Raw genomic sequence first — 106,620 nt, forward strand, 5'->3', positions numbered from 1 at the left:
CGCCTCGGCGCGCGTGGGATCTTCCTCACCGGCGCCGGCCAGGAACCGCTGCGCGGCTTGCCGAACCACGTGCTGCAGCGCGCCTACGCGCCACTGGGAGCCTTGCTGCCATCGTGCGCCGGGCTGGTCCATCCGGGCGGTATCGGCGCCATGAGCCTGGCCTTGGCGGCGGGGGTGCCGCAGGTGCTGCTGCCCTGCGCCCACGACCAGTTCGACAATGCCGAACGGCTGGTCCGGCTCGGCTGCGGGATGCGCCTGGGCGTGCCGTTGCGCGAGCAGGAGTTGCGCGGGGCGCTGTGGCGCTTGCTCGAGGACCCGGCCATGGCGGCGGCCTGTCGGCGTTTCATGGAATTGTCACAACCGCACAGTATCGCTTGCGGTAAAGCGGCCCAGGTGGTCGAACGTTGTCATAGGGAGGGGGATGCTCGATGGCTGAAGGCTGCGTCCTGAACGGTGCTGGCATAACAGATAGGGTTGCCATGATTTTGCCGTATCGGCAAGGCTGCGCGCTTGACAGCGTCATACCCCGGGCCAATTCTGCTGTGATGCATTTTATCGATCAGGGCTTACTGCAATGAGGAATGACGGAGGCTTTTTGCTGTGGTGGGACGGTTTGCGTAGCGAGATGCAGCCGATCCACGACAGCCAGGGCGTGTTCGCCGTCCTGGAAAAGGAAGTGCGGCGCCTGGGCTTCGATTACTACGCCTATGGCGTGCGCCACACGATTCCCTTCACCCGGCCGAAGACCGAGGTCCATGGCACCTATCCCAAGGCCTGGCTGGAGCGATACCAGATGCAGAACTACGGGGCCGTGGATCCGGCGATCCTCAACGGCCTGCGCTCCTCGGAAATGGTGGTCTGGAGCGACAGCCTGTTCGACCAGAGCCGGATGCTCTGGAACGAGGCTCGCGATTGGGGCCTCTGTGTCGGCGCGACCCTGCCGATCCGCGCGCCGAACAATTTGCTCAGCGTGCTTTCCGTGGCGCGCGACCAGCAGAACATCTCCAGCTTCGAGCGCGAGGAAATCCGCCTGCGGCTGCGTTGCATGATCGAGTTGCTGACCCAGAAGCTGACCGACCTGGAGCATCCGATGCTGATGTCCAACCCGGTCTGCCTGAGCCATCGCGAACGCGAGATCCTGCAATGGACCGCCGACGGCAAGAGCTCCGGGGAAATCGCCATCATCCTGAGCATTTCCGAGAGCACGGTGAACTTCCACCACAAGAACATCCAGAAGAAGTTCGACGCGCCGAACAAGACGCTGGCTGCCGCCTACGCCGCGGCGCTGGGCCTCATCTGAAGCGTAGGGCGCGCCGGCCGGCGCGCCCTACCAGATCTGGCAGGTTGCCTGCCGTTCATCCTCCTTTAGTCTTCCCCCTCATGTGTGTGCTGGTATGTCCTCCGACTGAGAGGGCCCAGGAGTATCAGGGTAGGGATGCCGCCTTTTTTTTCTCGGCCGGCACGACACGGGGACTTGGTCATGATCGAATTGCTCTCTGAATCGCTGGAAGGGCTTTCCGCCGCCATGATCGCCGAGCTGGGACGCTACCGGCATCAGGTCTTCATCGAGAAGCTGGGCTGGGACGTGGTCTCCACCTCCAGGGTCCGCGACCAGGAGTTCGACCAGTTCGACCATCCGCAAACCCGCTACATCGTCGCCATGGGCCGCCAGGGTATCTGCGGTTGCGCCCGCCTGTTGCCGACGACCGACGCCTACCTGCTCAAGGAAGTCTTCGCCTACCTGTGCAGCGAAACCCCGCCCAGCGATCCGTCGGTATGGGAGCTTTCGCGCTACGCCGCCAGCGCGGCGGACGATCCGCAACTGGCGATGAAGATATTCTGGTCCAGCCTGCAATGCGCCTGGTACCTGGGCGCCAGTTCGGTGGTGGCGGTGACCACCACGGCCATGGAGCGCTATTTCGTTCGCAACGGCGTGATCCTCCAGCGCCTCGGCCCGCCGCAGAAGGTCAAGGGCGAGACGCTGGTCGCGATCAGCTTCCCGGCCTACCAGGAGCGCGGCCTGGAGATGCTGCTGCGCTACCACCCGGAATGGCTGCAGGGCGTACCGCTGTCGATGGCGGTGTGAGGTCGTCAGCCGTTTCGCGCACTTTTTTCCGCTTCTCCTGCCGCATGCTCGGCCCGCGCCCCGGCGTCATCGGGCGTTCCCCTGCATTCCGGGATTTGGCCGCGGCTGCCGACTTGCGTAGTCTCTCTGCGGTCCGCCATCCCGAGGAGTCGCCATGCCGAAGTCATTCCGCCATCTCGTCCAGGCCCTGGCCTGCCTTGCGCTGCTGGCCAGCGCCAGCCTCCAGGCGCAGGAGAGCCGCCTCGACCGCATCCTCGAGAGCGGCGTGTTGCGCGTCGCCACCACTGGCGACTACAAGCCCTTCAGCTACCGCACGGAGGAGGGCGGCTATGCTGGCTTCGATGTGGACATGGCGCAGCGCCTGGCCGAGAGCCTGGGGGCCAAGCTGGTAGTGGTGCCGACCAGTTGGCCGAACCTGATGCGCGATTTCGCCGACGACCGCTTCGACATCGCCATGAGCGGCATCTCGATCAACCTGGAGCGCCAGCGCCAGGCGTATTTCTCGATTCCCTACCTGCGCGACGGCAAGACGCCGATCACCCTCTGTAGCGAAGAAGCGCGTTTCCAGACCCTGGAGCAGATCGACCAGCCGGGCGTGACGGCCATCGTCAACCCCGGCGGCACCAACGAGAAGTTCGCCCGGGCGAACCTGAAGAAGGCCCGGATCCTGGTGCATCCGGACAACGTGACGATCTTCCAGCAGATCGTCGACGGCAAGGCCGACCTGATGATGACCGACGCCATCGAGGCCCGCCTGCAGTCGCGTCTGCACCCGGAACTCTGCGCCGTGCATCCGCAGCAACCCTTCGACTTCGCCGAGAAGGCCTACCTGCTGCCGCGCGACGAGGCCTTCAAGCGCTACGTCGACCAGTGGCTGCACATCGCCGAGCAGAGCGGCTTGTTGCGCCAGCGCATGGAGCACTGGCTCGAATACCGCTGGCCCACCGCGCACGGCAAGTAATACAGGGGCGGCGAGGTTGGCCGCGGGCCCGCGCGGCCTTCCTTGGCGGCGGCAAAAACGTTATGGTCGGCGCCCCATCCTGGTGCCTGGTCCATGCGTTATCTACTGTTCGTCACCGTCCTCTGGGCGTTCTCCTTCAACCTGATCGGCGAGTACCTCGCCGGCCAGGTCGACAGCTACTTCGCCGTGCTTACCCGGGTCCTTCTCGCTGGCCTGGTGTTTCTCCCGCTGACCCGCTGGCGCGGCGTCGAACCGCGTTTCGTCGGCGGGGTGATGCTGGTCGGCGCGCTGCAGTTCGGCATCACCTACGTCTGCCTGTACCTGAGCTTCAACGTGCTGACGGTGCCCGAGGTGCTGCTGTTCACCGTGCTGACGCCGGTCCACGTGGCCCTGTTCGACGACCTGCTCAACCGCCGCTTCAACTTCTGGGCCCTGGCCGCCGCGCTGGTGGCGGTGCTGGGCGCGGCGATCATCCGCTACGACGGGATCACCGGCGAGTTCCTCCAGGGCTTCCTGCTGCTGCAACTGGCCAACGCCACCTTCGCCGCCGGCCAGGTGCTGTACAAGCGCCTGGTGCGCAAGTACCCGTCCGAGCTGCCGCAGCGCCAGCGCTTCGGTTATTTCTTCGTTGGCGCGCTGCTGGTGGCGTTGCCTGCCTGGCTGCTGTTCGGCGATCCGCAGCGCCTGCCGGCCGGCGAGCTGCAATGGGGCGTACTGGTATGGATGGGGCTGCTGGCCACCGCCCTCGGCCAGTTCTGGTGGAACAAGGGCGCCACCGAGGTGGACGCCGGTACCCTGGCGGTGATGAACAACCTGCACGTGCCGGTCGGGTTGCTGCTCAACCTGCTGATCTGGAACCAGCACGCCGACCTGCCGCGCCTGGCCCTGGGCGGCGCGGTGATCGTCGCTTCGCTGTGGGTCAACCGGCTCGGCCGGCGCGAGGTGCGTGCATGAGGATTTCCGGACAGGGCGTGCTGCTGTCGCTGGCCGCCTCGGTGCTGTTCGTTACCCTGCCGGGCTACGTCCACCTGCTGGAGCCGCTGGACAGCCTGCAGGTGGTGGCGCATCGGGTGGTCTGGTCGATCCCGATGGTATTCCTGCTGGTCGTCGCCACCCGCCAGTGGCCGACCCTGCGCGCCGCCTGGTGCCGGCTGTTCGCCGAGCCCTGGCTGCTGGCCTGCTTCCCGCTGACCGCGGCGATGATGCTGCTGCAATGGGGCATCTTCATCTGGGCGCCGTTGGCCGGGAAAACCCTTGAACTGTCGCTGGGCTACTTCCTCCTGCCGCTGGCGATGGTGCTGGTGGGGCGGGTGTTCTACGGCGAGCGCCTGACGCCGCTGCAGGCTATCGCCGTGGCCTGCGCGCTGGCCGGGGTGCTCCACGAGTTCTGGCTGACCCGCGCGTTCTCCTGGGTCTCCCTGGTCACCGCGCTGGGCTATCCCCCGTACTTCATGCTGCGGCGCAGGATGGGCGTGGACGCGCTGTCCGGGTTCGTCTTCGAGATGCTCTTCCTGCTGCCGCTGGCGTTGGCCGCGCTGTACTGGCTGGGCGACGAGAGCCAGGCCTTCCGCGAGGCGCCGCGCCTGTGGCTGCTGCTGCCGATGCTGGGGCTGATCAGCGCGCTGGCCTTCGGCGCGATGATGGCTTCCAGCCGGCTGCTGCCGATGGGGCTGTTCGGGATTCTCAGCTACGTCGAACCGGTGCTGCTGTTCCTGGTGGCGGTACTGTTCCTCGGCGAGGCGTTCCGTCCCGAGCAGCTATGGACCTACGCGCCGATCTGGCTGGCGGTGCTGTTGACCGGCTGGGACAGCGCGCGCCTGCTGAGGAAACAGGCGCGGCGGGGCATCTGAGCGAGCCGCAGGCGCCGGAATCAGCGCTTGCGGGTGCTTTCGACCTGGGCGAGGGTGGTCGGCAGGATGCGCTTGCCGGCCAGGTAGTGGCGTTTCCAGTAGCTGCTGTTGAGGTCGGAGACGCGGACCTTCTTGCCGCGCCGCGGCGCGTGCACGAAGCGGTCGTTGCCGACGTAGATGCCGACGTGGTCGACGCTGCGGCTGCGGATCCGGAAGAACACCAGGTCGCCCGGTTGCAGCTTGCCGCGGGAGACCTTGTTGTTGTCCATGTTGTAGATGGCGCGGGCGGTCCGCGGCAGGTCGACGTCGTCGACGTCCTGGAACACATAGTTGACCAGGCCGCTGCAATCGAAGCCTTTCTTCGGCGTGGTGCCGCCCCAGCGGTAGGGGGTGCCGATCATGCTGAAGGCGCGGTCGGTGACTTCGGAAGCGGCGGCCGCGACCACCGAGCGGTTGGCGGACTGGCGGGTGCTGACGACCCGGCTGGGCGACAGGGTGGAATTCTTCGACGGCTTGAAGGTGTGGGTGACCTGGTTGGAAGCCAGGCTGGGCGTCGAGAGGGCGGCCAGAAGGGCCGCGAAGCCTACAGACAGGCATGTCAAAAAGGGTGAACGCATTTCGGCATGTCTTCGCGTGCGTGAATAACGGTCCAGGCTTCCGCTGGTTCGTGGTTACTCTCTGTTCATCGGAGTGTCTTCTGGGTGACCGGAACGAGCCCTCCTGACTCTTCCGACCAGGCCGTCAAACGAAACGGCCAACTGCTTCCGGGCCTGGATGCATTCAGGTTGTCCCGGCGATAACGGGCTTAACGAAGGAAAATCGGGGACTCATCGGCGTTCCCAGCGTATTCCCCTACGAAAGCGGCGGCTATTGTGACCTATTTTGACGCCGGCCTTCTGACCATTCGTCGAATGATCGGTTCCGGATGTGACGCGCCGGTTTCGCCGTGCAAGTGGCGATACTTGCGGGTCCGGCAATGACCTGTTGTTCGCCGTGGCCTTGGAAAGCCTCTGCGCCGGGGGTATGTTCGTGTTCCCCGTACCCGAGTGAAGCCCGTAGAAGCGAGTCCAGATATGACCGAAACAGCCAAGCGTCCCTTGTACGTTCCCCATGCCGGCCCATCGCTGCTGGAGATGCCGCTGCTGAACAAAGGCAGCGCGTTCAGTACCCAGGAACGCATCGATTTCAACCTGCAGGGCCTGCTGCCGCACAACATCGAGACCATCGAGGAGCAGACCGAGCGCGCCTACAGCCAGTACAACCTGTGCAACACCGATCTGGACCGCCACATCTTCCTGCGCTCGATCCAGGACAACAACGAGACCCTGTTCTTCCGCCTGCTCGAGGAGCACCTGGAAGAAATGATGCCGATCATCTACACCCCCACGGTCGGCCAGGCCTGCCAGGAGTTCTCGAAGATCTACCGGACCCACCGCGGCCTGTTCATCTCCTACCCGGACCGCGAGCGGATCGACGACATCCTGCGCAGCGCCACCAAGAACAACGTGAAGATCGTGGTGGTCACCGACAGCGAGCGGATCCTCGGCCTCGGCGACCAGGGCATCGGCGGGATGGGCATCCCGATCGGCAAGCTGTCGCTGTACACCGCCTGCGGCGGTATCAGCCCGGCCTACACCCTGCCGGTGGTGCTGGACGTCGGCACCAACAACCCGGACCTGCTCAACGACCCGATGTACATGGGCTGGCGCCACGAGCGGGTGAGCGGGGCGCAGTACGAGGAGTTCGTCGACCTGTTCATCCAGGCGATCAAGCGCCGCTGGCCCAACGTCCTGCTGCAATTCGAGGACTTCGCCCAGACCAATGCCATGCCGTTGCTGGAGCGCTACAAGGACGAGCTGTGCTGCTTCAACGACGACATCCAGGGCACCGCCGCGGTGGCCGTGGGCACCCTGCTGGCGGCTTGCAAGGCCAAGGGCGAGAAGCTCAGCGAGCAGACCGTGACCTTCGTCGGCGCCGGCTCCGCCGGTTGCGGCATCGCCGAACAGATCATCGCCGCCATGCAACTGGAGGGCCTGGACGAGGCCCAGGCGCGTCGGCGCATCTTCATGGTCGACCGCTGGGGCCTGCTCACCGACGACATGAGCAACCTGCTCGACTTCCAGCACCGCCTGGCGCAGAAGCGCGCCGATCTCGGTGCCTGGGGCGGCCAGCAGGGCGACGACCTGGCGTTGCTGGAAGTGATCCGCAATGCCCGGCCGACGGTGCTGATCGGCGTCTCCGGGCAGCGCGGGCTGTTTTCCGAAGAGGTCATCCGTGAGCTGCACAGCCATTGCAAGCAGCCGCTGGTGATGCCGCTGTCCAACCCGACCTCGCGGGTCGAGGCGACTCCGCAGGAAATCCTCAACTGGACCGACGGCCAGGCGCTGGTCGCCACCGGTAGCCCGTTCCAACCGGTGCAGGTGGGCGACAAGCGGATTCCCATCGCCCAGTGCAACAACGCCTATATCTTCCCCGGCATCGGCCTGGGGGTGATCGCCGCGCGGGCCAACCGGGTCACCGAAGGCATGCTGATGGCCGCGGCCAACGCCCTGGCCAACTGCTCGCCGATCGTTACCCAGGGCGAGGGCGCCGTGTTGCCGGCGCTGGGCGACATCCGCGAGGTCAGCAAGCGCATCGCCGTCGCCGTGGCCAAGCAGGCCCAGGCCGAGGGCAAGGCCCTGCATACCAGCGACGAGGTACTGAACGACGCCATCGAGGCGAACTTCTGGTTCCCGCGCTACCGTGCCTACCGCCGGACTTCGTTCTGAGGCTCTGCCGCAGGCTGCGCACGGGGGAGAGGCGTTAACCGCCGATATTCCGCGCGATCGGTGCGAGAACGCGAAAAGGCCACCCCGAGGTGGCCTTTTTCGTTGACGGTAGCGCTAGCGCTAGCGCACATGATCGGGGCGCGTCCGGTGTTCGGCCTGGGTTTCCGGGTTTTCCGCCGCGCGCCGCGCCAGGGCCGGCAGGACATGATCGCGCAGCAGCGGCGCGAGATTGTCCGGCTGCGCTTGGCCGGGGACCAGCCAGGCCAGTTCCTCCAGCTCCGCCTGCGCACAGACGGCGTGGGGCAAGCGGGCGACGTAGATATCGGCATCGACGCGGGTGTTCGCCTCGTTGGCCGCCGGCGCCTGGAAGCTGCCGAGGTGCTCGAAGGTCGAGGCGCCCATCGGCAGGCACAGTTCCTCCAGCAGTTCGCGCTGTAGCGCGGCGAGGGGCGTTTCGCCCGGCTCGCGCTTGCCGCCCGGGAGCATGAAGGCCTGGGTGCCGCGCTTGCGCACCAGCAACAGGTTGCCCTGGTCGTCGAACAGGCAGGCGGCGGAAATGCTCAGCAGGTTGTCGGTCATTGCGGGTCGTCCTCGGCGATCACCTGGTAGCGCATCTGTACGATGCCGCTGTTGTAGCCATGTTGTTCCAGCAGTTGCAGGCGCCGCTCGCGGCCGCCGGCGAACAGCGGGATGCCGGCGCCGAGCAGCTGCGGAATGACGCTGACGATCACCTCGTCGAGCAGCCCGGCCGCCAGGCAACTACCGGCGAGGCTGCCGCCGCCGGCCAGCCAGACCCGCCGGCAGCCCTGTTCGCCGAGGCGTGCGAGGCCTTCCTGGGGCGTGTCATGGCGCAACTCGACGCCTTCCACCGCGCTCTCCCGGGGATTGCGGGTGAGCACCTGGCAGGGCTTGCCCGGATACGGCCAGTCGCCGAAGCCGCGCACGATATCGTAGGTGCCGCGGCCCATCAGCAGCCCGTCGATGCCCTGGTAGAAGCCGTTGTAGCCATGGTCGTTGCCGCCCTCGGCGAAACGGTCGAGCCAGTCGACGCTACCGTCGGGACGGGCGATGAAGCCGTCCAGGCTGGTGGCGACGTAGTAGATCAGGTGCGGTTTCATGGACGGCGCTCCCCTCGCTTCAGACAGTGGCTTCGTCGCTGCGGCTCGGTGCGGCCAACGCCTCGAACGAACGGGCCTCGGCGTCACGCCCTTCGAGCATGCCCTGCAGCCCCTGGCGCAGGTCCTGGCCGCTGGGTTGCTGGTAGGCGCCGAGGCCGAACTCCGGCATCACCGCCAGCAGGTAGTCGAACACGTCGCCCTGGATGCGCTCGTAGTCGACCCAGGCGGTGGTGCGGGTGAAGCAGTATATCTCCAGCGGGATGCCCTGGGCTGTCGGCTGCAACTGGCGGACCATGCAGGTCATGTGCGGATGGATGTCCGGGTGGTTCTGCAGGTAGGCGAGGGCGTAGGCGCGGAACGTACCGATGTTGGTCAGCCGGCGGCGGTTGGCGGCCAGCGGGGCGACCCCGCCGTTGGCGGCATTCCACTCCTGCAACTCGGTCTGCTTGCGGGCCATGTATTCGGTGAGCAGGCGCACCTGGCTCAGGCGCCGCTCTTCCTTCTCGTCGAGGAAACGCACCTGGCTGGAGTCGACGTAGATCGCCCGCTTGATCCGCCGTCCGCCGGACTGCTGCATGCCGCGCCAGTTCTTGAACGACTCCGACATCAGGCGCCAGGTCGGCACCGAGACGATGGTCTTGTCGAAGTTCTGCACCTTCACGGTGTACAGGGTGATGTCCACCACGTCGCCGTCGGCGCCGACCTGCGGCATCTCGATCCAGTCGCCGACCCGCAGCATGTCGTTGCTGGTGAGCTGCACGCTGGCGACGAAGGACATCAGGGTGTCCTTGTAGACCAGCAGGAGGACCGCCGACATCGCGCCGAGGCCGGACAGCAGCAGGAGCGGCGAGCGGTCGATGATGATCGAGACGATGATGATCGCGCCGAACACGAACACGGCGATCTTCGCCAGTTGCACGTAGCCCTTGATCGAACGGGTGCGGGCGTGCTCGGTACGCGCGTAGATGTCCAGCAGGGCATTCAGCAGCGCGGTGAGGGCGAGGATCAGGAACAGCACGGTGAAGGCCAGTGCCAGGTTGCCGAGGAAGTGCGCGGCCTTGTCCGGCATCTCCGGGATCCATGGCAGGCCGAATTGCACCAGCAGCGAGGGCGTGGTCTGCGCCAGGCGCTGGAACACCTTGTTGCGGATCAGGTCGCCGAGCCAGTGCAGCGCGGGCTGGCGGGCGAGCAGGTTGGCGGCGTAGAGGACGATGTAGCGGGCCACCCGGCCGAGGATCAGGGCGCCCACCAGCAGCAGGCCGAAGGCCAGGCCGGCGTGCAGGATAGGGTGTTGGTCGAGCGCCGACCAGTACCCGGAGAGCTGGTCGAGAAGGGATGTGGAGTCCATGGACAGGCGACTTCCTTTGTTGCGGGCGGGGGGGACGGGCCGGCCCCGCGGTTGAACGGACATCCCGACGCGGGGGCCGGGAACGCACAAAGGAACCAAGAGTGCCCCATCGGGCGCCGGATCGCATCCCCGACGTGTCTACAAAGGTTTTCCGCCGACGCGCGGGCTCAGCCGGCAAGCTCCTCCAGGGTGCGCCCGCGGGTCTCGATGCCGAAGGCCCAGACCACCAGGGCGGCGACGCCGAAACAGAGGGCGCCGAGGGTGAACACCCCGCCCTGGCCGGTGAGCGGCAGGACCAGCCCGGTGACCAGCGGGCCGAGCAGCGAGCCGATCCGCCCGACCGCCGAGGCGAAGCCCGAGCCGGTGGCGCGCGCGGAGGTCGGATAGAGTTCCGGGGTATAGGTGTAGAGCACCGCCCACATGCCGAACAGGAAGAACTGCATGGCCAGGCCGAAGCCGATCAGCAGTGCCAGGCTGCCGCCGAACACCGCGGTCTGGCCGTAGGCGTAGGCCATCGCGCCGCCGCCGAGGAGCATCAGCACGCAGCTCGGCTTGCGGCCCCAGCTTTCCACCAGCCAGGCCGCGCAGAGGAAGCCGGGTATCCCGGCCAGCGAAATCAGCACCGTGTAGTACACCGACTGGGTGACGGCGAAGCCGGATTGCTGGAGCAGCGCGCTGAGCCAGGAGGTCAGGCCGTAGAAACCGAGCAGGGCGAAGAACCACAGGCCCCAGACGGTCAGGGTGCGGCGCCGGTAGGCGGGCGACCAGAGTTCGGCGAAGGCGCTGAAGAAGCCCGGACGGCTGCGTTCCCGCTGCGGCTGGCGCAGCGGCGGCGGCAGTTCGGACAGGCCCAGCGAACGCATCACCCGTGCTTCTATGTCGCGCAATACCCGGTCCGCCTGTTCGCGCCGGCCGGCCTGCTCCAGCCAGCGCGGCGACTCGGGAATCAGGAAGCGGATGGCGAGGACGAACACCGCCGGCAGCGCCAGCACCAGGAAAATGCTGCGCCAGCCGGTCAGCGGCAGCAGGAAGTAGGACAGGCAGCCGGCAGCGACGAAGCCCAGCGGCCAGAAGCCGTCCATCAGCGCAATGTACTTGCCGCGGCGGCTGGCCGGGATCATCTCCGACAGCAGCGACTGGGCGATGGGAAACTCCATCCCCATGCCGATCCCCAGCAATACCCGGTAGTAGGTCAGGCTGTCGAGGTCGCCGGCGGTGGAGCACAGGTAGCTGGCCAGGCCCCAGAGCACGATGCTGGCCTGGAATACCGGCTTGCGCCCGAAGCGGTCGGCGAGCATGCCCGACAGGGCCGCGCCGATCACCATGCCGAAGAAGCTCGAGCTGGCCAGCAGCCCGGCCTGCGCCGAGTCGAGCCCGAACTCGGCTTTGATCGAGCCGAGCAGGAAGGTCATCATCGCCAGGTCCATCGAGTCGAAGAAGAACGCCAGCGCGATGATCACGAAGACCAGTCGGTGATATGGACTCAGCGGCAGCCGTTCGAGGCGTTCGGCGGCGGATGCGGGCGCGTCGGGCATGACCTGGTTCCTCTGGGCGGCGGGCGTCGAACGAGTCTGCGATCGCCGCCCGCGCCGTGCTTGCCTGGCGGCGACCCGGCGTCGAGCCGATTGCGACGCCGGCGCTGGCCGTCGCGCCGCGCGAATAAAGCCTGCGCGCCGGCGCGGCAACCGTTAGGCTATGCACCTGTCCATTTTCACGTGCAATGCCGAGGTTTCCCTTGTTCAGCCAATTTCCCCTCCACGAACGCCTGCTGAAGGCACTGGAAAGCCTGTCCTTCAGCGAGCCGACGCCGGTCCAGGCCGCGGCCATTCCCAAGGCGCTGGAGGGGCACGACCTGCGGGTCACGGCGCAGACCGGCAGCGGCAAGACCGCGGCCTTCCTGCTGCCGCTGCTGCACCGCCTGCTGGCCGAGGACAAGCCGCGCTCCCTGGCGCGCGCGCTGATCCTCCTGCCGACCCGCGAGCTGGCCCAGCAGACCCTCAAGGAAGTCGAGCGCTTCGCCCAGTTCACCTTCATCAAGGCCTGCCTGATCACTGGCGGCGAGGACTTCAAGGTGCAGGGCGCGCGCCTGCGCAAGAACCCGGAGATCATCATCGGCACCCCCGGCCGCCTGCTCGAGCAGCGCAACGCCGGCAACCTGCCGTTGCAGGACATCGAGGTGCTGGTGCTGGACGAGGCCGACCGCATGCTCGACATGGGCTTCGCCGACGACGTGCTGGCCCTGGCCAATGCCTGCCCGGCCGAGCGCCAGACCCTGCTGTTCTCCGCCACCCACAGCGGCGCCGGATTGAACAAGGTGATCGCCGAGGTGCTGCGCGAGCCGCAAGTGCTGCGCCTGAACCAGGTCGGCGAGCTGAACGAGAACGTCCGCCAGCAGGTCATCACCGCCGACGACGTGGCGCACAAGGAACAGTTGCTGCAATGGCTGCTGAGCAACGAGACCTACACCAAGGCCATCGTCTTCACCAATACCCGGGTCTCCGCCGATCGCCTGACCGGGCGGCTGATCGCCAACCAGCACAAGGTCTTCGTCCTGCATGGCGAGAAGGACCAGAAGGACCGCAAGCTGGCCATCGAGCGCCTGAAGCAGGGCGCGGTGAAGATCCTCGTCGCCACCGACGTCGCCGCACGCGGCCTGGACGTCGAAGGCCTGGACCTGGTGATCAACTTCGACATGCCGCGCAGCGGCGACGAGTACGTGCACCGCATCGGCCGGACCGGTCGCGCCGGCGCCGAGGGCCTGGCGATCTCGCTGATCTGCCATGGCGACTGGAACCTGATGTCGAGCGTCGAACGCTACCTCAAGCAGAACTTCGAACGACGCAACATCAAGGAACTGAAGGCCGCCTACCAGGGGCCGAAGAAACTCAAGGCGTCGGGCAAGGCCGCCGGCAGCAAGAAGAAAAAGCAGGACAGGAAGGGCGCCGCCGCCAAGCCCGCGGCCAAGCGCAAGCCCGCCGCGCGGCCGAAGGCCGGGCCGTCGGCGGTGGTCAGCGCCGACGGCATGGCGCCGCTCAAGCGCAAGAAGCCGACGGCGGAGTGATCGCGCGCCGCCGACCGCTTCGGAGGGCGGATAACCGTTTGCGGTTATCCGCCGCGCCGGCGTTGGATGGCGGATAACGCCGCTGGCGCTGTCCGCCCCGGGGGACTGCCTGGCCCCGTTCTCAGCTCCCCGCCGTCGCGCCCGCCTCGTCGTTGGCCGGCGGCGTGGCACTCTTCACCAGCGGCGTATCGTAGCTGCTCGCCTCGTAGCTCACGCAATGGCGGATCTGCGGCGGACCGTCGCCGGCATGCAGGGCGGTGACGTTGTCGATGACGATCTTGTCGGCCAGGGTCATGCGGTCGAGCATGCGCAGGTGCTGGATCCAGTTGTCCACCAGGAACAGTTCCTGCCAGACCTCCGGGTTGCTCACGTCGCGGAACAGCGACCAGCGCTCCGCGCCGTTGCGCAGGCGCAGGCGGCGCAGCGGCTGGGCGGCGCGAACGAAGTCGCGGGTGCGCTCGGCGGGAATCCGGTATTCGATGGAGACCAGCACCATGCCCCGCCGCGTGTTGAAGACGAAGCTCGGCTGCCCGGGCATGCTCGCCGGCGCGCGGGAAATACTGGCGGCGTCCATTTCCGGCAGGCGCGAGTTGTACAGGAGGATCACCGAGGCCAGCAGCAGGCAGCCGGCGGCCAGCAGCGCGCCGTGCACGGTCATGGTCTCGGCGAGATGGCCCCAGAGGAACGAACCCAGCGCCAGGCCACCGTACAGCGCGGTCTGGTACAGCGCCAGGGCGCGCGCCTTGATCCAGTCGGGGACGAGGATCTGCACCGCCGAGTTGTAGGTGGCGAGGGCGCCGATCCAGCAGCCGCCACCGAGGATCAGCACCGGGAACAGGACCCAGAGGTTGTCCACCAGGCCGAGGGTCAGCAGGATCAGCGCCAGGGTGAAGCCGGCCAGGCTGATCAGCCGGCTGCTGCCGATCCGCTGGCGCAGACGCGAGACCTGGGTGCTGCCGAGGATCGCGCCGAGGCCGAGGGCGCCGAGCATGTAGCCGTAGATCGCCGCGTCGCCGTCCGGGTTGCGGTGCGCCAGCAGCGGCAGCAGGGCCCAGACCGCGCTGGCGGAGAGGCCGAAGGCGAAGGAGCGCATCATCACCAGGCGGGTGACGGTTGAGTACTGGGTGAAGCGCAGCGCCGCGGTGACGCCTTCGAGGATGCCTTCCGGCGGCAGGCTGCGCTTGGGCACGTCGCGCCGCCACTGCCAGATCGCCCAGATCAGGGCCATGTAGCAGAAGCTGTTGAACAGGAACACCCAGGCCGGTCCCACCGCGCTCAGCAGCAGGCCGCCGAGGGCCGGGCCGGCGGCGCGGGCGACGTTGTAGTTGACGCTGTTGAGCAGCACCGCGTCGCTGACCATGCGCGCCGGCACCTGCTCGTTGACCGCCGCCTGCCAGGCCGGGATGGTCACCGAGCCGCCGAGGGAGATCCAGAGGATGGAGATGATCAGCAGCACCGGGTCGAGGTAGCCGAGGAAGGCCAGCAGGGTGGCGAACATCGCTCCGGTCATCTCGAAGCTGAGCCCCCAGAGCATGATCTTGCGCCGGTCGTGGTTGTCGGCGATGACCCCGGAGAGGATCGACAGCAGCACCAGCGGCAGTGCCGCGGCGACCTGGATCATCGCCACCATCAGCGGGCTGGCGTGGGCGTCGGTGACCACCCAGGCGGCGGCCACCGACTGGGCCCAGGTGCCGAGGTTGGCGAACAGGTTGCAGATCCAGATGATGCGGAAGGCCTGGATCGAGAACGGCGCCCAGGTGCCGGTGCGTTCTGGCTTGGCCGCTTGGCCTTCGGGTTTGAGGGGCAGGTCGTGCTTGGGCGAAACGGACTGGAGCATCAGATGGGTGCCTTGTATCAGCGTGCCTGATGTCGGGAAAGTCTAGCCGCCTGGCGCCTGGGCGCCATTGATGGCGGTCATGGGGCCGGCCCGGCGTGGATAGACATTGGTCCGATGGCGCTATCGGAGAGTTCCGATGTCCAGGCAGGACAGTGCCCTGGGTGTCCCGCATTGGTAGGCTTGCCGGCACCGAGTCGAGACAAGAGCGAAAAGCCGATGAAGTTGCTGTTGCGTTGCCTGCTGCTGGGGGCGTGGGTCGTCTCGCCGAGCCTGTGGGCCTGGTCCAACCATACGGTGGGCAGCTACCTGGCATTGCGCGAGCTGGCGGCCATCCGCGAGGCGCCGGAAGTCGAGGTGGAGCCGCTGGAGGCGTTCCTCGCCGCCGAGCGCGGCGGACTGGCCGCCCTGCTGGACGAGCAGGAAGCCTACGCCCGAGCGCATATCGGCAACTACCCGGCGCGTCCGGACGCCCTGCGCTTCGCTGCCGAGGGCGAGGCCGGCGACTTGCGTCAGGCGTTCCTCGCGGCGCTGCGGGTCAACCCGGAGATCCGCCTGGCGCTGGCGCTCCAGCCGCTTCCCGGGCAGGACCAGCCGCAGCGCCCGCACCTCAAGCCACAGGAGGTGCTGGTGTTCCAGAACCTCTCGCCGTGGACCGCCTGGCGTTTCATCCGCCTGGAGCCCGGCGAGCGAGTCGCGCCCCTGGCAGTGCTGGCCACCGCCGCCGACGAACCGGACTACGGCCACGACATCAACCTGTTCAGCGACAACCCCGGCGAAGCCGGCCAGCGCTACGGCTTCGGCACCCAGCCATTCGGCGACCCGCGCTTCGAGTTCAGCTCCCAGGCGCCGTTCCACATGGGCTTCTATCACGAGGCGGCGGTGATCTACAGCGGCGCGCCGTTCCTCGCCCGGGCCTGGCCGGAATGGCGTGCCTACCAGTACTTCGGCCTGTCCCGCTTCGCCTTCGCCAACGGTCATCCTTACTGGGGCTACCGGTTCCTTGGCTGGGGCATGCACTACATCCAGGACATCACCCAGCCCTACCACTCCACGCCGCTGCCCGGTGCCAGCCTGGCGGCGATGCTACAGATGGAGGGCAAGGCATTGCTCGGCTACCCGGAGGAAAAGCAGGCGGCCATCGAGCGTGTCGCGAACCGCCATACCGCGGTGGAGAAATACCAGTTCGACTGGCTGCGCCAACTGCTCCGCGACGGCCGCCCGCAGCCGATGCTCGACGCCTACGCCGACACCCGCCGCGACGGTGCCTATCCGGCCTATTCGCCGACCTACTTGCGCGAGGTGGTGGCCGCCGAGTCGAACGCCCACGCCGCGGCCTTCGACGCCGCCATCGGCGAATGGCTGGCCGCCCGCCCGGCCTCCGCCGCGCAGGACTTCAGCGAGAGCAACCAGCCACGCCCTGAGGCCCACGACAATGCGGCGCTGAACGCGCAACTGATCGAGCTGATCGGGCATTTCGGCGCGCATAGCCGGAACATCGTCAGGGCGGCGTTGGAGACGGAGGAGGGTGGGGCGAAGGAGTGAGGGGGCGGCGGATAAGCGGCGGATAACCGCGAGCGGTTATTCGCCCTACGGAGCGGGGACGCTGTCCGGCGTTTCCGGGGTGTGTAGGGCGAATAACGCCATGGGCGTTATCCGCCGATGTCGCGGATGAGCGGCGGATGACCGCGAGCGGTTATTCGCCCTACGGAGCGGGGGCGCAGTCCGGCTTTTTCGGGGTGTGTAGGGCGAATAACGCCATGGGCGTTATCCGCCGATGTCGCGGATGAGCGGCGGATGACCGCTAGCGGTTATTCGCCCTACGGAGCGGGGGCGCAGTCCGGCGGTTCCGGGGTGTGCAGGGCGAATAACGCCATGGGCGTTATCCGCCGATGTCGCGGATGAGTGGCGGATAACCGCGAGCGGTTATTCGCCCTACGGAGCTGGGGCGCAGTCCGGCGTTTCCGGGGTGTGTAGGGCGAATAACGCCATGGGCGTTATCCGCCGATGTCGCGGATGAGCGGCGGATGACCGCGAGCGGTTATTCGCCCTACGGAGCGGGGGCGCAGTCCGGCGGTTCCGGGGTGTGCAGGGCGAATAACGCCATGGGCGTTATCCGCCGATGTCGCGGATGAGCGGCGGATGACCGCGAGCGGCTATTCGCCCTGCGGAGCTGGGGCGCAGTCCGGCGTTTCCGGGGTGTGCAGGGCGGCGAACCCGCCCCGCCAGGCGGGGCGATGCCGAGACTCAGTCGCGCAACAGCTCCGCAGGCACCTCGCTGCGCAACATCAACTGGCACTGCTGGCTCTCCGGGTCGAACAGGATCACCGCCTCGCCCCGCCGCAAGGCATGCCGGGCGCGTTCTACACGCACGTCCAGCGGGGTCTCGTCGCCATTGTCGGTGCCTTCGCGGGTGACGAAGTCTTCCAGCAGGTTGTTCAGGGTGTCGGCTTCGAGCAGGTCGTGGGGGATCAGCATGGCGGTACTCCGGTATGGCGGCGAATGCTAGCGCGACGCATCGCGCACTGTCATGCCTGTCGCGAAGGCTGGCCGAGCAGGCGTTCGAGGGTGGCATAGAGTTCCGCCCGGTCTACCGGCTTGCCGAGGTAGGCGTCCATGCCGGCCTCGATTCCGGCCCGGCGGTGTTCGTCGAGGATGTGCGCGGTCAGGGCGACGATCGGTACGCGTGGCCAGCCCTGGGCACGCTCCTCCCGGCGGATCAGGCGGGTCGCCTCGAAGCCGTCCATTTCCGGCATCTCGCCATCCATCAGGATCAACTGGATGCCGTTCGGATCGCGCAGGTACTCGTCCAGCGCGAGCCGTCCGTTGCCGGCCAGGCGCACCGCGTAGCCGCGCTTGGCGAGGAAGCCGCGCACCACCAGCTGGTTCACCGGGTTGTCCTCGGCGACCAGGATGCATGGGGCGTCCAGGCGTTCGTCCGGGGCCGCCTCGCTGCTCCGCCCTGGCTGTCGGCGCCGCTCCCGGTACAGTTCCAGCAGGGCTTCGCGCAGGGCCTTCACCGCCACCGGCTGGGCCAGGGCCAGCAGGCGCAGGCCTTCGTGCGGCGGCAGGTCCTGGCAGTGCTGCGGCGGGCATAGCAGGAGGATGCGCTGGCCTTGCTCCAGTTGCGCATAGAGGGTGTCCAGCCAGATCGACGGCGGCCCCGGCCAGGGCGCCGCCAGGACCAGCAGGGGCGGTGCGCTGAAGTCCTCCAGGTAGGCGTTCAGCCGTCTCGGCTGCAGGCAGCGTTCGACCCGCAGTCCCCAACGCTCCAGCAATGCCTGCAGGCAGTCCAGGGTCAGGTTGTCCTCGCTGGCCAGCAGGGCCGGGCGGTGTTGCAGCAGTTGCGCCAGTTCGTCCGCTTCGCCGGCGTCGAGGGCGGGGCTGAGCGGCAGGTCGACGCTGAACCGGGTGCCCTTGCCCGGCTCGCTGCTCACCTCGATGCGCCCGCCCATCATCTGCACCAGCTCGCGGCTGATCGCCAGGCCCAGGCCGCTGCCGCCGTAGCGGCGGGTGGTGCTGGAGTCGGCCTGGGAGAAGGATTCGAACAGGGTCTTCTGCGCCTGGGCGGATATCCCGATGCCGCTGTCGCTGACGCTGTACAGCAGGCGCTCGTGTCCGCCCTCGTCGAAGCGCCGCTGCACGCGCACGGCGACATGGCCTTCGGCGGTGAACTTGAGGGCATTGCTGAGCAGGTTCATCAGTACCTGGCGCAACCGCGTCGGGTCGCCGTTGAGGCGGCGCGGCACGCCCCTGTCCAGGCCGAGATGCAGGCGCAGGCGTTTTTCCACGGCCTGGGCGCTGAACAGCGCCAGGGTGTCGGAGAGCAGTTCCTCCAGGTCGAAGTCGATGCGCTCCAGGTGCAGCTTGCCGGACTCGATGCGAGCGTAGTCGAGGATATCGTTGATCACCGACATCAGCGCGCTGCCGGAGCTGGCGATGGTCTCCACGTAGGCCGCCTGGCCGCGGTCCAGCGGGGTGTCGCGGAGCAGTTGCAGCATGCCCAGCACGCCGTTCAGCGGGGTGCGAATCTCATGGCTCATCTTCGCCAGGAAGCGGCTCTTCGCCTCGTTCTCCACCCGCGCCTGCTCGGCCGCCTGGCGCGAGCGGAAGCCTTCCTCCTTGAGCGCATTGATGCGGTCGGCGAGGCCGATGGACAGGGTCACCAGTTCCACGGTCATGCCGATCTTGACCACGCTGCTGCCGAACAGGCCGAACAGTTCGAAGCCCAGCGAGGCGGCGGTGGTGACCAGGAACGACAGCAGCAGCGCGCCCCAGGCCAGGATGTAGTAGAGGCCGTAGCGCAGGCCCTGGCGCCAGACGTGGACGCCGGCCAGCAGCAGGCTGAGGGAGACCAGCATCACCGTCAGGCTGGCGAGGACGTTCCAGGCGCGCAGCCCCACCAGCGGCTCGCTGGCCAACAGGACCACGCAGGCCAGCAGCAGGCCGCGGAGGAAGCGGTCGAGGCGCGGGAAGTCGCGGCGGGTGTAGAGGTAGCCGCGGCTGAACTGGATCGACACCAGGCAGCTCAGGTACATCAGCAGGTAGATGCCGGCCGACTCCAGCGCCACGTGTCCGGGCAGCAGCTTGAACAGCAGGCCGTCGAAGCTGGCGGAAAACAGGCCGAGGCTGAGGTTGTACAGCAGGTACCAGGCATAGGTGGCCTCGCGTAGCGAGACGAAGAGGAACAGGTTGTAGCAGAACAACCCGAACAGCACCCCGTAGAAGGCCCCGTTGAAGCCCATCAGGGTTTCCTGGCTGGCCGCGCTGGCCGCGTAGGTGCTGAAGTACAGCGGCACGTAGACGGTGCTGGTGCTCTGCACGCGCAGCAGCAGGGTGCTCTCGCCGGGCGGCAGTCGCAGCGGGAACCAGAAGTTGCGCACTTGCACCGGGCGCTGGGAGAAGGCGAACAGGTCGCCGCTCTCCTGCTGTTCGATGCGCCCATCGGCGGTCAGCAGATAGACCTTGAGGTCGTCCAGCAGCGGGTAGTTGATCTCCAGGAAACCGGCCAGGTCGGTGCCGTTGCGGTTGTCCAGGCGCACCCTGAACCACCAGGCTGCGGCGTTCTTGCCGAAGTTCGCGTGGTCGCCGCGCAGGGCGGCGAAGGCCTGCGCCGGCAAGGCGAGGATGTCGCCCAGGCGCGCCTTGCCGCCGGCGTCGCGGTAGTACTCGGCGTATGCGCCCAGGGACAGGCGCAGGTCCTCTCCGTCCAGCGGCGCGGGCGGCTGCGCCCGGGCCGGCAGCGCGCAGCAGAGCAACAGCAGGACCAGGCAGAGTCGGGACATGCAACTACTCCATGGACACGAGTCGGCACGCATGATGCTACGGAGGAAACGAGACAGGCGAGGGAACCTGCCATCAGCCTAGCAGTTGGCTGGAGAGGAGGGCGGCCTCCCCGGGGGCGGGGAGGCCGGCGCGGGTTCAGTCCTTGTCGCTGTTGTTGCTGCTGTCGAGCACTTCGTCCACCGGCGGGACGTGGGTGCAGCTTTCCATGTGCACCGGATGCTCGAGCTGCTTGTTGAAGCGTTCCAGCGAGGTTTCCCGGGGCTTGGCGTCGCTGGCGAAGACCGGCGGGCTGAGGATGTAGGCGGTGAGCAGGCGGCTCAGCGCGGCGAGACTGTCGATGTGCGTGCGCTCGTAGCCGTGGGTGGCGTCGCAGCCGAACGCCAGCAGCGCGGCGCGGGTGTCGTGGCCGGCGGCGATCGCCGACTGCGCGTCGCTGTGGTAGTAGCGGAACAGGTCGCGGCGCAGGGCGATGTCGTGGCGCTCGCCGAGCCGCAGCAGGTGCCGCGACAGATGGAAGTCGTAGGGCCCGCCGGAGTCCTGCATGGCCACGCTGACGCTGTGCTCGTTGGAATTCTGGCCTTCGGCCACCGGGGCGATGTCGATGCCGACGAACTCGCTGACGTCCCAGGGCAGGGCGCCGGCGGCGCCGGAGCCGACTTCCTCGGTGATGGTGAACAGCGGGTGGCAGTCGATCGGCGGCTCCTGGCCGCTTTCCTTGACCGCCTTCAGCGCCGCCAGCAGCGCCGCGACCCCGGCCTTGTCGTCCAGGTGGCGGGCGCTGATATGGCCGCTCTCGGTGAACTCCGGCAGCGGATCGAAGGCCACGTAGTCACCCACCGAGATGCCCAGTCTCTCGCTGTCGGCGCGACTGGCGGTATAGGCGTCGAGACGCAGCTCGATGTTGTCCCAACTGATCTTCAGGTTGTCCACCTCGGTATTGAAGGCGTGGCCCGAAGCCAGCAGCGGCAGCACGCTGCCACGGAACACGCCCTGTTCGGTGAACACCGTGACCCGGCTACCCTCGGCGAAGCGGCTCGACCAGCAGCCTACCGGGGCCAGGCCGAGGCGGCCGTTGGGCTTGATCTCGCGGACCAGCGCGCCGATCGTGTCGAGGTGCGCGGAAACCGCCCGGTCGGGGGTATTCAGGCGGCCCTGGAGGGTCGCCCGGATGGTTCCCCGGCGAGTCATCTCGAAGGGCACGCCAAGTTCGTCGAGCTGCTCGGCGACATAGCGCACGATGGTATCGGTGAAGCCGGTGGGGCTGGGGATGGCGAGCATCTCCAGCAGCACCCGTTGCAGGTAGTTGAGGTCCGGTTGTGGCAGAGGGGTCATGAAGGCACCTCGCGGCTGAGGGGGAAGAGAAGATCGACGAAGCGTTCGGCGGTCGGCTGCGGCTCGTGGTTGGCCAGGCCGGCGCGCTCGTTGGCTTCGATGATCACGTAGTGGGGCTGGTCGGCGGCCTCGACCAGGAAGTCCAGGCCCACCACCGGTATTTCCAGGGCCCGCGCGGCCTGGATCGCGGCCTCGCGGAGGGCCGGATGGAGGGCGTCGGTGACGTCCTCGAGGATGCCGCCGGTGTGCAGGTTGGCGGTGCGTCGCACGGCCAGGTGTTCGCCGCTGGGCAGCACGTCGTCGTAGCCATAGCCGGCGGCCCGCAGGGTGCGCTCGGTCTCGTGGTCGAGCGGGATGCGGCTTTCCCCGCCGGTGGCGGCCTGGCGCCGGCGGCTCTGCGCCTCGATCAGCTCGCGGATGCTGTGCCGGCCGTCGCCGATCACCGCGGCGGGACGACGGATGGCGGCGGCCACCACCTCGTAGCCAATCACCAGCACGCGCAGGTCGTGGCCGGCGTGGTAGCTCTCCAGCAGCACGCGCGAATCGAAATGGCGGGCGGCCTCGATGGCCTCCTCGACCTCTTCCGCGGTGCGCAGGTCCACCGCCACGCCCTGGCCCTGCTCGCCGTCCACCGGCTTGACCACCAGCGAACCGTGCTCGGCGAGGAACGCGGCGTTTTCCTCCGCGCTGCCGGCCAGGCGCTGCTGTGGCTGGCGCAGGCCGGCGTGCTGCAGGGCGCGGTGGGTGAGGACCTTGTCCTGGCAGAGGGTCATGCTTACCGCCGTGGTCAGGTCGGAGAGCGATTCACGGCAGCGGATCTGCCGGCCGCCCTGGGTCAGGGTGAACAGGCCGCCCTCGGCGTCGTCGACGCGCACCTCGATGCCGCGCCGGTGGGCTTCGTCGACGATGATCCGGGCGTAGGGGTTGAGGTCTTCCTCCGGGCCGGGGCCGAGGAACAGCGACTGGTTGATGCCGTTCTTGCGCTTGATGGTGAAGGTCGCCAGTTCGCGGAAGCCGAGCTTGCGGTAGAGCGCCTTGGCCTGCTGGTTGTTGTGCAGCACCGAGAGGTCGAGGTAAGCCAGTTCGCGGCTCATGAAGTGCTCGACCAGGTGCCGTACCAGCGCCTCGCCGACGCCCGGCCGGCTGCATTGCGGGTCCACCGCCAGGCACCAGAGGCTGGAGCCGCCCTCCGGATCCTGGAACGCCTTGGCGTGGTTGAGGCCCATCACCGTGCCTACCGCGACGCCAGTGTCGGCGTCCTCGGCCAGCCAGTAGATCGGCCCGCCCTGGTGGCGCGGGCTGAGGCGCTCGGTCTGCACCGGAAGCATGCCGCGCGCCAGGTACAGGCGGTTGATCGCCGCCCAGTCCTCCTCGGTATGCACCCGGCGGATGCGGAAACCGCGTGGCGGACGGCGCGCCGGGCGGTAGTCGGTGAACCACAGGCGCAGGGTATCCGAGGGATCGAGGAAGAGCTGCTGCGGGGCGTGGGCCAGGACCTGCTGCGGCGCCGCCACGTAGAGCGCGATGTCGCGTTCGCCGGGGGCTTCCTGCAACAGGTCGCGGGCCAGTTCCTCGGCGTCCGGGTAGGTCTGCCCGATCAGCAGGCGGCCCCAGCCGCAGTGGATGCTCAGCGGTTTCTCGGTGGGCTCGCTGTGATCTTCGGCGAGACGCGCCTGGAGGCGTTCGTAGGTGGGCGCCTGGATACGTTGCAGGCGCTGGTTGTGCGGGTGAGGCAGATGCAAGTGGCCTTTCATGATCGCTCCTGGTTCGGGCCCCTGCGTTGGGGGCCCATTTTCAAAGTCCCTGTTCGCTGAGCCAGAGGTTGAGGGCGGCCAGCTGCCACAGCTTGGAGCCGCGCAGCGGTGTGAGGTCGCCGTTCGGATCGCTCAGCAGGCGATCGAATATCGCCGGCTGGAACAGGCCGCGGTCCTGGCTCGGGTCGAGCAGCAGTTCGCGTACCCATTCGCGGGTGCGGCCCTGCAAGTGCTTGAGGCCGGGCACCGGGAAGTAGCCCTTGGGCCGGTCGATGACTTCACTGGGAATCACCTTGCGCGCGGCACCCTTGAGCACCTGCTTGCCGCCGTCGCCGAGCTTGAAGCGGGCGGGAATGCGCGCCGACAGCTCGGCCAGGCGGTAGTCGAGGAACGGCACGCGGGCTTCCAGGCCCCAGGCCATGGTCATGTTGTCGACCCGCTTGACCGGGTCGTCGACCAGCATGATCGTGCTATCCAGGCGCAGCGCCTTATCCACCGCGGCCTCGGCGCCGGGGCTGGCGAAGTGGTCGCGGACGAAGCGCCCGGCGACGTCCTCGACGCGGAAGCGCTCGCCGACGGTGGCCAGGTATTCCTCGTGGTCGCGGTCGAAGAACGCCGCGCGGTACGCGGCGAAGGCGTCGTCGGCGCCATCCACCTTCGGATACCAGTGGTAGCCGGCGAACAGCTCGTCGGCGCCCTGGCCGCTCTGCACCACCTTGCAGTGCTTCGAGACTTCCCGCGCGAGCAGGTAGAAGGCGATGCAGTCGTGGCTGACCATCGGCTCGCTCATGGCGCGGAAGGCCGCCGGCAACTGCTCGATCACTTCGTGCTCGCCGATGCGCAGGCGATGGTGGCGGGTGTGATAGCGCTCGGCGATCAGGTCGGAATACTGGAACTCGTCGCCGCGCTCGCCGCCGGCATCCTCGAAGCCGATGGAGAAGGTCAGCAGGTTGTCCACCCCGGCTTCGTGCAGCAGGCCCACCAGCAGGCTCGAATCGACCCCGCCGGAGAGCAGCACGCCGACCTCGCGGGCGGCGCGCTGGCGGATCGCCACTGCTTCGCGGAGGCCGTCGAGGACGCGCTCCTGCCAGTCGTCGAGCGTCAGCTCGCGCTCGTCCGGGCGTGGGCCGTAGTCCAGCGTCCACCAGGTGCGCTGCTCGCAGCTGCCGTCGAGGTCGACGCTCATCCAGGTCGCCGGCGGCAGCTTCTTCACGCCCTCCAGCAAGGTGTGCGGGGCGGGAACCACGGCGTGGAAGTTGAGGTAGAAATTCAGCGCCTGCGGATCGAGGTCGCTGGCGATGTCGCCGCCCTTGAGCAGGGCCGGCAGGCTCGAGGCGAAGCGTAGGCGCGAGCGGTCGAGGCTGTAGTAGAGCGGCTTGATGCCGAGTCGGTCACGGGCCAGGAACAGCCGCTGGCGATCGCGCTCCCAGACGGCGAAGGCGAACATCCCATTGAGCCGGGGCAATAAATCGGCGCCCCAGGCATGGTACCCCTTCAAGAGAACTTCGGTGTCGCCGCCGGAGAAGAACCGATAGCCAAGGCTTTCCAGTTCGCCACGCAGTTCGGGGTAGTTGTAGATGGCGCCATTGAACACCATGGCCAGGCCGAGATCGGGATCGATCATCGGTTGGCCGGAAGCTTCCGCCAGGTCCATGATCTTCAGCCGTCGATGTCCGAGGGCGATCGGACCCTGGGCGTGGAAGCCCCAGGCGTCGGGGCCGCGAGGGGCCAGGTGGTGGGTGATGCGTTCGACCGCTGCGAGGTCGGCTGCCTGGTTGTCGAAACGAAACTCTCCTGATATGCCGCACATATTCCTTACCGGTTCTCCGTTGGGGAAGTGGGTTGCGTACCCCTTCCGGGTACATGACTTACCTAACAGAGGACCGTTACAGTTGGAAGGAGTTCTATACGAATTTTCCGGGCCTATCAGGACCCTTAACGAAGAATTTATTATGGTTGAAAGTAATAAGACCGCTGCCGATACCTATTCGCTCGCTATTTTCCGCGCCATCCGCCGTCTCCAGCAGGCCGCCGAAATCCACTCCAAGCGTCTCAGCCGATACGGTGGCCTGACCCCGCTGCAATTGCTGATCCTGCATGTCCTGGCGGTGGAGGGAGAACTGACCGCGACGCAACTGGCCAAGCTGGTCAGCCTGTCCCAGGCATCGCTCTCCGGCGTGCTCGACCGCCTCGAAGGACGCGGCCTGCTCTATCGTCGGCGCGACGAACAGGACCGGCGCAAGTCCTGGCTGCACCTCGACCCGGCCGGCCACGAAGCCCTGGCGGAGGCGCCGCCGCTATTGCCGGAGTACGTGATCGAGCGCTTCGCCGCGTTGCCCGAGTGGGAGCGCCACGGCCTGCTGGCCGCGCTGCTGCGCGCGGCCGACCTGTTCGGCTTGCCGGAAGAGGACGTCGAAGAAGAGTGAGGGCGCCAGGTTCGCTACGAAAGACAGTCGCGTCGGCGGTCTTTACCTGGCGAACCTGCCGATGCCTGGTGGACAAGCGCGTTGTACGCCATGGCGTGACCTTCGCGTAGGGCGCATAACGCCGCTTCCCCGGTGCCCCGGCCGCCGAGGAAAGCTACCCGCCGTAGAGCTTCTGCGCCGCCAGGGAGAAGCTCACCGCCACCAGCATCAGCGCGAACAGGCGTTGCAGGGTCGGGCCGCCGAGGCGCTGCGCCAGCAGGTTGCCGCCGAGCACGCCGACCGCGCCGCCGGCGGCGAGGCCGCCGAGCAGCGGCAGCGGCGGGTGGGCGCCGGTCAGGTAGATCAGGAAGCCGCCGCCGGAGACCAGCGCGATCACCGCCATCGAGGTGGCGGTGGCGGCCATCATCGACAGCGGGGTGAACCAGAGTAGCCCCGGCACCACCAGGAAGCCGCCGCCCACGCCCATCAATCCCGACAGCAAGCCGACCGCCAGGCCGATGCCGAGCAGCGGCAGGCTCCGTGCCTGGTCGCTGGCCTCGCGTTTCATCCCGGCGCCGCGCCACATGCGCCAGGCCGACCAGAGCACCAGCAGGCAGAAGGCGACGATCAGCACGCCTTCCGGGACGAAGCGGCCGAGCCATTGGCCGACGGCGTTGCTCGGCAGGCCGGCCAGCGCCAGGACCAGCACCGGCCGCCAGGCCACCTGGCCCTGGCGCGCGCGCGGAATGGCGCCAATCAGCGCCGACAGGGCGACCGCGCCGAGGCTCACGCCGATGGCGTCGCGCAGCGGCAGGTGCAGGCTGAGCAGCAGGGGCAGGGCGACCAGCGAGCCGCCGGCGCCGGTGAGGCCGAGCAGCAGGCCGAGAACGGCGCCGATGCCCAGGGATTCGAAGAGCAGTACATCCATCGTCGATCAACTGTTTCCGCGGGTGAGCCAGCCGGTGGTCCGGTATGGCCTGCGCGTGCGGCAGGCCCGAAGGGTAGCGCAAATCGGTGCGCCCGGGGCTTCAGCCGCGCTGCCCGCGCACCAGGTCGCGCAGCAGGAAGCGGTTCGGGTGGCAGGCCTCGGCCACCGCGCGCGGCAGCGGCAGCGGCTCGCCGCAGATCCACGCCGCCAGCAGTTCGCCGGACAGCGGCGCGCTGATCAGCCCGCGCGAGCCGTGGCCGCTGTTCAGGTACAGGCCTGGCAGCCAGGGGCAGGCACGCTCCGGCACCTGGCGGGCGTCGCGGGCGAGCACCGCGTAGGCCTCGTCGAAGGCCGCGCGCTCGGCCAGCGGGCCTACCAGGGGCAGGTAGTCGGGGCTGGTGCAGCGGAATGCCGCGCGGCCTTCCAGGCGCTCCAGCGGCAGGTCGTCGGCGCCCAGGCGCTGCAACAGGTCGGGGGATATTTCCCGCAGCAGTTCGAGGTTGCCCTGGTGTTCGGCGAGGGTCGGCGCCAGGTCTTCGCTCTTGAAGTCGAAGCTGGCGCCGAGGGTGTGTTCGTCGCCACGCGGCGGTGCGACGTAGCCCTCGGCGCAGACCACGGTGCGCAGCGCCCGGCTTTGCGGGGTGGCCGGCAGGCGGGTGACCTGCCCGCGAATGCGCTTCAGCGGCAGCTCGGCGGCGGGCGGGAAGTCGCGGATGTCGGCGGCGGTGGCGAGGATCGCGAGTGGCGCGCGGGCCAGGCATTCGTCGCCGGCGTAGGCGCACCAGTCGTCGCCCTCGCGGCGCAAGCGTACTGCCCGGCCGCTCAGCAGGGTGATCCCGGGGGTGGCGGCCAGGGCCTGGCACAGCGCGGGCGGATGGACCCAGCCGGCTTCGGGATAGAACAGGCCGCCGGCGGGCAGGGCGACGCCGGCGAGGCGCTCGGCCTGCTCGCGCTCCAGGCCGTGCAGCAGGTCGGCGGGGAAGGCTGCGGCCAGTTGCGCCTGGCGTTGCGCTTCCTTGGCGTCGAAGGCCAGTTGCAGTACGCCGCAGGCATCCCAGTCGTGGCCGCGCCGCAGGCGTTCGAGCAGCCGGCGGGTATGGCCGAAGCCGCTGAGCACCAGGCGCGACAGCGGCGTGCCGTGGGCCGAGAGTTTCAGGTAGAGCACGCCCTGGGGGTTGCCCGAGGCTTCCCGGGCGAGGCCGGGATGGCGTTCGATCAGGGTCACCTGCCAGCCGCGCGCGGCGAGGCTGGCGGCGCTGGCGCAGCCGGCCAGGCCGCCGCCGACCACCAGTGCCGCGCGGCGCCCGGCGTGGGGCGCGGGGCGTGCGTACCAGGGCTTGCCGGCGTTCGCCGGCGGCCCCTGGTAGGTGCCGCTGAGCATCTCGCGCTTCTGTCCGTAGCCCGGTACCCGTTGCATGGCGAAACCGGCCTCGATCAGCCCTCGGCGAACGAAACCGGCGCTGGTGAAAGTGCCCAGGGTCGCCTGCGGCGCCGACAGTCGCGCCAGTTCGGCGAACAGTACGGGCGACCACATGTCCGGGTTCTTCGCCGGGGCGAAGCCATCGAGGAACCAGGCGTCGACCCGCGCGTCGAGCTGCGGCAGGCACTCCAGGGCATCGCCCAGCAGCAGGGTCAGGCCGACCCTTCCGCCCGCGAACGCCAGGCGCTGGAAGCCCGGGTGCACGGCAAGGTACTGGCCCAGCAGGGCCTCGCTCCAGGGCGCCAGTTCCGGCCATAGCGCCAGGGCGCGGCGCAGGTCGGCGGCGGCGAGGGGGAATTTCTCCACGCTGACGAACTCCAGGCGCGCGCCGGCCGGCGCGACCCGCTCGAACAGCTGCCAGGCGCAGAGGAAGTTCAGTCCGGTGCCGAAGCCGGTCTCGCCGATGCACAGCACCTCGCCGTCGCCCAGCGCGGCGAAGCGCTCGGCCAGGCGGTTGGTGGCGAGGAACACATGGCGCGTCTCGTTGAGCCCGGAATGCCGGGAAAAATATACGTCGCCGAAGGCGCGGGATAGCGGCTGGCCGTTTTCGTCCCAGTCGAGCTGGGCATGCTGGAAGTCGGACATGGCAGAACCTGAAAAAGCGGATGGCGCATTTTACGGGGCTTTGCCGGCCAGCGGCGAGGCGCTGCGCGAACATGCCGCGGCGCCGCGCAGACAGCCGCACGCCGATCCGCTACCTTGAAGGACTCAGGTTAAGGGAGACCTCCATGTTCGAATCCGCGGAAGTTGGCCACAGCATCGACAAGGACACCTACGAGAAGGCCGTCATCGAGTTGCGCGAAGCGCTGCTCGAGGCGCAGTTCGAGCTCAAGCAGCAGGCGCGCTTCCCGGTGATCATCCTGATCAACGGCATCGAGGGCGCCGGCAAGGGGGAGACGGTCAAGCTCCTCAACGAATGGATGGACCCGCGCCTGATCGAAGTGCAGAGCTTCCTCCGTCCCTCCGACGAGGAACTGGAGCGGCCGCCGCAGTGGCGCTTCTGGCGGCGCCTGCCGCCCAAGGGGCGGACCGGTATCTTCTTCGGCAACTGGTACAGCCAGATGCTCTACGCGCGGGTCGAGGGGCATATCAAGGAGGCCAAGCTGGATCAGGCCATCGATGCCGCCGAACGCTTCGAGCGCATGCTCTGCGACGAAGGCGCGCTGCTCTTCAAGTTCTGGTTCCACCTCTCCAAGAAACAGCTCAAGGAACGCCTCAAGGCGCTGGAAAAGGACCCGCAGCACAGCTGGAAGCTCAGTCCGCTGGACTGGAAGCAGAGCGAGGTCTACGACCGCTTCGTGCATTACGGCGAGCGCGTGCTGCGCCGCACCAGCCGGGACTACGCGCCCTGGTACGTGGTGGAAGGCGTGGACGAGCGCTACCGCGCCCTGACCGTCGGTCGCATCCTCCTCGAAGGGTTGCAGGCCGCGCTGGCCACCAAGGAGCGCGCCAAGCGCCAGCCGCACGCCGCGCCGCTGGTGTCGAGCCTGGACAACCGCGGCCTGCTGGACTCCCTGGACCTGGGCCAGTACCTGGACAAGGACGCCTACAAGGAGCAGCTCGCCGCCGAGCAGGCCCGCCTGGCCGGGCTGATCCGCGACAAGCGCTTCCGCCAGCATTCGCTGGTCGCGGTGTTCGAGGGCAACGACGCGGCCGGCAAGGGCGGCGCCATCCGCCGTGTCACCGACGCGCTGGACCCGCGCCAGTACCATATCGTGCCGATCGCCGCGCCGACCGAAGAGGAGCGTGCGCAGCCCTATCTCTGGCGCTTCTGGCGGCACATTCCGGCGCGTCGCCAGTTCACCATCTTCGACCGTTCCTGGTACGGCCGCGTGCTGGTGGAGCGCATCGAGGGCTTCTGCGCACCGGCCGACTGGCTACGCGCCTATGGCGAGATCAATGACTTCGAGGAGCAGCTCAGCGAGTACGGGATCATCGTGGTGAAGTTCTGGCTGGCGATCGACAAGCAGACCCAGATGGAGCGCTTCAAGGAACGCGAGAAAACCCCCTACAAGCGCTACAAGATCACCGAGGAAGACTGGCGCAACCGCGACAAGTGGGACCAGTACGTGGACGCGGTGGGCGATATGGTCGACCGTACCAGCACCGAGATCGCGCCCTGGACCCTGGTCGAAGCCAACGACAAGCGCTTCGCCCGGGTCAAGGTGCTGCGCACCATCAACGACGCCATCGAAGCGGCGTACAAGAAGGACAAGTGAGGCCCGCCGGAATGCGGCGCCGTCCTCTCCAGGGGATGGCGACGCATACGCCGGATGAATGATCGGTGCCTCGCGCGATTGCCTCGCCTTATCCTCGCTCGATCCGGCCGCTGCCCCGGCGGCCGACCGACAATAACAGCGAGGGTACCCCCATGCGTGAAGTGGTGATCGTCGACAGCGTCCGGACCGGCCTGGCCAAGTCCTTCCGCGGCAAGTTCAACCTGACCCGGCCGGACGACATGGCCGCCCACTGCGTCGACGCGCTGCTGGCGCGCAACGACCTCGACCCGCTGCTGGTGGATGACTGCATCGTTGGCGCCGGCTCCAACGAAGGCGCCCAGGGTCACAACATCGGGCGCAACGTGGCGGTGCTCTCCGGCCTCGGCATCCAGGTGCCGGGGATGACCCTCAACCGCTACTGTTCCTCCGGCCTGCAGGCGATCGCCATCGCCGCCAACCAGATCGCTTCCGGTTGCAGCGAGGTGATCGTCGCCGGCGGCGTCGAGTCGATCACCCTGACCCTGAAGAGCGTCAACACCGACCACCTGGTGAACCCGCTGCTGCAAAGGGAGGTGCCGGGCATCTACTACCCCATGGGGCAGACCGCCGAGATCGTCGCCCGTCGCTACGGCATCACCCGCGAGGCCCAGGACGCCTACGCCCTGCAGAGCCAGCAGCGGATGGCGCGAGCCCAGGCGGACGGGCTGTTCGCCGACGAGATCGTGCCGATGACCACCCGCTACGCGGTGGAGGACAAGGCCAGCGGCGAGAAGCAGGTGCTCGACGGAGTGGTCGACCGCGACGACTGCAACCGCCCGGACACCACCCTCGAAGGCCTGGCCTCGCTGAAGCCGGCGTTCGCCGAGGACGGTTCGGTCACCGCCGGCAACGCCTCGCAACTCTCCGACGGCGCCTCGATGACCCTGCTGATGAGCCTGGAGAAAGCGCTGGCGCTGGGCCTGGAGCCGAAGGCCTTCTTCCGTGGCTTCACCGTGGCCGGCTGCGAGCCGGACGAAATGGGCATCGGTCCGGTGTTCTCGGTGCCGAAGCTGCTCAAGGCGAAGGGGCTGAAGATCGCCGACGTCGATCTCTGGGAACTCAACGAAGCCTTCGCCTCGCAGTGCCTGTACTGCCGCGACCGGCTGGAGATCGACAACGAGAAGTACAACGTCAATGGCGGCTCCATCGCCATCGGCCACCCGTTCGGCATGACCGGCTCGCGCCAGGTCGGTCATCTGGTCCGCGAACTGCACCGGCGCAACCTGCGCTACGGCGTGGTGACCATGTGCGTCGGCGGCGGCATGGGCGCCAGCGGGCTGTTCGAAGCCGTACGCTGAGCCCGTGCGCGACGGCGGGCCCCGCAGGTCGGGGCTCGCCTCATGGGTTTTATTTACATGACGCTCCGTGCCATCCCCGGCGACTCGCGCTAGGCTAGGCGCCTTTTTCCTTGCATAGGGATGTAGCGATGTCCACCGAGCCCAACTCGCCGTTCGTCGACGACCCGCTGAGCGCCGTCGATGCACGGGTTCTCGGCAGCCTCGTCGAGAAGCAGGCGACCACCCCGGAAACCTATCCGCTGACCCTCAATGCCCTGGTCCTCGCCTGCAACCAGAAGACCAGCCGCGATCCGGTGATGAACCTCACGCCCGGCCAGGTCGGCCAGAGCCTGCGCCAGCTCGAGGGGCGCGGCCTGGTCAGGCTGGTGATGGGCAGCCGCGCCGACCGCTGGGAGCACACCCTGGGCAAGGGCCTGGAATTGGTGGCGCCACAGGTGGCGCTGCTCGGCCTGCTGTTCCTGCGTGGTCCGCAGACCCTCAACGAACTGCTCACCCGCAGCAACCGCCTGCACGATTTCGACGACGTCGAGCAGATCCGCCACCACCTGGAACGCCTCGCCGGCCGTGGCCTGGCCGTGCACCTGGAGCGTCGCGCCGGGCAGCGCGAGGAGCGCTACATGCACCTGCTCGGCAGCCAGGCCGACCTCGAGGCCGCCGTGGAGGCGATGGGCAGCGACCCGGAACGCGCCGCGCCGGCCGCTCTGTCGGCCGATGCGGAAGCGCGGATCGCCGAGCTGGAGACGCGCCTGGCGGCGCTGGAGGAGCGCCTGGCCAGGCTCGAAGGAGGGGCGTGATATCGGGGGAGGGCGCAATCGGTGACATGCAGGTTCCGGCGGATAACCGCGAGCGGTTGTTCGCCCTACGGCCCGCAGTGACTTTGTGGGCGGCGCTGCCTGTCGGGTAGGGCGGATAACGCCAGCGGCGTTATCCGCCGATGCGCCGCCCCGCAAGGCGAACGCCAACCCAAAAAAGCCCGGCTATTGCCGGGCTTTTTCATGCGCGCGCGTCGGTGGCCGATCAGGCCTCCGGCTGTACCGGCACGTGGATCAGTTGCAGGCGCTCGCTGCTCCAGGCACGGGTGCTGTTGGTCAGCTCGATGTCGTTGTTCAGCTTGCGCCCGTAAGACGGCACGATTTCCTTCAGGCGTGCCTGCCACTCGGGAGTAGCGACCTTGTCCTTGAAGGCCTTCTCCAGCACCGACAGCATGATCGGCGCGGCGGTCGAGGCGCCCGGCGAGGCGCCGAGCAGGGCGGCGACGGAGCCGTCGGCGGCGGTCACCACTTCGGTGCCGAATTGCAGTACGCCGCCTTTCTCGGCGTCCTTCTTGATGATCTGCACGCGCTGGCCGGCCTGCACCAGCTTCCAGTCCTCGTCGCGGGCTTCCGGGAAGTACTCGCGCAGCGAGGCCATGCGGTCGTCCTGGCTGAGCATCAGCTGGCCGATCAGGTACTGGCTGAGATCGAAGTTGTCGATGCCGGCGTTGAACATCGGGCCGATGTTGCCGCTGGTCACCGAGCCCGGCAGGTCCCACAGCGAGCCGTTCTTCAGGAACTTGGTGGAGAAGGTGGCGAACGGACCGAACAGCAGAACCGGCTTGCCGTCGATCATGCGGGTGTCGAGGTGCGGCACCGACATCGGCGGCGAACCCACCGAAGCCTTTCCGTAGACCTTGGCCAGGTGGCGCTTGACCACGTCCGGGTTGGTGGTGGCGAGGAACGAACCGCCCACCGGGAAGCCGGCGTAGCCTTCGGCCTCGGGGATGCCGGACATCTGCAGCAGCTTCAGCGCGCCGCCGCCGGCGCCGATGAAGACGAACCTGGCCTTGACGCTGGTTTCCTTGTCGCCATTGGCCAGGTCGGCCATGGTCACGGTCCAGGTGTTGTCGTCGTTGCGCTTGAGGTCGCGGACCTCATGTTGCAGGCGCAGCTTGAAGGTGTCCTTGGCCGACAGCGAGCCCACCAGTTGGCGGGTGATCTCGCCGAAGTTGACGTCGGTGCCGATCGACATGCGCGTGGCGGCGATCTTCTGCCCCGGCTCGCGGCCTTCCATCACCAGCGGCACCCACTGCTTGATCTGCTCGGGGTCTTCCGAGTACTCCATGCCGCGGAACAGCGAGCTGTGCTGCAGGGCGGCGTGGCGCTTCTTGAGGAAGGCGACGTTGTCGTCGCCCCAGACGAAGCTCATGTGCGGGACGTTGTTGATGAACGACTTCGGATCGTTCAGCACCTTGCGGTCGACCTGGTAGGCCCAGAACTGCTTGGAGATCTCGAAGTTCTCGTTGATCGCCACCGCCTTGCTGATATCCATCGAGCCGTCCGCGGCCTCGCTGGTGTAGTTCAGTTCGCAGAACGCCGAGTGACCGGTGCCCGCGTTGTTCCAGCCGTTGGAGCTTTCTTCGGCGACCTTGTCCAGGCGCTCGACCATCTCGATGGTCCAGCCTGGTTCCAGTTCGTTCAGATAGGTACCCAGGGTGGCGCTCATGATGCCGCCACCGATCAGGAGCACGTCGACCGGTTTTTCCGATTCGACGCTGTTTTTGGAGCAACCCAGCACGCTGACGCACAAAAGCATCAATAAGATTTTTTTCATGGATTTACCGCTAGAAAACGTGGAGAAGCGTGGATACGCACGACATGGCAGGTATTCACCGGGTGAATGATACTGGAACTCACCCCCGATGTGAGTGCGTTCACATGCGGTGACATTTGCCTCGGCGTTCCGCCGAGAATACCTGCCTTCCCTTTCTTGAACGTTTCAGCCGCCGGGAAATAAATTCAGCGCCTGTATCGTTTCAGCGGGAACCCGGCGCGTGGATTTCCGCCGATTGGCGCATCCTGCGGATATACGCGTCGATTTCCCGCTCCGCGTCGAAACGGGTGAAATAGGGACCTTCCAGGGTCCCTTCGCGGGTGGAGAAGAAGTACTGCCCATTCACCGAACTTATGCGATCGCTGCGAAAGCGGGTGGCTGGGGTGGGATCGGTGGAACGTTTCCCCAACATGACGGCGACTCCTGGATAGCGGGCCAAGGTGTTTTCAGTGTAGGCGGGGGTTGGCCGGGCGGCAGGCCGGCGGACGAAAGGAGACGGATTTCCAGGCGAAGGGTTGGGTATTCTATTTTTTGTTATAAGAAAATCTGAATTTATTCTTTTTAACGTCAGCCGGCCTTGGGCATAGTGGGCTCCAACACGAACAAGGAGTGACCCCATGAGCCTCAGACTCGGCGACATCGCCCCCGATTTCGAACAGGACTCCAGCGAAGGGCGCATCCGCCTCCACGAGTGGCTGGGCGACAGCTGGGGCGTGCTGTTCTCCCACCCCGCCGACTTCACCCCGGTGTGCACCACCGAGCTGGGTTTCACCGCCAAGCTCAAGGACCAGTTCGCCCAGCGCGGGGTCAAGGTCCTGGCGCTGTCGGTGGATCCGGTGGAGTCGCACCTGAAGTGGATCGACGATATCAACGAGACCCAGGACACCCGGGTCAATTTCCCGATCATCGCCGACGCCGACCGCAAGGTTTCCGAACTCTACGACCTGATCCACCCGAACGCCAACGACACGCTGACCGTGCGTTCGCTGTTCATCATCGACCCGAACAAGAAGGTGCGCCTGATCATCACCTACCCGGCGAGCACCGGGCGCAATTTCAACGAGATCCTCCGGGTGATCGATTCGCTGCAACTGACCGACGAGCACAAGGTCGCCACGCCGGCCAACTGGGAGGACGGCGACGAGGTGGTAATCGTGCCTTCGCTGAAGGACGAGGAAGAGATCAAGCGGCGTTTCCCCAAAGGCTACCGCGCGGTGAAGCCCTACCTGCGCCTGACGCCCCAGCCCAACCGCTGAGGCCGGATTCGTCCCGCCTGCATGGGCAGGCACGGCAGGCGGGACCTTTTATTCGACGGTGCGTGCCGTCATGCAACGCTGTTTAGCCACGAGCAGGGTTTTTGGCCGGTTTCGACCGGCCCTCTTTTTTATGTGCGCCAGCGCGTCGCCGCGACGCTTTTTATCCGCCATCCATTTCCGAAACCGGCTCTGACTTGCCCGCCAGACGGGGAGAAGGCTCGCTCATCCACCTCCTTCCAGGAGCAGACGCATGATTGCCGCTCTCCGTCGCTGCCGGGCCTGGCTGGCCCTGCTCGCCGTTCTTGCCGTGTTTCCCGCGGCAGAGGCCGCCGCCCCCGCTGAAATCCGTCTCGACTATGCCTACTACGCCCCCACCAGCCTGGCGCTCAGGAAGTTCGGCTGGCTGGAGAAAAGCCTGGACGGCAGCGGCACCCGGGTGCGCTGGGTGTTCAGCCAGGGCAGCAACCGTTCCCTGGAGTACCTCAACGCCGGCAGCGTCGATTTCGCCTCGACCGCCGGCCTCGCCGCGGTACTCGCGCGGGCCAACGGCAGCCCGGTACGTACCGTATACGTCGCCAGCCGCCCGGAGTGGACCGCGCTGCTGGTGCGCAAGGATTCGCCGATCCGCAGCCTCGCCGAGCTCAAGGGGCGCAAGGTGGCTGCCACCAAGGGCACCGATCCCTACCTGTTCCTGCTCCGCAGCCTGCACAGCGTGGGCCTGGACAAGAACGACCTGCGTATCGTCCACCTGCAGCATCCTGACGGCCGGGTAGCCCTGGAGAAGGGCCAGGTCGACGCCTGGGCCGGACTCGATCCGCACATGGCGGCCAGCGAGTTGCAGGCCGGCTCGCGGCTGCTCTACCGCAACCTCGGCTTCAACAGCTACGGCGTGCTCAATGTCCGCGAGGATTTCGCCGAACGCCATCCGCAACTGATCCGCCAGGTGCTGGCGGCCTACGAGCAGGCGCGCCACTGGGTGATCGGGCATCCCGACGAGGCCGCGCAACTGCTTGCCGAGGAAGCCGGCCTGCCGCTGGAAGTGGCTCGCCTGCAACTGTCGCGCACCGATTTCAGCCAGCCGCTGCCGGGCGTCGAACAGGTCGCCGCGCTCAAGGCCGCGGCGCCGATCCTGGCGGACGAGCGCCTGGTGCGGCCGGGCGTGGACGTGCAGAAGGTGGTCGACGAACTGATCGCGCCTCAGTGGGCCGCCGAGGTCATCGGCGGTGTCCCGTTGGCGCGCACGGAGCCCTGAGCCATGGTCAGCCAGAGCCTGCGACTGGCCCGGCGAGTCTCGCGCCGGGCGTGGCGACTGCGCGTGCCGGGCGCCTGGCGGGCCTGGGCCTTGCCGCTGCTGGCACTATCGTCGTGGGAGGCGCTGGTGCGCCTGGGCTGGCTGCCGGCCTACCAGATGCCGGCGCCGAGCGGCATCCTGCTGACCCTGGTGGAACTGGCTCGCGGCGAGCTGTGGGGGCATGTCGGCGCGAGCCTGGCGCGGGTCGCCGCCGGCTTCGCGATCGGCAGCGGCCTGGCCCTGGTGGTCGGTACCTGGGTCGGTCTCAGTCGTCGCGCCGAAGCCTACCTGGAGCCGAGCTTCCAGGCCCTGCGGGCGATCCCCAGCCTGGCCTGGGTGCCCCTGCTGCTGCTCTGGTTCGGCATCGACGAGACGCCGAAGATCGTCCTCATCGCCCTCGGCGCCTTCTTCCCGGTCTACCTCGCGCTGGTCGCCGGGGTACGCGGGGTCGATCGCAAGTGGGTGGAACTGGGGCGGCTCTACCGTTTGTCGCGCTTCGCCCTGGTCCGCCGCATCCTCCTTCCGGCGGCGCTGCCGAACCTGTTCACCGGCCTGCGCGGGGCGCTCAGCCTGAGCTGGATGTTCCTCGTCGCGGCGGAGCTGATCGCCGCCACCCAGGGCCTCGGCTACCTGCTCAGTGACGGTCGGGAAACCTCGCGTCCGGACCTGGTGATCGCCGCGATCCTGGTCCTGGCGGCCCTCGGCAAGCTCAGCGATGGCCTGCTCCGCTCGCTGGAGCGCCGGGCCCTGCGCTGGCGCGACAGCTTCGACGGGGAGGGCGGCGCATGAGCGGCCTGCTCGACCTGCTGGAGATTCGCAAGGCCTATGGCGATAAGCGGGTGCTGGAGGGCGTGGCGCTGTCGCTGGCGCCCGGCGAGGTGGTCAGCCTGCTCGGCCCCAGTGGTTGCGGCAAGAGCACCCTGCTGCGGATCGCCGCCGGACTGGACGATGACTTCCAGGGCACTGTCGAACGCAACCCGATCCTCGGCTTCGGCCCGGACGGCGAGAACGGCCGCAGCGGCGGAATCGGCGTGGTGTTCCAGGAGCCGCGCCTGTTGCCCTGGCTGACGGTGGCGCAGAACGTCGGTTTCGCCGACGGCTGGCTGGAGGACGAGCACTGGGTCGAGCGCCTGCTCGCCGATGTCGGACTGGCCGGCTGCGGAGGATTGCTGCCCAAGCAACTGTCCGGCGGCATGGCGCAGCGCGCGGCGATCGCCCGCGGTCTCTACGGACGGCCGCAGGTGCTGTTGCTCGACGAGCCGTTCAGCGCGGTCGACGCCTTCACCCGCATGCGCCTCCAGGACCTGCTGCAGGACGTGGTGCAGAACTACGAGATCAGCGTCCTGCTGGTCACCCACGATCTCGACGAGGCGTTCTATCTCGCCGACCGCGTGCTGCTGATGGGCGGCCGTCCCGGACACATCCGCCGCGAGTTCCACGTACCGCTGGCGCGTCCCCGCGATCGCCGGGCGGTGGAGCTGGCCTACTTGCGCGGCGAGGCCCTGACCGAAATGCAGCGGGCGCACGTGCTCTGAGGCAAGACCCCGAACCGGGTTCTTATATGCTTTATGGAATAAATAAATGAATAAAAAACATTTATTGGAATATGAGGCCGCCTGTTAAGGTCTATGCAACTTGGTTAGCAAGCCAAACGAATATTCTGTTTTCCGGTTATAAGGAATCCCCCCATGCTCGTCGTTTCCATCGCCGGAAGTCCCAGCGTACGCTCCCGCTCCGGGGTGTTGCTGGAGCGTGCCAGGGACTGGCTGAGCCGTCGCGGCGTCGAGGTGGCCAGCCACCAGGTGCTGGATTTTCCCGCCGAGGACCTGCTGCGTGCCCGCCTCGACAGTCCGCCGGTACTGGCGCTGGCCGAGCAGATCGGCCGCGCCGACGGCCTGCTGGTCGCCACCCCGGTGTACAAGGCCTCGTTTTCCGGCGCGCTGAAGGTCCTGCTCGACCTGTTGCCCGAGCGCGCCCTGGAGCACAAGGTGGTGCTGCCGTTCGCTACCGGTGGCAGCAGCGCGCACATGCTGGCCGTGGACTATGCATTGAAGCCGGTCCTGGCCGCGCTCAAGGCCCAGGAGGTACTGCATGGCGTATTCGCCGTGGACAAGCAGATCGCCTACGCCACCGAGAGCGACCCGGCGCGCCTGGAACCGGTCCTCGAGCAGCGCCTGGAAAACGCCCTGGAAACCTTCCACCTGGCCCTCTCGCGACGGCCGCAGCCGATCGACCCGCAGTTGCTCAACGAGCGCCTGGTGAACGCCCGCTGGAGCATCTGATCCGTCCGCCGCCAGCGCACGCGCGCCGCGGCCCGATTGCACAACGCACACACGACGACCTCACTGTTCCGTCAACGGCGCGGCAGGTTCGGCACCCACAACGACAAAGGAGAGCGCCATGCGCACCATCGCTTTGCGTCGTGGACTGGCGGCCCTGCTGGTGGCGGCCCTGTCCTACGGCGTTCAGGCCGACGAGAAGTCGGCCAACACCCTGCGGATCGGCTACCAGAAATACGGCACCCTGGTCCTGCTCAAGGCCCGCGGCACCCTGGAGAAACGTCTCGCCGAAGACGGCGTGAAGGTGCAATGGACCGAGTTTCCCGGTGGCCCGCAACTGCTCGAGGGACTCAATGTCGGCAGCATCGACTTCGGCGTGACCGGCGAAACCCCGCCGGTATTCGCCCAGGCCGCCGGCGCCGACCTGCTCTACGTGGCCTACGAACCGCCGGCGCCGACCAGCGAGGCGATCCTCCTGCCGAAGGACTCGCCGATTCGGTCGGTGGCCGAGCTGAAGGGCAGGAAAGTCGCCCTGAACAAGGGCTCCAACGTGCATTACCTGTTGGTCCGCGCCCTCGAGCAGGCCGGCCTGAAGTACAGCGACATCCAACCCGTCTACCTGCCGCCGGCCGACGCCCGCGCCGCCTTCGAGCGTCACAGCGTCGACGCCTGGGTGATCTGGGACCCCTACCAGGCCGCCGCCGAGAAGCAGTTGTCCGCGCGGGTCCTGGTGGATGGTCGCGAGCTGGTCGACAACCACCAGTTCTACCTCGCCACCCGGACTTACGCGCAACGGCATCCGCAGGTGCTCGACAAGCTGGTGGACGAGATCCGCGAGGTCGGTGACTGGTCGCGGGCCAACCCGCAGCAGGTGACCGAGCAGGTCGCGCCGCTGCTCGGGCTGCCCGCCGACATCACCCTTACCGCGGTGAAGCGCCAGGGCTACGGCGCGCAGTTGATCACCCCGGCGGTGGTCGAGGCGCAGCAGAAGATCGCCGACACCTTCACCCAGCTGAAGCTGATTCCCAAACCGCTGAGCATCAAGGACGTGATCTGGACGCCACCGGCCGGCAAGGTCGCCAGCGCACCCTGAGCCCGTACCGCCCACATACCGACACGATCATCGCGCGGCTACGCCACGCCGGCGCGCTCACCCTGGAGTCAATTGCGATGAGCCTCGAGATTTTCTGGTTCCTTCCCACCCACGGCGACGGCCACTACCTGGGCACCACCCAGGGCGCCCGTGCCGTCGACCACGGCTACCTGCAGCAGATCGCCCAGGCCGCCGACCGCCTGGGCTTCGGCGGCGTACTGATCCCCACCGGACGTTCCTGCGAGGACTCCTGGCTGGTCGCCGCCTCGCTGATCCCGGTAACCCAGCGCCTGAAGTTCCTCGTCGCGCTGCGTCCCGGGATCATTTCGCCGACCGTCGCCGCGCGCCAGGCGGCGACCCTGGACCGGCTGTCCAACGGCCGCGCGCTGTTCAACCTGGTCACCGGCGGCGATCCCGACGAACTGGCTGGCGACGGCCTGCACCTGAGCCACGCCGAACGCTACGAGGCGTCGGTCGAATTCACCCGCATCTGGCGTCGTGTGCTGGAGGGCGAGACCGTCGACTACGCCGGCAAGCACATCCAGGTGAAGGGCGCCAAACTGCTCTATCCGCCGTTGCAGCAGCCGCGTCCGCCGCTGTACTTCGGCGGCTCCTCGGAGGCCGCCCAGGACCTCGCCGCCGAGCAGGTCGAGTTGTACCTGACCTGGGGCGAGCCGCCGGCGGCGGTTGCCGAGAAGATCGCCCAGGTACGCGAGAAGGCCGCCCGCCAGGGCCGCCAGGTGCGCTTCGGGATCCGCCTGCACGTGATCGTCCGCGAGACCAGCGAGGAAGCCTGGCAGGCCGCCGATCGCCTGATCGCGCACCTCGACGACGACACCATCGCCCGCGCCCAGGCCTCCCTGGCGCGCTTCGACTCGGTCGGCCAGCAACGCATGGCCGCGCTGCACGGCGGTTCGCGCGACAACCTGGAAGTCAGCCCCAATCTCTGGGCCGGCGTCGGCCTGGTGCGCGGCGGCGCCGGCACCGCGCTGGTCGGCGACGGGCCGACGGTGGCGGCGCGGGTCAGGGAGTACGCCGAGCTGGGCATCGATACCTTCATCTTCTCCGGCTATCCGCACCTGGAAGAGTCCTACCGGGTCGCCGAACTGCTGTTCCCGCACCTCGACGTGCAGCGCCCGGCGCAGCCCGAGGGACGCGGCTATGTCAGCCCGTTCGGCGAGATGGTGGCCAACGACATCCTGCCCCGGCAGGCCGCGCAGAGTTGAGAGCGGTCGGAGCGAACGACATGAGCATTTCCAAACGACTGGCCGAGCGCCTGGCGCCCTGGGCGCTGCCGCTGGTCCTGCTGGCGGTGTGGCAGGCGGCGGTTGAGTTCGGCTGGCTGTCCAGCCGCATCCTCCCCGCGCCCAGCGCCGTACTCGAGGCCGGCTGGGCGCTGCTGCGCAGCGGCGAGATCTGGCAGCACCTGGCGATCAGCGGCTGGCGCGCGGCGATCGGCTTTCTCATCGGCGGCGCCATCGGCCTGGTGCTGGGCTTCGTCACCGGCCTGTCGAAGTGGGGCGAACGCTTCCTCGACAGTTCGGTGCAGATGATCCGCAACGTGCCGCACCTGGCGCTGATCCCGCTGGTGATCCTGTGGTTCGGCATCGACGAGTCGGCGAAGATCTTCCTGGTCGCCCTCGGCACGCTGTTCCCGATCTACCTGAACACCTACCACGGCATCCGCGGCATCGACCCCGGCCTGCTGGAGATGGCGCGCAGCTACGGGTTGTCCGGCTTCGCCCTGTTCCGCCAGGTGATCCTGCCCGGCGCGCTGCCGTCGATCCTGGTCGGGGTGCGCTTCGCCCTCGGCTTCATGTGGTTGACCCTGATCGTCGCCGAGACCATTTCCGCCAGCTCCGGCATCGGTTACCTGGCGATGAACGCCCGCGAGTTCCTGCAGACCGACGTGGTGGTCCTGGCGATCCTGCTCTATGCCGTCCTTGGCAAGCTCGCCGACCTCGCCGCCCGCGGCCTGGAACGCGTCTGGCTACGCTGGCACCCGGCCTACCAGGTCAAGGGAGGTGGCGCATGAATGCCCACAACGCCGCCCTTGGCGGCACTCCGCAGCGCCTCAAGCGCGGTATCCCGCTGGCCCTGCGCGGAGTGGCGCGGCGCTTCGGCGAGCGCGAGGTGCTCAAGGACATCGACCTGCTGGTTCCGGCCGGGCAGTTCGTCGCTATCGTTGGCCGCAGCGGCTGCGGCAAGAGCACCTTGCTGCGCCTGCTGGCCGGCCTCGACCAGCCCAGCCGCGGCGAGTTGCTGGCCGGCTCGGCGGCGCTGGCCGAGGCCCGCGAGGACACCCGGCTGATGTTCCAGGACTCGCGCCTGCTGCCGTGGAAGCGGGTGATCGACAACGTCGGCCTCGGCCTGCGCGGCGACTGGCGGGCGAAGGCCCTGCAGGCGCTGCGGGCGGTCGGCCTGGCCGAGCGTGCCAACGAGTGGCCGGCGGCCCTGTCCGGCGGGCAGAAGCAGCGCGTCGCGCTGGCTCGCGCGCTGATCCACGAGCCGCGCCTGCTGTTGCTCGACGAGCCGCTCGGCGCGCTCGATGCGCTGACCCGGATCGAGATGCAGCAACTGATCGAAGGACTCTGGCGCGAACACGGTTTCACCGTCCTGCTGGTCACCCACGACGTCAGCGAGGCGGTGGCGGTGGCCGACCGGGTGATCCTCATCGAGGACGGCGAGATCGGCCTCGACCTGCCGGTGGAACTGCCCCGGCCGCGCTCGCGTGGCTCGGCGCGACTGGCCGCGCTGGAAGCCGAAGTGCTCAACCGGGTGCTGGCGCAGCCGGAGCTGCCGCCGCAACCCGAGCCCGTTTCACCCCTGCCCACGCAACTGCGCTGGGCGCTCTAACCAACCATGCCTCGTTCCGAATCCCCCCAGGAGAAACGCCATGACCATCAAAGCCATCAACGTTCGTAACCAGTTCAAGGGCACCGTGAAGGAAATCATCGAAGGGCCGGTGCTCTCCGAGATCGACGTGCAGACCGCCGCCGGGATCGTCACTTCGGTGATCACCACGCGTTCGGTGAAGGAACTGGAGCTGGCCATCGGTAGCGAAGTGATCGCCTTCGTCAAGTCCACCGAGGTATCCATCGCCAAGCTGTGACGCTGGCTGCGCCGCGCTTGCGGTGGCGAGAAGGGCGGGGACCCCGATGGGGCCCCGCCTTTTTTCGTCGCGTATCGGCAAGGCCGGCCGGTGGCGACGGCTGGCGTGGGTCGCTATGGAGCGGTCGGTAGGGCGAATAACCGCTCGCGGTCATCCGCCGTGGGGGCGACCGGGACTTCTCAGCCCCGGCGCGACAGGGGCTGGCGCTCGAAATGCACGCCGGCCAGGCCGGTCTGTTGCAGGGCGCGGATGTTGGCGTGGTCGTCGCCTTCCGGGTTGTCGCGCACCGCACGGTAGTGCTCGCCGAAGGCCAGCAGGGTTTCCTCGAGGCTGAGGCCTTCGAGGATGGCGAAGCCCAGGGTCTTGCAGGAACCTTCGTTCTGCCCGGCCGGGTTGCTCACGCTGCCGTTGTCGAAGGCGCTCGGCGTGTAGCTGTAGTGCTCGGCGATGAACGCCAGGGTGTCGGTGAACAGGTGGTGTTCGCTGCGCAGACGCGCGCGGAAGTCGGTCAGGGTCATCGAAACAGGCTCATGGTGTCTGGGGCAGGGTTGGCAAGGGGCCCGGTGGCCTCAGGCGTTGCCCTGGCTCTTGGCGAAGGCGGCCTGTTGTTCCGGGCTCGCTTCTTTCTGGTACTTGGCTTTCCACTCGGCATAGGGCATGCCGTAGATCTCTTCGCGGGCCTGGTCATTGCTGACTTCCACCCCGAGGTCGTCGGCGGCGGCCTTGTACCACTTGGACAGGCAGTTGCGGCAGAAACCGGCGAGGTTCATCAGGTCGATGTTCTGCACGTCCTTGCGGGTCTGCAAATGATGGACCAGGGTGCGGAAGGCGGCGGCTTCGAGTTCCAGGCGTTGCTGTTCGGTGAGGTTGGCTGCGGTCATGGCGGTGTTTCTCGACGATGGCTCGGGGCAGGGTGAAGGCACAGGGCCAGGTCCGGCGATGATAAGAGTTGGCGCGGCCGGCGGGCAACGCTTGTGCGCGTCTTCGCGCGGTTCGCTCGTCGGCCGCCTCAGCGGTGGCCGGCGAGGGTGATCGAGACCGACTCGGCGAAGCGCAGCGCGTGCGGCTTGTCCACTTCCACCTCGGCGTAGCGCACCGCCGGGTTCTCCATCACCAGGTCGAGGATTTCCTGGGTCATCCGTTCGAGCAGGGCGAAGCGGTTCTCCTCGACGTGGCGGATGATCGCCTTGGTGATGGTGCGGTAGTTCAGCGCGTGCTCGATGTCGTTGACCTCCACGGCGTCCGCGGCCGGGTAGAGGATGGTCAGGTTGATCAGCACGTCCTGCTTGTTGAGGATTTCCTCCTCCTTGATCCCGATGAAGGTGCGCAGGCGCAGGTCCTTGACGCGGATTCGCGCCATTCCCGGTTCCAGTCGCGGCATGTCACTTGCTCCTTCCGATCAATTGCAGAAATTCCTGGCGGGTGGTGTTCGAGTCGCGGAACGCGCCGAGCATCACCGAGGTGAACATCTGCGAGTTCTGCTTCTCCACCCCGCGCATCATCATGCACATGTGCTGGGCCTCGATCACTACCGCCACGCCGGCGGCGCTGGTCACCTGGCGGACCGCCTCGGCGATCTGCCGGGTGAGGTTCTCCTGGATCTGCAGGCGGCGGGCGAACATGTCGACGATCCGCGCCACCTTCGACAGGCCGAGCACCTTGCCGGTGGGAATGTACGCCACATGAGCCTTGCCGATGAAGGGCAGGAGGTGGTGTTCGCACAGGGAGTACAGCTCGATGTCGCGGACGATGACCATTTCATCGTTGTCCGAGGCGAACAGCGCGCCGTTGACGATTTCCTCCAGGGTCTGGCCATAGCCGTGGCAGAGGTACTGCATGGCCTTGGCCGCGCGCTTCGGGGTGTCGAGCAGGCCTTCGCGCTGCGGGTCTTCGCCGAGACCGACGAGGATCTCCCGGTAATGCTGGGAAAGTGCTGGGTTCATAAGGGGTCCTTGGCGCCTCACTTGACGTGGCGGCCGCCGTTCACGGTCAGGGTGGTCCCGGTGACGTAGGGGTTGTCCAACAGGTAGCGAAGGCTCTGGTAGATGACTTCCGGCCCCGGTTCGATGCCGAGGGCGGATTTCGCCAGGGTGCGGGCGCGGTATTCGGCGTCGTCCCCGTCGTTGAACATCACCAGTGCCGGTGAAATGGCGTTGACCTTGATCCTCGGCGCGAAGCGCGCGGCGAACGACAGGGTCAGGTTGTCCAGCCCGGCCTTGCTCGCGCAGTAGGCGATACGCCGGGCGCTGCCCTTGCGCGCCACGTCGTCGGTGAGGTGGACGATGTCGGCAGGCTGCGAGCGTTCCAGCAGCTCGGCGCAGTGCAGGTTGATCAGGTAGGGCGCGAGCATGTGCACGCTGAACAGTTGCTGGAACGCCTCGGCTTCGTGGCCGGGCGTCTCGGCGACCCAGTCCGAGGCGTTGTGGACGATCGCTCGCAGGCTGTCGGTATGCTGTCGGAGGGCCCCGATGAAGGCGAAGATGCCGGCCTCGCTGGCGAAGTCGGCGTGCAGGGTCAGCGCGCCGGCCTGGCGCAGTTCGTCCAGCGCCGGGCGTTCGCTGCGGTAGCTGACGATCACCGACTCGCCGTCGGCCAGCAGGCGGCGGGCGCAATGCAGGCCGACACGCTGGCTGGCGCCGGTGATCAGGATCGGGGCTGTCGCCATGGGACTCTCACAGCAGGCGAAGGGAATCGGATGGATGCAGGGTACCCGACTGAGCCAGTCGGGCAAAGCCTTGCGCTACGGCCCACCCCGCCGGGGTGGGCGGCAAGCCGTCAGTGCGCTTCCGGCAGGCTGGCGGCGCGCTGCGGGCGGCGGTGCAGCCAGGGGGCGAGCAGGCGGCTGGAGAGAGGGATGAACCAGTAGGTCATCAACGGGGTGAGGACCAGGGTGCTGAGCAGCACCCGCGCGGCCAGCGACAGCTCGCCGAGGTAGGGGCCGGCGCCGAGGTTGAAGGCCAGCGAGACCGGGAAGAACGCCAGCCAGATCGCCACGCTCTGCTTCCAGCGCGGCGGTTTGCGGTTGTCGTCGAACCAGGCGGCGAGTCCGTGGGCGCGGCGCTCGCGCGGTTCGTCGAAGAGTCCCTGGCCGCGTTCGAGCCAGGCCTGGCGCGAGGCGGAGTGGGCCCAGGCGGCGAGGGTGGCGTCGTCGGCGAAGCGAAAGATCATCTGGAATTCGTCTCCGCCGGCGGGCGGCGCCAGCGCCCCGGAGCCGAGGTAGCCGGGGAAGTCGGCGGCGAGGGCTTCGCCTTCGCGCTGCCAGGCGAGGAAGTCGCGGTAACGGCCGGCGGCGACGCGGCGGGCCACCAGCAGGGTAACGGGAGCGGTAGACATCGTGTATCTCCTGGAACGGTTGAGCGCGCTTCGTGGGCGCCCTCGGACAACGGCGCAGCGCCGGGGGTGGTGGGCTGCGTCGGAGGACAGGCAAGGATCGTTCCCGCCGTGGTGGCGAAGGTTCGCTGCCGTGTCTACGGCAGCGCGATGACATCCCGATGACAGGGCGCGCACCGAAATGGTGCTTTTGCGGCCTGTCTGCATTGATTCGGTGCGTCCCGCTCGGCGTACGCATGCGGCATAATGCCCGGCTTACCCCTGTTGGCTTACGGAGTGTTCATGAAAGTCGCCATTCTCTCCGGCTCGGTCTACGGCACCGCCGAAGAAGTCGCCCGGCACGCCCAGAAATTGCTGTCCGCGGCCGGCCTCGAGGCCTCCCATCTGCCCCGCGCCAGCCTCGACGAACTCAAGGCCTTCGCCCCCGAGGCATTCCTGGTGGTGACCTCGACCACCGGCATGGGCGAACTGCCGGACAACCTGCAACCGCTGTACTACGCGATCCGCGACCAACTGCCGGCCTGGCACGGCCTGCCGGGCGGGGTCATCGGCCTGGGCGATTCGAGCTACGGCGACACGTTCTGCGGTGGCGGCGAGCAGGTTCGCGAACTGTTCGGCGAACTGGGCGTGCGCGAAGTGCTGCCGATGCTGCGCCTGGATGCCAGCGAAACCGTTACCCCCGAGACCGACGCCGAGCCTTGGCTGGCCGAGTTCGCCGCCGCCCTCAAGGGCTGATCCCGGGCGTACCCCGCCGAGGCGGCGGATAACCGCGTGGCGGTTATTCGCCCTACGCCGGGCTTTCCTCCAGCGGCCGCTCGCGCAGCAGCTCCAGCCAGGCCTGCGCCGCCCGCGACAGGTAGCCGCCCCGGCGCCAGATGAAGGCGATGTCCCAGCGCAGGTCCGGCTCCCTGAGCAGGACCCGCACCACTCCCGGGCGTTCGATCTCGCGAGCGATCACCCGTGGTAGCAGCACCACTCCCTGGTTGGCCGCCACCAGCGCGCCGAGGAAGTCGGCCTGGCCGCTGCGGCCGCCTTCGCGCGGGCTGAAGCCGGCCTCCAGGCAGGCGCGCAGCAGGCGGTCGTTGAGGGTGAAGCTCTGCTGGTAGAGCAGGAACGGGCTGTCCGCCAGTTCGCCGAGGGCGACGCTGGCGGCAGCGGCCTTGGGATGCCCGGCCGGCAGCAGCACGTCCAGCGGTTCGTTGCAGAACGGCTGGTAGTCGAAGCCGTCGTCCGCCGGGGTGAGGCTGCCGGCCAGTTCCAGCTCGCCGGCCAGCACCGCCTGCTCCATGGTCTTGCTGCCGCCTTCCACCAGGTGCACGGCGATGTTCGGATAGCGCCGCCGGTATTCGGCGAAGCGTTGGGCGAACAGCGCGTCGGCGCCGAGCAGCGGCAGGCCCAGGCGCAGTTCGCCGCGGTTGAGCTGGCTGAGGTCGTCCAGTTCGCTGAGCAGGTCGCGGCGCAGCCGCAGCATCTCCTCGGCGCGGCGAAACACCACGGCGCCGGCGTCGGTCAGGCGCACGTGCGGCCCGTTGCGTTCCAATACCTGCACGCCAAGGCTCTGCTCCAGTTGGGCGACCTGCTTGCTGATGGTCGACTGGCTGGCGTGGCGGACCTGAGCCGCCTGGGTGAAGCTGCCCTGGCGGACCACTTCGACGAAGCTGCGGAGTTGACGGAATTCCATTCTGGAATGGCTCTCATGCGGACAATTCGCTTTGGGGATGATAGGCCGGGCCTTATCCTTTCTCCATCCCCGATTTCCCAGCCAAGGCCTTTCCCATGTTGCCCCCGCTCGTCCGCCGTCTGTCCCGCCTTGCCGCCGAACTGGCGGTACTCATCGCCTTCTGGTGGGCCGGCGGCTGGCTGGCGAAGGCCATCGGCCTGCCGCTGCCGGGCGGGGTGGTCGGCCTGGCGGCACTGTTGCTGCTGTTCGCCAGCGGCCTGCTGCGTCCGGCCTGGCTGCAGGCCGGCGCCGGCCTGTTGCTGGCGGAGATGTTGCTGTTCTTCATCCCGGCGCTGATGAGCCTGCTCGACTACGGCGCGCTGCTACGCAGCGAGGGCTGGCGCATCCTCCTGGTGATCATGCTCAGCACCCTGCTGGTGATGCTGGTCACCGCGGTGTCGGTGGAGTGGATGTGCCGCTGGAGGGCGCGCCATGAGTCTCGATAAGCAAGCCCTGTTCTGGTTGGCGGCGACCGTCGGCGGCTACCTGCTGAGCCGCCAGCTGTACCGCCGGGTGAAGTGGTACTGGCTGTCGCCCATCGTGTTCGTCCCGGTGCTGCTCTATGCCCTGGCGATTCCCACCCATACCCGCTACGCCGACTACGCTCGCGACACCAATTGGCTGGTGGCGCTGCTCGGTCCGGCGACGGTGGCCTTCGCCATCCCGATCTGGCAGCAGCGCGAGCTGCTGATGCGCCACTGGCCGGCGCTGCTGGCCGGGATGTTCGCCGGCACCGCGGTGGCCATCGGCAGCTCCTGGGCGCTGGCCCAGGCCCTGGCGCTGGACGGCCAGGTCACGCTGTCGTTGCTGCCGCGCTCGATCACCACGCCGTTCGCCATGGAGATGTCCCACGACCTGGGCGGCGTGCCGGAACTGACCGCCGCCTTCGTGATGATCACCGGGGTGTTCGGCGCGGTGATCGGCGGCACCCTGCTGCGCGTCCTGCGCTTGCGCACGCCGCTGGCCCGCGGCGCGCTGTTCGGCGTCGGCGCGCACGGCGCCGGCACCAGTCGGGCCTACGAGTTCGGCGGCGAGGAAGGTTCGGCGGCCGGTCTGCTGATGGTTCTCACCGGGCTGTTCAACCTGCTGGTCGCGCCCCTGGTCGCCCACTGCCTGTAGCCTGCGCGCATAGGCCGGCTGAATCCTCCGCCATTCAGCCGGCGCGCGAGTGTAAGCCCGGCGACAGTCGCCGGAGGAGGGCGGGGCTAGACTGCGGGCATCCGATAACGACAAAAGAGGATGCCGCCGTGACCGCCGTTCACTCCCTGCCCGCCGATGTGCAAGCCCAGGTCTCCGCCGCCGAATGGCAGACCCGTGTCGATCTCGCTGCCTGCTACCGGCTGGTCGCCCTGCACGGTTGGGACGACCTGATCTTCACCCACATCTCGGCCAAGGTGCCGGGCACCGAGGACTTCCTGATCAACCCGTTCGGCCTGATGTTCCACGAGATCACCGCCTCCAGCCTGGTGAAGGTGGATGCCAGCGGCAAGAAGCTGATGGACAGCCCCTACGAGATCAACCCGGCCGGCTACACCATCCATAGCGCGGTGCACGAGGTCCGCCACGACGTCGAGTGCGTGCTGCACACCCATACCGCCGCGGGGATCGCGGTGTCCTGCCAGAAGCAGGGCCTGTTGCCGCTGTCGCAGCAATCGTTGTTCGTGCTCTCCAGCCTGTCCTACCACGCCTACGAGGGCGTCGCCCTGAACCATGAGGAAAAGGCCCGCCTGCAGGCCGACCTGGGGGCCAGCAATTTCCTGATCCTGCCCAACCACGGCCTGCTCACCTGCGGCGGTTCCATCGCCGATACCTTCCTCATGATGTTCACCCTGCAACGCGCCTGCGAGGTACAGGTGATGGCGCAGAGCGGCGGCGCCGAGCTGATCCACATCCCGGGGCAGATCCTCGCCGGCGCGCGCGACATGATCGCCGGGGTGATGCGCAGCAAGACCGGCATGGGCGGCCAGCTCGCCTGGCCGGCGCTGCTGCGCAAGCTCGACCAGCAGAACCCGGGCTACCGCCAGTGACCGCGGCGCTGCCCGGCATTCCACTGGAGGCCTGGCGGAGGCGGGGCCGCACCCTGGATTTCAAGGGCTTCCCGATCCGCTACTGGGAAGCCGGGCAGGGTCGGCCGTTGCTGCTGATCCACGGTTTTCCCAGCGCCGCCTGGGACTGGCACTACCTCTGGGAGCCGCTGGCGCAGCGCTACCGCGTGCTGGTCTGCGACCTGCTCGGCTTCGGCGATTCGGCCAAGCCGCGCGCCCATCGCTACAGCCTGCTGGAGCAGGCCGACCTGCAACAGGCGCTGCTCGGCCGCCTGGGAATCGACGAGCCGCTGCACGTGCTGGCCCACGACTACGGCGACAGCGTCGCCCAGGAACTGCTCGCCCGCCATCACGAAGGCCGGCTGCGGCTCGCCTCCTGCGTGTTCCTCAATGGTGGACTGTTCCCGGAAACGCACCGCCCGGTGCTCAGCCAGAAGCTGTTGCTGAGCCCGTTGGGCGGGCTGTTCGGCCGGCTGTTCGACCGCCGCGCCCTGGCGCGCAACTTCGCCAAGGTCTTCGGCCCGCGCAGCCAGCCCGGCGAGACCGAGCTGGATGCCTTCTGGAGCCTGATCGAAAGCAACCAGGGGCAGCGGGTGATGCATCGCCTGATCCGCTACATCGTCGACCGCCGCGAGCAGCGTGAGCGCTGGGTGGCGGCGTTGCAGCACGGCGGGGTGCCGTTGCGGGTGATCGACGGCGCCGTCGACCCGATCTCCGGGGCGCACATGGTCGAGCGCTACCGGCAACTGGTCGCCGATGCCGACTGCGTGCTGCTCGATGGCATCGGCCATTATCCGCAGATCGAAGCGCCGGCGGCGGTGCTCGAACATTACCTGGCGTTTCGCGCCCGACTGGATGATTCAGAGTTTTCTTAAGCGAGTTTGAGATTGCAGCAAGTGCCATCGCGCAAGGATCGGGGCTAGGGTGCTGGCGCCTCGCTGGACGAGGCGTTTCGTCACCCATGGAGGTCTCCATGCACGATCCCGTTTCTCCCTTGCGCGTGTTCGACGAGGGCTCCTGGTTGTTCCGCCAGATGGTGCAGGCGCAACCGTTCATCCGCCAGTCCGGGATGGTCCTCGCCGAACTCGGCCTGCTGCTGGCGCTCGGGCTCGGCTACCTGTGCTGGCAGGAAGGCAGTCGCTGGTACGCCGTCGGCGCCGGCCTCGCGTTGCTCGGCAGCCTGCTGCTGGTGGTGGTCCGGCACAACTACGACTGGTGGCTGTTCAAGCTCGGCCCGCGTGGCCGGCTGTACATTCCGTTCGACTGAAGCGGAACATCCCGCTGCCTTATCGGGCGCCATTCATGGCGGCGCGAAGCCTTGTCCCCGCCGGCGGGCTGGCCGACACTCGGGCAATCCTTCCTACTGTCCTGGAGTCCCGAACATGAGCGATGCCCTGCGTTTCGACGACCAAGTCGTGATCGTCACCGGAGCCGGCGGCGGCCTTGGCCGCGCCCACGCCCTGCTGTTCGCGAAGCATGGCGCCCAGGTGGTGGTCAACGACCTCGGCGGCAGCACCCATGGCGAAGGCGCCAGTGCCTCGGCGGCGGACAAGGTGGTGGCGGAGATCCGTGCCGCCGGCGGCACCGCGGTGGCCAACCACGACTCGGTCACGGACGGCGGCAGGATCGTGGAGAACGCGCTGGACGCCTTCGGTCGCGTCGACGTGGTGGTCAACAATGCCGGCATCCTGCGTGACAAGACCTTCCACAAGATGGAGGACGCCGACTGGGACCTGGTCTACCAGGTGCATGTCGAAGGCGCCTACAAGGTCACTCGCGCCGCCTGGCCGCACTTGCGCGAGCAGGCCTACGGGCGGGTGGTGTTCACCTCCTCGACCTCGGGCATCTACGGCAACTTCGGCCAGAGCAACTACGGCATGGCCAAGCTCGGCCTCTACGGCCTGACCCGCACCCTGGCCCTGGAAGGGCGCAAGAACAATATCCTGGTCAACGCCATCGCCCCCACCGGCGGTACGCGGATGACCGAGGGGCTGATCCCGCCGCAGGTCTTCGAGCAGCTCAAGCCGGAGCTGGTCAGCCCGCTGGTGGTCTACCTCGGCAGTTCGGCCTGCGAGGATACCTCGGGGCTCTATGAGGTCGGCGGTGGCTGGATCGGCAAGGTACGCTGGGAACGCAGCCTGGGCTTCGGCTTCGATCCGAAGGCCGGCTTCGACGCCGAGGACGTGGCCGCGCACTGGCAGCAGATCTGCGACTTCGAGAACGCCGCGCACCCGGCGGACAACGTCGAGGCGCTCCGTGAAATGATGGCCAACCTGCAGAAGCACGCGCTCTGAGACGCCCGGCGGATGCGGCGCGGCCGCGGGAAAAGGACTAAGGTGAAGACCGGCTGACGCCGGTCTTCTGCCATCCGGCCGGTGTCTTTTTTCGCTTTTTCCGCAGGGAGTCTGTCATGAGTGTCATCGTCGAACGCAACGGCCCGGTCACCACCCTGGTCATCGCTCGCCCGGAGCGGCGCAATGCGGTGGACCGGCCGACCGCCCAGGCCCTGGCCGACGCCCTGCGCGAGTTCGAAGCGGACGATACGGCGCGGGTCGCGGTACTCACCGGCAGCGGCGGCAATTTCTGCGCCGGCGCCGACCTGGCGGCGGTGGCCGAGGATGGCGAGCGGCGCAATCGCCTGGAGGCGGAGGGCGACGGACCGATGGGGCCGAGCCGCATGCAGCTCGGCAAGCCGCTGATCGCCGCCATCGAAGGCTATGCGGTGGCCGGCGGGCTGGAGCTGGCGCTGCTCGCCGACCTGCGGGTGATGGCCGAGGACGCTATCTGCGGAGTGTTCTGCCGGCGTTTCGGGGTGCCGCTGATCGATGGCGGCAGCGTGCGCCTGCCACGGATCGTCGGGCAGGGCCGGGCGCTCGACCTGATCCTCACCGGGCGTCCGGTGAAGGCCGACGAAGCGTTGCAGATCGGCCTGGCCAACCGGGTGGTGCCGAGCGGTTCGGCGAGAGCCGAGGCCGAGGAGCTGGCGGCGGAACTCGCCGCCTTCCCGCAGACCTGCATGCTCGCCGATCGCGCCAGCGTATACGCGCAGTGGGAACTGTCCTTCGACGTGGCCCTGGCCAACGAATTCCAGGGCGGGCTGGCGGTGATCGAGAGCGGCGAGACCCTGGAGGGCGCGCAGCGCTTCAAGGACGGCGAGGGGCGCCACGGGCGCTTCGAGTGACGCCGTCGCGCCGCCCGGGCTAGCGGTGGATGATCACGTAGCTCTTGCGCACGGTTTCCTGCACATCCCACACGCCAAGACTGTTCTCCGGCAGCAGCAGGGCATCGCCGGCCTCGATGCGGATGGTCTCGCCGCCGTCCGGGGTGAAGGTGCAGCGGCCTTGCAGGAAGTGGCAGAACTCCTGCTCGACGATCTGCCGCCGCCAGCGTCCGGGGGTGCATTCCCAGATGCCGGTTTCCACCTGGTCGGTGCGCTCCACGGCGTAGGCGCGGGTCTGCGCGACCGGCTCGCCAAGGGGCACCGCGACCGGGCTGGCGGCGCCAAGATCGGCGCCGGCGGTATTTTTCAGAAGGGTCAGGGCCATGCGGTTTTTCCTCTGTGGGAGGTGGAGGGGATTCTCAGCGCATCAGGCTTTCCATGCCGGCCGCGAGGGTTTGCGCCAGGCTGCGGCGCCAGGGCGCGCTGTGCGGGTCGGCAAGGACCCGGTCCTCATGGACGAAACTGCGGATGATCGCGTTGTAGCCGAGCCAGCGGTAGGGTTCCGGTTCCCAGCGGGCCAGGCTGTCCAGCGGACGCTCGCCCAGCACCCAGGGCTGCCGCAGCAGCTCGCTGTCCTCACCGAGGATCAGCGCGGCCAGGGTGCGGCCGCCGAGGTTGCTGGCGCCGACCCCTTCGCCGCCGTAGCCGCCGGAGAGGGCGATGCCACTGGCGCGGTCGAGCAACATGTGCGGGCGGAAGCGCCGGGCCATGCCGAGGTTGCCGCCCCAGGTGTGGCTGATCCTGGCGTCCTTGAGCAGCGGGAAGAGTTCGCCGAACAGGTAGCGACGCAGGCCGACTTCCTCGTCGTCGAGGCTGAAGTCGCTGCGCAGCTTGCCGCCGAAGCGGTAGCCGCCCCGCGCGCCGAAGGCCAGGCGGTCGTCGGCGGTGCGCTGGCCATAGGTGACCTGGCGGCTGAATTCGCTGAAGGCCTGGCCGCGCTCCAGGCCGATCTCCGCCCAGACCGACGACGGCAGCGGCTCGGTGGCCACCAGCAGACTCTGCACCGGCAACTGGTAGTGGCCCAGCGGCGGCAGGCTGGCGGCGTAGCCTTCCACTGCCGGTACGATCCATTCGGCGCGCAGTTCGCCGCGCTCGGTGCGCAGCAGGCCGCGTTGCCAGTGCAGCACCCGGCTCTTCTCGAACAGCCGCACGCCCAGGCGCTCCACCGCGCGGGCCAGGCCGCGCGCGAGCCTGGCCGGCTGGATGGTGGCGCAGTGCGGCGAATGGATCGCCCCGTAGCTGCCGGGGATGCGCAACTGCTGGTCGAGTTCCTGCGGTGTCAGCCAGCGGTAGTCGCTTTCGTCCAGGCCTTCGGCATAGAGATCATGCAGATAGGCGCGCAGGCGGCGTTCCTGTTCCGGGTAGCGCGCCGCGCAGTAGAGCACGCCGCCCTTGCGGTAGTCGCAGTCGATGCCTTCCTCTTGCAGCACCCGCGCGACTTCGTCGGGAATCCCGTGCAGCAGGTCGTAGCCGGCCCGGCGCCGCTCCGGCGGCAAGCCGGCGAGCAGGCCGTCCTCGCCGAGCAGGTTGCCCATCAGCCAGCCGCCGTTGCGCCCCGAGGCGCCGAAGCCGGCGGTTTCTGCCTCGACGATGGCGACGCGCAACTGCGGCGCCCGGCGCTTCAGGTAATAGGCGGTCCAGAGGCCGGTGTAGCCGGCGCCGACGATGGCCACGTCGACCTCGAGGGATTCTTCCAGGGACGGGCGCGCTTCGAGCGGATCGTCCAGTTGATTCATCCACAGGCTGAGGTGGCGCCAGGCCGACATAGAGGGCTCCATAGCGAGAGGGAAGGGGGAATGCGGCGAGAGTAGGAAGATGCCGTGCGCCTGTCGTGCGCGCGGGTCCGCTGGGAAATCTCAGCGGCGCGACGACAGGCGCTTCAGGTATTCGCGCGGAGACTGGCCGGTGTGCTGGCGGAAGCAGCGGTAGAAGGCCGACAGCGAATTGAAGCCGGCGGCGAAGGCCAGTTCGTCGACCCGTCCGGGCAGCTCGCCGGAAAGCTGGCCGAGCAGGTGTTGCAGGCGGGTCTGGTTGACGTACTGGTAGAAGCTCAGGCCGAGCACCTGGTTGAGCAGGTAGGAAATCTGGTTGCGCGTATAGCCGGTGGCATTGGCCACCTGGGTCAGGTCCAGGTCCGGATCGAGATAGGGCTGGGCCTGCTGGAAGTAGTGCTCCAGGTCGCGTGCCAGCAGGCTCAGCTGCTTGGCCGAAAGCCCCAGGCGGCTGGCCGGCGGCCGGCCGTCGCCGCCGGCCTGGGCTCCGCCGCCGCTTTCGTGGACCAGCGAGGCGTATTCGTTGATGCGCCAGATCAGGCCGTCGCGCACGGTGATCGCCTCGCTGGCGCGGAACGAAGCCAGGCGGCCGCTGAGGGTCACCCGCAGGCGGTACTGGATGAAGGCGGTATCGCCGTCGAAGCGGATACGGTCGGTGTGCTCCAGCGACTCGTCGGGGCCCTTGGGCATGGTCGCCTCGACGTACTCGCGGAGATCGGCCAGGCGCATCCGGCGGTTCTGGAAGAAGTCGTTGTATTCGACCTCGGGATGATAGAGCGCCATCACCGCGTCGATGTCGCGGTGCTTCCAGCTGAGGTGATAACGCATGACCGTCTCGCGGGTGGCGTCGGCGAGATCGCGGTCGGCGGGAATGGTCTGTTCGGGCTGCATGCAGCGAAGGATGCCATCGCCGCCGCCGGCGGAACAGTGCCGCGCCGTCATCCATGCACTGGATGACGGCGTATCCATCCTGCATATGGCGTTCGCCGAGGCGCTTTCCAGGGCCCCTGTTCACTCTTTCGGGCGACAGCCGGAATACCTCCTTGGTGCGCTTACCGCCGTTCGGGCCGCTGGGTAGGGTGTAGCCACCTCGACCCTGTCAGGAGAGCCGCATGACAACAACAAAAAGGCGCGGAATCTTCCCTCTGCACGCACTCGCTGCGGCCACAGCCCTGGGTTGCGCCACCCAGGCCTCGGCCGTGTCATTCAACATCGGGGAGATCGAAGGGCAATTCGACTCGTCGCTGTCGGTGGGGGCCAGCTGGTCCATGCGTTCCGCCGACAAGGACTACATCGGCACCCGCAACGGCGGCCACGCCTCGTCGCAGACCTCCGACGACGGCCGGCTGAACTTCAAGAAGGGCGAAACCTTCTCGAAGATCTTCAAGGGCATCCACGATCTCGAACTCAAGTACGGCGACACCGGCGCGTTCTTCCGTGGCAAGTACTGGTACGACTTCGAGCTGAAGGACGAACACCGCCTGCTCTACGACATCGACGACCACAATCGCAAGGAGGGCGCCAAGTCCTCCGGGGCGCAGCTGCTCGATGCCTTCCTCTACCACAACTACAGCATCGGCGACCTGCCCGGCAGCGTGCGGGTCGGCAAGCAGGTGGTGAGCTGGGGCGAGAGCACGTTCATCCAGAACTCGATCAACAGCATCAACCCGATGGACGTCGCCGCGTTCCGCCGGCCCGGCGCGGAGATCAAGGAAGGCCTGATCCCGGTGAGCATGCTCTACCTGTCCCAGGGCATCAGCGACGCGCTGACCGTCGAAGGCTTCTACCAGTTGGAGTGGGACCAGACGGTGATCGACAACTGCGGCACCTTCTTCTCTACCACCGACGTGGTCGCCGATGGCTGCGAGCGGATGGTCTACGCCGGCAGCGACTTCGACCCGAACCCGGCCAACGGCTACCGCTACCTGCCGCGCGCCGGCGATCGCGATGCCCGCGACAGCGGCCAGTGGGGCCTGGCCCTGCGCTGGTACGCGGCGGAGCTGAACGACACCGAGTTCGGCCTGTACGCGATGAACTACCACAGTCGCAACCCGTACTACAGTGTGATCGCCGGCAACGGCCTGGCCACCTCCGACCCGGTCACCGGGCGCTCCACCGGCTATTACTTCATCGACTATCCCGAGGACATCCGCCTCTACGGCCTGAGCTTCCAGACCAACATCGGCAGCACCTCGGTGGCCGGCGAGCTGAGCTACCGGCCGAACATGCCGCTACAAATCAACAGCACCGACATGTCGATCGCCGCGATCTACCCGACCACCCTGTTCGGCAACCCGATCTACGACAGCGGCTTCGCCACCCCGCGCGCCGGCGAGGTGATCAACGGCTACGTGCGCAAGCCGGTGACCCAGGCACAGGTGACCGTCACCCAGTTCTTCGACCGGGTACTGGCGGCCGACCGCCTGACCGTGGTCGGCGAAGTCGGCTACAACCACCTCAGCGGGGTCGACGGCGACGATCTGCGCTACGGCCGCGACGCCATCTACGGCATCGGCGAACTGCCGAACAACGCCTTGTGCACCGGCGCGCTCAACGTGGCCAACCCGCAGGAGTGCAACAGCCACGGCTTCTACACCCGCAACTCGTGGGGCTATCGCCTGCGCGGGATCCTCGAATATCCCAACGTGTTCGCCGGGGTCAACCTGAAGCCGAACCTGGCCTGGTCGCACGACGTCGAGGGCTACGGGCCGAACTTCAGCGAGGGCGCCAAGGCCGTCAGCGTCGGCCTCGATGCCGACTACCAGAACACCTATACCGCCAGCATCAGCTACACCGACTTCTTCGGCGGCAACTACAACCCGATCAACGACCGCGACTTCCTCGCGGTGAGCTTCGGGGTGAACTTCTGAGGTCCGCCGCCCCTCGGGGCGGCCGCTTTCGCGGATACGAACAAGGATAACGACGCATGAAAACAGCACGACTCCTGTCCTCCGGGGCGCTGGCCCTCAGCCTGCTGGCCGGTTCGGTGACGGCGGCGGTTTCGCCCGACGAGGCCGCCAAGCTCGGCAGCAGCCTGACCCCCATCGGCGCGCAGAAGGAAGGCAACGCCGACGGCAGCATCCCGGCCTGGACCGGCGGCCTCGCGGCCAGCGCCGGCAAGGTCGATGGCAAGGGCTTCCTTTCCGATCCCTTTGCCGACGAGAAGCCGCTGTTCACCATCACCGCGCAGAACGTCGAGCAATACAAGGACAAGCTCTCCGACGGCCAGTTGGCGATGTTCAAGCGCTACCCGGAAACCTACCGGATCCCGGTGTACAAGACCCATCGCACGGTGGCCCTGCCGGCCGAGATCGACGAGGCGGTCAGGCAGAGCGCGCTGAACGTGCAGCCGATCAACGACGGCAACGGCCTGTCGAATTTCGAGAAGAGCCGCTACTACGCCTTCCCGATCCCGAAGAACGGCGTCGAAGTGCTCTGGAACCACATCACCCGCTACCGCGGCGGCAACCTCAAGCGCACCATCGTCCAGGCCACCCCGCAGACCAACGGCAGCTTCACGCCGATCCGCTTCGAGGAGTCGGTGGCATTCCCGCAGAACATGCCCGACCTCGACCAGAGCAAGGCGGCCAACATCCTCACCTTCTTCAAGCAGCAGGTGACCGCGCCGGCGCGCCTGGCGGGCAACGTGCTGCTGGTCCACGAGACCCTCGACCAGGTCAAGGAGCCGCGCCTGGCCTGGGTCTACAACGCCGGCCAGCGCCGCGTGCGGCGCGCCCCGCAGGTGGCCTACGATGGCCCGGGCACCGCCGCCGACGGCCTGCGCACCTCGGATAACTTCGACATGTTCTCCGGCGCCCCGGACCGCTACGACTGGAAGCTGGTCGGCAAGCGCGAGATGTACATCCCCTACAACGCCTACAAGCTCAACGACCCGACCCTGAAGTACGGCGACATCATCAAGGCCGGGCACATCAACCAGGACCTGACCCGCTACGAGCTGCACCGGGTGTGGGAAGTGGTCGGCACGGTGAAGCCGGGCGAGCGGCACATCTACGCCAAGCGCCACATGTACATCGACGAGGACAGCTGGCAGATCGCCCTGGTCGACCACTACGACGGTCGCGGCCAGCTCTGGCGGGTCGGCGAGGGCCACGCGCAGTACCACTACGACCAGAAGGTCGCCGGCTACACCCTGGAGGCGCTCTACGACGTGATCGCCGGTCGCTACCTGGCGCTGGGCATGAACAACGAGGAGAAGCGCGGCTACGAGTTCGGCTTCAAGGCCTCGTCCGCCGACTACACGCCGGCCGCCCTGCGCAACGCCGGGGTACGCTGAGTCCCGGCCAGTCGCGACGAGCGTGGCGGCTTGTGCCGACGCGCTCGTTCGTTATGACGGCCCATCACCCGGCGCAATCATCGTTCAGCAGCGGGGCAGGCGCGGTCTAGGCTCCCGGCAAGGCGCTTCGACAGAACAAGAGCACTGCCATGACCGAGCCGACCGAGCTGCCCGCCGCCTTGCCGCGGCTGCCGCCGCAGCACCTGCCGCGGCCCCGTTTGCACCAGCCGCTGCTGCGCGGCGAATGCCGCCTGCGACTGCTCTGCGCGCCCGCCGGCAGCGGCAAGACCGTCCTCCTCGGAGAATGCGCGCGGCGGGCGCCGCCTGGCGTGCAGGTGGTCTGGCTGGCGCTGGGCGGGGAAGCGCTGGACCCCGCGACCTTCCGCCGCCGCCTGGCCGGCGCCCTCGGCTTGCCCGAGGACAGCGACGAAGCGCAACTGTGCCGGCGGCTGCGCAACGCTTCCGCGCTGTGGCTGCTGCTCGACGATTACCCACGGCACCCCGACCCCGCCCTCGACGCCTGCCTCGATCGCCTGTTGAGCGCGGCCTCGCCACGGGTGGGCTGGTGGCTGGCGAGCCGGCGGCGGCCGCAGTGCAACCTGGCGCGGTTGCTGCTGGAAGGGGAGTTGCTGGAGGTCGACGGCGGCCTGCTGGCGTTCGATGCCGACGAGGTCGCCGAACTGCTCCGCCTGCACGGGCGCAGCGCCGATGCCGCTACGGCCGGGACACTGCTGGAACGCAGCGGCGGTTGGTGCGCCGCGTTGCGCTTGCGCCTGCTGGTCGGCGAAGAGACGGCCGGACCGTTGTTGCAGGAATACCTCCAGCACGAGTTGCTCGACGAGCTGCCGCCGCCGCTGGCCGACGCCGCGCGTGCCCTGGCCTGGCTGCCGGAAGTCGGTCCGGAGCTGTTCCGCCGGCTGTTCGAGGAGCTGCCCCACGGGCTGGACGACCTGTTGGCGCGGGGCTTCCCCCTGCTGGCCGATGCGAACCAGCGCTACAGCCTGCCACCGGCGATCCGCGAGGCCTGGCGCGAAGCGCCGCAGCGCCCGCAGCGGGACTTCCACCGGGAAGCCTGCGAATGGTTCGCCGAACACGGCGAGACCCGCGAGGCGGTCGACCAGGCGCTGGCCGCCGACGAACCGGAAACCGCCGCCGGATTGTTGCAGAAGCTCACCGAGGAGCAATTGCTGCACGGCCACAACATCGGCATGGTCCTGGCCCTGCGCGACGAACTGCCGGCGGCGCTGCTGGCCAGCACGCCGCGCCTGGTGATCCTGAATGCCTGGGCGCTGCTCTACGCCGGACGCCTGGCCGAAGCCGAGGACTGCATCGGCCAGTTGGCGCGCTTCCTGCCGATGCCCTCGGCGTCCCGCCAGCGGGTGCTGCTGGCGCAATGGCAGGGCTTGTTCGGGATCCTCCTGCACTGCCGCGGCGAGCGCGGCGCCGCCGACTACCTGCGCGAGGCGCTGGAGCAACTGCCGGAGGACGCCTGGTCGCAGGGACTGATCTGCCGCTCGGCGCTGATGCAACTGGCGATGATCGAGGGGCGGATGGACCAGGCGCGGTTGATCGGCCGCGATGCCTTGCGCCTGGCGCGCGAGCACGACAGCCTGATCTTCGAGGCGCTGATCGAACTGGAGCGGGCGCAGTGGCTGGAGCAGCGCGGCGAACTGCTGCGCGCGGAAGGCGTCCTCGATCGCGCCCAGCGCTACCTGGAGGACCTCGGCCAGCAGGGCAGCCCGATGCTCGGCCGGATCGCCCTGCGCCGCGCGCGCCTGTGCCTGCAGCAGGGCCGCGAGGTCGAGGCCGGGCACTGGTATCGGCTGGGGCTGGAGCAGGCACGGGAGAATCTCGATCCCTGGGCGCTCTACGGCTACCTGGGACTGGCCTTGCTGGAGGCCGGGCAGGGCGACCTGGACGCGGCGTTCAACCGCCTGCTGGAGGTCGAGCGGCTGATGCAGCAGCGCCATGTCCCCGATCCGCTGTATCGCGGCGCGCTGCTGCTGGTCAGCTCCGCCCTGACCCTGCAGCAGGGAAGGCCGGCGCAGGCGCGGGAGATCCTGCTGCGGGTCCGCGCCTACTTCCAGCCGGGACGGGCGCGCCTGTCGCCGCCCTCCGAACCGGAGCTGGAAGCGCGGGTAGAGCACCAATTGGCACTGGCCGAACTCTACAGCGGCGAGGCAGCCGCCGCCGAAGCGCGGCTGCGCGGGCTGCTCGCCATTCTCGAGGCGCAGGGGCGGCAGACGCTGCTTTGCGAAGTGCGCATGGGTATCGCCGAGTGCCAGTTCCTCTCCGGACAATTGCCCCAGGCCCAGCAGACCCTGCGCAGCGGCCTGGAGCTGGCGGAGCGGCTGGGCCTGCAACTGCCGCAGCGGCGACTGCGGGATCGCCAGCCGCAACTGTTCGCCGCCCTGCCGGGGGAAGAAGAGGAGGGGCTCAGTCCGCTCAGTTGTCGGGAGCTGGCGGTGCTCGGCCTGATCGCCCAGGGCTGCTCCAACCAGGAGATCGGCGAGCAACTGTTCATTTCCCTGCACACGGTGAAGACCCACGCCCGGCGGATCAACGGCAAGCTCGGGGTGGCCCGTCGGACCCAGGCGGTGGCGCGGGCCAAGGCCCTCGGCCTGCTCGCCTGAGCGGACTCAGTGCAGTGCGCGGCCGGTCGGCGGGGCGAGTTCGCCCAGGCGCTGGCCGAGGCGCAGTTGCTCGGTGGGATCGTCGCTGAGCAAGAGCGCGCGTTCCAGGTCGTAGCGTTCCGCCTGCGGGCAATCCAGTTGCCGATAGAGGCCGGCGCGGGCCTCGTGGTCGGCAGCGCCCACCGGGCCGAGTTCGATCACCCGCTGGGCATCCTTCAGCGCGGCCAGCGGCTCGCCGGCGGCGCTGTGCAGTTGTCGCAGGTTGCGCGACAGACGCTGGAGGATTTCCCCGGGAGAGGCCTGCTTCAGGTAGGCGGCCTGCAGCTCGCTCTTCGGCCCCTGCAGGCGCAGCAGCAGTTCGCGGCAGTCGGGGGTATAGAGGCGTCGCCCGGTGGCCGGGTCGAGCAGATGGTCGGCCTGCGGCACGCGCAGCAGGAAGCGTCCCGGGAAGTTCACTCCGACCAGCGGAATGTCCAGCCGCCGCGCCAGTTCCATGGCCACCAGCGCCAGCGACAACGGCTGTCCCTGGCGCCGCTGCAGCACCAGCGGGAGCAGGGCCGAGCGCGGTTGCAGGGGGAAGTCGTCGTCCTCGCAGAAACCCTGTTCGCTCATTCGCCGCAGCAACCCCTGGGCGCGCTCGCTGGCCGAGGCGCGGTCGTCCAGGCTGGCGCCGATCTGCCGGACGAGTTCGTCGAGCTCGCGCAGGGCGTGGGCGGGCGAATACGCCGGGAGGTGCTCCGCGGCGATCCACAGGGCCGCCTCGAACAGCGCTGGCGGTTCCTGGGCGAGACAATCGAGGCAGGCTTGACGCGGGTCCATGGCTTTCCTCCTGGTGCGCCTGGATCGCTGCGGACGGGCCGTTCGGAGCACGCCGGGGCCGGTTTCGAGCGGGCGGACCCCAAGGTTGTAACCGTCCGCCGAAGCTTCGTCCAGTACCCGGCTCGGCGAGCGCCGCGGCCTGGTCGTCGGCCTTGCGGGCGTTTCGCCGACGCCTGCCTATACTGAAGGTGCCGGGCGGCAACGGCCCGGCCCGAACAACAAGCAGCAAGCAGGGGAGCCCCAGCATGTTCGACATGATGGACGCGGCCCGGCTCGAGGGTCTCCACCTCGCCCAAGACCCGGCCACGGGACTCAAGGCCATTATTGCCATCCACAGCACGCGACTCGGCCCGGCGCTGGGTGGTTGTCGCTACCTGCCTTACCCCAACGACGAAGCCGCCATCGGCGACGCCATCCGCCTGGCCCAGGGCATGAGCTACAAGGCGGCCCTGGCCGGGCTGGAGCAGGGCGGCGGCAAGGCGGTGATCATCCGCCCGCCGCACCTGGACAATCGCGGCGCGCTGTTCGAGGCCTTCGGGCGCTTCATCGAAAGCCTCGGCGGACGCTACATCACTGCGGTGGACAGCGGTACCTCCAGCGCCGACATGGACTGCATCGCCCAGCAGACCCGCCACGTCACCAGCACCACCCAGGCCGGCGACCCCTCGCCGCATACCGCCCTCGGCGTGTTCGCCGGGATTCGCGCCAGCGCCCAGGCGCGCCTCGGCAGCGACGACCTGGAAGGCCTGCGGGTCGCGGTGCAGGGGCTCGGCCACGTCGGCTACGCATTGGCCGAGCAACTGGCGGCGGTCGGCGCCGAGCTGCTGGTCTGCGACCTCGATCCCGGCCGGGTGCAACTGGCCGTCGAGCAGCTCGGTGCCCATCCGCTGGCGCCGGAGGCATTGCTCTCCACCCCATGCGACATCCTCGCGCCCTGCGGCCTGGGCGGCGTGCTCACCAGCCAGAGCGTCAGCCAATTGCGCTGCGCGGCGGTGGCCGGGGCGGCGAACAACCAGTTGGAGCGGCCGGAGGTCGCCGACGAGCTGGAGGCGCGTGGCATCCTCTATGCGCCGGACTACGTGATCAACTCCGGCGGCCTGATCTACGTCGCCCTCAAGCACCGCGGCGCCGATCCGCACAGCATCACCGCGCACCTGGCGCGGATTCCCGCGCGGCTCACCGAGATCTATGCCCATGCCCAGGCCGACCACCAGTCGCCGGCGCGGATCGCCGACCGTCTGGCGGAACGGATTCTCTACGGCCCGCAGTGACGGGCCGGCGTTTCCGGCGAGGCCGCCAGCGGGCCTCGCCAGCGGCAGTGCGGGCCACCCCCGCGGTGCCGCGCGTGCACGCCGCCACCCGCGGCGCGACCCTGAGCGGCACGCCTACCCGGCGTGCGGAGGAGGTTTGCGATGGTTCACAACCGGATCGACCCGCCTTTCACCCGCTACCTCGACAGTGACGGTCGGCCCCTCGGCGAGTTGCCCGCCTGGGCCGGCGACAGCGATGCGCTGGTCGGCCTCTACCGGCAGATGCTCCTGACCCGCCTGTTCGACCAGAAGGCGGTGGTCCTCCAGCGTACCGGGCGGATCGGCACCTATGCGCCAACCCTCGGCCAGGAAGCCATCGGTGTGGCCATCGGCAGCCAGATGCGCGCCGAAGACGTGCTGGTGCCCTATTACCGCGATACCGCCGTGCAATTGATGCGCGGTGTGCGCATGGAGGACATCCTCCTCTACTGGGGCGGCGACGAGCGCGGCAGCGACTACGCCGAACCGCTGGCGGCGCAGGACTTTCCCATTTGTGTGCCGATCGCCACCCAGGCCCTGCATGCCTGCGGGGTCGCCTCGGCGTTCCGCATCCGCGGCGAGCACCGGGTGGCGGTGACCACCTGCGGCGACGGCGCCACCAGCAAGGGCGATTTCCTCGAGGCGCTGAACGTGGCGGGCGCCTGGCAGTTGCCGGTGCTCTTCGTGGTCAACAACAACCAGTGGGCGATCTCGGTGCCGCGGCGCATCCAGTGCGGCGCGCCGACCCTGGCGGAGAAGGCGGTGGGTGCCGGCTTCCCCGGCGAACAGGTGGACGGCAACGACGTGCTGGCGGTCGCCGAACGCGTCCGCGCGGCCCTGGAGCGCGCGCGCCAGGGCAAGGGGCCGACCCTGCTGGAGTGCATCAGCTATCGCCTGTGCGACCACACCACGGCCGACGACGCCAGCCGCTACCGTTCCGCCGAGGAGGTCAACCAGGCCTGGCGCGAGGAGCCGATCAAGCGCCTGCGCGCCTTCCTCGCCGGCCGCGGCCAGTGGGACGAGGAGCGCGAGCAGGCGCTGGTGGGCGAGTGCCAGGCGCGGGTGCAGGAGGCGGTGGAGCGTTTCGAGACGTTCGCCGCGCAGGCGCCGCAGGCACTGTTCGAGCATGTCTACGCGCGCTGGCCGGCGGTCCTGGAGGAGCAGCGCGAGCAATTGCTGGAGCGCGCCGCGCGGCGGCAGGGAGGGGCCGAACATGAATGAGCGCAACGGCGAAGCGAAACGCCTGGCCCTTCTGGAGGCGGTCAACCTGGCGCTGCACCGGGCCATGGCCGAGGACGAGGCGGTGGTGGTGCTGGGCGAAGACGTCGGGGTCAACGGCGGGGTGTTTCGCGCCACCCTCGGCCTGCGAGAGCGCTTCGGCTTCAAGCGGGTGCTGGATACGCCGCTGGCGGAGAACATGATCGCCGGGCTGTCCATCGGCATGGCCGCCCAGGGCCTGAAGCCGGTGATGGAGATCCAGTTCATGGGCTTCATCTACGCCGCCATGGAGCAACTGGTGTCCCATGCCAGCCGCCTGCGCAATCGCACCCGCGGCCGCCTAGCCTGCCCGTTGGTGCTGCGCACGCCGATGGGCGCGGGAATCCGCGCGCCGGAGCACCACAGCGAGGCGACCGAGGCGATGTTCGCGCACATCCCCGGCGTCCGCGTGCTGGTGCCGTCGTCGCCGGCGCGGGCCTACGGCCTGCTCCTGGCGGCGATCGACGATCCCGATCCGGTGATCTTCCTCGAACCGACCCGGCTCTACCGGATGAACCCGCAGCCGCTGGCGGACGACGCCCGGCGCCTGCCGCTGGACAGTTGCTTCACCCTTCGCGAAGGCGGCGACCTGACCCTGGTCAGCTGGGGCGCCAGCGTCCACGAGACCCAGCAGGCCGCCGAGCGCCTGGCGCAGCGCGGCATCGAGGCCGAAGTGATCGACGTCGCCTGCCTCAAGCCGCTCGACCTCGACACCCTCGAAGCTTCGGTGCGCAAGACCGGTCGCTGCGTGATCGTCCATGAGGCGCCGAAGAGTGGCGGCCTCGGCGGGGAAATCGCCGCGAGCCTCTACGAGCGTGTCCTGTTCGACCTGCGGGCGCCGATCCAGCGGGTCGCCGCGGCCGATATCCCGCCGCCGCTGTACCGCCTGGAAGCGCTGTACATGCCCGCCGTGGAGGACATCCTGGCGGCCTGCGACACCGTGCTCGGCTACGCCTGAGCCAAGGGGAGACGACCATGAAGCACTTCAAGCTGCCCGACCTGGGCGAGGGCCTGCAGGAAGCGGAAATCGTCGAATGGCACGTCAAGGCCGGCGACAGCGTGCGCGCCGACCAGCGCCTGGTCTCGGTGGAAACCGCCAAGGCGCTGGTGGACATCCCTGCGCCCTACGATGGGGTGGTGGGCAAGCTGTTCGGCGCCGAGGGCGACATCCTCCACGTCGGCGAACCGCTGGTGGGCTTCGAGGGCGAGGAGGCGGACGCCGGTACCGTGGTGGGGCGCCTGGAGGGCGGCGGTAGCGCCCTGGAGGACCGTTTCTTCATCGGCGCCGCACCGTCCACCCGCGAACACCTGGCACCGCGCGCGACCCCGGCGGTGCGCCAGTTCGCCCGCCAGCAGGGCGTCGAACTGGCCGGCCTGAGCGGCTCCGGCCCGGATGGCCTGATCACCCGCGCCGACGTCGAGGCCGCCGCCCAGGGCGCCCGCGAACGCTTCGGCGGCGAGCGCTTGCGCGGGGTACGGCGGAGCATGGCGCTGAACATGGCGCGCTCGCATGCCGAGGTGGTGCCGGTGACGATCTACGGCGACGCCGACCTGCATCGCTGGAAGACCGCACGCGACCCGTTGATCCGCCTGGCCCAGGCGCTGGCCGAGGCCTGTCGCGCCGAGCCGACCCTCAACGCCTGGTTCGATGGCGCCTCGTTGTCGCTGAAACTGCATGAGCGGCTCGACCTGGGGATCGCCGTGGACACCCCGGACGGCCTGTTCGTGCCGGTGCTGCGCGACGTCGGTGCGCGTTCGGCGGAGGACCTGCGCGCCGGTATGCGGCGCCTGCGCGAAGACGTCCAGGCACGCTCGATCCCACCGGCGGAAATGCTCGGCGCGACCCTGACCCTATCCAACTTCGGCACCCTGTTCGGCCGCTACGCCAACCCCGTGGTGGTGCCGCCGCAGGTGGCCATCCTCGGCGCCGGCGGCATCCGCGACGAAGTAGTGGCCTGGCGCGGCGAGATGGCGATCCACCCGATCCTGCCGCTCTCGCTGAGCTTCGATCACCGCGCCGCCACCGGTGGCGAGGCGGCGCGTTTCCTCAAGGTACTGGTGAACGCCCTGGAGCAGCCCGACGGCTGATCAGCGCCGGTGCTCCAGCCACCACGCCAGCAGCGCGCCGAGGGCGTAGGCGAGCAGGTCGAAGCCGTCGGCGGTGCTGCCGAGAACGATGCGCAGCACGGGGCTGGAGAATTGCCAATGCAGTTGCGCCGCCAGGTACTGGCCCAGTTCCAGCAGCGCGCCGACGGCAAAGGCGGCGGATGCCAGCCAGGCGGCCGGCGCCCTGAGCGCGCTGCCCATCAGGTAGTAGAGCCAGACCACCGCCAGCAGGTCGCCGCCGAAGCTGCGTATCCAGCCCCAATGCCGGCCCAGGGTGGCGAGCAGGACCAGCAGGCCGAACAGCAGCAGTGCCAGCAGCAGGCTGCGCCGGTCCAGGCGCCAGCGTCGGGAGCGGACGGGAGAGGCGGGGAGAGCGGGCATGGGACCTTCCTGGTCGATGGGGCTGCCGGGCGTTGTACGGCAAGCGCCGGTTTCCGGCAAGCCGGGCGCGGGTCGGACAAGCGCCGCGCGGACTCAGCGGCGTCGCAGGCTGGCGAGCAACTGCTCGACGAAGGCGTCGCTGCCGGAGCTGTCGAGGTAGTGCACCTGGGGACCGTCGAGCAGGTAGATCGCGTGGTAGGGCTTGCCGGCCTGGCTGCCGCGCAGGCGATAGACCTCGGTGCCGGCCACGCGGTAGCGGCTGACGCTGGCGCGCCGGTCGCACAGACCGAGGGCCTGGCGCTGCGCCTGGAGACGCTCGCGCTCGGCGTCGGGCAGGCCGTCCAGCGGCAGGGCTCCGAACAGCAGGCGAACCTGTCGCGGAAGGTCGAGCCGTTCGCCCTCGTCCGCGCCCATCTCGTTGCCTTCGAGCAGGCGGTGGGCGAGGTAGTGACCCTCGGCGTAGCGGGCGATCAGCAGGTCGCCGCTGTGCAGCAGGGTGGCGGGGGCCCGTTGCAGGTCGAGTTGCAGCCTGCCGGCGCCGCCCAGGGCCAGGACCTGCGCGGCGCCGGCAGAGACTGCCGGTGTCTCGGCGTCCGTGGCCCGGAACGGGCAGGCGAGGGCAGGGGCACCGGCGAGGCCGAGGAGGACGCACAGCAGGCCGGCAAGTTGTCGCGGCATGTTTCGGCTCCTTGCGCTTTGCTTGCAGCGGCGGCTCATTCGTCCGCGGCGTTTTCCTCGAACAGTTCGTTGAGGGCGTCCGGCTGGTTCTTGAAGGCGCGGGCGAAGGCGTCGCGGTTCTTTGCCATGAAGATGCCGAGTTCTTCCACCTGTTCCTCCTTCAGCGACGGCACCGCCTTCTGCAGCACCTCGGCCAGCGTTTCCGCCAGCTCCAGCATCTTGTCGTAACGATCGGCTTCAGCCTTGTCCATGAACAAACGCTCCTGATCCCGGCTGCTGCGGTACACCACTTCGACGGCCATTCATCACCTCTGTGCCTTCTGAGTCGCAAGGTTGCTTTGACTGGTTATCCATCCAGTATATGGCGTCTTGCCGTCCGTGGATAGCGCCAGGATTGCCGGCGCATTGCCGGGGCGGTCGTCGTCTGACAGAAATGTCACGCCGGGCTCATGAGCCTGACAGTCTCCGCAGCGTAGTTTCAGGCTGAACGTTCTACCAAGGAGACATCCTCATGAGAGTGATCCCGTTGGCACTTGTCGCGCTGCTCGGCCTGGCGCCGCTGGCCCAGGCGCAGCAGCAGCCCTACGGACCCAACCCGGACTCGAAATCGCTCCGCCAGCACTACGTGGAAGGGCGCCTGGACATCGCCCGGGTGATCTACAAGACCGACCTGTGGAGCGCCTGTGGGATCGTCCCGGCGCGCCTGGTCTACGAGGACTCGCAGGGCGAGCGGCATACCGTCGAGTACAAGGCCTGGGGCAGCGGCTGCAGCGGCAATTGAGCGAACCCGGCGCGGCACGGGCCGCGCCGGGTTTTCCTCGGCTCCCGCGCTTCTGCTAAGGTTGCGCGTCTGCCGCCCGTTGCGCGGCGCATACCTTCCGCCCCGCAAGGATGCCCGGCATGCAAGACTTCGGTTTCGCCCTTCTGCTCATCGGCTACGTCTGGTCCGTGGCCAGCGGCGGTCGCCGTTCGATCCCCTGCGCATTGCTCTGCCTGCTGCTGTTTCCGCTGGCGCAACTGGCCTTCGCCATCAACGACGCGCCGATGCGCCCGCCGCTGGCGCTGGCGGCCCTTGGCGCGGGCCTGGCCTACCTCGGCGGCGGCTCGGTGTTCGGCTGAGCCCGGCATCTCACAAGAATACGATTGAAAATCATTATCATAAAAAATATGCTGCTGTCCTTCTGAAAGGACGTGGGTGGATGCGCCGTTGGCGGAGCAGGATCTCAAGGCACTGTTTCTCAGGCATGCCCGGCAGTTGCAGTCGTATCTGTTGCGCAAGACCCGTGATCCACACCTGGCGGCGGACCTGGCGCAGGAAAGCTTCCTGCGCCTGGCCGAGCAGCGGCACAAGGAGCCGATCGAGCATGTCGACGCCTATCTCTACCGCACCGCGCACAACCTCACCATCGACCATTACCGGCAGGAACGGCGGCGCCGCACCGAGACCCGGCCCAACGATGACCTCGCCGGGTTCGTCGCCGACCAGCCCGGCCCCGAGGAGTCCGCGGTGGATGCCGATGCGCTTGCCCGCCTGCGCGAGATAGTCGCCGAACTGCCGCCGCGCACCCGTGAGATCTTCCGTCTCAACCGTCTGGAGGGGCTGACCCATGCCGAGGTGGCGAGACGCCTGGAAATCTCCGATAGCTCGGTGCAGAAGCACCTGGCCCGCGCCCTGGCCCATGTGATGCAGGCACTCGAGGATTCCCGCTGAATGGATTACCGAGTCTTGCCGGTTCGCGCGTCTGAACCTCTATAACGACCAACGAGAGCCGCACGTGAACAGCCCCCAGGAACAACAGCAGATCCGCCAGCAGGCCGCCGAATGGGCGATCCGCCTGGACGGCGGCGACCTCGACCGGACCCGGCGCGAAGCGCTGGACGGCTGGCTGGCGGCCGACCCCCGGCACCCGGCCGCGCTGGCGCTGGCGCAACGGACCTGGAAACAGCTGGGATCGCTGGCCGAACCGCGGACGATGGCTCCGACGCCGGTCGCCAGCGCGCCGCGCCGCGCCGGGGGGCGGCGCAAGGGCTGGCGCGGCTGGGCCGCGGCGGCGGCGGTGCTGCTGGCCCTGGGCAGCGCCTGGAGCGAACGCGACGCCGGCGTGAGCTGGCTGGCCGACCACTCTACCGGCAAGGGCGAGGTACGCATCCTGCGGCTGGTGGATGGCAGCGAGGTCGAGCTGGACGCACAGAGTGCCATCGATGTCGCCTACGACAGCCGCGAGCGACGGGTGCGCCTGCTCGAAGGCAGCGCGATCTTCCGCGCCGCCCCCCGCGCGGGCCGGGAGACCCGGCCCTTTGTGGTGGAAAGCGCCGGCGGCAGCACTCGCGCGCTGGGCACTCGGTTCCTGGTCAGCCGCAACGACGACGGCAGCGTCCAGGTCGGGGTGCTCGAACACCGCGTCGCGGTGGCCCTGGCGCATCCGCGCACGGGGACCGTCGGGCGCCGCGAGCTGGGCGAGGGCGAGAGCCTGCGCTACAGCGCGGAGGGCGGCGTCGAGGCGCCGCTGGGCGGTCGCCTCGACGACCTGACCAGTTGGCGGCGCGGCCTGCTGGTCTTCGACGAGCAGCCGCTGGGCGAGGTGGTGGCGCGGCTCAATCGCTACCGGCCGGGGCATTTGCTGGTGGCTCCCGGTGCGTTGGCGCAGCGGCGGGTCAGCGGCGTATTCCGGGTCGCCGACCTGGAGGCCTCGTTGCAGTCGATCAGCGATGAGCTGGGAGTGCGCAGCCTGGGCCTGGCGGGAGTGACGCTGCTGTACTGAGCGGCGCGATCGCTTCCGAGAGCCTCGACCACGGGCCGGGCAGTCGCCCCGCGCGCTTGTTCCGGCAGGGGCCGGGAAGCGCATTTTCGAGCCGTGGATCCCGCCGGCGAAAAATTTTCTCGATTTCCGTTACTGACTTTCCCTGCCTCCATCGTTCTCTTAACGAGACTGATTCTTATTACACAAAACGATGGAGTGTAGGCGCTGTCATGAAACATCGTGGATGGAGTGCCGTGCGAGGCGGTCGCAAGGGGGCGCAACTGGCCCTGGGGCTGGGCCTGGTCCTGCTGGGAACGGCCGCGCTACCGCTGCATGCGCAAGACGGGGCGGACTCGGCGAGCCAGCAGCAGACCGCGCTGCGCCGGGTCCGGCTGGACATCCCGGCACAACCGCTGAACCGCGCCCTGCTGCGATTCGCCGAGCAGGCCGGGGTCCAGGTGTTCTTCGACAGCCAGCGTTTCGCCGGTCTCGGCAGCGCGGCGGTGCACGGCGAATACGTGCTGGCCGACGGCCTGAGCCAGATGCTCCAGGGCAGCCCGGTGGAATACCGCTTCTCCGGCAAGGACCAATTGAGCCTGATCCGCGTCAGCCAGGACGACCTGGTGCAGATGTCGCCCTCGGTGATCTCCGCCGCGCGTCCGGACGACTGGGTCTACCAGACGCCGCATTCGGTCAGCGTGATCGGCCGCGAGCAGATCGAGCGCAACCCGCCGCGGCATGCCGCCGACATGCTCGAGGAAACCCCCGGGGTGTACTCCTCGGTGAGCCAGCAGGACCCCGGCCTGTCGGTGAACATCCGTGGCATCCAGGACTACGGGCGGGTCAACATGTCGGTCGACGGCATGCGCCAGAACTACCAGCAGAGCGGCCACCAGCAGCGCAACGGGACGCTCTACGTCGATCCCGAGCTGCTCAGCGAGGTGGTCATCGACAAGGGCGCCAGCTCGGCCATGGGCGGCGCCGGGGTGATCGGCGGGATCGCCAACTTCCGCACCCTGGAGGCCCGCGACCTGGTCAGGCCGGGCAAGCAGGTCGGTGGCCGGGTGCGCCTCACCAGCGGCCTGGGCGGCGACGCCAATGGCACCCACTTCATCGGCAGCGCGGCCTTCGCCATCGGCACCGAGGTCTGGGACATGCTGGTCGCCGCCAGCGAGCGCCACCTGGGCGACTACGACCCGGGGACCAAGGGCAGCATTGGCGAGCTGCGCACCGGCGCCTGGTTCAATCCCGAGGCCGGGCAGCGGGTCAAGCATTCGCCGGTGGCCTACTCCGGCTACGTGATGCGCTCGCGACTGGCCAAGCTTGGCGTCGCCCTGCCGCAGGACCAGCGCCTGCAGTTCAGCTACCTGACCACCCAGGTGTCCTACGACGACGCCAACATGCTCAACACCGAGAACCAGGCGCTCTGGGAAAAGCTCGGCAGCAGCGACGTGCGTGTGCAGAACTTCGCCATCGACTACGGCTACGCGCCGGACAACCCGTTGGTGGACTTCAAGGCCAAGCTCTACTACGTCGACAACCGCAACCGCCAGCAGACCCTGCAACGCGGTATCACCCCCGGCTACTCGATCACCTACCAGACCGACACCTACGGCGCGCAGGCGCAGAACACCTCGACCTTCGCTCTCGACGATCTCTCCACGCTGCGCGCCAACTATGGCCTGGAGTTCTTCTACGACAAGGTGCGGCCGGACTCCAGCCAGCCGCGGGCGAGCACCTCGGCGGTCGGCTTCCCTGCGGCCGAAGGCATGACCCCCAAGGGCGACCGCGCCCTCGGTAGCCTGTTCGCCCGTCTCGACTACGACTACGACGACTGGCTCAACCTCAACGCCGGGCTGCGTTACGACCGCTACCGCCTGCGCGGCGACACCGGCTTCAACGCGCGCACCTTCATCCTTGGCACCACCCGGCAGACCGACATGCCGCTGCAATACGCCGTCGACCGCGAGGAGGGGCGCTTCTCGCCGACCTTCGGCCTGTCGGTCAAGCCCGGCGTCGACTGGTTGCAGTTGTTCGCCACCTACGGCAAGGGCTGGCGCCCGCCGGCGGTGACCGAGAGCCTGATCACCGGCCGCCCCCACGGCGGCGGCGCGGAAAACATGTACCCCAACCCGTTCCTCAGTCCGGAGCGCTCGAAGGCCTGGGAAGTCGGTTTCAACGTGCTGAAGGAGAACCTCTGGTTCAGCGACGACCGCCTGGGCCTGAAGGTCGCCTACTTCGACACCCGGGTCGACGACTTCATCTTCATGGGCATGGGCATGCAGCCGCCGGGCTACGGCATGGCCGGGATCGGCAACAGCGCCTACGTCAACAACCTCGACAGCACGCGCTTCCGTGGCGTCGAGTACCAGCTCGACTACGATGCCGGGCTGGCCTACGGGCAGCTCTCCTACACGCACATGATCGGCAGCAACGACTTCTGTTCGAAGACCGCCTGGCTCGGTGGCGTCACCCAGACGGTGAAGGGCAGCGGTCGCCGCCCGCCGGTGATCGACATGCGGCCGGACGAGCAGGCCAACGCCGCCACCCATTGCAGCGCGGTGCTCGGCTCCGCCGAACACATGCCGATGGACCGCGGCTCGCTGACCCTGGGCATGCGCTTCTTCGACCGCAGGCTGGACGTCGGCGCCCGTGCCCGCTACAGCGAAGGCTACTCGGTGGCTGGCGGCGCCACGGTGTCGCAGGCCGGCGTGTACCCGGCGGACTGGAAGGAATACACCGTCTACGACCTGTACGGCAGCTACCGGGTGAGCGATGAACTGACCCTGCGCCTGGCCATGGAGAACGTCACCGACCGCGCCTACCTGGTGCCGCTGGGCGACGTGCTGGCCTTCACCCTCGGTCGCGGGCGGACCCTGCAAGGCACCCTCGAATACCAGTTCTGACCCCCGTTTTGCCCAGTGAAGGGCAAAACCGGAGCGGGCATCCGTGCGCTCCGGCATTCACCACTCGTTGAATTGGAGTTTTGGCATGAGCATTTCGATTTCCTACAGCACCACCTACAGCGGCTGGACCGTAGCGGATTACCTGGCGGACTGGTCGGCCTACTTCGGCGACGTCAACCATCGTCCGGGCCAGGTGGTGGACGGCAGCAATACCGGCGGCTTCAACCCCGGTCCGTTCGACGGCAGCCAGTACGCGCTGAAGAGCACCGCCAGCGACGCGGCCTTCATCGCCGGCGGCGACCTCCACTACACCCTGTTCAGCAACCCCAGCCACACCCTGTGGGGCAAGCTGGACAGCATCGCCCTCGGCGACACCCTGACCGGCGGCGCCTCCAGCGGTGGCTACGCCCTGGACAGCCAGGAGGTGAGCTTCAGCAACCTGGGCCTGGATTCGCCGATCGCCCAGGGCCGCGACGGCACCGTGCACAAGGTGGTCTACGGCCTGATGAGCGGCGACAGCAGCGCCCTGCAGGGGCAGATCGACGCGTTGCTGAAAGCGGTCGACCCGAGCCTGTCGATCAACTCCACCTTCGACCAGTTGGCCGCGGCCGGCGTCGCCCATGCCACCCCGGCTGCGGCAGCGGCGGAAATCGGCGTGGTCGGCGTGCAGGAACTGCCGCACGACCTGGCCCTGGCGGCCTGAGCAACTGTCCACGATAGCGTTCGTGGACTGCTTGCGCTAAAGGCCGGAGAGGAGTTGGCGCTCCTCTCCGGCGCGCGAACCGCCGTCGCTGCGCCTCGCACCCGTGGCGACGGCGGCCCCCGGATTGTTCCTCCGCCGGCCGTGCCCGGCAAGTGGAGACTGCCGCAATGTCCTCCGGGCCCGCTCGCGGCCCGGACACCCACAGGACCCGACTCCGATGAAGCTCCGGCCGGCCTCGCCGCGCAATGAAATCCTCGCCACCCTCGGCCGCTTCCGCCCGGCGCTGCGCAGCGTCGCGCTGTTCACCGCGGTGATCAACCTGCTGATGCTGGCGCCGTCGCTGTACATGCTGCAGGTCTACGACCGGGTGCTCGGCTCCGGCAACCACATGACCCTGCTGATGCTGACCCTCATGGTGCTCGGCCTCTACCTGCTGCTCGGCGCCCTGGAGTGGGTGCGCAGCCTGGTGGTGATCCGCCTCGGCGGCCAGCTCGACATGCAACTCAACCAGCGCATCTACGACGCCTCGTTCCGCGCCAGCCTGGAGCGCGGCGAGCAGGCCGTCGGGCAGGCGCTGAACGACCTGACCAGCCTGCGCCAGTTCCTCACCGGCAACGCCCTGTTCGCCTTCTTCGACGCGCCCTGGTTCCCGCTCTACCTGCTGGTGATCTTCCTCTTCAGTCCCTGGCTCGGCCTGCTCGCCCTGGTTGGGGCGCTGCTGCTGGTGCTGCTCGCCTGGGTCAACGAAAGCCGCTCGCGCGAACCGCTGGCCGAGGCCGGGCAACTGTCGATCCTCGCCACCCAGCAGGCCTCGGCCAACCTGCGCCAGGCGGAAACCCTGGCGGCAATGGGCATGTTGCCGGCCATGCGTGCGCGCTGGTTCGCCCAGCACCAGGCCTTCCTTGCCCGGCAGAACCTCGGCAGCGAGCGCAGCGCGGCGATCGGCGCGACCTCCAAGGGCGTGCGCCTGGCCTTGCAGTCGCTGGTGCTCGGCCTCGGCGCCTGGCTGGCGGTGGAAGGCCTGATCACCCCGGGGATGATGATCGCCGGCTCGATCCTGATGGGCCGCGTGCTCAGCCCCATCGACCAGTTGATCGCGGTCTGGCGCCAGTGGAGCGGCGCGCGGCAGGCCTACCAGCGACTGGCGCGGCTGCTCGAGGAGAATCCGCCGGCTGCCCTGGGCATGCCGCTGCCGGCGCCGCGCGGCGCGTTGCGCGTCGAGCGGCTCTGCGCGGCCGCGCCGGGACGCGAGCAGGCATTGTTGCAGGACCTCGGTTTCGCCCTGGAGCCTGGCGAAGCGCTCGGCGTGATCGGGCCGTCCGGTTCCGGCAAGTCGACCCTGGCGCGCTTGCTGGTGGGCGCCTGGCAGCCGCTGTCCGGCGCGGTGCGCCTGGACGGCGCCGACCTGCGGCAGTGGAGCGCGGCGGCACTGGGGCCGCACATCGGCTACCTGGCCCAGGACGTGCAACTGTTCGCCGGCAGCATCGCCGAGAACATCGCGCGCTTCGCCGAGGTGGATGCCGAGAAGGTGGTGGCGGCAGCGCGCCTGGCCGGCGTACACGACCTGGTGCTGCGCCTGCCGCAGGGCTACGACACGCGCCTTGGCGACGGCGGCGCCGGTCTCTCCGGCGGCCAGCGCCAGCGCATCGGCCTGGCCCGCGCGCTGTACGGGCGACCGGCGCTGATCGTGCTCGACGAACCCAATGCCAGCCTTGACGAGGCGGGTGAGGCGGCCCTGGCCGATGCCATCGCGGCGATGCGCCGGCAGGGCAGCAGCCTGGTGCTGGTCACCCACAAGCCGGCGGTGCTGGCGCTGACCGACAAGCTGTTGTTGCTGCATGGCGGACGCCTGCAGCGTTTCGGCGCGACCGCCGAGGTGCTTGCCAGCGCCTCGCCGCCGGCCGCTGCGGCCCCGGCGCCGACACGGCCGACGCCGGCGTTCGGTTTCGGCTACCGGCCGGGACCGGGGATGCCGGTCGGCGGTGTGCCGGGAGGAGCGGCGCGATGAGCGGGCAGGCGCGGTTGCGCGAAGTCGGCGCCGGCGGCGCGGCGCTGGAACTGGACGAGAAGCGTTTTTCCCGGCTCGGCTGGGGGCTGGTGCTGCTCGGCTTCGTCGGCTTTTTCCTGTGGGCCGGGTTGGCCCCGCTGGACAAGGGCGTCGGGGTCTCCGGCACGGTGATGGTGGCCGGTAGCCGCAAGGCCGTGCAGCACCCTACCGGCGGCCTGGTCAGGCACATCCGCGTGCACGAAGGCGAGCGGGTGGAGGCAGGACAGGTGCTGCTGGAGATGGACGCTACCCAGGCCCGGGCCCAGGCCGATGGCCTGTTCGCCCAGTACCTGGCGGCGCTGGCGAGTCTGGCGCGGCTGAGCGCCGAGCGCGATGAAAAGGCGCGGATCGAGTTTCCCGCCGAGCTGCTGGCGCTGGACGACCCGCGCCTGCCGACCCTGCTGGAACAGCAGCGGCAGTTGCACGACAGCCGTCGGCGGGCGCTGCGCCTGGAACTCGATGGTCTCGCCGAGACGGTCGCCGGCAGCCAGGCGCAACTGGACGGCCTGCAAGCCGCGCTGCGCAGCAAGGAGCAGCAGCGCGCCGCCCTCGAGGAACAGTTGCGCGGCCTGCGCCAACTGGCCAGTGAGGGCTACGTGCCGCGCAACCGCCTGCTCGACAGCGAGCGCCTGCTGGCCCAGGTCAACGGCGAGATCGCCGGCGACCTCGGCAGCCTCGGCAGTACCCGCCGGCAGATCCTCGAACTGCGCCTGCGCATGGCCCAGCGGCGGGAGAAGTTCCAGGAAGAGGTGCGCGCCAGCCTGGCCGACGCCCAGGTGCGCGCCGAGGAGTTGCGCAACCGCCTGGCCAGCGCGCGCTTCGACCTGGCCAACAGTGAGGTACGGGCGCCGGTCGCCGGCCTGGTGGTCGGCCAGGAAGTGTTCACCGAGGGCGGCGTGATCGCGCCCGGCCAGCAACTGATGGAAATCCTCCCGGAGCGCCAGCCGCTGCTGGTGGACGCTCGGCTGCCGGTGGAGATGGTCGACAAGGTCCGCGTCGGCCTGCCGGTGGAGCTGATGTTCAGCGCCTTCAGCCAGAGCACTACGCCGCGGGTGGAGGGCCAAGTGACCCTGGTCTCGGCCGACCGCCTGCTGGACGAGCGCAGCGAGGCGCCGTACTACCGGGTGCGCATCCGCGTAGGCGAGGAGGGCGTACGTCGCCTGGCCGGCCTGGAGATCCGCCCGGGGATGCCGGTGGAGGCCTTCGTTCGCAGCGGCGAGCGCTCGCTGTTGAACTACCTGTTCAAGCCGCTGGCCGACCGTACGCACCTGGCGCTGGGGGAAGAATGAATCGCCTGCGAGCCTGCCTGCTGTCCTCCGTGCTGCTTTCGGCCTCTTCGGCCCAGGCGCTGGGCCTGCTGGACGCCTACCAACTGGCGGTGCGCCACGACCCGACCTTCCAGGCGGCGCTCCACGAGCGCCGCGCCGGCAGCGAAAACCGCGCCATCGGCCGTGCCGGCCTGCTGCCGAGCCTGCGCTACGACTACAACAAGGCGCGCAACGACTCCACCGTCAGCCAGGGCGACGCCCGCGTCGAGCGCGACTATCGCAGCTACGCCTCGACCCTCAGCCTGGAGCAGCCGCTGTTCGACTACGAGGCCTACGCGCGCTACCGCCAGGGCGAGGCCCAGGCGCTGTTCGCCGACGAACAGTTCCGCGGGCGCAGCCAGGAACTGGCGGTGCGCCTGTTCGCCGCCTACAGCGAAACCCTGTTCGCCCGCGAGCAGGTGGTCCTGGCCGAAGCCCAGCGGCGCGCCCTGGAAACCCAGCTGGCGTTCAACCAGCGTGCCTTCGAGGAAGGCGAGGGCACCCGCACCGACCTGCTGGAGACCCGCGCCCGGCTGAGCCTGACCCGCGCCGAGGAGATCGCCGCCAGCGATCGCGCGGCGGCGGCGCGGCGTACGCTGGAGGCGATGCTCGGGCAGGCACTGGAGGATCACGAACTGGCCGCGCCCATCGAGCGCTTCCCGGCGCTGCGCCTGCAACCGGCGACCTTCGAAGGCTGGCGCCAGGTGGCCCTGCAACGCAGCGCCGAGCTGGGCGCCCAGCGCCATGCGCTGGAGGCGGCAGCCTACGAGGTGGAGCGCAATCGTGCCGGCCACTTGCCCAGGCTCAGCCTCTACGCCAGCAGCAGCAAGACGCACTCGGCTTCGGAAAGCACCTACGAGCAGAAATACGACACCGACAGTGTCGGCCTGCGTCTCAGCCTGCCGCTGTTCGAGGGCGGGCGGGTGTCGGCAGCGACCCGCCAGGCCGGCGACAAGTACGCCCAGGCCCAGGCCGAGCTGGATGCCCAGGTGGCCAGTGTGATCAATGACCTGCACAGCCAGTTCGACCTGACCGCCAGCAGCCTGGCCAAGGTGCGTGCCTACGAGATGGCGGTGGCGGCGGCGCGCGAACAGGTGACAGCGACGCGGCGCAGCGTCGCCGGCGGGGAGCGGGTCAATCGCGACGTGCTGGACGCCGAACAGCAGTTCTACGGCGCCCGCCGCGACCTGGCGGAAGCGCGCTACGCCTACCTCAACGCCTGGCTGCGCCTGCGCCAGCTGGCGGGGGTGCTGGAAGACCGCGACCTGGCGGTGCTGGCTGCCTATTTCGGTGCCGGCGAAGGACGCGCGCAGGTCGCCGCTGCCATCAGATAGCTATCGGCCAGCGTGCCTTGCCTTGGGTCATCGCCTGCAACAGTTGCGGCGCGCTGGTGCCGTTTTCGATGGCGATGCCGAAGCGGATGCTCTCGATCATCCGCTGCAACTGCTCCAGGTCATGCAGTTGCGCCGGTCGGATCAGGCGCTTGGCGGCGACCCCGCGTTCGTTGGAGAGGGTGAGGACGATGCTGCCGTCCGGCCGCTCCAGGCTGAGGTTGACCCGGTACTCGGCCTGGAAGGCCTCGGTGAGGAGCTGGAAAGGGCTGCTGTCGGTCATGGTGGACCACCTGAATGCTGTCGTGCTGGTTGGGACTGGGTACCGCCCGGAAAGTTCTTTGTCACCGCCGGGCTGTACCCTGCGCCGACGTGCGGACGTCTATCTGCGCACGTGCCTTGGCCTGGGCCTTGCACGCTTCGGGCCAGGTGGCCGTCGTCTTTGTCGGGAGAAGCTATGAAACAGAATTGGGCCGAGCGCCTGCGCGCAAGCATGCACCACCAGGCGGAGAGCCTCGGCAACCTGCTGGTGGAGGCCTTCCACTACCTGGCCCTGTTCGCCATCGGCGCCACGGTGTTCTGGGCGGCGGGCGCGGCTTTCCTGGGGATGGTGAACAAGGGGCATGCGTCGATCGACGACATCCTCCTGCTGTTCATCTACCTCGAGTTGGGCGCGATGGTCGGTATCTACTTCAAGACCAACCACATGCCGGTACGCTTCCTGATCTACGTGGCGATGACCGCGCTGACCCGCCTGATGATCGCCGACATCCAGCACAACCATACGCCGGACGATGGCATCATCCTGGTCTCGGTGGCGTTGCTGCTGCTGGCGCTGGCGATCCTGGTGGTGCGCTTCGCCTCGGCGCGCTTCCCTTCGGCGAAGTCCGACGGCGCCGCCGCGCGGCGGGTGGCGAGCGAGGACGCCGAAGGGGAAGCCTGACTCGTCGCCGCGCCGGAGCCGGTCTCCGGCGCGCTTCCGGCCAGCGCAACGGCCTGGCAATGTACTACCATCGCCCGGTCGTGTTCAGGAAGCCTGCCCCATGAAGGGATGGAAACTCTTTACCCCGCTGCTGATCCTCGCGATCGTCGCCATCACCCTCTACCTGCGCCTGCACAATCCGCCCCTGCTGTTGCAGGGCGAGGCGGACGCCACCAACGTCATCGTTTCCTCCAAGGCCAAGGGCCGGGTCCAGGTGCTGCACGTGCGGCGCGGCGACGAGGTGAAGCAGGGCGACCTGCTGATCAGCCTCGACAGCCCCGAGCTGGAAGCCCAGCTCGATGCCCTGCACGCGGCGCGCAACCAGGCCCAGGCGCAGCTCGACGAGTCGCTCCACGGTACCCGCGAGGAGAGCATCCGCGCGCTCAAGGCCAGCCTGGCACAGGCCGAGGCCGAGTTGCGCAACGCCGAGTCGGATTTCCAGCGCAACCAGCAGATGGTCGAGCGCGGCTTCCTCTCGCGGACCCAGTTCGACCTCTCGCGGCGTGAGCGCGATGTCGCCCGCGACCGCGTCGCCGAGGCGCGGGCCAATCTCGACGAAGGTCTCAAGGGCGACCGCGAGGAGCGCCGCCAGGCGTTGCAGGCCGCGGTGCGCCGGGCCGACGCGCAGATCGCCGAGCTACAGGCGCAGATCGACGACCTGCAGGTGCGCGCGCCGGTCAACGGCGAGGTCGGGCCGATCCCCGCCGAACAGGGCGAACTGATCAACGCCTACAGTCCGCTGCTGACGCTGGTGCGGCTGGACGACAGCTACTTCGTCTTCAACCTGCGCGAGGACATCCTGGCCAAGGTGCGCAAGGGCGACCGCATCGTCATGCAGGTGCCCGGCCTGGGCGGCGCCGAGGTCGAGACCGAGCTGCGCTACATCGCCCCGCTGGGCGATTTCTCGACCAGGCGCGCGACCCGCGCCACCGGCGATTTCGACCTGAAGACCTTCGAGATCCGCTTCTACCCGTTGCAGCCGACACCCGGCCTGCGCCCGGGCATGAGCGCGCTGTGGCGCTGGACGAACTGAGCGATGGCGTGGGCCGCGCTGAAGCGCAACGCCAGCCGTTTCGTCCAGGCGTTCAACACCGAGACGCGGATCGCCTGCCGCAGCTGGACCATCCACTGGCTCGGCTGGTGCTGGCCGCTGCTGCTGTTCGGCGTGATCAGCGGCGTCTACCAGGCCGGTACCCTGCTGGACATGCCGCTGGCGGTGATCGACAAGGACCATAGCCAACTGTCGCGCAAGTTGATCCGCGAACTCGACGCGACCTCCCACGCCCAGGTGATCACCGTTCCCGCCGGCGTCCAGGAGGGGCTCGACGCGATCCGTCGGGCCGATGCCTACGCCTTGCTCTACATCCCGCCGGACTTCGAGGCCGACGTGCTCGGCGGGCGCGCGCCGAAGGCCGAGCTGTACTACAACGCGCTGCTGTATTCGGCCGGCTATGCCGCCACCCAGGACTTCTCGGCGCTGGTCGCCAGCCTCAACGGCGAATTGCGTCCGCGCCTGGCCGCCGGGATGCCGGCGGCGCTGCCGCACCTGGCGAGCATCAGCGTGTCCTACGACAGCCTGTTCAATGCCAGCGGCAACTACATCTATTACCAGCAGTTCGCCGCCATCGTGCACCTGCTACAGCTGTTCGTGATCGTCACCATGGTCCATGTGCTGGCCCGCGAGGCGCCGGAACTGCGCGCCTCCTCGCCGCACATCCTGCGGGCCAAGGCCCTCGGCGTACGCCTGGTGGGCAAACTGGCGCCCTACACGCTGCTGTTCACCGCGCTGCTGATGCTGGAAATCTTCCTGCTGGTGGCGTTCTCCGGCGCGCGCATCAACGGCAGCCCGCTGGCGATGCTGATGATCACGCTGTTCTACGTGATCGCCGCGCAGAGCGTCGGGCTGGTGCTGTTCGTCTTCACCGCCAACCGCTTCACCGCCTATTCGCTGGTGGGCATGCTGATCGGCGTCGCCCAGACCTACTCGGGAGTGCTGATCCCGGAACTGGCGATGCCGACCCTGGCGCGGGTGATCGCCGAGGCCGAGCCGCTGACCCACACCCTGCACGGCCTGTTCGACCAGTTCCTGCGCCAGGCGCCGCCCAGTTCGGCGCTCTACACCTGCGCCAAGCTGGCGCTGTACCCGCTGATCGCCTACATGATCGCCAAGATGCGCCTGCGCAGCCGCCTGGACCTGAGCCCGATATGAAGAACTACCTGCAGATCCTCCGGGAAACCCTGAAGGCCATGCTGTCCAAGCCGATGTGGCTGATGGTCGTGGCCTCGGTGTGCATCACCTCGCTGCCGTACATGAACCACACCGCCCTCGACCTGCCGGTGGCGGTGGTCGACGAGGATCACAGCGACGTGTCGCGCGAGCTGGTCCGGCTGCTCGATTCGGCGCCGAAGGTCGCCGTGGTCGGCTACGACAGCCTGCCGCAGGCCAAGCGCGACCTGGCCTGGCGCGAGCTGTACGCGATCATCGTGATCCCGCTGAACTTCGAGAAGCGCCTGCTGCGCGGCGAGGCGCTGGTGATCCCGTACTTCGGCGATGCCACCAACCGCATGGCCAACGGCCAGATCCAGCAGGACATCTCGGCGGTCTACAGCGCGCTGACCAACCGCTACAACGCTGCCCTGCTGGAACGCGAAGGCTTCACCGCGACCCAGGCGCAGGTGGTGCTGAGCCCGCTGGTAGGGCAATTGACCGACCTGTTCAACCCCGGCATCAGCTTCGCCGCCATCGTCCTTCCGGGGTTGCTGTCGCTGATCCTGCAACACAGCCTGCTGCTCGGCTGCACCCGCGGCAACATCATGCTGCGCGGCGGCACCCCGCGCTACATGCGCCAGCCGCTGTCGACCCGCTTCGGCCGCTACAGTGCGCAACTGCTGATCTGGACCGTGCTGGCGATGCTCTTCTACGTGATCTGGCCGCACCTGCTGGGCTATCGCCAGTCGGCCTCGTTCTTCATGCTGCTGGGGATCGTCCTGCCGTTCCTGATCGCGGTGATCGCCCTCAGCGAGTTCATCGCCGAGCTGCTGCCCACCGAGGAATCGGTGTACCTGACCATGACCTTCATCACCCTGCCGCTGTTCTACATGGCCGGCTACAGCTGGCCGGAACAGGCCATGCCGGACTGGGTACGCTGGCTGGCCGACGCGATCCCCTCGACCTGGGCGATCCGCGCCATCGCCGAGATGAACCAGATGGACCTGCCGCTGCGCGAAGTCAGCGACCATGCCCTGGTGCTGCTGGGCATGGCCGCCACCTATGCGTTGCTGGGTACGCTGCTGTACCAGTACCGCAACTGGCGCTGGGACAACGTCAAGGGTTGGTGAAGCGGCGCAAGGCCGGCCATACTCGGCTGGCGTTCGCACAGGGAGATGAAGGAATGTTTCGTTCGGGGCTTTCTTTGCTGGTGCTTCTGGGGCTCGCCACGCTCGGCGGGTGCGGTTCCGTCAACACGCTGGTGCGCGACGACGCCAGCGCCGCCCACGACCTGCGCCTGAAGGCGACCGCCTGCACCAGCCTGCCGCGGGTGTACAGCGGGGTCAGCTACACCTTCTGCCGGCTCAACGTGAAGACCGGATCGCCGGTGGCGCCGGCGCAAGCCGACGGCATCCTCGAGGTGCTGGCCCTCGACTTCGCGCTGTCCGGGGTGATCGACACCCTCGCGCTGCCCTATACCTCGTACCGCCAGTACCGCGACGGCAACCTGTCCCTGGCCAACTGAGTCAGGGAATCAGCGGCAGCACGATCTCGTCGCTGCGGCTGATCCCGGCGGTCTCGCTGCGGCACAGGTCGAGGAACTCGCGCATGGTCGCGGTCTGGTACTTCTGCTTGTGCCAGATGAAGTAGAACTGCCGGCGCAGGTCCAGGCCGGGCGTTTCCACCGGCACCAGGCTGCCGCGGCGGAAAGCGTCGCGCAAGGCCAGGCGGGAAATGCAGCCGATGCCCAGGCCGGACTCCACGGCACGCTTGATCGCCTCGGTGTGCTCCAGCTCCAGGCGGATGTTCAGCGGCCGCGGGTGATGACGCATGGCCTGGTCGAAGGTCAGGCGGGTGCCGGAGCCCTGCTCGCGGAGGATCCAGGCCTCCCGCGTCAGCCGTTCCAGGTCGGCGCCGCCCCGCCGCGCCAGCGGATGCTGGGGGGCGCAGAACACCACCAGTTCGTCCTCCATCCAGGGTTGCACCTCGATGTCCGGATGCCGGCAGTCGCCCTCGATCAGGCCCAGGTCCAGCTCGTAGTGGGCGACCTGCTGCACCACCTGGGCGGTGTTGTGCACGTGCAGGCGCACCCGGCAGTCCGGCTGGCGCTGCATGAAGGCGCCGATCAGCAGCGTGGCCAGGTAGTTGCCGATGGTCAGGGTGGCACCGAGGTCGAGGGAGCCGAAGGCGGTCTTGCCGTTGAGCAGGTTCTCGATTTCCTCGCCGCGGTCGAGCAGCGCCACCGCCTGCGGCAGCAGTTGGCGGCCGAGGGCATTGAGGGTCAGGCGCTTGCCGGCGCGGTCGAACAGCTTGCAGTCGAACTGCCGCTCCAGCTCGCCGAGCGAGGTGCTGGTCGCCGACTGCGACAGCGACAGCCCCTCGGCGGCGCGGGAGACGCTCTCCTGCTGGGCCACGGCGACGAACACCTCGAGCTGGCGGAGGGTGAATTTCATCCAGGCTTCCTCGTCTAGAGCGAAAGGCCCCCGCGACATTTTGCCGTTCCGTCGGCGGGGTTGGCTCGGTTATCCTTGCGCCCCGTCCGCGGGAGCGATGGGAGCCCTCGGCGGCCGGCGGCTGACCGATATCGTGTTATCCCATATCCATATTCTGGATAAGCATTATCCAGACAATTCATTTTGCGGATATTTTGGCAACCGATAAAATGCCGCGCAACTGCGTCACGTCTGCTGCTGTTGGTGTGCGCCCGCGTTTTCCTAGGAGTCTTTGATGAGCAATCTGTACACCGAGCGCGTTCTCAGCGTGCACCACTGGAACGACACCCTGTTCAGCTTCAAGACCACCCGCAACCCGGGTCTGCGCTTCAAGACCGGCCAGTTCGTGATGATCGGCCTGGAAGTCGACGGTCGTCCGCTGATGCGCGCCTACAGCATTGCCAGCCCGAACTACGAAGAGCACCTGGAGTTCTTCAGCATCAAGGTCCCGGACGGCCCGCTGACCTCGCGCCTGCAGCACCTGAAGGAAGGCGACGAGCTGATGGTCAGCCGCAAGCCGACCGGCACCCTGGTGCACGACGACCTGCTGCCCGGCAAGCACCTCTACCTGCTCAGCACCGGCACCGGCATGGCGCCCTTCCTCAGCGTGATCCAGGACCCGGAAACCTACGAGCGCTACGAGAAGGTGATCCTGGTCCACGGCGTGCGCTGGGTCAGCGAACTGGCCTACGCCGACTTCATCACCAAGGTCCTGCCGGAACACGAGTACTTCGGCGACCAGGTGAAAGAGAAGCTGATCTACTACCCGCTGGTGACCCGCGAGCCGTTCCGCAACCAGGGCCGCCAGACCGACCTGATGCGCAGCGGCAAGCTGTTCGAGGACATCGGCCTGCCGCCGATGAATCCGCAGGACGACCGTGCGATGATCTGCGGCAGCCCGAGCATGCTGGAAGAGACCAGCGCCGTGCTCGACAGCTTCGGCCTGAAGATCTCGCCGCGCATGGGCGAGCCGGGCGACTACCTGATCGAGCGCGCCTTCGTCGAGAAGTAGGCCTCCGCCGCGCCTCGTCGCGCCAGGCGAAGAAAGCCCCTGCCGTATCCGCGGCAGGGGCTTTCTGCTTTCCGGCCCCCGCTCAGTGCGCCGGGTGCCGGTGCGGGTGGTCGCCGCCCACGCCTTGCAGCACCGCCTGGTCGATCTCGTCGAAGCGCAGTACCCGGCCGCCTTCCTCGGCCGCCAGGCGCGTCGCGGCCTCTTCGTCGGCGAACGAGGCGAGGGTGGCGCCCATGCCGCCCGGCCGCTGGATGCCGACCACGTAGTAGGCGCGGGTGGCGTCGATCAGGCGGGCATCGTCGGGGTGCCGCCAGTCGGCCTGGCTCATGTCGTGGACATACAGGCGCGCCTGGCCCTGGCGGTTTTCCGGTTGCAGCCACCAGCCGAACAGTTCGGCGGTGGAGCAGAACTTGCGCACCGCGCCGGGAAGCACCGCCTCGCCCTTGGGACCGGGCATTTCCTCGATGAGCATGCCGCAGACGTGGCATTCGTCGCCGCTGGCGATCGGCACCGGGCCGAGTGCCGTGGCGTCGTCCCGCGACGCATCGCAGCCGGCCAGCAGCAGGCCGAGCAGGAGCGTGCCGAGCAGAGGGCGCAGGGGGAGGGTATGACGTTGCATGGCGGAACCTCGTGAGTCAGATGGGGCGGCGGCGGAACAGGCCGTGGGCCAGCGCCAGGGCAGCGCAGGCCCAGAGGGCCAGGGCCAGCCAGAGGGCGCTGGCGGACACCGGCAGGTCGCTGGCCAGGGGAACCACCCCGCCGGCGGCGGCTGCGTCGAAGCCGGACAGGTTGATCAGCCGGTAGAGGTCGGTCGGGTTGAGCAGCAACAGCCAGGGCAGCAGCCGCGGGCTCAGGTGACCCTGGCTGAGGACCAGGATCGCCAGCAGGGCCAGGTCGAACAGCAGGACGAAGAAGAACCACAGGCCGAGCGCCTGCCCGGCGGCGCTGGATTTCTCGCTGGCGCGGCTGCTCAGGGCGTAGGCCAGGGCGAGGAACACGCAGCCGAGCAGCAGCGAGGAACCCATGAAGCGGCCGAAGGCGCCCAGCAGGATGGCCGCCTCGACCTCCGGCACCAGCGCGAGGATCGCCAGCGCCGCGCTGCCGAAGCCGATCAGGGTGGCCAGGGCGAGGATCAGGCCGTGACCGAGGAACTTGCCGAGCAGCAACTGGCCGCGCCCCAGCGGGTAGGTCAGGAGCAGCAGCAGGGTGCCGCCTTCCTCCTCGCCGACGATGGCGTCGTAGGCCAGCAGCAGGGCGATCAGCGGCATCAGGAAGGTGGCCAGGCTGGTCAGGCTGGCGACCGTCGCCGGCACCGAGGTGAAGCCGACCTGGCCGGCCGCGGCGGCGCCGAACCAGGCGATGCCCACCGAGAGCAGGGCGAACAGCAGGCTGATCGCCAGCAGCCAGCGATTGCGCAGGCCGTCGGCCAGTTCCTTGCGGGCGATGGTCCAGACTACGGGCATGGCGTGGCTCCGGCGGGGGCGGGGGACATGTGGTGGCGATAGAGGTCCTCCAGCGACGGCGGCAGGATTTCCAGGTCGAACTCGCGCGCGGCCAGCAGCGCTTCCAGCACGCCGTCGCGCTCGGCATCGTCCAGCAGTACCTCGATGCGCTGGTCGTCCAGTCTCCGCGCCGCCAGGCCGGCCCGGTGCCAGCGTTCGAGCCACTGCGGGTTATGCGGGCTGGCCAGGCGCACGCGGGTCGGCAGAGCCGCCCTGCGGCGCAGTTCGGCGAGGCTGCCGGCCACTTGCAGGCGGCCGCCGGCGAGAATCGCGGCGCGGTCGATATGCGTCTCGACGCCGGGCAGCACATGGGAGCAGAGGACGATCCCGGTGCCCTGGCCGCGCAGGCGGTCGAGCAATTGGTAGAGCTCGACGGTGGCCAGCGGGTCGAGGCCCACCGTCGGTTCGTCGAGCAGCAGCAGGCGCGGTTCGCCGAGCAGCGCCTGGGCCAGGCCGAGGCGCTGGCGCATGCCCTTCGAGTAGGTTTTCAGGCGCCGCCTGGCGGCATGGCCGAGGCCGACCTGTTCCAGCAGGCGCGCGGCTTCGGCCGGCGCCACGCCCTTGAGGCGGGCGAAGTGGCGCAGGGTTTCCGCGCCGCTGAGCTGCGGGTAGAAGGTCACGTTCTCCGGCAGGTAGCCGAGCTGGCGGCGCGCCTCCAGGCTCCTCGCATCGTGGCCGAGGACCCGCACGCGGCCTTCGCTGGGGGCCAGCAGGCCGAGGACCAGCTTGATGGTGGTGGTCTTGCCGGCGCCGTTGTGGCCGAGCAGGCCGAGCACCTCGCCGGGCTCCAGGCGCAGCTCGAGCCCGCTCAGGGCGGTGAGGGCGCCGTAGCGCAGGGTCGCGCCGTCGATCTCGACCAGGCTCATGGCCTCGGCTCCGCGGCGGGCATCCGCATCAGCGGATGGCTGTCGCGCACGCCGGGCGAGCGCACCACCGGGAAGGCGCGCTGGACCCAGCGCAGCAGCTCGATGCTCGGGCTGTTCAACAGCAGGCGTACCTGCGGGTACAGCCAGATCAGCCGGTCGACGTTGTCGTTGGGCTCGTAGGCGACGTCGCCGAGACCGTCGTCGTCGCGGTCCCAGCCCAGGTAGTCGCTCCAGTAGTTGCCGCGGCCGTCGGCGGACCACTCCTGCTCGCGGCTGGCGACGTACTTGACCTGCTGGCGGTTGCCTATGAAGGCGTTGCCGGCGATGCGATTGTCCTCCGAGCCGGCGGTGAGGTGGATGCCCAGGGCGCTGTCGGCGAAGCTGTTGCCTTCGATGCGGTTGAACAGCGAGTTGTAGATGAACAGCGCCTTGCCCTCGGCGCCGGAAATCATCGCGTCGCCGGTGCTGCCGCTGCGCACGCCCTCGACGCGGTTGCCGGCCAGGGTCGAGTAGGTGATGTAGTTCATCAGGATGCCGTAGTTCTCGTCGTCGATGGAGCGGTTGCCGGTCACGGTCAGCTTGCGGCTCTGCATCAGCGCGTAGCCGGTGCGGGTGCGCCGGGTCAGGTTGTCGGTCACCCGGCTGTTGTGGGTGAACATGTAGTGCACGCCGTAGCGCAGCTCCTCGAAGCGGTTGGCTTCGATGCTGCTGTCGTTGGAAGTGTCGATGTAGACCCCGTCGCGGGTGTGGCTGACCCGGTTGCCGCGGACCAGGGCGTCCTTCACCGCATAGAGGTGGATACCGTTGCCGCGATCCTGGGAGCGCACGCTTTCGTCGCCCTCGATGCGGTTGTCGAGCACCTGCGCGCCCGCCGTGGCGTCGAGCCAGACGCCGAAACCCGCGCCGCGCAGGTCGTTGCCGCGGATCACGGCGCCGCTGGCGGCCTTGCCGACGAAGATCGCGGCGTCGAGTTCGGTCAGGTTGCGCCCCCAGTTGCGCAGCCGGCAGCCCTCGACGGTGATCCCGGGGCTGGTCAGGGTCAGCAGGCTGCCGTGGCCGCCGCCGTCCAGTTCGGCCCCGGCCTCGCAGCGTAGGTGCAGCGGCCGGTCGATGACGAAGTTGCCGGCGTAGCGGCCCGCCGCCAGGCTCCAGCGGCCATCGCCGTCGGCCCGCAGCGGCAGGCCGTCGACCGGCTCCGCGCGGGCCGTGGCGAGGCCGAGCAGGAGCAGGGCGAGGAGCGGCCCCGCCCGGCGCCCGGCCATCGACCGCGCTGCGTGGATCAAGCCTTTTCCACCAGCATCCGCCCGCACATTTCCATGTGCAGGGCGTGGCAGAACCAGCTGCAGTAGTACCAGTGCACCCCGGGCTTATCGGCGACGAAGGTGATCGACGAGGTCTGTTGCGGGCTGATCTCCATGCAGACGCCGTGGTTGACCATGACGAAGCCGTGGGTCACGTCCTCGATCTCGTCGAGGTTGGTGATGGTCACGGTGACTTCGTCGCCCTGCTTCACCTTGAACTCGGTGAGGCCGAAGGAGGGCGCCATCGAGACCATGTAGACGCGGACCTTGTTGCCCTCGCGGATGACCTTGTTGTCCTTCATCAGGTCGATGCCGTCCTTTTCCGCGCGCTTGACCGTCTCGGCGAAGAACGGGTCCTTGCGGTCCCAGATCTTGCGGGTCTTGATCTGGTCGCGGCGGGCGAGGATGCAATCGTGCGGTTCGGCGAAGGTCGGGCCGTCGTGGACCAGCTTCATTTCCTCGCCGGAAATGTCGATCAACTGGTCGTTCTCCGGGTGCAGCGGACCGGTGGGCAGGAAGCGGTCCTTGGAGAACTTGCTGAGCACCACGATCCACTTGCCGTCGGCTTCGCTGGTCTCGCACAGGGTGGCGTGGTTGTGCCCCGGCTGGTACTGCACGTCGAGCTTCTGGCGGATGTAGTCGACCTTCTCGCCCTTGTAGGCGCGCACCGCGTCGGCCAGGTTCCACTTCACCAACTGGCTGTCGATGAACAGCGTGGTATAGGCGTTGCCTCGGCCATCGAAAGTGGTGTGCAGCGGGCCGAGGCCCAGTTCCGGCTCGCCCACCACCACGTCGCGCGGGTCGGCCAGCTTGCCGGCGAACAGGTCGCCGAGGCGCTCGATGGCGATCATGGTGCAGGTCGGCGAGAGCTTGCCGTTGGCGATGAAGTACTTGCCGTCCGGCGAGGTGTTCAGCCCGTGGGGGTTCTTCGGTACCGGGATGTAGCGGGTCACCGGGCTGTCCTTGCCGTCCTTGCGCCGGCCGTCGACCACCGGCACCTTCGAGTCGCCGAGGGTGACGAAGCGCTTCGCCTTGATCTCGGCCTCGATGCGCGGGATGTCGAACACCACCACCCAGTCGCGCTCGTTGCGCATCATGCCGCCGAGGTCGACGGCCTTCTCCGAGTTGTAGCAGGTGGAGGCGGCGAACCTGCCGCTGTAGTCCATGTCGGTGTTGTCGAGGTTGCCGTCGACGATCACCTGCCAGGCCACTTCCATGGTCTCGGCGTCGATGGCGTTGTACAGGGTGAAGGCGTTGTCGCCGGACAGGTCGAAGGCCGAGCCGTCGTTGGGATGGGGGATGATGAACTCGGCGTTGCAGAACACGTAGCGGGTATGCGGCACCTTTTGCAGGCGCAGGCCGTGGATCGCCTGGACGTTGGGAATGGTGACGATGCGGTCGCATTTCATGACGTCCAGGCGGATGCGCGCGACCCGGCTGTTGGCCTTGTCGTTGATGAACAGGTACTTGCCGTCGTACTTGCCGTCGGTCATCGAGATGTGCGGATGGTGGCAGTCGCCGTTGAGGAAGCGCGCGCTGTCGCCGAGGACCCGCTTGCTCTCGTTGGTCAGGCCCCAGCCGGTGGCCGAGTCGACGTTGAACACCGGTATGCGCATCAGCTCGCGCATCGACGGCACGCCGAGCACGCGTACTTCGCCGGAATGTCCGCCGCTCCAGAACCCGTAGTACTCATCCAGTTCGCCGGGGGCGACCTCGGCCTTGCTGCGCTCGCCCTTGCCCGCGGCCCGGGCCTCGCGGCCGACCACCGCGCTGCCCAGGGCGCTGGCGCCAACCAGGGCGGCGGCTCCGGTCAGCGCCGAGGCGCCGAGGAAGCCGCGGCGGTTCAGGCCGTGGGTTTCTTCGTGGGGGCTTTTCGTGTCGTCGCTCATCTCGTGTCGTCCTCAAGGGCAGTCAGGGGAAAGGGAGCCAGGTCAGAGGTTCTCCGCGGGTATCCGCGCGTTGTCCGCCGGCGCGCTCTTCGCGCGCTTCTTGCGCTTGTTCACCAGCGGCGGGCACTTGTCCTGGTCGTGGTAGGTCATCTGGCAGTCGAGGCAGTAGTGGCATTCGTTGGCCTCGATGCGGCCGTCGGGATGGATCGCCTGGATCTCGCATTCGCGGGCACAGAGCTGGCAGGGCCTGCCGCATTCCGCGCGGCGCTTGAGCCAGTCGAACAGGCGCGCCTTGGCCGGGATCGCCAGGGCCGCGCCCAGCGGGCAGAGGTAGCGGCAATAGACCTTGCGGGTGAACAGGTTGACCACCAGCAGCGCGACGGCGTAGGCGACGAACCACCACTGGCGGTCGAAGCCGAGGGTGATGGCGGTCTTGAACGGCTCCACCTCCACGGCCTGCTCGGCCAGCGCCAGGGATTCCAGGGAGAGACCGAAAAGCACCAGCAGGATGATGTACTTGATCGCCCAGAGCCGCTCGTGCACGGCGAACGGCACCTGGAACTGCGGCACGCGGAACTTGCGCGCGAGTTCGTTGAGCAGTTCCTGCAGCGCGCCGAACGGGCACAGCCAGCCGCAGAACACGCCGCGGCCCCAGAGCAGCAGGCTGGCTGCGGTGAAGGTCCAGAGGATGAACAGCAGCGGGTCGCTGAGGAACAGCTCCCAGCGGAAGCCTTCGAACAGCGCGTGGACGAAGGTCAGCACGTTGACCACCGATAGCTGGCCGAGGCTGTACCAGCCCAGGTAGACCAGGGTGAACGCCAGGTAGCCGGTGCGCAGTCGCTGCATCAGGCGCGGCCGTCGCACCAGGCGGTCCTGGAGGAAGAGGATCGCCAGGAGCAGGACGAGGGCGGTACAGAGCACCCCGATCTGGAAGCTCTTCTGGTACCAGACCCGCAGCCACAGCGGCCGGGCAGCCTCTTCCAGGGCGGCCAGTTCCTCGGCCGTTGGCTGCGGCCGCTCCAGGTATTCCTCGGGCGTCTGGCAGGCCAGCTCGAAGCTGGTGAATACCCCCGCCACCGGGCCGGTCTGGCGCCGCACGAGCAACTCCAGGGTCCAGGGCGAGCCCGGATCGAAACGCTGGCTGGCGCGGGCGACGAAGATCGCCATCTCGCGGAACTCCGGCATGCCTTCGGCATAGACGTCCGACAGGCGCTGGTAGTCGAGGTCGCGGAAGCTGATGATGTCGCCGAACTGGCGCAGTTGGACCCGATCGAAGATGCCACCGCGCACGTAGCCGGAACCCTTGAAGGAATACTCGCCGTCGCCGAGCACGACGAAGGCGTATTCGCCTGGCTTCAGCGACGCCATCAGTTCGCGGTACTGGTTGTCGCCGAGCAGGCTGCGGCCCACCGCGGGAGGGTTGAGCAGGGCGCTGTAGAGATCGATGAACGGCTCGTCGCGGTGCGCCGCGTCGGCTTCGCCGATGCCTTCGGCCTCGCTGCCCTTGAAGGCGTCGTCGATCTGCCCGCGACTCAACTGCAGGCGGCGGATCGCACCGTTGCCGAGCAATTCGCTCCAGCTCGCCGTCGCTGCCGGTTGCTGGCGCACCTGCGCCGGCTTGGGCCGCACATTGCCGCGGTCCTCGATCAGGCCGAGGGAAACCGCCACCGTATGTGCGGCGCGCATGACGATCTCGTTGACCACCATCACCGTCACCGTGGCGCCGCTCACCGCGTCGACGGTAACCGCCTGCGGGTCGCTGGAGCGGCCGACCACCACCCGCTGGTCGGCGCGCACGCCGTCGTACCTGGCGCTGAAGGCGTGCAGCTTCTCTTCCGGGATGCCGATCAGCAGGATCGGTTCGTGGTGTTCGAGGACGTAGGCGTCGCGGATAACCGCCTGCGGATCGAGGATCACCTGCAGGTTGATCGGCTTGCCGGAGTAAGCCGGGATGTCGGTGACGCTGAGGGTCTGGAAGGCGTAGCCGAGGGTTTCCTCGCCCTTGCTCAGGCGGCGTACGCCGTAGTCGCCTTCGGGGTCGCCGATCCGCTCGACCGCGGGGAATACCTGGGCGATGCGCAGGCGCTCCAAATCGCTGAGTTCGGCACCCTGGGCGGCGAGGCCGACCAGCAGGAGCATCCAGGCGAAGACACACCGCCACGATCCGGCGGAAAAACGAAGGGCGCGCATAGGTTCCATCTACTACTGGCTACCGGCGAAAAAAGGGACGCCGCGCTGCGGTGGGGTCTGCGCCTGGCGGTGGAATCGCTTCCGTTGCCGGATGCTAGGAGGAGCGGGGGCGGAACGCGCTTGATGAAAGTCAAGAAGTGGAGATGAGGAACAAGCGAGGTTGCTGGCACTCAGTGTACCGAGTCGCCCCTCTCCCTTCAGGGAGAGGGGAGAGGGCTGCCCGAGGCTCAGGCCAGGCGTTGCCCGGATACCGCTGGATGGTACAGCGGCTGCACCTTGTTGCCCGCCGGGTCGAGCAGGTGGAAGCTGCGCGCGCCGTCGCCGTGGTCGAAGGGTTGGTCGAGCAGGGTCACGCCCAGCGCCTTCAGGTAACGGTACCAGGCCTCCAGTTCCTCCACGCTGTCGACGACGAAGCCGTAGTGATCCATGGTCTGCAGGCCGTTGCTGGCAGCGTGGGCGCGGCCGAGGGAAAGGTTGTCGTTGCCGCAGGTGAGATACACCAGGTCTTCGTTGGCGCGGTTCAGCACTTCCATGCCCAGTACGTCGACATAGAAGCGCTCGCATTCTTCCAGGTTGGGCACCAGCAGGGCGAGGTGACGCAGGCCGTTGAGGCGGGAGGGGCGGGCAGGGCGGTCGGACATGGGTTTGCTTCCTTTTTTGTATACAATAATTTTGTAAATCTAAAACAAAAGGAAGTTTCCGTGTACTGCATCTTTATCAAGACCCGCCTCAGGCCCGGCTGCGCCGAGGCTTTCATCGATGCCATCCAGGTCAACGCCGCCGCTTCCGTGTCCACCGAGCCCGGCTGCCTGGTGTTCGACGTTTCCCGCGACCGACAGGACCCTGACCTGGTCTATCTCTACGAGGTCTATCGCGATGACGCGGCCTACGAGGCGCACACCCGCACCGCGCATTTCCGCGACAGCCGACCGTTGGTCGAGCCGCTGATCCTCGAACAGGAAGTCTTCGAAAGCGACGCGCTGGCGCTCAATCCGCTGCGCTGAGAAGGCTCAGTCGCCGCGGGCGACGTCCAGCACGCGGATCAGGTCCGGGCGCGGGTAGTGCCAATGCACGTCGAGGTCCCACAGGCGCACCCCGTAGCGGCGCCCGGGCTCTGGCTTCTGGTAGGCCGGGCGTGGGTCCTGCGCCAGGCATTGCTCGATCAGCTCGGCTACCGGCTGCCGCAACCGCTGGCCGTGCTCATGGGCCTGGCGCCGCGCCTGCTCGCTCCACTCCACGGCGATGCCCGGCGGCGGCGCGTCGGCGATGCCGTTGCGAGCGTCGGCCACGGCGTCGGCGTAGGGTACGTAGGGCTTGATATCGAGTACCGGGGTGCCGTCGAGCAGGTCGATTCCGGAAAGCCACAGGCGCCCCGCTTCGAAGCCCTCCAGGCGCACCACCGACTGGCCGATGCCGTTCGGCCGATGGGTGGCGCGGGTGGCGAAGACTCCCAGCGAGCGGTTGCCGCCCAGGCGCGGCGGGCGCACCTTCAGTCGCGGCTTGTCTTCCAGGGCCTGGTGGAAGAGGAACAGCAGCCAGACATGGCTGACCTGCTCCAGGCCTTCCAGCGCTTCCACCTGGTCGAACGGCGGCAGCAGTTCCAGGGTCCCCCGCGCCGCCGGCGCGAGCAGCGGCTGGCGCGGGATGGCGAACTTCTCCATGAAGCAGGAGCGGATGTAGCCGATGGGAGAAACGCTGTGGGTCATGGCGGGACGAGGCGAGCGGTCGGGGGCGTCATGTTACCCGGATTGGCGGCGCTCAGAGATGAAAACCGCCGTCGATGGGGATCACGTTGCCGGTCATGTAGGCGCCGGCGGTGCCGGCCAGGCTGATCGCCAGCGCCGCCATCTCCTCCGGGCGACCCCAGCGGCCCATGGGAATCGACGCGCTGTCCGCCTCCAGTGCCTGCGGGTCATTGGCGATGTGACGGGTCATGCGGCTCGGGAAGCGTCCGGGAGCGATCACGTTGACATTGATGTGCTCGCCGACCAGTTCCTTCGCCAGCATCCGCGACAGTTGATGCAGCGCGGCCTTGCTCGGCCCGTAGGCATAGGCTTGTTCGCCCATGGCGCTGATGCCCGCCACCGAGCCGATGTTGATCACTCGCGCCGGATTTTCCGCGCTGGCCGAGCGGCGCAGCAGCGGCAGCAGTTGCTGGATGCAGGAAAACACCGAGGTGACATTGAGCTGCATGACCTTTTCCCAGCCGGACACCGGATAGCTTTCCAGCGCTGCGCCCCAACTGGTGCCGGCGTTGTTCACCAGGATATCCAGCCGCGCGCTGAGTTCGCCGAGCGCCTGCGCCAGGCGCCGGGCACCGGCTTCGCTGGAAAGGTCGGCAGGGATCGCCTGGCAATCGCCGTAGGCCGAGAGGTGTGTGGCGGTGTCGGCGCAGGCCTCTGCGTCACGTGCGCAGATGAAGACGCGGGCGCCGGCTTCGAGAAGACCCTGGGCGATCATCTGGCCGATGCCGCGGCTGCCGCCGGTGACCAGGGCGACGCGGCCGGCGAGGCTGAAATAGGGATGCATGGGAAACACTCCGGGCTGGGCAGGGGAGATCAGCCTACGATTCGCCTCGCTGCCGGCGCAGCATTATCCAGGTACGGAATGACGTGGCATCCGTGGCTCAGCGGCTACCGCGGCGATGCAACAGATACAGGTAGACGATCAGGTTGAGCAGCAGAACGATGGCGCCAAGGATCCACTGCACCGCCGGGGTCAGGCCGGCGGGATAGATCAGCGGCAACAGGTAGTGCTCGACGAAGCCGCCGCTGTAGCCGGCGTCCCCGGCGGCCCGGCGCAGACGATTCTCCAGCGGGGTCAGCGGACAGGGCAGGCCGAGAAACTCCACCGCGCAGCCCCAGGCTACCGCTGGCAGGTGCAGCCAGGCCAGGCGTGGCCAGCGCAACGGCAGCAGGCCGCCGAACAGGACGAACAGGATGAAGCCCAGGTGCAGCCAGACCAGGGCATCGGCGGCCAGGCGATAGCTCATTCGGCTCTCCCTCGTGGCGTTGGAGGGATAACGCCACCGCTACAGGGGCCGGCGGATAACCGCCTTGCGGTTACTCGCCCATGGTTTGGCCATCCATAAAGAAAAAGCCGGCGAATGCCGGCCATTTCAAGCGCTACGCGTGGGCTTCGGCGCTCAGGCCTGGGCCAGCTCCGCATCGTGTGCGATCAGGGCGACCAGCGCGTTCTGCTGACGGTGGGTCAGCTGGCGGAAACGCTGCAGCAGCTCGCGCTCGTGCAGGCTGAGTTCCGGGCTGTCCAGGCGAACACCGAGATTGTCTTGCAGCGCCCCTTCCTGGAGCAGGCTCTGCTCGAGTCGGGCGATGATCTCGGAGTTCATGCTGCGGTGATGGCTGCGAGCGACTTCTGCGATCTGCTCACGCATGCCCTCGGGCAGACGAACGACGAATTTGTCAGCGGTACGGCTGGAGTAGGTAGGAGTTGCCTGTTTCAGTGGGCGCATACATTGAACCTGTAGAGTCAGGGAAAAGCGGTGCCGAGGAAGCGTTCATTGTTCTCGGGCCTATGACCACGATTTCCGCTAGCCGTTCAGTCTGTTATTTCGGAAACAACAATTAGTTGACGTCAATTGTGCGTTGCGTGCCGGCGTTTTGCCAGTACCAGCTATCTGAAATGCGAGCGATTCAGCAAAAGCCTAGTTTTTTACTGGGGGTTGGATGATGGCCTTCTGACCACCGGTCGTTCAGGGATTGTCACTCGACTGTCATCGTCACTTCACCGGGCTGACACAGTCTCCTTCTATCTTGGTCTACACCAGATGGCGCCGCTGGCGTCTTCGTGCAACCGATTGGAGGGAGAACGATGAGCGCGGTGATCCGTGTCGACAGCCTGAACAAGACCTTTGCCCGCAAGCAGGCGCTTTTCAACCTGAGGCTGGAGATCCAGGCGGGCGAGATGGTGGCGTTGATCGGTGCATCCGGCTCCGGCAAATCCACGCTCCTGCGTCACGTCGCCGGGCTCGCCCGCTGCGACCGCGACAACGGCGGCAGCATCGACGTGCTGGGTCGCCGCCTGCAGGCGTCCGGCCGCCTGAGCGGCGAAGTGCGTCGCCTGCGCGCCGACATCGGCTACATCTTCCAGCAGTTCAACCTGGTCAACCGCCTCAGCGTGCTGGACAACGTCCTGCTCGGCTTCCTCGGTCGCATGCCGCGCTGGCGCGGTTCGCTGGGGCTGTTCAGCGCCGAGCAGAAGCGCCAGGCCCTGGAAGCGCTGGCGCGGGTCGGCCTGGCCGATTTCGCCGGGCAGCGCGCCTCGACCCTTTCCGGCGGCCAGCAGCAGCGCGTGGCCATCGCCCGCGCCCTGACCCAGAAGGCCGAGGTGATTCTCGCCGACGAACCGATCGCCTCGCTCGACCCGGAGTCGGCGCGCAAGGTGATGGACATCCTCGCCGACATCAACCGCCACGACGGCAAGACCGTGGTGGTGACCCTGCATCAGGTCGACTACGCGTTGCGCTATTGCCCGCGCGCGGTGGCCCTGAAGGGCGGCCGGATCCTCTTCGACGGCAGCAGCGAGCACCTTTCCGAAGGCTTCCTCAACGAACTCTACGGCGCCGAAGGGGACACCCCGCTGCTGTTTTCCGACCGTGCCCGGCGAGGGGCGGAGAGCCAGCCGGAACTGACCCTCGCGCGCGCCTGACGTCATTCGAACCGCATAAAAACCCGCCAAACCCTGCCCAGGAGTTCTCTCCATGTTGAAACGCTTCAGTCGTGTGCTCGCGGCTTCCGCCCTGCTCGCCGGCTCCCTTGCCGGGATGGCGCACGCCGACCAACCGGTGATCAATTTCGGGATCATCTCCACCGAGTCGTCGCAGAACCTCAAGAGCATCTGGGAACCCTTCCTCAAGGACATGAGCCAGCAGACCGGCTACCAGGTGAAGGCCTTCTTCGCCCCCGACTACGCCGGGATCATCCAGGGCATGCGTTTCGACAAGGTCGACATCGCCTGGTACGGCAACAAGGCCGCCATGGAAGCGGTGGATCGCGCCCACGGCGAGATCTTCGCCCAGACCGTCGCCGCCAGTGGCGCGCCGGGCTACTGGAGCCTGCTGATCGCCAACAAGGACAGCAAGATCGACAGCCTCGAGGACATGCTGGCGAACGCCAAGAGCCTGACCTTCGGCAACGGCGATCCGAACTCCACGTCCGGCTACCTGGTGCCCGGCTACTACGTGTTCGCCAAGAACAACGTCGACCCGGTCAAGGCCTTCAAGCGCACCCTCAATTCCAGCCATGAGGTCAACGCACTGGCGGTGGCCAACAAGCAGGTCGACGTCGCCACCTTCAATACCGAGGGCATGGAGCGCCTGGAATTGACCCAGCCGGAGAAGGCCAGGCAGCTCAAGGTGATCTGGAAGTCGCCGCTGATCCCGGGCGACCCGCTGGTGTGGCGCAACAACCTGAGCGACGAGCAGAAGAACAAGCTGCGCGACTTCTTCTTCAAGTACGGCGCCAACGCCGAGCAGAAGAAGGTCCTCGCCGACCTGCAATGGTCGAAGTTCCAGCCCTCCGACGACGACCAGTTGCTGCCGATCCGCCAGCTCGAGCTGTTCAAGCAGCGCACCGACGTGGCGAACAACGCCAACCTCGGCGCCGAGGAGAAGGCCGCCAAGCTGAAGGCCCTCGACGAGGAGCTGGCCAAGCTGGAGAAACGCATGGCCGAGCGCGAGCAGAAAACCGCCGCCAACGCCGGCTGATCCACCCCGGGCGCGGCCGGCGCCGCGCCCACCCGATTCGCCAATACCGCTGTCGAGATTCCCGATATGAGCACTCTGAGCACCACCGCCGCGGCGGCCGCCACCGGCAAGCCATCCTGGGGACGCCTGGTCGGCTGGGGCCTGTTCCTCGCCATCCTCGCCTGGTCCTGGAAGGGCGCGGAAATGAACCCGGCCGTGCTGTTCCGCGACGCCGGCAACATGGCGACCTTCGCCGCCGACTTCTTCCCGCCGGACTTCGGCAACTGGAAGCTCTACCTCAGCGAGATGCTGGTCACCGTGCAGATCGCCCTCTGGGGCACGGTGCTGGCCATCGTCTGCGCCATCCCGCTGTCGATCCTGGCCTCCGAGAACATCGTGCCCTGGTGGGTCTACCAGCCGGTGCGGCGGGTGATGGATGCCTGCCGTTCGATCAACGAGATGGTCTTCGCCATGCTCTTCGTGGTCGCCGTCGGCCTGGGCCCGTTCGCCGGCGTGCTGGCGCTGTTCATCAGCACCACCGGGGTGCTCGCCAAGCTCTTCGCCGAGGCGGTCGAGGCGATCGACCCCGGTCCGGTCGAAGGCGTCCGCGCCACCGGTGCCAGCGCCCTGCAGGAGGTCATCTTCGGGGTCATCCCGCAGGTCCTGCCGCTGTGGATCTCCTATTCGCTGTACCGCTTCGAGTCCAACGTGCGTTCCGCCACCGTGGTCGGGATGGTCGGCGCCGGCGGCATCGGCGTGATCCTCTGGGAGGCCATCCGCGGCTTCCAGTTCGGCCAGACCTGCGCCGTGCTGATCGTGATCATCGTGGTGGTGAGCCTGATCGACGTTCTGTCACAACGCCTGCGCAAGCTGTTCATCTGACGACGCGAGGAGGGCGCCTGGTGCGCCCTTTCCAAACCATGCACTTGTCTAGACAAAGCGAACCGCTGTACCGCGAACTGGCCGAACGGCTGCGCCAGGAACTGCTGGCCTACCGCCCCGGCGACTACCTGCCCGGCGAGATCCAGCTGGCCCAGCGCTTCGCGGTGAACCGCCATACCCTGCGCCGGGCGCTCGACGAACTGGTGCTCGAAGGCCGCGTGCTGCGGCGCCAGGGCAAGGGCACCCAGGTCCTGGAGGCGCCGACGATCTACCCGATGGGCGCCGCCAACGCCTACACCGAGTCGCTCTCGGCCCAGGGCCACCGGGTCGAGGCCCGGCTGCTGGAGGCGCGCCAGCGTCCGGCCGGCGCCGCCGAGGCCACCCACCTGGGGATCGGCGAGGGCGGGCGGGTGCTGGAACTGACCACCCTGCGTTACCTCGACGGCCAGCCAGTGAGCCTGATCCGCCATTGCTACGCCGTTTCCCGCAGCGAGCTGCTCGCCGACTACCAGGGCGGTTCGCTGCGTCGCTACCTGGCCGACAAAGGCCTGCCGCTGACCCGCACCTACAGCCTGATCGGTGCGCGCCTGCCCAATCGCGAGGAGGCGGCGCGCCTGCTGATGCCCCGCCATGCGCCGTTGCTCACCGTCCTCACCCTGTCCCGCGACCGTACCGGCCAACCGGTGGAACTGGCCCAGTCGATCAGCCGCGCCGATCGCTTCCAGTACCAGGTCGCCCCCTAGGAGAAGCCCATGACCGCCTTGCATTCCGATCCCACCATCGCCGCACGACAGCGCTGGATGGGCGTGCTCGCCCGCGCCCGTCGCGAGGAGCTGGACGCCCATGCGGACGCCCTGCGCGATGCCGACTATCACCTGCTGCGCGCCGCCGAGACCGGCATGACCCTGGTGCGCGGACGCATGGGCGGCACCGGCAGCCCGTTCAACCTCGGCGAGATGATCGTGACCCGCTGCGTGGTGCGGCTCGGTGACGGACGCACCGGCTACAGCTATGTCGCCGGGCGCGACAAGCGCCACGCCGAACTGGCCGCCCTGGCCGACGCGCACCTGCAGGGCGCCGACGCGGCGGCCTGGCAGGCGCGCCTGATCGAACCGCTGGCCCGCACCCAGGCCGAGCGCCGCGCCGCCCAGGAGGCGGAAATCGCCACTACCAAGGTGGAGTTCTTCACCCTGGTCCGAGGAGAAGATTGATGACCAGCGCTTCGCTTCCCAGCCCGGCGGATACCGCCGCGCTATTGCAACCGGCGTTCCAGGACCCGGTCCTGGATGCCCAGCGGAGTTTCCGCGCGGCGCTCAAGGCCCTCGCCGAACCGGGGCTGGTGCGCAACCTCGACCGCGCACCGGCGCTGGCCGCGTTGCAACCGGCCAGCTACGCGCTGTGCCTGAGCTTCCTCGACTCCGATACCCCGCTGTGGCTGGCGCCGGGTCTCGACAGCCCGACGTTGCGCGCCAACCTGGCCTTCCATTGCGGCTGCCCGATCGTCGCCGAGCGTGAGCAGGCGCTGTTCGCCTTGCTCGACGAAGGCGAGCTGGACGACCTGAGCGGCTTCGACAGCGGCAGCGACCGTTATCCGGACCAGTCCTGCACCCTGCTGATCCAGCTTGCCGGCCTCGATGGCGGCGCCTCGCTGGAGTGGCGCGGGCCGGGTATCGCCGAGGTGCGCCAGGTGGCGTTGCCGGTGAGCACCGGGTTCTGGGCGCAGCGTGCCGCACGCACCGAATTCCCCAGGGGCCTGGATGCCTTCTTCGCCGCTGGCGAGCGCATCCTCGGCCTGCCACGCAGTACCCGGGTCAGCGAACCCGTCGAGGAGGTGGCCTGATGTACGTAGCCGTCAAGGGTGGCGAGAAGGCCATCGACAACGCCCATCGCCTGCTGGCGCGCAAGCGCCGCGGCGATACCGCGCTGCCGGAGCTGTCGGTGGAGCAGATCCGCCAGCAGATGCCGCTGGCCGTGTCGCGGGTGATGACCGAGGGTTCGCTGTACGATGAGCAACTGGCGGCACTGGCGATCAAGCAGGCGGCCGGCGACCTGATGGAAGCGATCTTCCTTCTCCGCGCCTACCGCACCACGCTGCCGCGCTTCGCCGCCAGCCTGCCGCTGGACACCGCCGGGATGCGCCTGCAACGACGGATCTCGGCGACCTACAAGGACCTGCCGGGCGGGCAACTGCTCGGTCCGACCTTCGACTATACCCATCGCCTGCTCGACTTCAGCCTGCTCGCCGAGGGCGACTACCCCGGCCCCGAAGTGGAGCGGGGCGCGTCCCTGGAGCCTTGTCCGCGCGTGCTCGGCCTGCTCGACCGGGAAGGCCTGATGACGCCGGAGTACGAACTGCCCGGCGCGGTGCCGGATATCACCCGCGAGCCGCTCGACTTCCCCACCGGCCGCGCCCAGCGCCTGCAGGCCCTGGCCCGCGGCGACGAGGGCTTCCTTCTCGCCCTGGGCTATTCGACCCAGCGCGGCTACGGCCGCAACCATCCGTTCGCCGGGGAGATCCGCATCGGCGCCTGCGAGGTCTGGCTGGAGCCCGAGGAACTCGGCTTCGCGGTGCCGGTGGGCGAGATCGAGGTCACCGAGTGCGAGATGGTCAACCAGTTCGTCGGTTCCCGCGAGGAGCTGCCGCAATTCACCCGTGGCTACGGCCTGGCCTTCGGCTACGCCGAGCGCAAGGCGATGGGCATGGCCCTGGTCGACCGCGCCCTGCGCGCCGAGGAATACGGCGAGGAGGTGGTGTCGCCGGCGCAGCAGGAAGAGTTCGTCCTGATGCACTGCGACAACGTCGAGGCCGGTGGCTTCGTCTCGCACCTGAAGCTGCCGCACTACGTCGATTTCCAGTCCGAGCTGGAGCTGATTCGCAAGCTGCGTCGTCCCGGCGTCGCCGAATCCGCGCAACCCACTGTCCAGGAGAAGCGCGCATGAGCCTTTCCCCGCAAGCCAGCGCCGCGCCGGAGCAGGGCTACAACTTCGCCTACCTCGACGAGCAGACCAAGCGCATGATCCGCCGCGGCCTGCTCAAGGCGGTGGCGATCCCCGGCTACCAGGTGCCCTTCGGCGGCCGCGAGATGCCGCTGCCCTACGGCTGGGGCACCGGCGGCATGCAGGTGACCGCGGCCATCCTCGGTGCCGACGACGTGCTCAAGGTGATCGACCAGGGCGCCGACGACACCACCAACGCGGTATCCATCCGGCGTTTCTTCGCCCGCACCGCCGGGGTCGCCACCACCGAACGGACCCCGGAGGCGACGGTGATCCAGACCCGCCACCGGATACCGGAAACCGCCCTGAGCGGCGAGCAGATCATGGTCTACCAGGTGCCGATCCCCGAGCCGCTGCGCTTCATCGAGCCTTCCGAGGCGGAGACCCGGACCATGCATGCGCTCGACGACTACGGGGTGATGCACGTGAAGCTCTACGAGGACATCGCCACCTTCGGCCATATCGCCACCAGCTATGCCTACCCGGTTACGGTGGACGAGCGCTACGTGATGGATCCCTCGCCAATTCCCAAGTTCGACAACCCCAAGCTGGACATGAGCCCGGCGCTGATGCTGTTCGGCGCAGGTCGCGAGAAACGCCTGTACGCGGTGCCGCCGTTCACCCGGGTGGCGAGCCTGGACTTCGAGGACCACCCCTTCGAAGTCCAGCGCTGGGAAGAAAGCTGCGCCTTCTGCGGCAGCCACGAGTCCTACCTGGACGAACTGATCGTCGACGACCGTGGCGGCAAGCGCTTCGTCTGTTCCGACACCGATTACTGCACGCAGCGGCGTGCCTGCCAGGAAGAAGGGGAGGACGCGCAATGAACGCGGTCTGCGAATCCATCGATGCGAACCTCGACGCGCGCGACCGGCCGCTGCTCTCGGTGCGTGGCCTGACCCGCCTGTACGGGCCGGAAAAGGGCTGCCAGGAGGTCGACTTCGATCTCTACCCCGGCGAGGTGCTGGGCATCGTCGGTGAGTCCGGCTCGGGCAAGTCGACCCTGCTCTCGTTGCTCTCCGGGCGCTGTCCGCCGGACGCCGGCACGGTCGCCTACCGCGACGACGGCGACCGCTGGCTGGACCTCTACGCCGCCAGCGAAGCCGAGCGGCGCACCCTGCTGCGCACCGAGTGGGGCTTCGTCGAGCAGAACCCGCGCGACGGCCTGCGCATGGGCGTGTCCGCCGGCGCCAACATCGGCGAACGGTTGATGGCCCAGGGCGTGCGCCACTACGGTCGGCTGCGCCAGGCCGGGCTGGACTGGCTGGAACAGGTGGAGATCGATCCGCTGCGCATCGACGACCTGCCGCGAACCTTTTCCGGCGGCATGCAGCAGCGTCTGCAGATCGCCCGCAACCTGGTCTCGGCGCCACGCCTGGTGTTCATGGACGAACCCACCGGCGGCCTCGACGTGTCGGTGCAGGCGCGCCTGCTCGACCTGCTGCGCGGCCTGGTGCGCGAGCTGGACCTGGCGGTGGTGATCGTCACCCACGACCTGGCGGTGGCGCGCCTGCTCGCCGACCGCCTGATGGTCATGCGCCGTTCGCGGGTGGTGGAAGCCGGTCTCACCGACCAGATTCTCGACGACCCGCAGCATCCGTACACGCAATTGCTGGTGTCGTCGGTCCTGCAACCCTGAGCCGAAGCGTCGGCGCCGGTCCGCGCGACGGGCGCCCGGAGAAGTAGCGATGAACAACCTGATCGAGGTCCGCGACCTTAGCAAGACCTTCACCCTGCACCAGCAACAGGGCGTAGTGCTCAATGTGCTGCGCGGGCTCAACTTCAATGTCGCCGGCGGCGAATGCCTGGTGCTCCACGGACGCTCCGGCGCCGGCAAGAGCACCCTGCTGCGCACGCTCTACGGCAACTACCTGCCGGCCGGCGGCAGCATCCGCCTGCGCCACGCCGGCGACTGGCTGGAACTGGTCGGCGCCGAGCCTCGCGAGGTGCTCGCCGTGCGTCGCCAGACCCTCGGCTACGTCAGCCAGTTCCTGCGGGTGATCCCGCGGGTGGCGACCCTCGACGTGGTCATGGAGCCGGCCCTGGCCCGTGGCTGGAGCCGCGACAGCGCCGAACTGCGGGCGCGCAGCCTGCTGGCCCGGCTGAACATCCCGGAACGCCTCTGGCAACTGGCGCCGGGTACCTTTTCCGGCGGCGAGCAGCAACGCGTCAACATTGCCCGCGGCTTCATGGTCGAGTGGCCGATCCTGCTGCTCGACGAGCCGACCGCGTCCCTCGACGAAGCCAACCGCCAGGTAGTGCTGGAGCTGATCGGCGAAGCCAAGGCCGCTGGCGCCGCGTTGATCGGCATCTTCCACGACCGCGCCGCCCGCGAGGCGGTGGCCAGCCGCTACCTGGACATGAGCCAGGAGCTTTCCCGCCAGGAGCAAGCCCATGTCGTCTGAACGCGTTCTCAGCAATGCCCGGGTAGTCAGCGCCGAGCGGGTCTTCGTCGGCAGCGTGCTGCTGCGCGACGGCCTGATCGCCGCGGTCGACGAAGGCCGCAGCCACCTGGCCGGGGCCGAGGACCTGGGGGGCGACTACCTGCTGCCCGGTCTGGTCGAGCTGCACACCGACAACCTGGAGAAGCACATGACCCCGCGTCCCGGCGTCGACTGGCCATCGGCC

General features: G+C 68.2%; 108 protein-coding genes (2 of these 108 running past the window's edge). 66 read left to right on the forward strand and 42 right to left on the reverse strand.

Features of this window, described 5'->3' with window-relative positions; all coding sequences use genetic code 11:
• From ACYAF3_RS18800 to rarD, 6 genes are all read left to right on the forward strand, one after another.
• On the forward strand, nt 1-450 hold the final stretch of the coding sequence (locus tag ACYAF3_RS18800; protein ID WP_003092007.1) for a glycosyltransferase. The gene continues 831 nt to the left of window position 1, outside the view; the window shows 450 of its 1,281 coding nt (coding positions 832-1,281); its start codon lies beyond the left edge, outside the window; the stop codon is at nt 448-450.
• 124 nt (nt 451-574) lie between these two features.
• The gene (gene rhlR, locus ACYAF3_RS18805) at nt 575-1,300 is read left to right on the forward strand and encodes a quorum sensing system transcriptional regulator RhlR (protein WP_003119559.1); all 726 of its coding nucleotides are present in this window, start codon (nt 575-577) and stop codon (nt 1,298-1,300) included.
• A gap of 180 nt (nt 1,301-1,480) precedes the next feature.
• On the forward strand, nt 1,481-2,086 hold the full coding sequence (gene rhlI, locus ACYAF3_RS18810; RefSeq protein ID WP_003111059.1) for an acyl-homoserine-lactone synthase RhlI: 606 nt from the start codon (nt 1,481-1,483) through the stop codon (nt 2,084-2,086).
• 154 nt (nt 2,087-2,240) lie between these two features.
• A complete protein-coding gene (pheC, locus tag ACYAF3_RS18815) occupies nt 2,241-3,047 on the forward strand; it encodes a cyclohexadienyl dehydratase (RefSeq protein WP_003092003.1) in 807 nt (268 codons plus the stop codon).
• A gap of 93 nt (nt 3,048-3,140) precedes the next feature.
• Nucleotides 3,141-4,001, forward strand: a complete 861-nt coding sequence (locus tag ACYAF3_RS18820) for a carboxylate/amino acid/amine transporter (RefSeq protein WP_003092000.1) — start codon at nt 3,141-3,143, stop codon at nt 3,999-4,001.
• Nucleotides 3,998-4,897 carry an EamA family transporter RarD gene (rarD, locus tag ACYAF3_RS18825; RefSeq protein ID WP_003103767.1) on the forward strand — a complete coding sequence of 300 codons (900 nt, stop codon included), beginning with the start codon at nt 3,998-4,000 and terminating at the stop codon, nt 4,895-4,897. The genes ACYAF3_RS18820 and rarD overlap by 4 nt, the downstream gene beginning before the upstream one ends.
• Nucleotides 4,898-4,917: 20 nt before the next feature.
• Here rarD and ACYAF3_RS18830 read toward each other — a convergent pair whose 3' ends face one another.
• The gene (locus tag ACYAF3_RS18830; RefSeq protein WP_003103763.1) at nt 4,918-5,514 is read right to left on the reverse strand and encodes a C40 family peptidase; all 597 of its coding nucleotides are present in this window, start codon (nt 5,512-5,514) and stop codon (nt 4,918-4,920) included.
• 456 nt (nt 5,515-5,970) lie between these two features.
• Here ACYAF3_RS18830 and ACYAF3_RS18835 point away from each other — a divergent pair, with 456 nt between their 5' ends.
• Nucleotides 5,971-7,665, forward strand: a complete 1,695-nt coding sequence (locus tag ACYAF3_RS18835) for an NAD-dependent malic enzyme (protein ID WP_003103761.1) — start codon at nt 5,971-5,973, stop codon at nt 7,663-7,665.
• A 120-nt stretch (nt 7,666-7,785) separates the two neighbouring features.
• On the opposite strand, the gene ACYAF3_RS18840 is transcribed toward ACYAF3_RS18835, so the two are convergent.
• The 4 genes from ACYAF3_RS18840 to ACYAF3_RS18855 form a co-directional block, all read right to left on the reverse strand.
• Nucleotides 7,786-8,244: an NUDIX hydrolase gene (locus ACYAF3_RS18840; RefSeq protein ID WP_003103758.1), complete on the reverse strand. Its 459-nt coding sequence runs from the start codon at nt 8,242-8,244 to the stop codon at nt 7,786-7,788.
• Nucleotides 8,241-8,783: a dihydrofolate reductase family protein gene (locus ACYAF3_RS18845; protein WP_003103756.1), complete on the reverse strand. Its 543-nt coding sequence runs from the start codon at nt 8,781-8,783 to the stop codon at nt 8,241-8,243. Before ACYAF3_RS18845 ends, ACYAF3_RS18840 begins: the two co-directional genes overlap by 4 nt.
• Before the next feature lie 19 nt (nt 8,784-8,802).
• Nucleotides 8,803-10,131: a mechanosensitive ion channel family protein gene (locus ACYAF3_RS18850; RefSeq protein ID WP_003103754.1), complete on the reverse strand. Its 1,329-nt coding sequence runs from the start codon at nt 10,129-10,131 to the stop codon at nt 8,803-8,805.
• A gap of 167 nt (nt 10,132-10,298) precedes the next feature.
• Nucleotides 10,299-11,666 carry an MFS transporter gene (locus ACYAF3_RS18855; RefSeq protein ID WP_003103751.1) on the reverse strand — a complete coding sequence of 456 codons (1,368 nt, stop codon included), beginning with the start codon at nt 11,664-11,666 and terminating at the stop codon, nt 10,299-10,301.
• Between the two features lie 185 nt (nt 11,667-11,851).
• Between ACYAF3_RS18855 and ACYAF3_RS18860 the strand changes: the two genes are divergently transcribed.
• Nucleotides 11,852-13,192, forward strand: coding sequence for a DEAD/DEAH box helicase (locus ACYAF3_RS18860; protein ID WP_016852586.1), 1,341 nt, complete (start codon nt 11,852-11,854; stop codon nt 13,190-13,192).
• A gap of 121 nt (nt 13,193-13,313) precedes the next feature.
• Here ACYAF3_RS18860 and ACYAF3_RS18865 read toward each other — a convergent pair whose 3' ends face one another.
• Nucleotides 13,314-15,029 carry an MFS transporter gene (locus ACYAF3_RS18865; RefSeq protein WP_003103747.1) on the reverse strand — a complete coding sequence of 572 codons (1,716 nt, stop codon included), beginning with the start codon at nt 15,027-15,029 and terminating at the stop codon, nt 13,314-13,316.
• A gap of 216 nt (nt 15,030-15,245) precedes the next feature.
• On the opposite strand from ACYAF3_RS18865, the gene ACYAF3_RS18870 reads away from it, so the two are divergent.
• Nucleotides 15,246-16,571: a phospholipase C/P1 nuclease family protein gene (locus ACYAF3_RS18870; RefSeq protein ID WP_003103745.1), complete on the forward strand. Its 1,326-nt coding sequence runs from the start codon at nt 15,246-15,248 to the stop codon at nt 16,569-16,571.
• 702 nt (nt 16,572-17,273) lie between these two features.
• Here ACYAF3_RS18870 and ACYAF3_RS18875 read toward each other — a convergent pair.
• From ACYAF3_RS18875 to ACYAF3_RS18895, 5 genes are all read right to left on the reverse strand, one after another.
• A complete protein-coding gene (locus ACYAF3_RS18875) occupies nt 17,274-17,504 on the reverse strand; it encodes a YheU family protein (RefSeq protein WP_003091959.1) in 231 nt (76 codons plus the stop codon).
• 50 nt (nt 17,505-17,554) lie between these two features.
• The gene (locus ACYAF3_RS18880) at nt 17,555-20,311 is read right to left on the reverse strand and encodes a hybrid sensor histidine kinase/response regulator (RefSeq protein WP_003106637.1); all 2,757 of its coding nucleotides are present in this window, start codon (nt 20,309-20,311) and stop codon (nt 17,555-17,557) included.
• A gap of 136 nt (nt 20,312-20,447) precedes the next feature.
• Nucleotides 20,448-21,644 carry an osmoprotectant NAGGN system M42 family peptidase gene (locus ACYAF3_RS18885; protein ID WP_105579100.1) on the reverse strand — a complete coding sequence of 399 codons (1,197 nt, stop codon included), beginning with the start codon at nt 21,642-21,644 and terminating at the stop codon, nt 20,448-20,450.
• A complete protein-coding gene (ngg, locus tag ACYAF3_RS18890; RefSeq protein WP_047105437.1) occupies nt 21,641-23,398 on the reverse strand; it encodes an N-acetylglutaminylglutamine synthetase in 1,758 nt (585 codons plus the stop codon). The genes ACYAF3_RS18885 and ngg overlap by 4 nt, the downstream gene beginning before the upstream one ends.
• Nucleotides 23,399-23,438: 40 nt before the next feature.
• Nucleotides 23,439-25,208, reverse strand: coding sequence for an N-acetylglutaminylglutamine amidotransferase (locus ACYAF3_RS18895; RefSeq protein ID WP_003119567.1), 1,770 nt, complete (start codon nt 25,206-25,208; stop codon nt 23,439-23,441).
• Between the two features lie 142 nt (nt 25,209-25,350).
• Between ACYAF3_RS18895 and ACYAF3_RS18900 the strand changes: the two genes are divergently transcribed.
• The gene (locus ACYAF3_RS18900) at nt 25,351-25,824 is read left to right on the forward strand and encodes a MarR family winged helix-turn-helix transcriptional regulator (RefSeq protein WP_003091943.1); all 474 of its coding nucleotides are present in this window, start codon (nt 25,351-25,353) and stop codon (nt 25,822-25,824) included.
• Nucleotides 25,825-25,978: 154 nt separating this feature from the next.
• Here ACYAF3_RS18900 and ACYAF3_RS18905 read toward each other — a convergent pair whose 3' ends face one another.
• Both ACYAF3_RS18905 and mnmC read right to left on the reverse strand, forming a co-directional pair.
• Nucleotides 25,979-26,731, reverse strand: a complete 753-nt coding sequence (locus ACYAF3_RS18905; protein WP_003117537.1) for a sulfite exporter TauE/SafE family protein — start codon at nt 26,729-26,731, stop codon at nt 25,979-25,981.
• A 100-nt stretch (nt 26,732-26,831) separates the two neighbouring features.
• The gene (mnmC, locus tag ACYAF3_RS18910) at nt 26,832-28,796 is read right to left on the reverse strand and encodes a bifunctional tRNA (5-methylaminomethyl-2-thiouridine)(34)-methyltransferase MnmC2/FAD-dependent 5-carboxymethylaminomethyl-2-thiouridine(34) oxidoreductase MnmC1 (protein ID WP_003158307.1); all 1,965 of its coding nucleotides are present in this window, start codon (nt 28,794-28,796) and stop codon (nt 26,832-26,834) included.
• On the opposite strand from mnmC, the gene ACYAF3_RS18915 reads away from it, so the two are divergent.
• From ACYAF3_RS18915 to ACYAF3_RS18930, 4 genes are all read left to right on the forward strand, one after another.
• Nucleotides 28,795-28,914 carry a hypothetical protein gene (locus tag ACYAF3_RS18915; RefSeq protein ID WP_003091936.1) on the forward strand — a complete coding sequence of 40 codons (120 nt, stop codon included), beginning with the start codon at nt 28,795-28,797 and terminating at the stop codon, nt 28,912-28,914. The genes mnmC and ACYAF3_RS18915 overlap by 2 nt on opposite strands.
• A 25-nt stretch (nt 28,915-28,939) precedes the next feature.
• Nucleotides 28,940-30,430 carry a polyphosphate:AMP phosphotransferase gene (pap, locus tag ACYAF3_RS18920; protein WP_003102298.1) on the forward strand — a complete coding sequence of 497 codons (1,491 nt, stop codon included), beginning with the start codon at nt 28,940-28,942 and terminating at the stop codon, nt 30,428-30,430.
• Between the two features lie 152 nt (nt 30,431-30,582).
• Complete coding sequence (locus ACYAF3_RS18925; RefSeq protein WP_003114496.1) at nt 30,583-31,767, forward strand: thiolase family protein; 1,185 nt, start codon at nt 30,583-30,585, stop codon at nt 31,765-31,767.
• A gap of 128 nt (nt 31,768-31,895) precedes the next feature.
• Entirely contained in the window at nt 31,896-32,561 is a 666-nt protein-coding gene (locus ACYAF3_RS18930; RefSeq protein ID WP_016852589.1) for a YceH family protein, read from the forward strand.
• Nucleotides 32,562-32,784: 223 nt separating this feature from the next.
• Here ACYAF3_RS18930 and ACYAF3_RS18935 read toward each other — a convergent pair whose 3' ends face one another.
• Nucleotides 32,785-34,356 carry a malate:quinone oxidoreductase gene (locus ACYAF3_RS18935; RefSeq protein ID WP_003102300.1) on the reverse strand — a complete coding sequence of 524 codons (1,572 nt, stop codon included), beginning with the start codon at nt 34,354-34,356 and terminating at the stop codon, nt 32,785-32,787.
• Nucleotides 34,357-34,558: 202 nt separating this feature from the next.
• Entirely contained in the window at nt 34,559-34,768 is a 210-nt protein-coding gene (locus ACYAF3_RS18940; RefSeq protein WP_003102301.1) for a DUF6316 family protein, read from the reverse strand.
• A gap of 205 nt (nt 34,769-34,973) precedes the next feature.
• Between ACYAF3_RS18940 and ACYAF3_RS18945 the strand changes: the two genes are divergently transcribed.
• The 10 genes from ACYAF3_RS18945 (at nt 34,974) to ACYAF3_RS18990 (ending at nt 43,387) form a co-directional block, all read left to right on the forward strand.
• Nucleotides 34,974-35,612, forward strand: a complete 639-nt coding sequence (locus ACYAF3_RS18945; RefSeq protein WP_003102302.1) for a peroxiredoxin — start codon at nt 34,974-34,976, stop codon at nt 35,610-35,612.
• Between the two features lie 250 nt (nt 35,613-35,862).
• Nucleotides 35,863-36,864: an aliphatic sulfonate ABC transporter substrate-binding protein gene (locus ACYAF3_RS18950; RefSeq protein WP_003102303.1), complete on the forward strand. Its 1,002-nt coding sequence runs from the start codon at nt 35,863-35,865 to the stop codon at nt 36,862-36,864.
• A gap of 3 nt (nt 36,865-36,867) precedes the next feature.
• On the forward strand, nt 36,868-37,692 hold the full coding sequence (locus ACYAF3_RS18955) for an ABC transporter permease (RefSeq protein ID WP_003102304.1): 825 nt from the start codon (nt 36,868-36,870) through the stop codon (nt 37,690-37,692).
• Entirely contained in the window at nt 37,689-38,438 is a 750-nt protein-coding gene (locus tag ACYAF3_RS18960; RefSeq protein WP_003102306.1) for an ABC transporter ATP-binding protein, read from the forward strand. Before ACYAF3_RS18955 ends, ACYAF3_RS18960 begins: the two co-directional genes overlap by 4 nt.
• A 153-nt stretch (nt 38,439-38,591) precedes the next feature.
• A complete protein-coding gene (ssuE, locus tag ACYAF3_RS18965; protein WP_003091915.1) occupies nt 38,592-39,185 on the forward strand; it encodes an NADPH-dependent FMN reductase in 594 nt (197 codons plus the stop codon).
• A 118-nt stretch (nt 39,186-39,303) separates the two neighbouring features.
• Nucleotides 39,304-40,275, forward strand: a complete 972-nt coding sequence (locus ACYAF3_RS18970) for a sulfonate ABC transporter substrate-binding protein (RefSeq protein ID WP_003091913.1) — start codon at nt 39,304-39,306, stop codon at nt 40,273-40,275.
• 77 nt (nt 40,276-40,352) lie between these two features.
• Nucleotides 40,353-41,501 carry an FMNH2-dependent alkanesulfonate monooxygenase gene (gene ssuD, locus ACYAF3_RS18975; RefSeq protein ID WP_003091910.1) on the forward strand — a complete coding sequence of 383 codons (1,149 nt, stop codon included), beginning with the start codon at nt 40,353-40,355 and terminating at the stop codon, nt 41,499-41,501.
• 20 nt (nt 41,502-41,521) lie between these two features.
• Complete coding sequence (gene ssuC / locus ACYAF3_RS18980) at nt 41,522-42,310, forward strand: aliphatic sulfonate ABC transporter permease SsuC (protein ID WP_003102309.1); 789 nt, start codon at nt 41,522-41,524, stop codon at nt 42,308-42,310.
• Nucleotides 42,307-43,131, forward strand: coding sequence for an aliphatic sulfonates ABC transporter ATP-binding protein (ssuB, locus tag ACYAF3_RS18985; protein ID WP_003102311.1), 825 nt, complete (start codon nt 42,307-42,309; stop codon nt 43,129-43,131). Before ssuC ends, ssuB begins: the two co-directional genes overlap by 4 nt.
• A 40-nt stretch (nt 43,132-43,171) precedes the next feature.
• Nucleotides 43,172-43,387 carry a TOBE domain-containing protein gene (locus ACYAF3_RS18990; RefSeq protein WP_003091900.1) on the forward strand — a complete coding sequence of 72 codons (216 nt, stop codon included), beginning with the start codon at nt 43,172-43,174 and terminating at the stop codon, nt 43,385-43,387.
• A gap of 179 nt (nt 43,388-43,566) precedes the next feature.
• Here ACYAF3_RS18990 and ACYAF3_RS18995 read toward each other — a convergent pair whose 3' ends face one another.
• From ACYAF3_RS18995 to ACYAF3_RS19020, 6 genes are all read right to left on the reverse strand, one after another.
• Nucleotides 43,567-43,905, reverse strand: a complete 339-nt coding sequence (locus tag ACYAF3_RS18995; RefSeq protein ID WP_003091899.1) for a HopJ type III effector protein — start codon at nt 43,903-43,905, stop codon at nt 43,567-43,569.
• Between the two features lie 51 nt (nt 43,906-43,956).
• Nucleotides 43,957-44,268 carry a DUF1244 domain-containing protein gene (locus tag ACYAF3_RS19000; RefSeq protein WP_003091898.1) on the reverse strand — a complete coding sequence of 104 codons (312 nt, stop codon included), beginning with the start codon at nt 44,266-44,268 and terminating at the stop codon, nt 43,957-43,959.
• Between the two features lie 128 nt (nt 44,269-44,396).
• Complete coding sequence (gene folX / locus ACYAF3_RS19005) at nt 44,397-44,768, reverse strand: dihydroneopterin triphosphate 2'-epimerase (RefSeq protein ID WP_003091897.1); 372 nt, start codon at nt 44,766-44,768, stop codon at nt 44,397-44,399.
• A 1-nt stretch (nt 44,769) separates the two neighbouring features.
• On the reverse strand, nt 44,770-45,330 hold the full coding sequence (gene folE / locus ACYAF3_RS19010) for a GTP cyclohydrolase I FolE (RefSeq protein ID WP_003091896.1): 561 nt from the start codon (nt 45,328-45,330) through the stop codon (nt 44,770-44,772).
• Between the two features lie 17 nt (nt 45,331-45,347).
• Complete coding sequence (gene folM / locus ACYAF3_RS19015; protein WP_003091895.1) at nt 45,348-46,052, reverse strand: dihydromonapterin reductase; 705 nt, start codon at nt 46,050-46,052, stop codon at nt 45,348-45,350.
• A gap of 110 nt (nt 46,053-46,162) precedes the next feature.
• Nucleotides 46,163-46,720 carry a putative antibiotic biosynthesis monooxygenase gene (locus ACYAF3_RS19020; RefSeq protein ID WP_003102317.1) on the reverse strand — a complete coding sequence of 186 codons (558 nt, stop codon included), beginning with the start codon at nt 46,718-46,720 and terminating at the stop codon, nt 46,163-46,165.
• 279 nt (nt 46,721-46,999) lie between these two features.
• Between ACYAF3_RS19020 and ACYAF3_RS19025 the strand changes: the two genes are divergently transcribed.
• Nucleotides 47,000-47,452 carry a flavodoxin gene (locus ACYAF3_RS19025; protein WP_003102319.1) on the forward strand — a complete coding sequence of 151 codons (453 nt, stop codon included), beginning with the start codon at nt 47,000-47,002 and terminating at the stop codon, nt 47,450-47,452.
• Between the two features lie 52 nt (nt 47,453-47,504).
• On the opposite strand, the gene ACYAF3_RS19030 is transcribed toward ACYAF3_RS19025, so the two are convergent.
• Nucleotides 47,505-48,398, reverse strand: coding sequence for a LysR family transcriptional regulator (locus ACYAF3_RS19030; RefSeq protein WP_019726574.1), 894 nt, complete (start codon nt 48,396-48,398; stop codon nt 47,505-47,507).
• A 95-nt stretch (nt 48,399-48,493) separates the two neighbouring features.
• Between ACYAF3_RS19030 and ACYAF3_RS19035 the strand changes: the two genes are divergently transcribed.
• The 7 genes from ACYAF3_RS19035 (at nt 48,494) to ACYAF3_RS19065 (ending at nt 53,663) form a co-directional block, all read left to right on the forward strand.
• A complete protein-coding gene (locus ACYAF3_RS19035) occupies nt 48,494-48,883 on the forward strand; it encodes a CidA/LrgA family protein (RefSeq protein WP_003091885.1) in 390 nt (129 codons plus the stop codon).
• Nucleotides 48,870-49,556 (forward strand): LrgB family protein, encoded by a 687-nt coding sequence (locus ACYAF3_RS19040; protein ID WP_003102323.1) that lies wholly within the window; start codon nt 48,870-48,872, stop codon nt 49,554-49,556. Before ACYAF3_RS19035 ends, ACYAF3_RS19040 begins: the two co-directional genes overlap by 14 nt.
• Nucleotides 49,557-49,684: 128 nt before the next feature.
• Entirely contained in the window at nt 49,685-50,464 is a 780-nt protein-coding gene (locus tag ACYAF3_RS19045; RefSeq protein ID WP_003114490.1) for a class II aldolase/adducin family protein, read from the forward strand.
• Nucleotides 50,461-51,357 carry an alpha/beta fold hydrolase gene (locus ACYAF3_RS19050; RefSeq protein ID WP_003102328.1) on the forward strand — a complete coding sequence of 299 codons (897 nt, stop codon included), beginning with the start codon at nt 50,461-50,463 and terminating at the stop codon, nt 51,355-51,357. Before ACYAF3_RS19045 ends, ACYAF3_RS19050 begins: the two co-directional genes overlap by 4 nt.
• A gap of 98 nt (nt 51,358-51,455) precedes the next feature.
• Nucleotides 51,456-51,749: a hypothetical protein gene (locus ACYAF3_RS19055; protein WP_003111018.1), complete on the forward strand. Its 294-nt coding sequence runs from the start codon at nt 51,456-51,458 to the stop codon at nt 51,747-51,749.
• Between the two features lie 115 nt (nt 51,750-51,864).
• A complete protein-coding gene (locus ACYAF3_RS19060; RefSeq protein WP_003102332.1) occupies nt 51,865-52,776 on the forward strand; it encodes an SDR family oxidoreductase in 912 nt (303 codons plus the stop codon).
• A 116-nt stretch (nt 52,777-52,892) separates the two neighbouring features.
• Entirely contained in the window at nt 52,893-53,663 is a 771-nt protein-coding gene (locus ACYAF3_RS19065; RefSeq protein WP_003091874.1) for a crotonase/enoyl-CoA hydratase family protein, read from the forward strand.
• Nucleotides 53,664-53,682: 19 nt separating this feature from the next.
• On the opposite strand, the gene ACYAF3_RS19070 is transcribed toward ACYAF3_RS19065, so the two are convergent.
• From ACYAF3_RS19070 to ACYAF3_RS19080, 3 genes are all read right to left on the reverse strand, one after another.
• Nucleotides 53,683-54,027: a cupin domain-containing protein gene (locus ACYAF3_RS19070; protein WP_003091873.1), complete on the reverse strand. Its 345-nt coding sequence runs from the start codon at nt 54,025-54,027 to the stop codon at nt 53,683-53,685.
• 34 nt (nt 54,028-54,061) lie between these two features.
• Entirely contained in the window at nt 54,062-55,468 is a 1,407-nt protein-coding gene (locus ACYAF3_RS19075) for an NAD(P)/FAD-dependent oxidoreductase (protein WP_023128686.1), read from the reverse strand.
• A gap of 90 nt (nt 55,469-55,558) precedes the next feature.
• A complete protein-coding gene (locus ACYAF3_RS19080; RefSeq protein WP_003119583.1) occupies nt 55,559-56,302 on the reverse strand; it encodes an AraC family transcriptional regulator in 744 nt (247 codons plus the stop codon).
• 284 nt (nt 56,303-56,586) lie between these two features.
• Between ACYAF3_RS19080 and ACYAF3_RS19085 the strand changes: the two genes are divergently transcribed.
• The 3 genes from ACYAF3_RS19085 to ACYAF3_RS19095 all read left to right on the forward strand — a co-directional run bounded on the left by ACYAF3_RS19085 (nt 56,587) and on the right by ACYAF3_RS19095 (nt 62,404).
• Nucleotides 56,587-58,344 carry a DUF1302 domain-containing protein gene (locus ACYAF3_RS19085; RefSeq protein WP_105579102.1) on the forward strand — a complete coding sequence of 586 codons (1,758 nt, stop codon included), beginning with the start codon at nt 56,587-56,589 and terminating at the stop codon, nt 58,342-58,344.
• Between the two features lie 56 nt (nt 58,345-58,400).
• A complete protein-coding gene (locus ACYAF3_RS19090; protein WP_003111022.1) occupies nt 58,401-59,771 on the forward strand; it encodes a DUF1329 domain-containing protein in 1,371 nt (456 codons plus the stop codon).
• Between the two features lie 149 nt (nt 59,772-59,920).
• Nucleotides 59,921-62,404, forward strand: coding sequence for a LuxR C-terminal-related transcriptional regulator (locus tag ACYAF3_RS19095; protein WP_023130818.1), 2,484 nt, complete (start codon nt 59,921-59,923; stop codon nt 62,402-62,404).
• 6 nt (nt 62,405-62,410) lie between these two features.
• Here ACYAF3_RS19095 and ACYAF3_RS19100 read toward each other — a convergent pair whose 3' ends face one another.
• The gene (locus ACYAF3_RS19100) at nt 62,411-63,223 is read right to left on the reverse strand and encodes a SirB1 family protein (protein WP_003162663.1); all 813 of its coding nucleotides are present in this window, start codon (nt 63,221-63,223) and stop codon (nt 62,411-62,413) included.
• Nucleotides 63,224-63,468: 245 nt separating this feature from the next.
• On the opposite strand from ACYAF3_RS19100, the gene ACYAF3_RS19105 reads away from it, so the two are divergent.
• From ACYAF3_RS19105 to ACYAF3_RS19120, 4 genes are all read left to right on the forward strand, one after another.
• Nucleotides 63,469-64,494, forward strand: coding sequence for a Leu/Phe/Val dehydrogenase (locus ACYAF3_RS19105; RefSeq protein WP_003091859.1), 1,026 nt, complete (start codon nt 63,469-63,471; stop codon nt 64,492-64,494).
• 141 nt (nt 64,495-64,635) lie between these two features.
• Nucleotides 64,636-65,733: a pyruvate dehydrogenase (acetyl-transferring) E1 component subunit alpha gene (pdhA, locus tag ACYAF3_RS19110; protein ID WP_073658372.1), complete on the forward strand. Its 1,098-nt coding sequence runs from the start codon at nt 64,636-64,638 to the stop codon at nt 65,731-65,733.
• Nucleotides 65,726-66,727: an alpha-ketoacid dehydrogenase subunit beta gene (locus ACYAF3_RS19115; protein WP_023088140.1), complete on the forward strand. Its 1,002-nt coding sequence runs from the start codon at nt 65,726-65,728 to the stop codon at nt 66,725-66,727. Before pdhA ends, ACYAF3_RS19115 begins: the two co-directional genes overlap by 8 nt.
• Nucleotides 66,728-66,744: 17 nt before the next feature.
• Nucleotides 66,745-67,857 carry a dihydrolipoamide acetyltransferase family protein gene (locus tag ACYAF3_RS19120; RefSeq protein ID WP_003138213.1) on the forward strand — a complete coding sequence of 371 codons (1,113 nt, stop codon included), beginning with the start codon at nt 66,745-66,747 and terminating at the stop codon, nt 67,855-67,857.
• On the opposite strand, the gene ACYAF3_RS19125 is transcribed toward ACYAF3_RS19120, so the two are convergent.
• The 3 genes from ACYAF3_RS19125 to ACYAF3_RS19135 form a co-directional block, all read right to left on the reverse strand.
• Nucleotides 67,858-68,256 carry a DUF2809 domain-containing protein gene (locus ACYAF3_RS19125; protein WP_003117551.1) on the reverse strand — a complete coding sequence of 133 codons (399 nt, stop codon included), beginning with the start codon at nt 68,254-68,256 and terminating at the stop codon, nt 67,858-67,860.
• Between the two features lie 93 nt (nt 68,257-68,349).
• Nucleotides 68,350-68,934, reverse strand: coding sequence for a hypothetical protein (locus tag ACYAF3_RS19130; RefSeq protein WP_105579104.1), 585 nt, complete (start codon nt 68,932-68,934; stop codon nt 68,350-68,352).
• Between the two features lie 35 nt (nt 68,935-68,969).
• On the reverse strand, nt 68,970-69,236 hold the full coding sequence (locus ACYAF3_RS19135; RefSeq protein ID WP_003091854.1) for a YebG family protein: 267 nt from the start codon (nt 69,234-69,236) through the stop codon (nt 68,970-68,972).
• A 209-nt stretch (nt 69,237-69,445) separates the two neighbouring features.
• Between ACYAF3_RS19135 and ACYAF3_RS19140 the strand changes: the two genes are divergently transcribed.
• The 9 genes from ACYAF3_RS19140 (at nt 69,446) to ACYAF3_RS19180 (ending at nt 79,972) form a co-directional block, all read left to right on the forward strand.
• Complete coding sequence (locus tag ACYAF3_RS19140; protein WP_003091850.1) at nt 69,446-69,715, forward strand: DUF2790 domain-containing protein; 270 nt, start codon at nt 69,446-69,448, stop codon at nt 69,713-69,715.
• A 119-nt stretch (nt 69,716-69,834) separates the two neighbouring features.
• The gene (locus ACYAF3_RS19145) at nt 69,835-70,053 is read left to right on the forward strand and encodes a hypothetical protein (RefSeq protein ID WP_003107534.1); all 219 of its coding nucleotides are present in this window, start codon (nt 69,835-69,837) and stop codon (nt 70,051-70,053) included.
• 76 nt (nt 70,054-70,129) lie between these two features.
• Nucleotides 70,130-70,645: an RNA polymerase sigma factor gene (locus tag ACYAF3_RS19150; RefSeq protein ID WP_003107536.1), complete on the forward strand. Its 516-nt coding sequence runs from the start codon at nt 70,130-70,132 to the stop codon at nt 70,643-70,645.
• Nucleotides 70,646-70,709: 64 nt separating this feature from the next.
• Nucleotides 70,710-71,696: a FecR family protein gene (locus tag ACYAF3_RS19155; protein ID WP_003158311.1), complete on the forward strand. Its 987-nt coding sequence runs from the start codon at nt 70,710-70,712 to the stop codon at nt 71,694-71,696.
• Nucleotides 71,697-71,905: 209 nt separating this feature from the next.
• The gene (gene hasR / locus ACYAF3_RS19160) at nt 71,906-74,581 is read left to right on the forward strand and encodes a heme uptake receptor HasR (RefSeq protein ID WP_020750690.1); all 2,676 of its coding nucleotides are present in this window, start codon (nt 71,906-71,908) and stop codon (nt 74,579-74,581) included.
• A gap of 85 nt (nt 74,582-74,666) precedes the next feature.
• Nucleotides 74,667-75,284, forward strand: coding sequence for a heme acquisition protein HasA (gene hasA / locus ACYAF3_RS19165; RefSeq protein ID WP_003091842.1), 618 nt, complete (start codon nt 74,667-74,669; stop codon nt 75,282-75,284).
• Nucleotides 75,285-75,501: 217 nt separating this feature from the next.
• Nucleotides 75,502-77,292: a type I secretion system permease/ATPase gene (locus ACYAF3_RS19170; protein ID WP_121377946.1), complete on the forward strand. Its 1,791-nt coding sequence runs from the start codon at nt 75,502-75,504 to the stop codon at nt 77,290-77,292.
• Nucleotides 77,289-78,620 (forward strand): HlyD family type I secretion periplasmic adaptor subunit, encoded by a 1,332-nt coding sequence (locus ACYAF3_RS19175; protein WP_121377945.1) that lies wholly within the window; start codon nt 77,289-77,291, stop codon nt 78,618-78,620. The genes ACYAF3_RS19170 and ACYAF3_RS19175 overlap by 4 nt, the downstream gene beginning before the upstream one ends.
• Nucleotides 78,617-79,972, forward strand: a complete 1,356-nt coding sequence (locus tag ACYAF3_RS19180) for a TolC family outer membrane protein (protein WP_121377944.1) — start codon at nt 78,617-78,619, stop codon at nt 79,970-79,972. Before ACYAF3_RS19175 ends, ACYAF3_RS19180 begins: the two co-directional genes overlap by 4 nt.
• Here the strand turns inward: ACYAF3_RS19180 and ACYAF3_RS19185 are convergent.
• Nucleotides 79,965-80,252, reverse strand: coding sequence for a DUF3509 domain-containing protein (locus ACYAF3_RS19185; protein ID WP_003091839.1), 288 nt, complete (start codon nt 80,250-80,252; stop codon nt 79,965-79,967). The two genes, ACYAF3_RS19180 and ACYAF3_RS19185, sit on opposite strands and share 8 nt — an antisense overlap.
• A 174-nt stretch (nt 80,253-80,426) precedes the next feature.
• Here ACYAF3_RS19185 and ACYAF3_RS19190 point away from each other — a divergent pair, with 174 nt between their 5' ends.
• From ACYAF3_RS19190 to ACYAF3_RS19210, 5 genes are all read left to right on the forward strand, one after another.
• A complete protein-coding gene (locus ACYAF3_RS19190; RefSeq protein WP_003091838.1) occupies nt 80,427-80,912 on the forward strand; it encodes a phosphate-starvation-inducible protein PsiE in 486 nt (161 codons plus the stop codon).
• Nucleotides 80,913-81,012: 100 nt separating this feature from the next.
• Nucleotides 81,013-81,984: an HlyD family secretion protein gene (locus tag ACYAF3_RS19195; RefSeq protein WP_121377943.1), complete on the forward strand. Its 972-nt coding sequence runs from the start codon at nt 81,013-81,015 to the stop codon at nt 81,982-81,984.
• A 3-nt stretch (nt 81,985-81,987) separates the two neighbouring features.
• A complete protein-coding gene (locus ACYAF3_RS19200; RefSeq protein WP_003098671.1) occupies nt 81,988-83,160 on the forward strand; it encodes an ABC transporter permease in 1,173 nt (390 codons plus the stop codon).
• Nucleotides 83,157-84,290 (forward strand): ABC transporter permease, encoded by a 1,134-nt coding sequence (locus ACYAF3_RS19205; RefSeq protein WP_003098675.1) that lies wholly within the window; start codon nt 83,157-83,159, stop codon nt 84,288-84,290. Before ACYAF3_RS19200 ends, ACYAF3_RS19205 begins: the two co-directional genes overlap by 4 nt.
• 53 nt (nt 84,291-84,343) lie before the next feature.
• Nucleotides 84,344-84,685: a YceK/YidQ family lipoprotein gene (locus ACYAF3_RS19210; protein WP_003098676.1), complete on the forward strand. Its 342-nt coding sequence runs from the start codon at nt 84,344-84,346 to the stop codon at nt 84,683-84,685.
• A 1-nt stretch (nt 84,686) separates the two neighbouring features.
• Here ACYAF3_RS19210 and ACYAF3_RS19215 read toward each other — a convergent pair whose 3' ends face one another.
• Nucleotides 84,687-85,613, reverse strand: a complete 927-nt coding sequence (locus ACYAF3_RS19215; protein ID WP_003091833.1) for a LysR family transcriptional regulator — start codon at nt 85,611-85,613, stop codon at nt 84,687-84,689.
• 274 nt (nt 85,614-85,887) lie between these two features.
• On the opposite strand from ACYAF3_RS19215, the gene fpr reads away from it, so the two are divergent.
• Nucleotides 85,888-86,664, forward strand: a complete 777-nt coding sequence (fpr, locus tag ACYAF3_RS19220) for a ferredoxin-NADP reductase (RefSeq protein ID WP_003091832.1) — start codon at nt 85,888-85,890, stop codon at nt 86,662-86,664.
• Between the two features lie 82 nt (nt 86,665-86,746).
• Here fpr and ACYAF3_RS19225 read toward each other — a convergent pair whose 3' ends face one another.
• From ACYAF3_RS19225 to ACYAF3_RS19255, 7 genes are all read right to left on the reverse strand, one after another.
• Complete coding sequence (locus ACYAF3_RS19225) at nt 86,747-87,283, reverse strand: nitrous oxide reductase accessory protein NosL (RefSeq protein ID WP_003091829.1); 537 nt, start codon at nt 87,281-87,283, stop codon at nt 86,747-86,749.
• Between the two features lie 16 nt (nt 87,284-87,299).
• A complete protein-coding gene (locus ACYAF3_RS19230; protein WP_003098680.1) occupies nt 87,300-88,127 on the reverse strand; it encodes an ABC transporter permease in 828 nt (275 codons plus the stop codon).
• On the reverse strand, nt 88,118-89,032 hold the full coding sequence (locus tag ACYAF3_RS19235) for an ABC transporter ATP-binding protein (protein WP_121377942.1): 915 nt from the start codon (nt 89,030-89,032) through the stop codon (nt 88,118-88,120). Before ACYAF3_RS19235 ends, ACYAF3_RS19230 begins: the two co-directional genes overlap by 10 nt.
• Nucleotides 89,029-90,315 carry a nitrous oxide reductase family maturation protein NosD gene (locus tag ACYAF3_RS19240; protein ID WP_073646616.1) on the reverse strand — a complete coding sequence of 429 codons (1,287 nt, stop codon included), beginning with the start codon at nt 90,313-90,315 and terminating at the stop codon, nt 89,029-89,031. Before ACYAF3_RS19240 ends, ACYAF3_RS19235 begins: the two co-directional genes overlap by 4 nt.
• On the reverse strand, nt 90,312-92,222 hold the full coding sequence (nosZ, locus tag ACYAF3_RS19245; RefSeq protein ID WP_128669421.1) for a TAT-dependent nitrous-oxide reductase: 1,911 nt from the start codon (nt 92,220-92,222) through the stop codon (nt 90,312-90,314). The genes ACYAF3_RS19240 and nosZ overlap by 4 nt, the downstream gene beginning before the upstream one ends.
• Before the next feature lie 42 nt (nt 92,223-92,264).
• Entirely contained in the window at nt 92,265-94,412 is a 2,148-nt protein-coding gene (gene nosR / locus ACYAF3_RS19250; protein WP_128669423.1) for a transcriptional regulator NosR, read from the reverse strand.
• Nucleotides 94,413-94,639: 227 nt separating this feature from the next.
• Nucleotides 94,640-95,053, reverse strand: coding sequence for a VOC family protein (locus tag ACYAF3_RS19255; RefSeq protein ID WP_003098688.1), 414 nt, complete (start codon nt 95,051-95,053; stop codon nt 94,640-94,642).
• Nucleotides 95,054-95,113: 60 nt separating this feature from the next.
• On the opposite strand from ACYAF3_RS19255, the gene ACYAF3_RS19260 reads away from it, so the two are divergent.
• The gene (locus ACYAF3_RS19260) at nt 95,114-95,416 is read left to right on the forward strand and encodes a heme-binding protein (protein WP_003098690.1); all 303 of its coding nucleotides are present in this window, start codon (nt 95,114-95,116) and stop codon (nt 95,414-95,416) included.
• 6 nt (nt 95,417-95,422) lie between these two features.
• On the opposite strand, the gene tsaA is transcribed toward ACYAF3_RS19260, so the two are convergent.
• From tsaA to amrZ, 4 genes are all read right to left on the reverse strand, one after another.
• On the reverse strand, nt 95,423-96,118 hold the full coding sequence (gene tsaA, locus ACYAF3_RS19265) for a tRNA (N6-threonylcarbamoyladenosine(37)-N6)-methyltransferase TrmO (protein ID WP_023097337.1): 696 nt from the start codon (nt 96,116-96,118) through the stop codon (nt 95,423-95,425).
• 52 nt (nt 96,119-96,170) lie between these two features.
• A complete protein-coding gene (gene rhlG, locus ACYAF3_RS19270) occupies nt 96,171-96,941 on the reverse strand; it encodes a 3-oxoacyl-ACP reductase RhlG (RefSeq protein WP_003138231.1) in 771 nt (256 codons plus the stop codon).
• Between the two features lie 97 nt (nt 96,942-97,038).
• Nucleotides 97,039-97,404: a DUF2784 domain-containing protein gene (locus ACYAF3_RS19275; RefSeq protein WP_004365945.1), complete on the reverse strand. Its 366-nt coding sequence runs from the start codon at nt 97,402-97,404 to the stop codon at nt 97,039-97,041.
• A 153-nt stretch (nt 97,405-97,557) separates the two neighbouring features.
• On the reverse strand, nt 97,558-97,884 hold the full coding sequence (amrZ, locus tag ACYAF3_RS19280; RefSeq protein WP_003091802.1) for a transcriptional regulator AmrZ: 327 nt from the start codon (nt 97,882-97,884) through the stop codon (nt 97,558-97,560).
• A gap of 359 nt (nt 97,885-98,243) precedes the next feature.
• Here amrZ and phnC point away from each other — a divergent pair, with 359 nt between their 5' ends.
• From phnC to ACYAF3_RS19335, 11 genes are all read left to right on the forward strand, one after another.
• Nucleotides 98,244-99,080, forward strand: coding sequence for a phosphonate ABC transporter ATP-binding protein (phnC, locus tag ACYAF3_RS19285; RefSeq protein ID WP_003098696.1), 837 nt, complete (start codon nt 98,244-98,246; stop codon nt 99,078-99,080).
• Between the two features lie 52 nt (nt 99,081-99,132).
• Entirely contained in the window at nt 99,133-100,137 is a 1,005-nt protein-coding gene (phnD, locus tag ACYAF3_RS19290) for a phosphonate ABC transporter substrate-binding protein (protein WP_003113119.1), read from the forward strand.
• Between the two features lie 66 nt (nt 100,138-100,203).
• Nucleotides 100,204-100,998, forward strand: coding sequence for a phosphonate ABC transporter, permease protein PhnE (gene phnE / locus ACYAF3_RS19295; RefSeq protein WP_003091793.1), 795 nt, complete (start codon nt 100,204-100,206; stop codon nt 100,996-100,998).
• A gap of 20 nt (nt 100,999-101,018) precedes the next feature.
• Nucleotides 101,019-101,741, forward strand: coding sequence for a phosphonate metabolism transcriptional regulator PhnF (phnF, locus tag ACYAF3_RS19300; protein WP_003091792.1), 723 nt, complete (start codon nt 101,019-101,021; stop codon nt 101,739-101,741).
• Between the two features lie 9 nt (nt 101,742-101,750).
• A complete protein-coding gene (gene phnG / locus ACYAF3_RS19305) occupies nt 101,751-102,209 on the forward strand; it encodes a phosphonate C-P lyase system protein PhnG (protein ID WP_003122223.1) in 459 nt (152 codons plus the stop codon).
• The gene (gene phnH, locus ACYAF3_RS19310) at nt 102,209-102,838 is read left to right on the forward strand and encodes a phosphonate C-P lyase system protein PhnH (RefSeq protein ID WP_003098698.1); all 630 of its coding nucleotides are present in this window, start codon (nt 102,209-102,211) and stop codon (nt 102,836-102,838) included. The genes phnG and phnH overlap by 1 nt, the downstream gene beginning before the upstream one ends.
• On the forward strand, nt 102,838-103,938 hold the full coding sequence (locus ACYAF3_RS19315) for a carbon-phosphorus lyase complex subunit (RefSeq protein ID WP_003091786.1): 1,101 nt from the start codon (nt 102,838-102,840) through the stop codon (nt 103,936-103,938). Before phnH ends, ACYAF3_RS19315 begins: the two co-directional genes overlap by 1 nt.
• The gene (locus tag ACYAF3_RS19320; RefSeq protein WP_003098700.1) at nt 103,935-104,819 is read left to right on the forward strand and encodes an alpha-D-ribose 1-methylphosphonate 5-phosphate C-P-lyase PhnJ; all 885 of its coding nucleotides are present in this window, start codon (nt 103,935-103,937) and stop codon (nt 104,817-104,819) included. The genes ACYAF3_RS19315 and ACYAF3_RS19320 overlap by 4 nt, the downstream gene beginning before the upstream one ends.
• The gene (phnK, locus tag ACYAF3_RS19325) at nt 104,816-105,631 is read left to right on the forward strand and encodes a phosphonate C-P lyase system protein PhnK (protein ID WP_003098701.1); all 816 of its coding nucleotides are present in this window, start codon (nt 104,816-104,818) and stop codon (nt 105,629-105,631) included. The genes ACYAF3_RS19320 and phnK overlap by 4 nt, the downstream gene beginning before the upstream one ends.
• Nucleotides 105,632-105,680: 49 nt before the next feature.
• Entirely contained in the window at nt 105,681-106,397 is a 717-nt protein-coding gene (gene phnL, locus ACYAF3_RS19330; protein WP_003098702.1) for a phosphonate C-P lyase system protein PhnL, read from the forward strand.
• A protein-coding gene (locus tag ACYAF3_RS19335; protein WP_003091776.1) for an alpha-D-ribose 1-methylphosphonate 5-triphosphate diphosphatase crosses the window boundary here: on the forward strand, nt 106,387-106,620 show its 5' end (the start). 930 nt of this gene lie beyond the right edge of the window; the window shows 234 of its 1,164 coding nt (coding positions 1-234); its start codon is at nt 106,387-106,389; its stop codon lies off the right edge, out of view. Before phnL ends, ACYAF3_RS19335 begins: the two co-directional genes overlap by 11 nt.

It is taken from the genome of Pseudomonas sp. TZ252 (assembly GCF_056110345.1).

What these genes read in the sequence shown, in the direction of transcription:
- ACYAF3_RS18960 (WP_003102306.1), top strand. Translation starts at nt 37,689, where the DNA reads ATGAGCGGCCTGCTCGACCTGCTGGAGATTCGCAAGGCCTATGGCGAT.
- amrZ (WP_003091802.1), bottom strand. Translation starts at nt 97,884, where the DNA reads ATGCGCCCACTGAAACAGGCAACTCCTACCTACTCCAGCCGTACCGCT.
- ACYAF3_RS19080 (WP_003119583.1), bottom strand. Translation starts at nt 56,302, where the DNA reads ATGCGTTATCACCTCAGCTGGAAGCACCGCGACATCGACGCGGTGATG.
- ACYAF3_RS19020 (WP_003102317.1), bottom strand. Translation starts at nt 46,720, where the DNA reads ATGTCTACCGCTCCCGTTACCCTGCTGGTGGCCCGCCGCGTCGCCGCC.
- ACYAF3_RS18935 (WP_003102300.1), bottom strand. Translation starts at nt 34,356, where the DNA reads ATGAAAAAAATCTTATTGATGCTTTTGTGCGTCAGCGTGCTGGGTTGC.
- ACYAF3_RS19230 (WP_003098680.1), bottom strand. Translation starts at nt 88,127, where the DNA reads ATGCCCGTAGTCTGGACCATCGCCCGCAAGGAACTGGCCGACGGCCTG.
- ngg (WP_047105437.1), bottom strand. Translation starts at nt 23,398, where the DNA reads ATGAAAGGCCACTTGCATCTGCCTCACCCGCACAACCAGCGCCTGCAA.
- rhlR (WP_003119559.1), top strand. Translation starts at nt 575, where the DNA reads ATGAGGAATGACGGAGGCTTTTTGCTGTGGTGGGACGGTTTGCGTAGC.
- pheC (WP_003092003.1), top strand. Translation starts at nt 2,241, where the DNA reads ATGCCGAAGTCATTCCGCCATCTCGTCCAGGCCCTGGCCTGCCTTGCG.
- ACYAF3_RS19320 (WP_003098700.1), top strand. Translation starts at nt 103,935, where the DNA reads ATGAGCCTTTCCCCGCAAGCCAGCGCCGCGCCGGAGCAGGGCTACAAC.
- ACYAF3_RS18955 (WP_003102304.1), top strand. Translation starts at nt 36,868, where the DNA reads ATGGTCAGCCAGAGCCTGCGACTGGCCCGGCGAGTCTCGCGCCGGGCG.
- phnL (WP_003098702.1), top strand. Translation starts at nt 105,681, where the DNA reads ATGAACAACCTGATCGAGGTCCGCGACCTTAGCAAGACCTTCACCCTG.
- ACYAF3_RS18845 (WP_003103756.1), bottom strand. Translation starts at nt 8,783, where the DNA reads ATGAAACCGCACCTGATCTACTACGTCGCCACCAGCCTGGACGGCTTC.
- ACYAF3_RS19210 (WP_003098676.1), top strand. Translation starts at nt 84,344, where the DNA reads ATGTTTCGTTCGGGGCTTTCTTTGCTGGTGCTTCTGGGGCTCGCCACG.
- ACYAF3_RS19100 (WP_003162663.1), bottom strand. Translation starts at nt 63,223, where the DNA reads ATGGACCCGCGTCAAGCCTGCCTCGATTGTCTCGCCCAGGAACCGCCA.
- ACYAF3_RS18830 (WP_003103763.1), bottom strand. Translation starts at nt 5,514, where the DNA reads ATGCGTTCACCCTTTTTGACATGCCTGTCTGTAGGCTTCGCGGCCCTT.
- ACYAF3_RS18880 (WP_003106637.1), bottom strand. Translation starts at nt 20,311, where the DNA reads ATGTCCCGACTCTGCCTGGTCCTGCTGTTGCTCTGCTGCGCGCTGCCG.
- ACYAF3_RS18915 (WP_003091936.1), top strand. Translation starts at nt 28,795, where the DNA reads ATGGCAGAACCTGAAAAAGCGGATGGCGCATTTTACGGGGCTTTGCCG.
- ACYAF3_RS19205 (WP_003098675.1), top strand. Translation starts at nt 83,157, where the DNA reads ATGAAGAACTACCTGCAGATCCTCCGGGAAACCCTGAAGGCCATGCTG.
- folX (WP_003091897.1), bottom strand. Translation starts at nt 44,768, where the DNA reads ATGCCGCGACTGGAACCGGGAATGGCGCGAATCCGCGTCAAGGACCTG.
- ACYAF3_RS19120 (WP_003138213.1), top strand. Translation starts at nt 66,745, where the DNA reads ATGAAGCACTTCAAGCTGCCCGACCTGGGCGAGGGCCTGCAGGAAGCG.
- ACYAF3_RS19200 (WP_003098671.1), top strand. Translation starts at nt 81,988, where the DNA reads ATGGCGTGGGCCGCGCTGAAGCGCAACGCCAGCCGTTTCGTCCAGGCG.
- ACYAF3_RS19055 (WP_003111018.1), top strand. Translation starts at nt 51,456, where the DNA reads ATGCACGATCCCGTTTCTCCCTTGCGCGTGTTCGACGAGGGCTCCTGG.
- ACYAF3_RS19145 (WP_003107534.1), top strand. Translation starts at nt 69,835, where the DNA reads ATGCAAGACTTCGGTTTCGCCCTTCTGCTCATCGGCTACGTCTGGTCC.
- ACYAF3_RS18840 (WP_003103758.1), bottom strand. Translation starts at nt 8,244, where the DNA reads ATGACCGACAACCTGCTGAGCATTTCCGCCGCCTGCCTGTTCGACGAC.
- ACYAF3_RS18990 (WP_003091900.1), top strand. Translation starts at nt 43,172, where the DNA reads ATGACCATCAAAGCCATCAACGTTCGTAACCAGTTCAAGGGCACCGTG.
- ACYAF3_RS19135 (WP_003091854.1), bottom strand. Translation starts at nt 69,236, where the DNA reads ATGGCCGTCGAAGTGGTGTACCGCAGCAGCCGGGATCAGGAGCGTTTG.
- ACYAF3_RS19065 (WP_003091874.1), top strand. Translation starts at nt 52,893, where the DNA reads ATGAGTGTCATCGTCGAACGCAACGGCCCGGTCACCACCCTGGTCATC.
- ACYAF3_RS18860 (WP_016852586.1), top strand. Translation starts at nt 11,852, where the DNA reads ATGCCGAGGTTTCCCTTGTTCAGCCAATTTCCCCTCCACGAACGCCTG.
- ACYAF3_RS18925 (WP_003114496.1), top strand. Translation starts at nt 30,583, where the DNA reads ATGCGTGAAGTGGTGATCGTCGACAGCGTCCGGACCGGCCTGGCCAAG.
- ssuB (WP_003102311.1), top strand. Translation starts at nt 42,307, where the DNA reads ATGAATGCCCACAACGCCGCCCTTGGCGGCACTCCGCAGCGCCTCAAG.
- ssuC (WP_003102309.1), top strand. Translation starts at nt 41,522, where the DNA reads ATGAGCATTTCCAAACGACTGGCCGAGCGCCTGGCGCCCTGGGCGCTG.
- ACYAF3_RS18895 (WP_003119567.1), bottom strand. Translation starts at nt 25,208, where the DNA reads ATGTGCGGCATATCAGGAGAGTTTCGTTTCGACAACCAGGCAGCCGAC.
- ACYAF3_RS19140 (WP_003091850.1), top strand. Translation starts at nt 69,446, where the DNA reads ATGAGAGTGATCCCGTTGGCACTTGTCGCGCTGCTCGGCCTGGCGCCG.
- ACYAF3_RS19190 (WP_003091838.1), top strand. Translation starts at nt 80,427, where the DNA reads ATGAAACAGAATTGGGCCGAGCGCCTGCGCGCAAGCATGCACCACCAG.
- phnK (WP_003098701.1), top strand. Translation starts at nt 104,816, where the DNA reads ATGAACGCGGTCTGCGAATCCATCGATGCGAACCTCGACGCGCGCGAC.
- ACYAF3_RS18940 (WP_003102301.1), bottom strand. Translation starts at nt 34,768, where the DNA reads ATGTTGGGGAAACGTTCCACCGATCCCACCCCAGCCACCCGCTTTCGC.
- ACYAF3_RS19315 (WP_003091786.1), top strand. Translation starts at nt 102,838, where the DNA reads ATGTACGTAGCCGTCAAGGGTGGCGAGAAGGCCATCGACAACGCCCAT.
- tsaA (WP_023097337.1), bottom strand. Translation starts at nt 96,118, where the DNA reads ATGACCCACAGCGTTTCTCCCATCGGCTACATCCGCTCCTGCTTCATG.
- ACYAF3_RS19090 (WP_003111022.1), top strand. Translation starts at nt 58,401, where the DNA reads ATGAAAACAGCACGACTCCTGTCCTCCGGGGCGCTGGCCCTCAGCCTG.
- ACYAF3_RS19175 (WP_121377945.1), top strand. Translation starts at nt 77,289, where the DNA reads ATGAGCGGGCAGGCGCGGTTGCGCGAAGTCGGCGCCGGCGGCGCGGCG.
- ACYAF3_RS19215 (WP_003091833.1), bottom strand. Translation starts at nt 85,613, where the DNA reads ATGAAATTCACCCTCCGCCAGCTCGAGGTGTTCGTCGCCGTGGCCCAG.
- ACYAF3_RS19025 (WP_003102319.1), top strand. Translation starts at nt 47,000, where the DNA reads ATGAAAGTCGCCATTCTCTCCGGCTCGGTCTACGGCACCGCCGAAGAA.
- ACYAF3_RS18930 (WP_016852589.1), top strand. Translation starts at nt 31,896, where the DNA reads ATGTCCACCGAGCCCAACTCGCCGTTCGTCGACGACCCGCTGAGCGCC.
- ACYAF3_RS19255 (WP_003098688.1), bottom strand. Translation starts at nt 95,053, where the DNA reads ATGTCCGACCGCCCTGCCCGCCCCTCCCGCCTCAACGGCCTGCGTCAC.
- ACYAF3_RS19115 (WP_023088140.1), top strand. Translation starts at nt 65,726, where the DNA reads ATGAATGAGCGCAACGGCGAAGCGAAACGCCTGGCCCTTCTGGAGGCG.
- phnE (WP_003091793.1), top strand. Translation starts at nt 100,204, where the DNA reads ATGAGCACTCTGAGCACCACCGCCGCGGCGGCCGCCACCGGCAAGCCA.
- ACYAF3_RS19185 (WP_003091839.1), bottom strand. Translation starts at nt 80,252, where the DNA reads ATGACCGACAGCAGCCCTTTCCAGCTCCTCACCGAGGCCTTCCAGGCC.
- pdhA (WP_073658372.1), top strand. Translation starts at nt 64,636, where the DNA reads ATGGTTCACAACCGGATCGACCCGCCTTTCACCCGCTACCTCGACAGT.
- ACYAF3_RS18850 (WP_003103754.1), bottom strand. Translation starts at nt 10,131, where the DNA reads ATGGACTCCACATCCCTTCTCGACCAGCTCTCCGGGTACTGGTCGGCG.
- ACYAF3_RS19000 (WP_003091898.1), bottom strand. Translation starts at nt 44,268, where the DNA reads ATGACCGCAGCCAACCTCACCGAACAGCAACGCCTGGAACTCGAAGCC.
- folE (WP_003091896.1), bottom strand. Translation starts at nt 45,330, where the DNA reads ATGAACCCAGCACTTTCCCAGCATTACCGGGAGATCCTCGTCGGTCTC.
- ACYAF3_RS19040 (WP_003102323.1), top strand. Translation starts at nt 48,870, where the DNA reads ATGAGTCTCGATAAGCAAGCCCTGTTCTGGTTGGCGGCGACCGTCGGC.
- ACYAF3_RS19030 (WP_019726574.1), bottom strand. Translation starts at nt 48,398, where the DNA reads ATGGAATTCCGTCAACTCCGCAGCTTCGTCGAAGTGGTCCGCCAGGGC.
- ACYAF3_RS18835 (WP_003103761.1), top strand. Translation starts at nt 5,971, where the DNA reads ATGACCGAAACAGCCAAGCGTCCCTTGTACGTTCCCCATGCCGGCCCA.
- mnmC (WP_003158307.1), bottom strand. Translation starts at nt 28,796, where the DNA reads ATGTCCGACTTCCAGCATGCCCAGCTCGACTGGGACGAAAACGGCCAG.
- ACYAF3_RS19125 (WP_003117551.1), bottom strand. Translation starts at nt 68,256, where the DNA reads ATGCCCGCTCTCCCCGCCTCTCCCGTCCGCTCCCGACGCTGGCGCCTG.
- phnC (WP_003098696.1), top strand. Translation starts at nt 98,244, where the DNA reads ATGAGCGCGGTGATCCGTGTCGACAGCCTGAACAAGACCTTTGCCCGC.
- ACYAF3_RS19130 (WP_105579104.1), bottom strand. Translation starts at nt 68,934, where the DNA reads ATGCCGCGACAACTTGCCGGCCTGCTGTGCGTCCTCCTCGGCCTCGCC.
- ACYAF3_RS19180 (WP_121377944.1), top strand. Translation starts at nt 78,617, where the DNA reads ATGAATCGCCTGCGAGCCTGCCTGCTGTCCTCCGTGCTGCTTTCGGCC.
- phnG (WP_003122223.1), top strand. Translation starts at nt 101,751, where the DNA reads ATGACCGCCTTGCATTCCGATCCCACCATCGCCGCACGACAGCGCTGG.
- nosR (WP_128669423.1), bottom strand. Translation starts at nt 94,412, where the DNA reads ATGCGCGCCCTTCGTTTTTCCGCCGGATCGTGGCGGTGTGTCTTCGCC.
- ACYAF3_RS18875 (WP_003091959.1), bottom strand. Translation starts at nt 17,504, where the DNA reads ATGCTGATCCCCCACGACCTGCTCGAAGCCGACACCCTGAACAACCTG.
- ssuE (WP_003091915.1), top strand. Translation starts at nt 38,592, where the DNA reads ATGCTCGTCGTTTCCATCGCCGGAAGTCCCAGCGTACGCTCCCGCTCC.
- ACYAF3_RS18870 (WP_003103745.1), top strand. Translation starts at nt 15,246, where the DNA reads ATGAAGTTGCTGTTGCGTTGCCTGCTGCTGGGGGCGTGGGTCGTCTCG.
- ACYAF3_RS19085 (WP_105579102.1), top strand. Translation starts at nt 56,587, where the DNA reads ATGACAACAACAAAAAGGCGCGGAATCTTCCCTCTGCACGCACTCGCT.
- ACYAF3_RS19075 (WP_023128686.1), bottom strand. Translation starts at nt 55,468, where the DNA reads ATGTCGGCCTGGCGCCACCTCAGCCTGTGGATGAATCAACTGGACGAT.
- hasA (WP_003091842.1), top strand. Translation starts at nt 74,667, where the DNA reads ATGAGCATTTCGATTTCCTACAGCACCACCTACAGCGGCTGGACCGTA.
- ACYAF3_RS18995 (WP_003091899.1), bottom strand. Translation starts at nt 43,905, where the DNA reads ATGACCCTGACCGACTTCCGCGCGCGTCTGCGCAGCGAACACCACCTG.
- ACYAF3_RS19225 (WP_003091829.1), bottom strand. Translation starts at nt 87,283, where the DNA reads ATGCAACGTCATACCCTCCCCCTGCGCCCTCTGCTCGGCACGCTCCTG.
- ACYAF3_RS19095 (WP_023130818.1), top strand. Translation starts at nt 59,921, where the DNA reads ATGACCGAGCCGACCGAGCTGCCCGCCGCCTTGCCGCGGCTGCCGCCG.
- ACYAF3_RS18970 (WP_003091913.1), top strand. Translation starts at nt 39,304, where the DNA reads ATGCGCACCATCGCTTTGCGTCGTGGACTGGCGGCCCTGCTGGTGGCG.
- fpr (WP_003091832.1), top strand. Translation starts at nt 85,888, where the DNA reads ATGAGCAATCTGTACACCGAGCGCGTTCTCAGCGTGCACCACTGGAAC.
- nosZ (WP_128669421.1), bottom strand. Translation starts at nt 92,222, where the DNA reads ATGAGCGACGACACGAAAAGCCCCCACGAAGAAACCCACGGCCTGAAC.
- phnD (WP_003113119.1), top strand. Translation starts at nt 99,133, where the DNA reads ATGTTGAAACGCTTCAGTCGTGTGCTCGCGGCTTCCGCCCTGCTCGCC.
- ssuD (WP_003091910.1), top strand. Translation starts at nt 40,353, where the DNA reads ATGAGCCTCGAGATTTTCTGGTTCCTTCCCACCCACGGCGACGGCCAC.
- ACYAF3_RS19105 (WP_003091859.1), top strand. Translation starts at nt 63,469, where the DNA reads ATGTTCGACATGATGGACGCGGCCCGGCTCGAGGGTCTCCACCTCGCC.
- ACYAF3_RS18855 (WP_003103751.1), bottom strand. Translation starts at nt 11,666, where the DNA reads ATGCCCGACGCGCCCGCATCCGCCGCCGAACGCCTCGAACGGCTGCCG.
- hasR (WP_020750690.1), top strand. Translation starts at nt 71,906, where the DNA reads ATGAAACATCGTGGATGGAGTGCCGTGCGAGGCGGTCGCAAGGGGGCG.
- ACYAF3_RS18905 (WP_003117537.1), bottom strand. Translation starts at nt 26,731, where the DNA reads ATGGATGTACTGCTCTTCGAATCCCTGGGCATCGGCGCCGTTCTCGGC.
- ACYAF3_RS18945 (WP_003102302.1), top strand. Translation starts at nt 34,974, where the DNA reads ATGAGCCTCAGACTCGGCGACATCGCCCCCGATTTCGAACAGGACTCC.
- ACYAF3_RS19275 (WP_004365945.1), bottom strand. Translation starts at nt 97,404, where the DNA reads ATGAGCTATCGCCTGGCCGCCGATGCCCTGGTCTGGCTGCACCTGGGC.
- ACYAF3_RS19235 (WP_121377942.1), bottom strand. Translation starts at nt 89,032, where the DNA reads ATGAGCCTGGTCGAGATCGACGGCGCGACCCTGCGCTACGGCGCCCTC.
- rhlG (WP_003138231.1), bottom strand. Translation starts at nt 96,941, where the DNA reads ATGCATCCCTATTTCAGCCTCGCCGGCCGCGTCGCCCTGGTCACCGGC.
- phnH (WP_003098698.1), top strand. Translation starts at nt 102,209, where the DNA reads ATGACCAGCGCTTCGCTTCCCAGCCCGGCGGATACCGCCGCGCTATTG.
- ACYAF3_RS18885 (WP_105579100.1), bottom strand. Translation starts at nt 21,644, where the DNA reads ATGACCCCTCTGCCACAACCGGACCTCAACTACCTGCAACGGGTGCTG.
- ACYAF3_RS19170 (WP_121377946.1), top strand. Translation starts at nt 75,502, where the DNA reads ATGAAGCTCCGGCCGGCCTCGCCGCGCAATGAAATCCTCGCCACCCTC.
- ACYAF3_RS19060 (WP_003102332.1), top strand. Translation starts at nt 51,865, where the DNA reads ATGAGCGATGCCCTGCGTTTCGACGACCAAGTCGTGATCGTCACCGGA.
- ACYAF3_RS18820 (WP_003092000.1), top strand. Translation starts at nt 3,141, where the DNA reads ATGCGTTATCTACTGTTCGTCACCGTCCTCTGGGCGTTCTCCTTCAAC.
- ACYAF3_RS19070 (WP_003091873.1), bottom strand. Translation starts at nt 54,027, where the DNA reads ATGGCCCTGACCCTTCTGAAAAATACCGCCGGCGCCGATCTTGGCGCC.
- ACYAF3_RS19195 (WP_121377943.1), top strand. Translation starts at nt 81,013, where the DNA reads ATGAAGGGATGGAAACTCTTTACCCCGCTGCTGATCCTCGCGATCGTC.
- ACYAF3_RS19035 (WP_003091885.1), top strand. Translation starts at nt 48,494, where the DNA reads ATGTTGCCCCCGCTCGTCCGCCGTCTGTCCCGCCTTGCCGCCGAACTG.
- folM (WP_003091895.1), bottom strand. Translation starts at nt 46,052, where the DNA reads ATGGCGACAGCCCCGATCCTGATCACCGGCGCCAGCCAGCGTGTCGGC.
- rarD (WP_003103767.1), top strand. Translation starts at nt 3,998, where the DNA reads ATGAGGATTTCCGGACAGGGCGTGCTGCTGTCGCTGGCCGCCTCGGTG.
- pap (WP_003102298.1), top strand. Translation starts at nt 28,940, where the DNA reads ATGTTCGAATCCGCGGAAGTTGGCCACAGCATCGACAAGGACACCTAC.
- rhlI (WP_003111059.1), top strand. Translation starts at nt 1,481, where the DNA reads ATGATCGAATTGCTCTCTGAATCGCTGGAAGGGCTTTCCGCCGCCATG.
- ACYAF3_RS18865 (WP_003103747.1), bottom strand. Translation starts at nt 15,029, where the DNA reads ATGCTCCAGTCCGTTTCGCCCAAGCACGACCTGCCCCTCAAACCCGAA.
- ACYAF3_RS18900 (WP_003091943.1), top strand. Translation starts at nt 25,351, where the DNA reads ATGGTTGAAAGTAATAAGACCGCTGCCGATACCTATTCGCTCGCTATT.
- ACYAF3_RS18950 (WP_003102303.1), top strand. Translation starts at nt 35,863, where the DNA reads ATGATTGCCGCTCTCCGTCGCTGCCGGGCCTGGCTGGCCCTGCTCGCC.